The organism is Leclercia sp. EC_58, from assembly GCF_019584355.1.
GTDB lineage: Bacteria > Pseudomonadota > Gammaproteobacteria > Enterobacterales > Enterobacteriaceae > Enterobacter.
In genome coordinates, this window is the sequence record NZ_VDAM01000001.1 from 3,479,426 (window position 1) to 3,580,208 (window position 100,783).

General features: G+C 57.0%; 91 protein-coding genes and 6 pseudogenes. 41 read left to right on the forward strand and 56 right to left on the reverse strand.

Going from position 1 to position 100,783, the window contains the following annotated elements; genetic code table 11:
- The 7 genes and pseudogenes from tssD to FHC51_RS17085 form a co-directional block, all read left to right on the forward strand.
- A partial coding sequence (gene tssD / locus FHC51_RS17060) for a type VI secretion system tube protein TssD (protein ID WP_220436156.1) occupies positions 1 to 467 on the forward strand: 467 nt, incomplete at its 5' end.
- A complete protein-coding gene (locus tag FHC51_RS17065) occupies positions 464 to 943 on the forward strand; it encodes a DUF2778 domain-containing protein (protein ID WP_220436157.1) in 480 nt (159 codons plus the stop codon). The genes tssD and FHC51_RS17065, both read left to right, overlap by 4 nt.
- Positions 944 to 1,579: 636 nt before the next feature.
- Positions 1,580 to 1,675, forward strand: a pseudogene (locus FHC51_RS23010) (IS1 family transposase); the annotation flags it as partial.
- Between the two features lie 12 nt (positions 1,676 to 1,687).
- Positions 1,688 to 2,845 (forward strand): annotated as a pseudogene (locus FHC51_RS17070) (cytochrome ubiquinol oxidase subunit I); the annotation flags it as partial.
- Positions 2,845 to 3,855, forward strand: coding sequence for a cytochrome d ubiquinol oxidase subunit II (gene cydB, locus FHC51_RS17075; protein WP_220436158.1), 1,011 nt, complete (start codon positions 2,845 to 2,847; stop codon positions 3,853 to 3,855). The pseudogene FHC51_RS17070 and the gene cydB, both read left to right, overlap by 1 nt.
- Entirely contained in the window at positions 3,855 to 3,983 is a 129-nt protein-coding gene (locus FHC51_RS17080; RefSeq protein ID WP_220436159.1) for a DUF2474 domain-containing protein, read from the forward strand. Before cydB ends, FHC51_RS17080 begins: the two co-directional genes overlap by 1 nt.
- 487 nt (positions 3,984 to 4,470) lie before the next feature.
- Positions 4,471 to 4,701: a DUF2554 family protein gene (locus FHC51_RS17085; RefSeq protein WP_220436160.1), complete on the forward strand. Its 231-nt coding sequence runs from the start codon at positions 4,471 to 4,473 to the stop codon at positions 4,699 to 4,701.
- On the opposite strand, the gene FHC51_RS17090 is transcribed toward FHC51_RS17085, so the two are convergent.
- Positions 4,702 to 6,666: a U32 family peptidase gene (locus tag FHC51_RS17090; RefSeq protein ID WP_114314865.1), complete on the reverse strand. Its 1,965-nt coding sequence runs from the start codon at positions 6,664 to 6,666 to the stop codon at positions 4,702 to 4,704. It abuts the gene before it with no gap.
- An 80-nt stretch (positions 6,667 to 6,746) separates the two neighbouring features.
- The gene (locus FHC51_RS17095) at positions 6,747 to 7,274 is read right to left on the reverse strand and encodes a helix-turn-helix domain-containing protein (protein ID WP_103179718.1); all 528 of its coding nucleotides are present in this window, start codon (positions 7,272 to 7,274) and stop codon (positions 6,747 to 6,749) included.
- A 68-nt stretch (positions 7,275 to 7,342) separates the two neighbouring features.
- On the opposite strand from FHC51_RS17095, the gene FHC51_RS17100 reads away from it, so the two are divergent.
- A complete protein-coding gene (locus FHC51_RS17100; RefSeq protein WP_309236375.1) occupies positions 7,343 to 8,530 on the forward strand; it encodes a benzoate/H(+) symporter BenE family transporter in 1,188 nt (395 codons plus the stop codon).
- Here FHC51_RS17100 and FHC51_RS17105 read toward each other — a convergent pair.
- On the reverse strand, positions 8,510 to 9,382 hold the full coding sequence (locus tag FHC51_RS17105) for an AraC family transcriptional regulator (protein WP_114314863.1): 873 nt from the start codon (positions 9,380 to 9,382) through the stop codon (positions 8,510 to 8,512). The two genes, FHC51_RS17100 and FHC51_RS17105, sit on opposite strands and share 21 nt — an antisense overlap.
- Positions 9,383 to 9,557: 175 nt before the next feature.
- On the opposite strand from FHC51_RS17105, the gene FHC51_RS17110 reads away from it, so the two are divergent.
- Entirely contained in the window at positions 9,558 to 10,454 is an 897-nt protein-coding gene (locus tag FHC51_RS17110; protein WP_103822068.1) for a DMT family transporter, read from the forward strand.
- 35 nt (positions 10,455 to 10,489) lie between these two features.
- Here FHC51_RS17110 and FHC51_RS17115 read toward each other — a convergent pair whose 3' ends face one another.
- The 3 genes and pseudogenes from FHC51_RS17115 to FHC51_RS17120 form a co-directional block, all read right to left on the reverse strand.
- Positions 10,490 to 11,119: a DUF3313 domain-containing protein gene (locus FHC51_RS17115; protein WP_255584905.1), complete on the reverse strand. Its 630-nt coding sequence runs from the start codon at positions 11,117 to 11,119 to the stop codon at positions 10,490 to 10,492.
- Between the two features lie 31 nt (positions 11,120 to 11,150).
- A pseudogene (locus FHC51_RS23015) lies at positions 11,151 to 11,264 on the reverse strand (IS5/IS1182 family transposase); the annotation flags it as partial.
- Between the two features lie 260 nt (positions 11,265 to 11,524).
- A complete protein-coding gene (locus tag FHC51_RS17120; protein ID WP_220436163.1) occupies positions 11,525 to 13,117 on the reverse strand; it encodes an ABC transporter substrate-binding protein in 1,593 nt (530 codons plus the stop codon).
- 114 nt (positions 13,118 to 13,231) lie between these two features.
- On the opposite strand from FHC51_RS17120, the gene pepT reads away from it, so the two are divergent.
- The gene (gene pepT, locus FHC51_RS17125; protein ID WP_220436164.1) at positions 13,232 to 14,461 is read left to right on the forward strand and encodes a peptidase T; all 1,230 of its coding nucleotides are present in this window, start codon (positions 13,232 to 13,234) and stop codon (positions 14,459 to 14,461) included.
- 99 nt (positions 14,462 to 14,560) lie between these two features.
- Here the strand turns inward: pepT and tehB are convergent, their stop codons facing one another.
- Positions 14,561 to 15,157: a tellurite resistance methyltransferase TehB gene (tehB, locus tag FHC51_RS17130; protein ID WP_220436165.1), complete on the reverse strand. Its 597-nt coding sequence runs from the start codon at positions 15,155 to 15,157 to the stop codon at positions 14,561 to 14,563.
- Positions 15,154 to 16,158 carry a dicarboxylate transporter/tellurite-resistance protein TehA gene (tehA, locus tag FHC51_RS17135; RefSeq protein WP_220436166.1) on the reverse strand — a complete coding sequence of 335 codons (1,005 nt, stop codon included), beginning with the start codon at positions 16,156 to 16,158 and terminating at the stop codon, positions 15,154 to 15,156. The genes tehB and tehA overlap by 4 nt, the downstream gene beginning before the upstream one ends.
- 122 nt (positions 16,159 to 16,280) lie before the next feature.
- On the opposite strand from tehA, the gene ydcK reads away from it, so the two are divergent.
- Positions 16,281 to 17,261 carry a YdcK family protein gene (gene ydcK, locus FHC51_RS17140; RefSeq protein ID WP_220436167.1) on the forward strand — a complete coding sequence of 327 codons (981 nt, stop codon included), beginning with the start codon at positions 16,281 to 16,283 and terminating at the stop codon, positions 17,259 to 17,261.
- On the opposite strand, the gene rimL is transcribed toward ydcK, so the two are convergent.
- The 4 genes from rimL to FHC51_RS17160 form a co-directional block, all read right to left on the reverse strand.
- Positions 17,256 to 17,804, reverse strand: coding sequence for a 50S ribosomal protein L7/L12-serine acetyltransferase (rimL, locus tag FHC51_RS17145; protein ID WP_220436168.1), 549 nt, complete (start codon positions 17,802 to 17,804; stop codon positions 17,256 to 17,258). The genes ydcK and rimL overlap by 6 nt on opposite strands.
- Positions 17,805 to 17,853: 49 nt before the next feature.
- Positions 17,854 to 19,509 (reverse strand): glucan biosynthesis protein D, encoded by a 1,656-nt coding sequence (locus tag FHC51_RS17150; RefSeq protein ID WP_103822077.1) that lies wholly within the window; start codon positions 19,507 to 19,509, stop codon positions 17,854 to 17,856.
- A gap of 248 nt (positions 19,510 to 19,757) precedes the next feature.
- Complete coding sequence (locus FHC51_RS17155) at positions 19,758 to 20,531, reverse strand: ABC transporter substrate-binding protein (protein ID WP_103179733.1); 774 nt, start codon at positions 20,529 to 20,531, stop codon at positions 19,758 to 19,760.
- 11 nt (positions 20,532 to 20,542) lie between these two features.
- On the reverse strand, positions 20,543 to 21,712 hold the full coding sequence (locus FHC51_RS17160) for a pyridoxal phosphate-dependent aminotransferase (RefSeq protein ID WP_220436169.1): 1,170 nt from the start codon (positions 21,710 to 21,712) through the stop codon (positions 20,543 to 20,545).
- Between the two features lie 110 nt (positions 21,713 to 21,822).
- On the opposite strand from FHC51_RS17160, the gene FHC51_RS17165 reads away from it, so the two are divergent.
- Positions 21,823 to 22,665, forward strand: a complete 843-nt coding sequence (locus FHC51_RS17165) for a LysR family transcriptional regulator (protein ID WP_220436170.1) — start codon at positions 21,823 to 21,825, stop codon at positions 22,663 to 22,665.
- Here the strand turns inward: FHC51_RS17165 and FHC51_RS17170 are convergent.
- On the reverse strand, positions 22,652 to 24,160 hold the full coding sequence (locus FHC51_RS17170; RefSeq protein ID WP_220436171.1) for a carboxylesterase/lipase family protein: 1,509 nt from the start codon (positions 24,158 to 24,160) through the stop codon (positions 22,652 to 22,654). The genes FHC51_RS17165 and FHC51_RS17170 overlap by 14 nt on opposite strands.
- A 42-nt stretch (positions 24,161 to 24,202) precedes the next feature.
- Complete coding sequence (locus FHC51_RS17175) at positions 24,203 to 25,546, reverse strand: VOC family protein (protein WP_220436172.1); 1,344 nt, start codon at positions 25,544 to 25,546, stop codon at positions 24,203 to 24,205.
- A gap of 435 nt (positions 25,547 to 25,981) precedes the next feature.
- Here FHC51_RS17175 and FHC51_RS17180 point away from each other — a divergent pair, with 435 nt between their 5' ends.
- From FHC51_RS17180 to FHC51_RS17205, 6 genes are all read left to right on the forward strand, one after another.
- The gene (locus FHC51_RS17180) at positions 25,982 to 28,381 is read left to right on the forward strand and encodes a DMSO/selenate family reductase complex A subunit (RefSeq protein WP_220436173.1); all 2,400 of its coding nucleotides are present in this window, start codon (positions 25,982 to 25,984) and stop codon (positions 28,379 to 28,381) included.
- Positions 28,365 to 28,997 (forward strand): DMSO/selenate family reductase complex B subunit, encoded by a 633-nt coding sequence (locus tag FHC51_RS17185; protein ID WP_220436174.1) that lies wholly within the window; start codon positions 28,365 to 28,367, stop codon positions 28,995 to 28,997. Before FHC51_RS17180 ends, FHC51_RS17185 begins: the two co-directional genes overlap by 17 nt.
- Entirely contained in the window at positions 28,990 to 29,823 is an 834-nt protein-coding gene (locus tag FHC51_RS17190) for a DmsC/YnfH family molybdoenzyme membrane anchor subunit (protein ID WP_220436175.1), read from the forward strand. The genes FHC51_RS17185 and FHC51_RS17190 overlap by 8 nt, the downstream gene beginning before the upstream one ends.
- Positions 29,823 to 30,698, forward strand: a complete 876-nt coding sequence (locus FHC51_RS17195; protein ID WP_220436176.1) for a 4Fe-4S binding protein — start codon at positions 29,823 to 29,825, stop codon at positions 30,696 to 30,698. Before FHC51_RS17190 ends, FHC51_RS17195 begins: the two co-directional genes overlap by 1 nt.
- Before the next feature lie 206 nt (positions 30,699 to 30,904).
- The gene (locus FHC51_RS17200; RefSeq protein ID WP_103822086.1) at positions 30,905 to 31,828 is read left to right on the forward strand and encodes a LysR substrate-binding domain-containing protein; all 924 of its coding nucleotides are present in this window, start codon (positions 30,905 to 30,907) and stop codon (positions 31,826 to 31,828) included.
- Positions 31,829 to 32,109: 281 nt separating this feature from the next.
- Positions 32,110 to 34,488: a glucose/quinate/shikimate family membrane-bound PQQ-dependent dehydrogenase gene (locus tag FHC51_RS17205; RefSeq protein WP_220436177.1), complete on the forward strand. Its 2,379-nt coding sequence runs from the start codon at positions 32,110 to 32,112 to the stop codon at positions 34,486 to 34,488.
- Between the two features lie 49 nt (positions 34,489 to 34,537).
- Here FHC51_RS17205 and FHC51_RS17210 read toward each other — a convergent pair whose 3' ends face one another.
- The 7 genes from FHC51_RS17210 to ycgZ form a co-directional block, all read right to left on the reverse strand.
- Entirely contained in the window at positions 34,538 to 34,990 is a 453-nt protein-coding gene (locus FHC51_RS17210) for an energy transducer TonB (protein WP_220436178.1), read from the reverse strand.
- Positions 34,991 to 35,154: 164 nt separating this feature from the next.
- On the reverse strand, positions 35,155 to 36,846 hold the full coding sequence (locus FHC51_RS17215; RefSeq protein WP_220436179.1) for a methyl-accepting chemotaxis protein: 1,692 nt from the start codon (positions 36,844 to 36,846) through the stop codon (positions 35,155 to 35,157).
- Between the two features lie 175 nt (positions 36,847 to 37,021).
- Positions 37,022 to 38,140 carry an S-(hydroxymethyl)glutathione dehydrogenase/class III alcohol dehydrogenase gene (locus tag FHC51_RS17220; RefSeq protein ID WP_103179746.1) on the reverse strand — a complete coding sequence of 373 codons (1,119 nt, stop codon included), beginning with the start codon at positions 38,138 to 38,140 and terminating at the stop codon, positions 37,022 to 37,024.
- Between the two features lie 29 nt (positions 38,141 to 38,169).
- Complete coding sequence (locus FHC51_RS17225) at positions 38,170 to 38,445, reverse strand: metal/formaldehyde-sensitive transcriptional repressor (protein ID WP_103179747.1); 276 nt, start codon at positions 38,443 to 38,445, stop codon at positions 38,170 to 38,172.
- A gap of 217 nt (positions 38,446 to 38,662) precedes the next feature.
- On the reverse strand, positions 38,663 to 38,941 hold the full coding sequence (locus tag FHC51_RS17230; RefSeq protein WP_156238899.1) for a biofilm development regulator YmgB/AriR family protein: 279 nt from the start codon (positions 38,939 to 38,941) through the stop codon (positions 38,663 to 38,665).
- 15 nt (positions 38,942 to 38,956) lie between these two features.
- Positions 38,957 to 39,256, reverse strand: a complete 300-nt coding sequence (locus tag FHC51_RS17235) for a hypothetical protein (protein ID WP_220436180.1) — start codon at positions 39,254 to 39,256, stop codon at positions 38,957 to 38,959.
- Positions 39,257 to 39,393: 137 nt separating this feature from the next.
- Positions 39,394 to 39,633, reverse strand: a complete 240-nt coding sequence (gene ycgZ / locus FHC51_RS17240) for a regulatory protein YcgZ (RefSeq protein WP_103179748.1) — start codon at positions 39,631 to 39,633, stop codon at positions 39,394 to 39,396.
- Between the two features lie 476 nt (positions 39,634 to 40,109).
- On the opposite strand from ycgZ, the gene FHC51_RS17245 reads away from it, so the two are divergent.
- From FHC51_RS17245 to FHC51_RS17260, 4 genes are all read left to right on the forward strand, one after another.
- A complete protein-coding gene (locus FHC51_RS17245; RefSeq protein ID WP_103179749.1) occupies positions 40,110 to 40,307 on the forward strand; it encodes a hypothetical protein in 198 nt (65 codons plus the stop codon).
- Between the two features lies 1 nt (position 40,308).
- Positions 40,309 to 41,079: a hypothetical protein gene (locus tag FHC51_RS17250; protein ID WP_220436181.1), complete on the forward strand. Its 771-nt coding sequence runs from the start codon at positions 40,309 to 40,311 to the stop codon at positions 41,077 to 41,079.
- 172 nt (positions 41,080 to 41,251) lie between these two features.
- Complete coding sequence (locus FHC51_RS17255; protein ID WP_220436182.1) at positions 41,252 to 42,235, forward strand: DUF1852 domain-containing protein; 984 nt, start codon at positions 41,252 to 41,254, stop codon at positions 42,233 to 42,235.
- Positions 42,236 to 42,263: 28 nt separating this feature from the next.
- A complete protein-coding gene (locus FHC51_RS17260; protein ID WP_220436183.1) occupies positions 42,264 to 43,295 on the forward strand; it encodes a methionine synthase in 1,032 nt (343 codons plus the stop codon).
- Between the two features lie 69 nt (positions 43,296 to 43,364).
- Here FHC51_RS17260 and FHC51_RS17265 read toward each other — a convergent pair whose 3' ends face one another.
- On the reverse strand, positions 43,365 to 43,847 hold the full coding sequence (locus tag FHC51_RS17265) for a glutathione peroxidase (RefSeq protein ID WP_103179752.1): 483 nt from the start codon (positions 43,845 to 43,847) through the stop codon (positions 43,365 to 43,367).
- Between the two features lie 561 nt (positions 43,848 to 44,408).
- Between FHC51_RS17265 and FHC51_RS17270 the strand changes: the two genes are divergently transcribed.
- Positions 44,409 to 45,086 carry an SOS response-associated peptidase gene (locus FHC51_RS17270; RefSeq protein ID WP_180210202.1) on the forward strand — a complete coding sequence of 226 codons (678 nt, stop codon included), beginning with the start codon at positions 44,409 to 44,411 and terminating at the stop codon, positions 45,084 to 45,086.
- Positions 45,087 to 45,502: 416 nt separating this feature from the next.
- Here FHC51_RS17270 and FHC51_RS17275 read toward each other — a convergent pair whose 3' ends face one another.
- From FHC51_RS17275 to FHC51_RS17340, 14 genes are all read right to left on the reverse strand, one after another.
- Positions 45,503 to 46,765: a Y-family DNA polymerase gene (locus FHC51_RS17275; RefSeq protein ID WP_220436184.1), complete on the reverse strand. Its 1,263-nt coding sequence runs from the start codon at positions 46,763 to 46,765 to the stop codon at positions 45,503 to 45,505.
- Positions 46,766 to 46,933: 168 nt separating this feature from the next.
- The gene (dsbG, locus tag FHC51_RS17280) at positions 46,934 to 47,689 is read right to left on the reverse strand and encodes a thiol:disulfide interchange protein DsbG (protein WP_220436185.1); all 756 of its coding nucleotides are present in this window, start codon (positions 47,687 to 47,689) and stop codon (positions 46,934 to 46,936) included.
- Entirely contained in the window at positions 47,689 to 49,713 is a 2,025-nt protein-coding gene (locus tag FHC51_RS17285; protein ID WP_220436186.1) for a protein-disulfide reductase DsbD, read from the reverse strand. Before FHC51_RS17285 ends, dsbG begins: the two co-directional genes overlap by 1 nt.
- A 45-nt stretch (positions 49,714 to 49,758) precedes the next feature.
- Entirely contained in the window at positions 49,759 to 50,148 is a 390-nt protein-coding gene (locus FHC51_RS17290) for a copper-binding protein (protein WP_199182704.1), read from the reverse strand.
- A gap of 262 nt (positions 50,149 to 50,410) precedes the next feature.
- Entirely contained in the window at positions 50,411 to 50,848 is a 438-nt protein-coding gene (gene pgaD, locus FHC51_RS17295) for a poly-beta-1,6-N-acetyl-D-glucosamine biosynthesis protein PgaD (protein ID WP_103822101.1), read from the reverse strand.
- On the reverse strand, positions 50,845 to 52,179 hold the full coding sequence (gene pgaC, locus FHC51_RS17300) for a poly-beta-1,6-N-acetyl-D-glucosamine synthase (protein WP_114314836.1): 1,335 nt from the start codon (positions 52,177 to 52,179) through the stop codon (positions 50,845 to 50,847). Before pgaC ends, pgaD begins: the two co-directional genes overlap by 4 nt.
- Positions 52,176 to 54,191 (reverse strand): poly-beta-1,6-N-acetyl-D-glucosamine N-deacetylase PgaB, encoded by a 2,016-nt coding sequence (gene pgaB, locus FHC51_RS17305; RefSeq protein WP_220436187.1) that lies wholly within the window; start codon positions 54,189 to 54,191, stop codon positions 52,176 to 52,178. The genes pgaC and pgaB overlap by 4 nt, the downstream gene beginning before the upstream one ends.
- Positions 54,192 to 54,200: 9 nt before the next feature.
- Positions 54,201 to 56,603: a poly-beta-1,6 N-acetyl-D-glucosamine export porin PgaA gene (gene pgaA / locus FHC51_RS17310; protein WP_255584908.1), complete on the reverse strand. Its 2,403-nt coding sequence runs from the start codon at positions 56,601 to 56,603 to the stop codon at positions 54,201 to 54,203.
- Positions 56,604 to 56,989: 386 nt separating this feature from the next.
- The gene (locus FHC51_RS17315) at positions 56,990 to 58,405 is read right to left on the reverse strand and encodes a surface lipoprotein assembly modifier (RefSeq protein WP_220436188.1); all 1,416 of its coding nucleotides are present in this window, start codon (positions 58,403 to 58,405) and stop codon (positions 56,990 to 56,992) included.
- 52 nt (positions 58,406 to 58,457) lie between these two features.
- Entirely contained in the window at positions 58,458 to 59,216 is a 759-nt protein-coding gene (locus FHC51_RS17320; protein WP_220436189.1) for a Slam-dependent surface lipoprotein, read from the reverse strand.
- A gap of 455 nt (positions 59,217 to 59,671) precedes the next feature.
- On the reverse strand, positions 59,672 to 60,223 hold the full coding sequence (locus FHC51_RS17325) for a GNAT family N-acetyltransferase (protein WP_220436190.1): 552 nt from the start codon (positions 60,221 to 60,223) through the stop codon (positions 59,672 to 59,674).
- Between the two features lie 469 nt (positions 60,224 to 60,692).
- Positions 60,693 to 61,169 (reverse strand): SRPBCC family protein, encoded by a 477-nt coding sequence (locus FHC51_RS17330; protein ID WP_220436191.1) that lies wholly within the window; start codon positions 61,167 to 61,169, stop codon positions 60,693 to 60,695.
- Positions 61,170 to 61,184: 15 nt separating this feature from the next.
- Positions 61,185 to 61,904, reverse strand: a complete 720-nt coding sequence (locus FHC51_RS17335) for a DUF1571 domain-containing protein (protein ID WP_255584909.1) — start codon at positions 61,902 to 61,904, stop codon at positions 61,185 to 61,187.
- 71 nt (positions 61,905 to 61,975) lie between these two features.
- The gene (locus tag FHC51_RS17340) at positions 61,976 to 62,722 is read right to left on the reverse strand and encodes an SDR family oxidoreductase (protein WP_220436192.1); all 747 of its coding nucleotides are present in this window, start codon (positions 62,720 to 62,722) and stop codon (positions 61,976 to 61,978) included.
- A gap of 98 nt (positions 62,723 to 62,820) precedes the next feature.
- On the opposite strand from FHC51_RS17340, the gene FHC51_RS17345 reads away from it, so the two are divergent.
- On the forward strand, positions 62,821 to 63,750 hold the full coding sequence (locus FHC51_RS17345) for an AraC family transcriptional regulator (RefSeq protein WP_220436193.1): 930 nt from the start codon (positions 62,821 to 62,823) through the stop codon (positions 63,748 to 63,750).
- On the opposite strand, the gene FHC51_RS17350 is transcribed toward FHC51_RS17345, so the two are convergent.
- Positions 63,747 to 64,577 (reverse strand): helix-turn-helix transcriptional regulator, encoded by an 831-nt coding sequence (locus tag FHC51_RS17350; protein ID WP_220436194.1) that lies wholly within the window; start codon positions 64,575 to 64,577, stop codon positions 63,747 to 63,749. The two genes, FHC51_RS17345 and FHC51_RS17350, sit on opposite strands and share 4 nt — an antisense overlap.
- Positions 64,578 to 64,677: 100 nt before the next feature.
- Here FHC51_RS17350 and FHC51_RS17355 point away from each other — a divergent pair, with 100 nt between their 5' ends.
- Positions 64,678 to 65,583, forward strand: coding sequence for an SDR family oxidoreductase (locus tag FHC51_RS17355; RefSeq protein ID WP_220436195.1), 906 nt, complete (start codon positions 64,678 to 64,680; stop codon positions 65,581 to 65,583).
- 84 nt (positions 65,584 to 65,667) lie between these two features.
- On the opposite strand, the gene FHC51_RS17360 is transcribed toward FHC51_RS17355, so the two are convergent.
- Complete coding sequence (locus FHC51_RS17360; RefSeq protein WP_220436196.1) at positions 65,668 to 66,573, reverse strand: LysR family transcriptional regulator; 906 nt, start codon at positions 66,571 to 66,573, stop codon at positions 65,668 to 65,670.
- A gap of 138 nt (positions 66,574 to 66,711) precedes the next feature.
- Between FHC51_RS17360 and FHC51_RS17365 the strand changes: the two genes are divergently transcribed.
- Complete coding sequence (locus tag FHC51_RS17365) at positions 66,712 to 67,641, forward strand: aromatic alcohol reductase (protein WP_220436197.1); 930 nt, start codon at positions 66,712 to 66,714, stop codon at positions 67,639 to 67,641.
- 14 nt (positions 67,642 to 67,655) lie between these two features.
- Here FHC51_RS17365 and FHC51_RS17370 read toward each other — a convergent pair whose 3' ends face one another.
- On the reverse strand, positions 67,656 to 68,534 hold the full coding sequence (locus FHC51_RS17370; protein WP_220436198.1) for an AraC family transcriptional regulator: 879 nt from the start codon (positions 68,532 to 68,534) through the stop codon (positions 67,656 to 67,658).
- Between the two features lie 157 nt (positions 68,535 to 68,691).
- On the opposite strand from FHC51_RS17370, the gene FHC51_RS17375 reads away from it, so the two are divergent.
- Positions 68,692 to 69,447 (forward strand): SDR family NAD(P)-dependent oxidoreductase, encoded by a 756-nt coding sequence (locus FHC51_RS17375; RefSeq protein WP_220436199.1) that lies wholly within the window; start codon positions 68,692 to 68,694, stop codon positions 69,445 to 69,447.
- A 29-nt stretch (positions 69,448 to 69,476) separates the two neighbouring features.
- On the opposite strand, the gene FHC51_RS17380 is transcribed toward FHC51_RS17375, so the two are convergent.
- Complete coding sequence (locus FHC51_RS17380; protein WP_220436719.1) at positions 69,477 to 70,067, reverse strand: TetR/AcrR family transcriptional regulator; 591 nt, start codon at positions 70,065 to 70,067, stop codon at positions 69,477 to 69,479.
- 76 nt (positions 70,068 to 70,143) lie between these two features.
- On the opposite strand from FHC51_RS17380, the gene bdcA reads away from it, so the two are divergent.
- Positions 70,144 to 70,857, forward strand: coding sequence for an SDR family oxidoreductase (gene bdcA, locus FHC51_RS17385; RefSeq protein WP_220436200.1), 714 nt, complete (start codon positions 70,144 to 70,146; stop codon positions 70,855 to 70,857).
- Positions 70,858 to 70,861: 4 nt separating this feature from the next.
- Here the strand turns inward: bdcA and FHC51_RS17390 are convergent.
- The 4 genes and pseudogenes from FHC51_RS17390 to FHC51_RS17405 form a co-directional block, all read right to left on the reverse strand.
- Positions 70,862 to 71,041 (reverse strand): annotated as a pseudogene (locus tag FHC51_RS17390) (GNAT family N-acetyltransferase); the annotation flags it as partial.
- Positions 71,042 to 71,461, reverse strand: coding sequence for a translesion error-prone DNA polymerase V autoproteolytic subunit (locus tag FHC51_RS17395; RefSeq protein ID WP_220436201.1), 420 nt, complete (start codon positions 71,459 to 71,461; stop codon positions 71,042 to 71,044).
- Positions 71,462 to 71,741: 280 nt separating this feature from the next.
- Positions 71,742 to 72,626 carry a dihydrodipicolinate synthase family protein gene (locus tag FHC51_RS17400; RefSeq protein ID WP_220436202.1) on the reverse strand — a complete coding sequence of 295 codons (885 nt, stop codon included), beginning with the start codon at positions 72,624 to 72,626 and terminating at the stop codon, positions 71,742 to 71,744.
- 19 nt (positions 72,627 to 72,645) lie between these two features.
- A complete protein-coding gene (locus FHC51_RS17405; RefSeq protein ID WP_220436203.1) occupies positions 72,646 to 73,524 on the reverse strand; it encodes a DMT family transporter in 879 nt (292 codons plus the stop codon).
- Positions 73,525 to 73,614: 90 nt separating this feature from the next.
- Between FHC51_RS17405 and FHC51_RS17410 the strand changes: the two genes are divergently transcribed.
- From FHC51_RS17410 to FHC51_RS17420, 3 genes are all read left to right on the forward strand, one after another.
- Positions 73,615 to 74,949: a PLP-dependent aminotransferase family protein gene (locus FHC51_RS17410; protein WP_103822129.1), complete on the forward strand. Its 1,335-nt coding sequence runs from the start codon at positions 73,615 to 73,617 to the stop codon at positions 74,947 to 74,949.
- A gap of 286 nt (positions 74,950 to 75,235) precedes the next feature.
- Positions 75,236 to 75,418 carry a general stress protein gene (locus tag FHC51_RS17415; protein ID WP_103179772.1) on the forward strand — a complete coding sequence of 61 codons (183 nt, stop codon included), beginning with the start codon at positions 75,236 to 75,238 and terminating at the stop codon, positions 75,416 to 75,418.
- Positions 75,419 to 75,539: 121 nt separating this feature from the next.
- A complete protein-coding gene (locus FHC51_RS17420) occupies positions 75,540 to 75,758 on the forward strand; it encodes a hypothetical protein (protein WP_103822130.1) in 219 nt (72 codons plus the stop codon).
- Positions 75,759 to 75,794: 36 nt separating this feature from the next.
- Here the strand turns inward: FHC51_RS17420 and FHC51_RS17425 are convergent, their stop codons facing one another.
- Positions 75,795 to 77,111, reverse strand: a complete 1,317-nt coding sequence (locus FHC51_RS17425; RefSeq protein WP_309236351.1) for an MFS transporter — start codon at positions 77,109 to 77,111, stop codon at positions 75,795 to 75,797.
- Between the two features lie 3 nt (positions 77,112 to 77,114).
- Positions 77,115 to 77,642, reverse strand: a complete 528-nt coding sequence (gene cybB / locus FHC51_RS17430) for a cytochrome b561 (RefSeq protein WP_220436204.1) — start codon at positions 77,640 to 77,642, stop codon at positions 77,115 to 77,117.
- Between the two features lie 184 nt (positions 77,643 to 77,826).
- Between cybB and gap the strand changes: the two are divergent.
- Positions 77,827 to 78,828: pseudogene (gap, locus tag FHC51_RS17435) on the forward strand (type I glyceraldehyde-3-phosphate dehydrogenase).
- Positions 78,829 to 78,931: 103 nt separating this feature from the next.
- Positions 78,932 to 79,858 carry an alpha/beta hydrolase gene (locus tag FHC51_RS17440; RefSeq protein ID WP_220436205.1) on the forward strand — a complete coding sequence of 309 codons (927 nt, stop codon included), beginning with the start codon at positions 78,932 to 78,934 and terminating at the stop codon, positions 79,856 to 79,858.
- A 103-nt stretch (positions 79,859 to 79,961) separates the two neighbouring features.
- Here the strand turns inward: FHC51_RS17440 and aldA are convergent, their stop codons facing one another.
- Positions 79,962 to 81,401 (reverse strand): aldehyde dehydrogenase, encoded by a 1,440-nt coding sequence (aldA, locus tag FHC51_RS17445; protein ID WP_220436206.1) that lies wholly within the window; start codon positions 81,399 to 81,401, stop codon positions 79,962 to 79,964.
- Between the two features lie 197 nt (positions 81,402 to 81,598).
- The gene (locus FHC51_RS17450) at positions 81,599 to 82,402 is read right to left on the reverse strand and encodes a YdcF family protein (RefSeq protein WP_220436207.1); all 804 of its coding nucleotides are present in this window, start codon (positions 82,400 to 82,402) and stop codon (positions 81,599 to 81,601) included.
- Between the two features lie 388 nt (positions 82,403 to 82,790).
- On the opposite strand from FHC51_RS17450, the gene FHC51_RS17455 reads away from it, so the two are divergent.
- The 5 genes from FHC51_RS17455 to FHC51_RS17475 all read left to right on the forward strand — a co-directional run bounded on the left by FHC51_RS17455 (position 82,791) and on the right by FHC51_RS17475 (position 89,172).
- The gene (locus tag FHC51_RS17455) at positions 82,791 to 84,113 is read left to right on the forward strand and encodes an MFS transporter (RefSeq protein WP_103179779.1); all 1,323 of its coding nucleotides are present in this window, start codon (positions 82,791 to 82,793) and stop codon (positions 84,111 to 84,113) included.
- Positions 84,114 to 84,264: 151 nt separating this feature from the next.
- Positions 84,265 to 85,917 (forward strand): MFS transporter, encoded by a 1,653-nt coding sequence (locus tag FHC51_RS17460; RefSeq protein ID WP_375373810.1) that lies wholly within the window; start codon positions 84,265 to 84,267, stop codon positions 85,915 to 85,917.
- A 43-nt stretch (positions 85,918 to 85,960) separates the two neighbouring features.
- Positions 85,961 to 87,040 (forward strand): HlyD family secretion protein, encoded by a 1,080-nt coding sequence (locus tag FHC51_RS17465; protein WP_220436208.1) that lies wholly within the window; start codon positions 85,961 to 85,963, stop codon positions 87,038 to 87,040.
- On the forward strand, positions 87,037 to 88,416 hold the full coding sequence (locus tag FHC51_RS17470) for an efflux transporter outer membrane subunit (protein ID WP_220436209.1): 1,380 nt from the start codon (positions 87,037 to 87,039) through the stop codon (positions 88,414 to 88,416). Before FHC51_RS17465 ends, FHC51_RS17470 begins: the two co-directional genes overlap by 4 nt.
- Positions 88,417 to 88,512: 96 nt before the next feature.
- Positions 88,513 to 89,172 (forward strand): O-methyltransferase, encoded by a 660-nt coding sequence (locus FHC51_RS17475; RefSeq protein ID WP_220436210.1) that lies wholly within the window; start codon positions 88,513 to 88,515, stop codon positions 89,170 to 89,172.
- A 401-nt stretch (positions 89,173 to 89,573) separates the two neighbouring features.
- On the opposite strand, the gene hrpA is transcribed toward FHC51_RS17475, so the two are convergent.
- Entirely contained in the window at positions 89,574 to 93,476 is a 3,903-nt protein-coding gene (gene hrpA, locus FHC51_RS17480; RefSeq protein WP_220436211.1) for an ATP-dependent RNA helicase HrpA, read from the reverse strand.
- A gap of 202 nt (positions 93,477 to 93,678) precedes the next feature.
- Between hrpA and azoR the strand changes: the two genes are divergently transcribed.
- Entirely contained in the window at positions 93,679 to 94,284 is a 606-nt protein-coding gene (gene azoR / locus FHC51_RS17485; RefSeq protein ID WP_220436212.1) for an FMN-dependent NADH-azoreductase, read from the forward strand.
- Between the two features lie 56 nt (positions 94,285 to 94,340).
- Here azoR and FHC51_RS17490 read toward each other — a convergent pair whose 3' ends face one another.
- On the reverse strand, positions 94,341 to 95,594 hold the full coding sequence (locus FHC51_RS17490) for an MFS transporter (protein WP_220436213.1): 1,254 nt from the start codon (positions 95,592 to 95,594) through the stop codon (positions 94,341 to 94,343).
- A gap of 240 nt (positions 95,595 to 95,834) precedes the next feature.
- Here FHC51_RS17490 and FHC51_RS17495 point away from each other — a divergent pair, with 240 nt between their 5' ends.
- Both FHC51_RS17495 and FHC51_RS17500 read left to right on the forward strand, forming a co-directional pair.
- A complete protein-coding gene (locus FHC51_RS17495) occupies positions 95,835 to 96,398 on the forward strand; it encodes a helix-turn-helix transcriptional regulator (RefSeq protein WP_114386782.1) in 564 nt (187 codons plus the stop codon).
- On the forward strand, positions 96,395 to 96,949 hold the full coding sequence (locus FHC51_RS17500) for an N-acetyltransferase (RefSeq protein WP_220436214.1): 555 nt from the start codon (positions 96,395 to 96,397) through the stop codon (positions 96,947 to 96,949). Before FHC51_RS17495 ends, FHC51_RS17500 begins: the two co-directional genes overlap by 4 nt.
- 46 nt (positions 96,950 to 96,995) lie before the next feature.
- Here the strand turns inward: FHC51_RS17500 and FHC51_RS17505 are convergent, their stop codons facing one another.
- From FHC51_RS17505 to FHC51_RS17530, 6 genes and pseudogenes are all read right to left on the reverse strand, one after another.
- Positions 96,996 to 97,415: an ATP-binding protein gene (locus FHC51_RS17505; protein WP_220436215.1), complete on the reverse strand. Its 420-nt coding sequence runs from the start codon at positions 97,413 to 97,415 to the stop codon at positions 96,996 to 96,998.
- 1 nt (position 97,416) lies between these two features.
- Entirely contained in the window at positions 97,417 to 97,755 is a 339-nt protein-coding gene (locus FHC51_RS17510) for an STAS domain-containing protein (protein WP_220436216.1), read from the reverse strand.
- Positions 97,752 to 98,897: a PP2C family protein-serine/threonine phosphatase gene (locus tag FHC51_RS17515; protein ID WP_233210560.1), complete on the reverse strand. Its 1,146-nt coding sequence runs from the start codon at positions 98,895 to 98,897 to the stop codon at positions 97,752 to 97,754. The genes FHC51_RS17510 and FHC51_RS17515 overlap by 4 nt, the downstream gene beginning before the upstream one ends.
- A gap of 69 nt (positions 98,898 to 98,966) precedes the next feature.
- Positions 98,967 to 99,866 (reverse strand): hypothetical protein, encoded by a 900-nt coding sequence (locus tag FHC51_RS17520; protein WP_220436217.1) that lies wholly within the window; start codon positions 99,864 to 99,866, stop codon positions 98,967 to 98,969.
- A gap of 10 nt (positions 99,867 to 99,876) precedes the next feature.
- Positions 99,877 to 100,572: pseudogene (opgC, locus tag FHC51_RS17525) on the reverse strand (OpgC domain-containing protein); the annotation flags it as partial.
- Positions 100,573 to 100,588: 16 nt separating this feature from the next.
- Positions 100,589 to 100,783, reverse strand: a 195-nt coding sequence (locus FHC51_RS17530) for an IS1 family transposase (RefSeq protein WP_216085491.1), incomplete at its 5' end; no start/stop codon positions are given.

The following is a 100,783-nucleotide window of genomic DNA, read 5'->3' on the forward strand; positions in this document are numbered from 1 at the left end:
CGCACCACGCCTTCAGTAGCGGAGCAGGAAGGACATCTGATGGAAATGGAAGCCACGCAAGCACCTTAAAATCACCATCATACACTAAATCAGTAAGTTGGCAGCATTACCCGGATAGTAATACTGGAAAGATAACCGGTACACGCGTCCATAGTGCACTTGTATTTGAGAAAGAGTTCGACTCTTCCAGCCCTTATCTTTATAAAGCTGTTGCCAGAGGGCAAACACTAAAATCTGCCGAGTTCAAATGGTACCGGATCAATCATGCCGGGCAGGAAGAAGAGTACTTTAATATGTTTCTTGAAGGGGTAAAAGTCGTGTCTGTTTGCCCTCTCATGCATGATATAAAAAACCCTTCGACGGAAAAACATAATCATCTTGAAGCAATCTCCCTGCGCTATGAAAAAATCACCTGGAAACATTGCGATGGAAATATTATTTTTTCTGATGCGTGGAATGAGAGATGATTCGTTGTACATTTCATTTAAATGGTGGGCAGATGTCTACTCTAAGTTGTCCTGGCGTTGGTTTCTTTCCGGCTTATTCTGGACACGCCGGTGCCAACCGAAATAATCCAGATTCTATTGCTATGAAAAAGAAAGGGCCATTGCCGCCTGGAAAATATTTCATTGTTACGCGTTCCCGGGGAGGGCTTCGATCCCGCTGGCACGATATGCTTAAAGAACTCGAGAGCGGTTCAAACCGGGACTTTTGGTTTGCATTATACCGGGACGACAGGGCTATCGATGATTCAACTTTTATAGACAACGTAGAGCGCGGAGCTTTTCGCCTGCATCCCGCAGGCAGTTCTGGAATTAGCGAAGGATGCATAACATTGCCAAATCATTCCCACTATCAAATCCTTCATCACGCATTGTTAAGCGCAGGTTCTTTACCCATTACGGCCGAGCTTAAAGCATTTGGCACCATACAGGTATATTAATGAAACCCAGTACTACTGTAATCATATGGTTGATGGAGTTAGCTCTTCTGTGTCTGGTTTATTCGTTAATTTGTATCGTTATGCCCGATATCTGGCTATATGATCTTTATACGGATAAATTTGGTTTTCTGACCGAGGCCGAATGGTACGACCGCTACATTTTCGCGTTGTCTCTGTTATCGCTGCTTTTAACCACGCTTTTAATCTGGCTGATCTCCCGTCATATGCAAAAACGTAAGGTCCACTAACCGTAAAGGGGCTCTCGCCCCTTTATCGCCTTGCCCGGCCTACAAAAACTCTGCCCGTAGGCCCGCGCAGGCGAAGCGCCGCCGGGCGTGGTGGCAACTGACTATAACACTCCCGGATAACGCCCTGCTTTTTAAAACTGTTATACAAAAATTCCACTTTTCTGTCTCTGATACTGATTTTCTCGCTGATTTACCATAACAGTCACACCGATTGACCTTGAGGTTGTGCATGTTTGGTTTAGATGCGTTTGTTCTTGCGAGGATCCAGTTTGCCTTGGTAATGCTGCCAACTTACTGATTTAGTGTATGATGGTGATTTTAAGGTGCTTGCGTGGCTTCCATTTCCATCAGATGTCCTTCCTGCTCCGCTACTGAAGGCGTGGTGCGGGCAAGGCTGGGACGGAAGTCACTGTCGTTCTCAAAATCGGTGGAGCTGCATGACAAGGTCATCGGGCATTATCTGAACATAAAACACTATCAGTAAGTTGGAGTCATTACCGGTTTTTCCCAGTTTGCCGGCAGCATTACCGGCCCGCTGCTGACCTATGAAGTGCTCACCGCCTTCTTCCTCGAAGCGGGTTTCCTGGGGGTGATGCTCTTCGGCTGGAACAAAGTGGGTGCGGGGCTGCACTTCTTTGCCACCTGCATGGTGGCGCTGGGCACGATTATCTCCACCTTCTGGATCCTCGCCTCCAACAGCTGGATGCAGACTCCGCAGGGCTATGAGATCGTCAACGGCCAGGTGGTGCCGGTGGACTGGTTGGCGGTGGTATTCAACCCCTCCTTCCCCTATCGCCTGCTGCATATGTCGATTGCCGCGTTTCTCAGCAGCGCGCTGTTTGTCGCGGCCTCGGCGGCCTGGCATCTGCTACGCGGGAACAATACCCCCGCCATTCGCCGCATGTTCTCCATGGCGCTGTGGATGACGCTGATCGTCGCCCCCATTCAGGCGATGGTCGGGGATATGCATGGCCTCAACACCCTGAAGCATCAGCCGGCCAAAATTGCCGCCATTGAGGGCCACTGGGAGAACCCGCCCGGCGAGCCGACGCCGCTGCTGCTCTTTGGCTGGCCGGATATGGCGCAGGAGCGCACCCGCTACGGGCTGGAGATCCCGGCGCTCGGCAGCCTGATCCTCACCCACAGCCTGGATAAGCAGGTTCCGGCGTTGAAAGAATTCCCGAAAGCGGATCGGCCCAACTCAACCATCGTCTTCTGGTCGTTCCGCATTATGGTCGGGCTAGGCCTGCTGATGCTCCTCCTGGGCGCGATCGCCCTGTGGCTGCGCTACAGGCAGCGGCTCTATTACTCCCGGCCATTCCTGTGGTTTGCCCTGCTGATGGGACCGTCGGGGTTAATTGCGATTCTCGCCGGTTGGGTGACCACCGAAGTGGGCCGTCAACCCTGGGTGGTGTATGGACTCCAGCGCACCAGAGATGCTGTATCGGCCCACGGCGACCTGCACATGAGCGTCAGCCTGTTGGCCTTTATCGTGGTCTACACCTCGGTGTTTGGCGTTGGTTATAGCTACATGGTGCGCCTGATTAAAAAAGGGCCGCAGGAAGAAGAGAGCTTCCCGACCGAAAACGATGGCCGCCCGGCACGCCCGCTCTCGGCTGCAAACGCTGAATTCACTCACAAGGAGACACCATAATGGGCATCGACCCCTCCCTTATCTGGTTTGTGATTATTGTCTTTGCCACCCTGATGTGCATCGTGATGGACGGCTTCGATCTCGGTATCGGTATTCTGTTTCCGGCCATCAAGGACGCGGATGACCGGGACGTGATGGTCAACAGCGTCGCCCCGGTATGGGACGGGAACGAAACCTGGCTGGTGCTGGGCGGAGCCGCGCTGTTCGGCGCCTTTCCGCTGGCCTATGCGGTGATTATTGATGCCCTGACCATTCCGCTGACCTTGATGCTGATCGGGCTGATTTTCCGCGGTGTGGCGTTCGAGTTCCGCTTTAAGGCGACGCCCGCGCACCGTCCCTTCTGGGATAAGGCGTTTATTGGCGGTTCACTGCTCGCCACCTTTACCCAGGGGATGGTCGTGGGCGCGGTGATCACTGGCTTCCCGGTCAGCGGCCGCGCTTTTGCCGGGGGGCCGTTCGACTGGTTTACGCCCTTCAGCCTCTTCTGCGGCCTGGGGCTGGTGGTGGCTTACGCCCTGCTGGGTGCCACCTGGCTGGTGATGAAAAGTGAAAACCCGCTCCAGGGTCGGATGCGTCAGATATCGAAGCGCCTGCTGCTGGCGCTGTTGGTTATCATTGCGGCGATCAGCCTCTGGACACCGCTGGCGCACCCGGCCATAGCCGATCGCTGGTTTAGCCTGCCGAACCTGTTCTTCCTGCTGCCGGTTCCGCTACTGGTGGCGCTGCTGGGCCTGTGGCAATGGCGTAGCCTGAATAACCCGCATAGCCACCATCTGCCGTTCGTGCTGACTCTTGGGTTAATCTTTCTTGGCTTTAGCGGGCTTGGGATCAGCATCTGGCCGCATATCATTCCGCCTGCCATCACCCTCTGGCAGGCCGCTGCGCCTGCCCAGAGTCAGGGCTTTATGCTGGTGGGGGCGTTGTTTATTATCCCGATCATCCTTGTCTACACTTTCTGGAGTTACTACGTATTTCGCGGAAAAGTCCAGCCTGGGGAGGGCTATCACTGATGAATCAACCTGTCTGGAAGCGACTGATGTGGATGGTGATTATCTGGGGCGCCAGCGTGCTGGCGCTGGCGCTGGTGGGGTTTTTCTTCCGGGTGCTAATGACGGCGGCGGGGTTTAAGTCACATTGATGCTGTGAAGGGGAACATGCGACTGAAGAGGTCGTTCCGTTCACTATACGTTCTCAGTTTCTCTTAAAACAACGTCACCTGTGAACGTGTTAAGGGGGCTATCGCCGCCCCCTTAACAATCCCGGCTCCCGGCAAGAAAATCGCCGCTTCGCGGTCCCTTCGGCTTATTCCCTCCGGCTATCGGGTCGGGCACCAGCCTGCATCCATGCAGGCTATGCCCTCTCGGCGCGTCCATGCGCCTCGCCCCGGCCTGCGGTCAACGCCTCAGCGATTTTCAGCCGGACATGGGCGTCGCTGTAAGTAATTTATTCCCTTGAACTATTTTATCGCTATAAACTAAAAAACGCTGTTGCTACCTCACCCCAACAATTCATGTCATTACTCCCTACAAATCCCAACAAATCCTTTCCCGCCTTTAAAAAACCGAATAATAACCTCACGAAACTACCGGCATCATACTCCGCAAACGTAATCAACCGGTGGCAAGATGTTTAAAAAAACGTTATCAGCAATAATGCTCACCTGCGCCCTATTCTCCGGCCAACTGATGGCCAGCCATAAAGGACATGAATTCTTTTGGGTGAAGAACGCCGATCAGCAGCTGCGCCACGAGGCGGACAGCGATGAGTTACGGGTGGTGGCAGAAGAGTCGGCAGATGGCTTGCGCGAACATCACCACTGGCAGAAGTCGCGCAAACCGGATACACATTTTCGTTAATTAAACGCTTTTACGCTTCGGCAGCGTTTTGAGCAGATCGTCAGGGCTGACGGAAGCCACCACGCTGCCCGGCTGAGGCATTTTAAGGATATGGTTTTTCATCTTACCGATGACATGCATCTCGCATGGACGGCAGTCAAATTTCAGGGTTAACACCTCATCACCATTGACCAGCTGCATCGGCGTCGCCTTCCAGCTCTTGATATTGCCTTTGGCCTGTTTCGGACAGAGGTTAAAGGCGAAGCGCAGGCAGTGCTTGGTGATCATCACCGGTACGTCGCCCTTCTCTTCGTGGGCTTCATACGCGGCATCAATCAGCTCCACGCCATAGCGCTGATAGAACGCCCGCGCCTTGTGGTTGTAGACGTTCGCCAGGAATGAGAGATGCGTTTCCGGGTAGACCGGCGGCGGTACAGAGACCGCTTTGCGGCTGCCACGTGGGTAGTTTGCCAGGCGCGCGGCGTCCAGCATCTCGGCCGTTTCACGACGGAACTGGTTCAGCAGGCTGTTCGGCACAAAGAGCGCGCCAGGCAGGTTAACCTGAATATCCCGGGCGTAATAGATAGTCTGACCCAGCTTAGCGACGCCATCCTTCAGGTTGTTCAGCGCTTTTTCGGCGTTGTTCGCCACCTCAAACTGCCCGTCCAGGGTGTGGGTGACGCTGGTACCATCTTCGCTGGTCATGGTCAGGATCAGCTGCTCTTCCCAGCCGCCCAGCTCGATGTCTACCGCAACGCGGCGCTCGCTGGAGGTTTTCAGCAGCGCCTGCTGCCAGTTATGGTCCAGGTTGCGGTTCAGGGGCGTATGCGGACGCACTTTATGCAGGTCGGCAGGCATTTCGTTTGGCCAGACGCGGTAGCGATTTTCACCGGTTTTCTCCACCGTGTTGGCGCGAAAACCAACCACTTCACGTTTGATCATCACATTCAGGCCATCGCCATTCGCCAGCGGCTCGGTCACTTCCACATCCAGATGCTCTCTGGAGACCTTCAGCACTTCACCCACCGGCAGGCCGATAAATTTCGGCGAATCGAATGCGCCGATATCCCCTTTGCGCGCATTCACAAAGTAGTCGGTACTGCCGCGATGGAAGGTTTTGTCGGTAGACGGAATAAAGAAGTGCTCGGTACGGCCGGCGGAGCTGCGGGCCAAATCGCCGCGATCTTCAATAATGGCATCGAGCATCTGGCGGTAATGGGCGGTGATGTTCTTCACATAGCTCATGTCCTTGTAACGCCCTTCAATCTTGAAGGAGCGCACGCCCGCATCGATCAGGGCGCCCAGGTTGGCGGTCTGGTCGTTATCTTTCATCGACAGAAGGTGCTTTTCAAACGCCACCACCCGGCCCTGATCGTCTTTCAGGGTATAGGGGAGACGACACGCCTGCGAGCAGTCGCCGCGGTTGGCGCTGCGTCCGGTCTGGGCGTGGGAGATATTGCACTGCCCGGAGTAGGCCACGCACAGCGCGCCGTGGATAAAGAACTCGATGGTAGCGTCGGTCGCCTGGTGGATATCGCGGATCTGATTGAGGTTCAGTTCACGGGCCAGCACGATCTGGGTAAAACCGGCATCCGAGAGGAACTTCGCTTTTTCCACGGTGCGGATATCGCACTGGGTACTGGCGTGCAACTCGATCGGCGGGATATCCATCTCAAGGACACCCATATCCTGGACGATCAGCGCATCAACGCCGGTCTGGTACAGGTCGGTAATCAGACGCTGCGCCGGTTCCAGTTCATCATCATGAAGAATGGTGTTCAGGGTCACGAACACTTTCGCCCCAAAACGGTGGGCGAACGGCACCAGGTCGGCGATATCGCGCAGGCTGTTGCTGGCATTATGGCGGGCGCCAAAACCAGGGCCGCCGATATAGACCGCATCGGCACCATGAAGGATCGCTTCACGGGCAATGGCGGCGTCACGAGCCGGGCTTAAAAGTTCAAGATGATGGGATGGCAGGCGCATACTTCGTCGTTATCCGTTATGGTCAAAATGGCGGCTATTGTAGTCAGAAGTATGGGCCAGTGAAACAGTTTTGCGTGTCTTTATCGGGGATAATGGATGAGTGAGTGAAAGTGCACCGTCTGGCCGCTGCTGTTGCGGTAGGCGTGCGGTTTATCTCCGGCAAAACGCAGGCCGGTATCGGGCAAAAGCGTTTGCCAGACGCCGTCGATCTGCATCTCCAGCTCACCGCTTATCACCACCACATGCTCAATTACACCGGCCTCGTGCGGGGTGGATTCGCTAAGGGCGCCCGGCGCGAGGGTAATCGAGAAATGATCGTATTTCAGCGCCTCATCCCAGGGAAAGAGCGGTTTCACCACCATCGCCTGCTGCTGGGGATCGAATACCGGCGGGTTTTCCGCTTCGGGCGTGATAAAGGTGGAGAACGGCACGTTCAGCCCAGTGGCGATTTTCCACAGCGTCGAAACCGTCGGGCTGGATTCGTTCCGCTCCACCTGGCCGAGCATCGCTTTCGACACTCCGGTCTCTTCAGCCAGCTTCGACAGGCTCCAGCCGCGCGCCTGGCGCAGCGTTTTCAGCGTAATTGCAAGATGTTGCGTAATGTCCATAGCCCCTCCTCTTGCCGCGAGTGTACCACTTGTATGCTATAACGCACAGTGCTACATTCACGGCTGTTATAACGCACAACGGAGCTCCCATGCGCGCATCTTCGCTCACCTTTCCAACCATCTTATCCGGTTTCGTTGCCGTGCTGGTGGGCTACGCCAGCTCTGCCGCCATTATCTGGCAAGCGGCAGCGGCGGCAGGCGCTACGGCCCCGCAGATTGCAGGCTGGATGACCGCCCTGGGTCTGGGGATGGGGATCAGCACGCTGGGGCTGTCGTGGTGGTATAAAGCGCCGGTGCTTACCGCCTGGTCGACACCGGGTGCCGCCCTGCTGGCAACCAGCCTGCAAGGGGTCACGCTTTCAGAAACCATCGGCATCTTTATTTTTGCCAATGCCCTGATCGTTATCTGTGGCGTCAGCGGCCTGTTCGCCCGGCTGATGAAGATCATTCCCCATTCACTGGCGGCGGCGATGCTTGCCGGGGTGCTGCTGCGCTTTGGGTTACAGGCCTTCAGCAATCTGGAGGGGCATCTGCTGCTGTGTGGCAGTATGCTGCTGGCCTGGCTGCTGACCAAAGCCTTTGCTCCGCGCTATGCCATCGTTGCCACCCTTCTGGTGGGCGGATTAGTGGCGGCACTGAAAGGTGACGTTGTCACGGAACGGCTCACTTTCGCGCTGGTAATGCCGGAATTTATCGTCCCCACCTTTAATCTCACCACCCTTATCAGCATCGGCCTGCCCTTCTTTTTAGTCACCATGGCGTCACAGAATGCGCCGGGGTTCGCCACGATGAAAGCCTCCGGCTATCCGGTGGCCGTCTCGCCGCTCATCATTGTCACCGGCGGCCTGGCGCTGCTGCTGTCGCCGTTTGGCGTCTACTCCATCTGTATTGCGGCGATCACCGCCGCCATCTGCCAGAGTCCGGATGCGCACCCGGATGCCGGTAAACGCTGGCTGGCTGCGGCTGCGGCGGGCGTCTTTTACCTGCTGGCCGGCATTTTCGGCGGCTCGATTAGCGGGCTGATGGCGGCTCTGCCGCTAAGCTGGATCCAGACGCTGGCAGGTCTGGCGCTGCTGGGCACCATCAGCGGTAGTCTGCATCAGGCGCTACATAATGAGGCGGAACGCGATGCCGCCATCGTGACCTTTCTGCTGACCGCCAGCGGCGCAACCCTTGCGGGGATAGGCTCGGCGTTCTGGGGGCTGGTGGCGGGCGGCGTCTGCTACGCCCTGCTGCTACGCACTCGCCGCACGTAGCTGGGACGGCGTAAGCCCGGTGGCGGCGCGAAAGCGGTTGCTGAAATGGCTGGCGGAGCTGAATCCGCAGGCCAGGGCAATGTCGGTGAGCGGCTGGCGGGTGGTCCGCACCAGGGTTTTGGCCTTCTCCATCCGTCGCTGCATCACATACTGGTGCGGCGCCATCTGCATCGACTGACGGAACATGCGGGCAAAATGAAACTCGCTTAAGCTGGCCTGCGCCGCCAGATCCGCCAGGGTCAGCGGCTGGGCCAGATTCTCTTCGATAAACGCCAGCACATTACGCAGGACGAACGGCGACAGGCCGCCGGTGATGGTCGGCAGCGACCACTGAACGTTGCTGTAGTGCTGCACCAGGTGGGTCAGAAGCAAGGTCGAGGCGGTACTCAGCGTAAGCTGATTGGCAGACTGCTGCCAGTCGCAGCCGAGGATAAAATGGCGATACAGGGCGGTAATGCTGGCGTCGTCACCAAACAGATTTTCGTCCAGGGTAAAGCTGTAGGGGCTTTTGTCCCACACCTGCTCTCCCACGTTACGCAGGTGGTCATCGGTACAGTAGAGATGCACAAACGACAGATCGTCGCGAATATCCCAGGTGGACTCGCTCTCTTTCGGCATCAGGCAGAAACGGTCCGGCCCGCCGCCGTTTTTCCAGCCGGCGGTGGTTTTGTGATAGCTCTCGTAGCCGTCGGCGATATAGAGACTGAGCGTATGGTGATCACAATACTGGGTGATGGTGTCGCGCTTGTTTGACCAGGCCGCCAGCTGGATCCCTGAATTCAGCGCCACGGCATTGTGTAATACCGCTTTATGTTTGCGCAGATTTTCAAAGGCACCATAGGTCTCAGCCATAACCACTCACACCGTTGTTAATAAGAGTTAACAAGTCTAAAAAGAACTGCCCTTCAGTACCACCCCGGGTCAGGAAAAAAGCGCAAGAATATGCAAGTCCGCCGCAAGTCTGTGAAAGAAGGTCATTCTCCCTGCCGCCATACTGACCCCAGACTTTGCTGATAAGAGAAAAAAGATGAACGCATTTTTGTACGCTCTGGTCGTGATTATCTGGGGAACCACCTGGATTGCTATCTATCTACAACAGGGGCCGGTTCCCGCGCCGGTCTCTATTTTCTGGCGCTTTGCCGTCGCCACCGCCACCATCATGGCGGTGCTGCTGGTTCTGCGCCGCCTGCGTCCGCTGGCCTTGCGCGACCATCTGTTTTGCGGCCTGCAAGGATGCTGCGTCTTTTGCTTTAATTTCTGGTGTTTTTACACCGCAGCGGCGTATATCAATACCGGGCTGGAGTCGGTAATTTTCTCCATGGCGGTGCTCTATAACGCCCTGAACAGTTTTCTCTTTTTTGGTCAGCGTCCGCCCGCGCGTTTTTATCTGGCGGCGGCGCTGGGGCTGCTCGGCATTATTACGCTCTTCTGGAACGACCTGCTGGCCAGCGGCTGGAGTGCCGGTCTGCTGTTCGGCATTGCCCTCTCGGCGCTGGGCACCTACGGTTTTTCGCTGGGCAATATGATCAGTCTGCGCCACCAGCGCAACGGTCTGGAGACCATGACCACCAACGCCTGGGCGATGCTCTACGGTACGCTGGTGATGGGGGCAATTGCGCTGATCCGCGGGGATGATTTTACGCCGGTCTGGTCGGTTAGCTACATGGGTGCCCTGCTCTATCTGGCGCTCTTTGGCTCGGTGATTGCCTTTGGTGCCTACTTTACGCTGGTTGGAAGAATTGGCGCAGGCAAGGCGGCTTATAGCACCCTGCTGTTCCCGCTGGTCGCACTCTCATTTTCGACGGTGTACGAAGGCTATGTCTGGCACAGCAACGCCATTGCCGGGCTGCTGCTGATCTTAACGGGGAATCTGGTGATGTTTGCCCGTCCGGAGAACTGGTTCAGACGGTTGCGAACGGCGTAAAAAAACCGGCCTGCACGCGGCAGGCCGGCCTGATATTATTGGGTTTTATGCACGTCAAACATGGTGGCATCGGTCGCCATGTCATCCACAACCTGCTTAAGGGTTGCGAAGGTCATTGGCGTGTTTTCATTACTCAGCTCTTTACCTTCCCCTTTACGCACGACTTTGATGACCGGCTTGTTGGTCTTAGCGTCAATCAACTCGCCTTCAAAGAAGAGGTGGGTATCCATGGTACGGTGGCCGGTTGCCATCTGTGTACCCGCCACGACCAGCGCAACAGGGACAACTTCATAGAACTGCAGACCTTCTTTCTGCGAGCTCACACCAGTAATGGCGCCGCGGAAGATCAGGCTACGTGAACCTGGCGTCGTCACAATCGGCTTACGCTGGCCGATAGCAGTTTTCATTTTGGTGTTGGTGTAGTTTAACAGTTCATCCAGCGTACGCTGGCCGATCTGGGTCGTTGGCTTTGGTGCCGGATAATAGGTGATATTGTTCCAGATAATGCTGTCGTAGTTCGCTTCGTTATAAGACGGATCAACCCAGCGCAGCGTTGGTTTGCCCGAAGCGGAAGTCGTTTCTTTAAGCCCTGAGTAGTCTTTTAAAAAACCTGAATATTGATCAGGCGCGGCCACTTTTGACGCACAGCCAGCGAGAAGCAACATGCCGGAGAGCGCGGCAACTTTAAATAAAGTGTTAGGCTTTGTACGAAAAGTATTGCCGCATGCAACGTAGGCTGCAGGCCAAGGTGACCATGGCTGCAAAGCTCTTGGCCAGCTTGTCATAGCGAGTGCCGATCCTGCGATTTTCAAATCCTTGATCAGCTCCCATGACGCATCAGAAAGTTCGTAACGCCTTGCCATACGGGCCTCCAACCGGTCATGGCGGCAATTTTAGCCACAACGACTTTTCGTACAAAACCTAGTACGCATAATGGGTGTATCCCTGTGAAGTGCAAATATGCAATTGAAGTTATAGCAAAAGTTGGCAGGAAAGAAAGTGACAAAAAATGAGGAAGAGAGCACAAATTGAAAAAAATGCCCGTAACGATAACGGGCAGTGATAAATGATTATTTTACATCCACTTGCCAGAATAAATGTTTACCGAACGGGTCTATTTCATAGCCCGTGACTTCTTTACGGACGGGTTCGAAAATAGTTGAGTGGGCAATCATTACCGCTGGCATTTGATCGTGCATCATTTGCTGCGCCTGTTTATATAACGCGACCCTTTTATCGTGATCGGTAATGGATTTAGCCTCGGCAATAATTTTATCAAAGGGCGGATAACACCATTTCGCAGAATTAGAACCGCCGTTGGCTGAGGTACAGGTAAAGAGCGGACCAAAGAAGTTATCCGGGTCGCCCGTAGCGGTTGTCCAGCCCATCAGCGCCGCCTGATGCTCGCCGCCCTTCACCCGCTTGAGGTATTCACCCCACTCGTAGGTGACGACTTTGGTCTGCACGCCAACTTTTGCCCAGTCGGCCTGAATCATCTCGGCCATCCGTTTGGCATTCGGGTTGTACGGACGCTGCACCGGCATCGCCCACAGGTCGATGGTCATCCCGTTGGCAAAACCGGCCTCTTTCAGCAGGGCTTTGGCTTTTTCCGGATCGTAATCGTAATCCTTCAACTCGCTGTCTGCGCTCCAGACGCCCGGCGGCAGCAGGTTTTTGGCAGCGGTGCCGGTGCCCTGGAAGACGGCCTCAATAATGGCCGGTTTGTTGATAGCCATCGCCAGCGCCTGACGCACCTTGACATTATCCAGCGGCGGTTTCTGGGTGTTAAACGACAGGAAACCCGTATTCAGCCCGGCCTTGCTCATCAGATTAAGATCTTTATTGGCCTTCATCCGCGGCAGGTCGGCGGGGTTCGGGAATGGCATCACCTGACACTCGTTTTTCTCCAGCTTGGCGAAGCGCACCGAGGCGTCCGGGACGATGGTGAACACCAGACGATCCAGTTTTGCTTTACCCTGCCAGTACTCCGGGAAGGCGGTGAACAGGATGCGCGAGTCCTTCTGGTATTTCGCCAGCTTAAACGGCCCGGTGCCAATCGGCTCCATATCCACCTTCTCTGGCGTGCCGGCTTTCATCATCGCATCCGCATACTCGGCGGAGAGGATCGAGGCGAAGTACCATGCTAAATCCGCGACAAATGGCGCTTCCGGATGCGCCAGGGTGAAACGCACCGTGTGATCGTCCACTTTATCAATGGCGGTAATCAGCTTGCCAAACTCCAGGCTTTCAAAATTCGAATAGTTACCGTTAGAGACGTTGTGATAGGGATGCTTCGGATCTTTCTGCCGCATAAACGAGAAGATCACATCATCGGCGTTAAAGTCTCGCGTTGGGGTGAACAGCTTGTTGCTCTGGAACTTCACCCCCTTGCGCAGATGGAAGGTGTAGACCTTACCGTCTTCGCTCACCTCCCAGCTTTCGGCCAGGCTCGGCACCAGATCGGTAGTGCCAGGAGTAAAATCCACCAGCCGGTTATATACCGGTACCGCGCTGGCATCCACGCTGGTGCCCGAGGTATAGAGTTGCGGGTTAAAGTTCTCAGGCGATCCTTCGGAACAATAGACCAGCGTTTTAGCGGCAACGGTGGAACTGACCGTCAGCGCGGCGACGGTTAGCGCCAGTTTTGTGAGGTTGCTTTTCATCGCGTTTTCCTGTCTTTTAATTTGACGGCTAATGAATTTTTGTCGTGCCAAACCATAAATATCATTAAAGTGATTTAGCAAACACCTGATAACTCAAATAAAGAAGGATCCACCATGGCTTCTGCGCTCGCCAGACAATTAACCCAACGCTTCTTTCGCTACCTGGCCGTCACCAGCCAGAGCGACCCAAAGGTTAAAACCCTGCCCTCCACCCCCGGCCAGCATGATATGGCGAGGATGCTGGCTTCAGAGCTGCAAACGCTGGGTTTGTCGGAGATCGTGATCGACGAATTTGCCACCGTCACCGCGGTAAAAAAGGGCAATGTACCCGGCGCGCCGCGAATCGGTTTTATCACCCATATCGATACCGTTGACGTCGGTTTGTCACCGGATATTCATCCACAGATCCTCACCTTTACCGGAGATGATCTCTGCCTGAATGCCGAAAAAGATATCTGGCTGCGGGTCAGTGAACACCCTGAAATCCTCGCTTATCCCAATGAAGAGATCATTTTCAGCGACGGTACCAGTGTGCTGGGTGCCGACAACAAATCGGCGGTGACGGTGGTGATGACGCTGCTGGAGAACCTCACCGCTGAGCATCAGCATGGCGATATCGTGGTGGCCTTTGTGCCGGACGAAGAGATTGGCCTGTGCGGGGCGAAAGCGCTGGATCTGGCCCGTTTTGATGTCGATTTCGCCTGGACCATCGACTGCTGCGAGCTCGGGGAGATTGTTTACGAAAACTTCAACGCGGCGGCGGCGGAGATTCGCTTTACCGGCGTGACGGCGCACCCGATGTCGGCGAAGGGCGTGCTGGTCAACCCGCTGCTGATGGCGACCGATTACATCAACCACTTCGATCGTCTGCAAACCCCGGAGCACACCGAAGGTCGCGAAGGTTATATCTGGTTTAACGGCATTCAGGCCGGGCAAAACGAGGCGTTGCTGAAGGCGAGCATTCGTGATTTCGATCGCGACAGCTTTGCCGCGCGCAAGGCACAAATTGGCGACGTTGCGGAGAAAATCGCTGCCCAGTATCCCACCGCGAAGGTGAGCTGGCATATCGAAGATACCTACAGCAACATCAGCAATGCGGTGGGTGACGATCGCCGGGCAATCGACCTGATGTTCGAGGCGATGGAAAGTTTAGGCATCACGCCAAAACCGACCCCGATGCGCGGCGGCACCGACGGTGCAGCGCTCTCGGCGAAGGGACTGTTGACGCCAAACTTCTTCACCGGCGCCCATAACTTCCACTCGAAGTTTGAGTTTTTACCGTTGAAATCGTTCGAGGCGTCGTACAACACGGCGCTGCAGCTCTGTCTGCTGGCGGCGCGTTAAGCGGGTTGACAAGCACGGATACGCCGGGTGTCGGCTGCGCCTTACCCGGCCTACGGCCTTGTAGGCCCGTGCAAGCGCAGCGCCGCCGGGCAAGAACGGTTACGCCGGTTTACGCGCCAGCATCGTGGCAAAGCGCAGCTTAATGCGGTTCCCCTGGGCGTCGGTGCGGTGCAGCTCGCCCACATCCTCGTTATATTTCAGCAGTTCCCAGCCTGCATAGTAGTCGCTTAACTCGCCGGTTTTAAACGCGAACGGGAAGCCGACGTTGCACGGATAATCGTCGGTATCCATTGCCGCCACAATCAGGTTATAGCCACCGGGTTTCGTGCAGCGCTGCATGTTGTCGATAAGATTGGGGATGGTTTCCGCCTGCAGGAACATCATCACCACGGTGGAGAGAATAAAATCGTATTCGCCGTCAAAGCGTAGAGTGTTGAGATCCTGCACCGCCGTCTGCAGGTTAGTGATCCCCTCTTTCGCCTTGATGCTCTCGATATTCTCGATGCCCATCGGATTTTTATCCCATGCGGTGACGTCAAAGCCGTTCGCCGCAAGGTAGAGGCTGTTTCGCCCGTTGCCGCAGCCGAGATCCAGCGTCTTGCCCGGCTTAACAATCCCGGCGCTGTACAGCACTTCGGAGTGGGTACGGGTCAGGCCATATTTTTCGGTGAAGTAGTTCTCATCAAACACAGTCATTCTTTTTCCTCAGCTTGCATAAGCGTTGCTTTGTCTGCACGAACCAACAGTTTCCCCTGCATCAAAAGGATAAACGTACGCACCAGTAATAGCGCAATGATGGCATTGGTAAAAATAAAGAGCGGAATGGCGATGGCGTGAAAGAAACCGGACGGGCTGCTCTGCCCCAGATGCAAACCGGTGGTGGCCAGCGCCGAGACGCCGAACGAAAAGCTCCAGAATGAAGCATTAAAGGGCTGCGACAGATACCAGGGCATCAGCCGCAGGGTAAAGAGTAATTGCAGCAGGCCGTAGCCGAACAGCATTTTGGCAAAGGTATCCGCCTCGCCGCCGTTGACGCTGAGCCACGCGCTGCAGGCCACCAGCGCAGGGGCCAGCTGAATACCGAGAGATGAGCGCATCGGCGCAGGCAGTTCTCCCGCGCTGCGCAACCGTTGCAGGATCACCGGCTCCAGGCTCAGCCAGGAGAAGACCCCCGCGCCAAGAAACACCAGCCCGGCATCGTGAAACCCGAGCGCGCCGCAGGCCATGGCGCTGATAAAGTTGTTGGCCACCGTCGGCAGGTAGAGCCCGGGAGTGGTCGCCTCTTCCGGATGTTTACCGCGCCACAGCCCGGCGGACTGCCACGCCGCATAGCTCAGCTGCACCACCACGCCCACGCTAAACAGAGCCAGTGCCAGGGGGCGATACCAGGGCACAAAGCCAATCGCCACCAGCATGGTGGTGGCCGGGAACAGACTCACAAAACTGCTCATTACCGGATGACGCATCTCCGCCAGTACACTGCCGGGAAACCGCACCGCTCGGGTGATAAACGCCACAGTTAACAGTAGCCAGATCGCCATCGCCAGCAACACCAGCATCTCCCCCGGCCAGTGCGGCACCGGCCAGATGGTGCTGGCGTAGCGCCAGGCGAAGCCCATACCGATGGTCCCCAGCACCATACCGTAGTAACCAGCGGGTAAATTCAGAACGCGTTCAGTTGCTTGCGTTTTATACATATTTTTTAATCTATAAATTATATTTGAAATGCTAGTTTAAGGAGTTTCATTTACCGATGCCAGTGTTTCGATCAAGCTAAAGTTTGCTACGTTTAGTAAAGAGGACAACTGCGGGCACAGTGATGAAAAAATATCGACTTAGCGAGGAAAGCCGTCTGCACCACTGGCAGGATGGCGAGACCAAAACAGCGGTAAAGGTGCGCCAGATTATCGCCGCGCGTGATTTCAGCGATGTGAAAAGCGGCACCCAAGGTGGCTGGATCGACGACGAATCGGCGCTCTCGCACGAAGATGACTGCTGGATCTACGACGAGAACAGCGTGGTCTTTGCCGGGGCGCAGGTGAACGGTAACGCGCGCATTACCCGGCCATGCGTAATTAGCCATCGGGCATCTGTCGGCGATAACGCCTGGGTGGACGGGGCCGAGATCAGCCACGGCGCGCGCCTAAGTGACAACGTCACCGTTCAGTCTTCGGTGGTGCGCGGCGAATGCCATCTGTTTGGGAACGCCCGTATCCTGCACAACAGCATGGTGATCGCCGCCAAAGGGTTAACCCCGGACAATGAGCAGATCCTGCGTATTTTTGGCGAGGCCACGGTCAGCCAGTCACGGGTGGTGCATCAGGCACAGATCTACGGCAACGCCATTGTCAGCTACGCCTTTGTTGAGCATCGCGCTGAAATCTTTGACAACGCGCTGATCGAAGGCAACGAAGAGAATAACGTCTGGGTATGCGACTGCGCCAAAGTCTACGGCAACGCGCGCCTGCTTGCGGGGCTGGAGGAAGATGCCATCCCGACCCTACGCTACAGCTCCCAGGTGGCGGAAAATGCCCTGGTTGAGGGCAACTGCGTCATCAAACATCATGTGCTGATTGGCGGCGAAGCCTGGCTACGCGGCGGGCCTATTCTGATAGATGACAAAGTGGTGATTCAGGGCCGGGCGCGCATTCGCGGGGAAGTGCTGATCGAACATCATATTGAGATTACCGATGACGCGGTGATCGAGGCGGCGGAAGGCGAGATGATCCACCTGCGTGGTGCTAAGGTGATTAACGGCGCGCAGCATATCACCCGCACGCCGCTGCTTGGCGCATTATGAGGTGCAGATCCGGGCGTAGATATTCTGGTCGTCATAGCGTCCGTTGAGGAATTCCGCCTCTTTCAGACACCCTTCCAGCACAAAGCCGTTGCGCAGCGCCACCTGATTGCTGGCGGCGTTGTCAACGCGGCACTTGATGACGAAACGGCGGATCTCTCCGCGTCCGGCGTAGTGGCGGATAAAGGCCTCCAGCGCCTGGGACAAAATACCCTGCCCCTGATGGGCTTCATCCAGCCAGTAGCCGATATAGCCGGTTTTATTCAGCGGTTCGATGGCGTTAAACGACAGCACCCCCACCAGCGCGTTATCGTGAAAAATCAGGAACATTTTGGCGTAACCGCGCTGATGCAGCATCTGGTTGCTCTGAATGTTCTGGCGGGTGACCTCTTCGGTGCCGACATATTGCGGCCAGTTAAGGTAGTCCTGCAACCACGCCCGGTTTTTGATCACCAGATTATGCAGCTCGGTGGTGTAACGCTCGTCGGCGGCACGCAGTTCGATATGCGCATTGACGGGAATGATCTCTTCAGTTGGTGTGGTCATCGTGCTTCCTCTGCAACGCCGGGCGGCGCAGCCGCCACCCGGCAAAGGCTTAACGCATTACGCGGTCGTCTACATACTGACGTTTATCCGGCGCGGGCGGGAAATAGTGATACAGCCAGGTTTCGCTGATCGCTTCGCCTTGGCAGCGCAGGAACATCCTTATATCCACCGTATCGGTCGAATCGCTGGTCGGGTACCAGTCAAACTGGATGCGATAGCCATCAAACGGCTCGACGTAGAGGATCTCAATCTGCTTCGCTTCGCCACTGGAGAGGGTGATCACCGGCTCGATCCCTTTAGGCGCGGCCGCTTTCAGATCGCCACCAACAAAATCGACCGCAAAACGGCGCGCCCACACTTTCGGGTAGTGCTCGCCAGGGGCCCAGCCTTCCGGGAAGCCGCCCATGCCGGTGCGGGTAGCCAGCACGTTTGCCAGCGGGGAACGGACCGGCGGCCTGGCGCTCCAGTAGAGACGGTACTGGAAGTTCAGCTGATCCCCTGCCTTCACCGGTTTTTCCGGCTGCCAGAAGCAGACCACGTTATCCAGGGTTTCGCCGGTAGTCGGGATCTCCATCAGCCCGACGGTGCCTTTGCCCCACTGGTTACGCGGCTCAACCCACAGGCTTGGGCGCTTGTTGTACCAGCCCATGATGTCCTGATAGTGGGAGAAGTCGCGGTCAAGCTGGAGCAGACCAAACCCTTTCGGGTTTTTATCGGTATAGGCGTTGTATTGCAGCTTTTGCGGGTTATTCAGCGGACGGCAAACCCACTCACCGTTGCCGCGCCACATCGCCAGACGATCGGAGTCGTGGATCTGCGGATGGATGGTGTCGCAGACGCGGCGCTCGTTGTTGCCGCAGGCGAACATGCTGGTCATCGGGGCAATACCCAGCTGCTGGATCTCTTTACGGGCATAGAGATGGTTTTCGACTTCCATGATCACCTGCGTCTTCTCGCAGTGGATCACAAACTTATAGGCCCCGGTGATGCTCGGGCTGTCGAGCAGGGTGTAGACCGTAAAGGTAGTCGCCCCGGGTTTAACGGTTTCGAACCAGAAGGCGGTGAAATCCGGGAACTCCTCGGTGCTGTCGGCGTAGGTGTTCAGCGCCAGGCCGCGGGCGGAAAGCCCATACTGGTAGGTGTCGTCCACCGCGCGGAAGTAGCTTGCGCCGAGGAAAGAGACGATATCGCGGCGCGCCAGCTCGGGCGATTTAAAGGCGCGGAAACCGGCGAAGCCTAAGTCGCTCTGCCCTTCCAGCTGCTTTGTATCGACCCCTGCGTCGTGGTAGTTGAAGAGTTCCGGGCGGAAGTGGATCTCACGCGCCTGGGCGGTCTGGTTATCCAGGGAGAACATGCGCACCCGACGGCGGAAGCCCATCCCGACATGGAAGAACTGCACATCAAGCTGGCGGTTTTCGATGTTGTTCCACAGCGACTGCTTTGGATCGTACTGGATGCTGTTGTACGCCTGCGGCGTCAATGTGGCGAGCGTATCCGGCAGCGGACGCGGCGCACCACCCCACGGTGTTTGCGCCAGGTCGTGAGCCATGGATTGCAGCACAGAAAAGTCGAAACGGCGGCTGGTGCCGTCCGCAATATCCGATTCAGCTGCACTGGCCGCTTGGGAAAAGAGTGCGGCGAAACCGGAAGTCCCGCTCACTGCGGCTACGGCCAGAGATCCTTTTAAAAAACGTCTGCGATTCATGCCTGGAAAAACGTCCTTATGGTCGTGGGGTGGTGGGTTTCGCTTAAGGCGAAACAACGGCAAGAAAGAACATCATTAAAAGGGCACAGCCTAAACAAAAACAGTTAAGAATCCAATTGTTGGCAGGCGAGAATATGAACAAAGCGCGAAAGAATTTTCTGTCGAGGGGAATTGCCTGAAACGGAGGTAAAGTTATGTTGAAAAAAGCCCCCGACGGACATCATCGTCGGAGGCTAAGGGTAAGATGATTATTTCACGCTGACATCAATGCCCGGGAAGTACTTCTGCGCGAGTTTGTCGATGGTGCCGTCAGCACGGACTTTATCAATGGCGGCATCAAGCTGCTTTTTGGTGGCCTCATCGCCTTTACGCAGGCCATAGCCGATCCCGCTGCCGAGGATGGTGTCATCGGCGACCGGCTTACCGATAAAGCCAAAGCCTTTCCCCTGCGGCTTGCTGAGGAAACCCGCCTGCCCGGCGGCAGACATCACCAGCGAGGCGTCAATACGGCCATTCAGCAGATCGCCCCAGGCCATGTTCTGATCTTTATACGACACCACGGTGACACCCTGTTTTTCCCAGTGCTCCTTGGCGTAGGTTTCCTGAATGGAGCCCTGCAACACGCCCACGGTCTTGCCCTTCAGCCCTTCCGGGGTGGCGTCCACCGCGCTACCGGTCTTGCCCACCAGTTGAGACGGAATACGGTAGATCGGCTGGGTAAAGTCGATGCTCTGGCGACGCTGGTCAGTGATGTTCATCGCCGAGTTGATGGCGTCGAATTTCTTTGCCACCAGCCCCGGGATCAGCGCGTCAAACGAGGTTTCAACCCAACTGCACTTCAGGGCCGCCGCCGCGCAAATCGCATTGCCCAGCTCAATATCAAACCCTTCCAGCTCACCCGAGGCGTTACGGCTCTCAAAAGGCGGATACTCAGCTTCTACGCCGTAACGTAATTCGGTTGCAGCAAGTGAGGAAAACGAACACAGCAACCCCAGGCCGACAACGAAGGCTTTTACTTTCATGACTGAACTCCTTAGCGTGGTTTTACCCGACACAGGGCCTGCGCACCTGCCCGTAATGTCGCCTCATCTTTGGCAAAAGAGAGACGGATTAATTTGTTATCTGTCCCGTCGGTATAGAACGCCGAGAGCGGGATCGTGGCAACACCGTAATCAACAATCAGCCGTTTCACCATCTCGCTGTCGCGTTCATCGCTGAAGTGGCTGTAATCCGCCAGCAGGAAGAAGGAGCCTGCGCTCGGCAGCAGACGGAACGGTGAATCGGTCAGTAGATTGACCAGCAGATCGCGTTTGCGCTGGTAGAACGCCGCCAGCGACAGCCAGGTTTGCGGATCGGCCATATGTTCAGCAAACGCGTACTGCATAGGGGTATCGGCAGAGAACATCAAAAACTGATGGATTTTGCAGATCTCATCCATCAACGGCGCCGGGGCGACACAGTAGCCGACGCGCCAGCCAGTGACGTGGTAGGTTTTGCCAAACGACGAGACGATCACGCTGCGCTCCGCCAGCCCCGGATGGGTGGCCATGCCGTGATGCGGCACGTCGTCAAACACCACGTGCTCGTACACTTCGTCAGAGAGAATAATGATATCGGTGTTGCGGGTGATCGCCGCAAGCTGCGCCAGATCCTCCGCCGAGAAGACCTGCCCGCTCGGGTTATGCGGCGTGTTGATGATAATCATCCGCGTGCGCGAGGTAATGGCGGCGCGCACTTCATCCCAGTTAACGGCAAAATCCGGCACCGTCAGCTTGATGGCTACCGGCGTGGCGCCCTGCAGACGGACAATGGGCGCGTAGCTGTCGAACGACGGCTCAAAGTAGATCACCTCATCACCAGCATGCACCAGCCCGCTGATGGCCGAATAGAGCCCTTCGCTGGCGCTGGCGGTAACTAACACTTCGCTGGCGGGATCGTACTGCGTACCGTAGAGGGAGGCGATCTTTTCGGCGATGCGTTCCTTCAGCGACGCCAGCCCGGTCATGGAGGCGTACTGGTTGTGGCCCGCCTGCATGGCGCGGTGGACACCTGCCACCAGCGCGGGATCGCAGTCGAAATTCGGCGCACCCTGAGAAAGGTTGATCGCATTGTGTTCAGCGGAGAGCTGACCGATAACGGTAAAAATCGTGGTGCCAACGTCCGGCAGTTTGGAACGGGGTTGTATCGGAGTACGCAGCGTCATCGGAATTTCCTCTGGTGAATAATGCATAACTATTCAACCTGAACGCTATTGTGGCGACAATCGAATTGTTGTCATAATAGCCATGATAAAAAATCATACCTGGAGGTTCTGTGTCGCATCGCGCATTCCCGCTCACTGCCGTTGAGGCGTTTATTGTTACCGCCCGACACCTGAATCTGACCCATGCGGCAAAAGAGCTCTGCCTGACCCAGGGGGCGGTGAGCCGTAAGATCGCCGCCCTTGAAAGCTGGTTTGGTTTTCCGCTGTTTGAGCGCCACGCCCGCGGGCTGCGTCTCTCCTCTCAGGGCAGCGCCCTGCTGCCGGATCTGCGCGCGTCGTATGAACACTTTCTCACGGTGGCGGACCAGGCCCGGGCGCAACAAACCGTGGTGCGCCTGAAGGTGCCCACCTGCGCCATGCGCTGGCTGGTGCCGCGGCTGTTGCAGGTGGAGCGCGAGCAGCCTGAATTGCAGATTGCCCTGACCACCACCAACGATCACAGCGTCAATTTCAAAACCGAATCCTATGATGCCGCCATTGTCTTTGGCACCCATCTGAGCGCGGGCGATCTGCTGTTTGAAGAGGCATTAACGCCGGTATTAAGCCCCCTTCGCCAGGGCACAGCGGTGGAGTCGCTTACCTGTCTGCACCCGACGCGGGATAAAACCGACTGGTCGCTGTGGCTGGAGAAACAGGCCGTACAGCCGCCTGCCATGCACAAAAATCAACACTTCGACACCATGGATCTGGCGATCACTGCCGCCATTCAGGGGCTGGGCATCGCCATTGCCGACGAGACGCTGGTGGCGGAGGATATCCGCGCCGGGCGGCTGGTGCGGCCTTATGCCAGCAGCGTAAGAACCGGCGCCAGCTACCGGCTGGTGCTGCGGGAGTCGCGCGGCAAAGCGGCGGGACTGGCCGCCTTTCGTGCGTGTCTGCTTAATCCAAGCTGACGTGGTGCTTCATCACCCGTTTAAACAGCACCATGCGGGCGCGCATAAATCGGTTTTCAAGCTTAAAACCCGCATGTTTATTCACTCCGATACGTAGCAAAACGTCCCGCCTGCGGTGACACGCAGGCCAGCGCGTCGGGCCATTCAGCGTGTCGCACTCCCGGCTGGCATGGCGGGCAAAGTTGACCCAGTAGTCGGCAACCTGGGCGGCAAAGGCCAGGTCGTTGGCATTAACATACTGTCGGGCAGGCTCGGCGAGGGTGAGCGTATCAAACACATACGGCACCTCGTTGCCATGCCAGGCCCCGTTGATGTAGGTGGCATGTTCGGCTTCTGCCACGTAGTCGAACCAGTAGCGCCAGCACGGCTCCCCTACCCGCTGCTGGGCCTGCATCACCACAAACCCCAGGGTGGTGAAGGCCATATCGCGGCATACCTGACGCCCCAGTTCGGTATCATCTTTGACGCCGGGATAGAGCAGCTTGATCAGCCCCAGTCCCAGCCGCCGCTCCCGGCGCAGCTTCTGGATCTGCCCGGCAAGATCGATGCCAAACACCGCCATCACGCTGGCTTCATCGCTGTTGGAGCCGACCATGATCGGCACCGGATGGTGGCGGGCGGCAAAAAAGACCTCCAGCATCGGCTCCGGCAAGACACAATCCCCATGGATCGGCGCGGGAGCTATGTTGAGCGGCGCCGTCAGCGGCCAGAAAGCCTCAGGCGGGATCGCCCGCAGCTGCTCTGCGGTGGCGTTTTCCAGTCCAAAATGGGCCGCCAGCGCCTCGCCTTTTTTAAGCGCCTGTTCCCGGGGCGTGTCCGGCAGGGTGTAGCCGCTCTGGATTATCGCCTTATGAAACAGCCCCTTTGCTAGCGGCGAGGCGAGCAATGACAGCACGCTACGCGCCCCGGCAGATTCACCAAACAGAGTGATGTTCGCCGGATCACCGCCAAAGGCAGCAATGTTGTCGCGCACCCACTCCAGGGCCGCTATCTGATCGAGCAGGGCAAAGTTATGTACCACCCGCTCCTCTTCTCCCGCCAGCGCCGGATGGGCAAAAAAGCCCAGATGGCCGAGCCGGTAGTTAAGCGTCACCACCACGACCCCGCGCTGGGCCAGCGCTTTACCGTCGTAGGGCGGCAGCCCGCCTGCGCCAATGGTAAAGCCGCCGCCGTGCAGCCAGACCATTACCGGCAGCGGCGCGGCACGTTCTATCGGCGACCAGACGTTCAGATAGAGGCAATCCTCCGAGAAACGGCCCGGATCGCCCCCACCCAACTGCTGGCAGTACTCACTGCTTTGCCAGCTCGACGGCGAAAAGGCGGTGGCCTGACGCACGCCCTGCCAGCGTGCCACCGGCTGCGGCGAACGCCAGCGTAATGCGCCCACCGGCGGCGCGGCATAGGGAACGGCGCGCCAGACCTGTACATCGCCATCGGTTATGCCGCAGATATCGCCCTGGCACGTGGTCACTATCGGGGAAGAGACGTTTTCCATATCGACCTTCAGTTGCTATCACATCCCCGCAGAGTACCGTTTTTAAAGCAAACCGCAACGTCGCTTGCTGCGCTCTTCCGCTTCCTGATAGAGGGTGAACTCGTCCAGCACCGGGCAGCCCAGCGCCTCTTCAAAGGCATCACGGCTGGCATTGCCCCGGGTGCGGGCCTGAGTCTCGTTACCAAGGTTGGACTGGAAGATCCCGGCGGCACTCACCGGCAGGAAATCTTCATAGGTGATGGGCTGGGCGACCACCCAGCCGCGCTCGATGAGCGGCTGCGGATCGTCACCGGGGCCAAAGGCGTGGCGGTGCGCCTCTCCTGCCGGGGTCAGGCGATAGCGGAACCACGCCAGCCCCTGGCGGCGCAGGAAGATGTCGCTGTCGGGAAAGGCCTGGAAAACCTCCTGCAGATGCAGCTGGTGGGTCAGATTATCCTTGCCGGTCCCGGCCTCCGCCAGCAGGCGATCGTAGAGCTCGCGCCCTTTCGGGGTTAACGCCACGCCGCGCTGTTCAATTTCGCCAAAACGCGCGGTATGGGTTCCGCGCGCTTCTCCGGCAAACAGTACCGGCTCCTCCAGCGCCTTAAAGCTGGTCTGGCGCAGCAGAAGCGGCATCTCCCGGCGCGGCGGCCCCTCGATGAGCATCTTCGGCTCGATGCCGTATTCCGGCATTAACGCCTGCACCCGGTCGATATCCAGCGTGCGCGGGGTCAGGTGGTTGATATGGCAGCCCGGGAAGCAGACCACGTCAGCAATCAGCCGGTGTTCGTTGTGCAGCGCCAGGTATGTCTCATGATCGACCGTGGCGTGACGATGCCAGCGGAAGGTCTCCAGCGCCTCCTGAACAAACTCCTCGGCCTGCGCCGGGGTGAACGCCCCTTCCGCCTCGTGCAGTTCAATCAGCGCCAGGCAGCGGGGAGTAAAGATGTTGCGACGGGCGAGGATCTTTGCCGCTTTCTCGCGCAGGGCAAGATTGTCGATCAGTTCAAGGCGCAGCAGCGAGGTAAAGATACGAAACGGGTTACGGCACAGCGCGGCATCGTCTACCGGGCGAAAGGCGGTGGAGTGGACCGGCACCCCGGCCTGGGAGAGATCGTAATAGCTGACCGGGAACATCCCCATAATGGCGAACATACGTCGCAGGGTCGCCAGCTCCAGGGCAGTACCAACACGGATCGCCCCGTGGCGTTCGAGGTTGAGGCGGGCGAGTTCATCCGCGTTGGCCAGTTGTTCGTGCAGCTTCGGGTTGTTTTCCAGTACCGCCAGATTCACATCCGCTACCAGCTCCAGCAAGGTGCCATACTGCGGAACTTCCTGCTGGTACATCGCCGACATAGCCTGCGAAAAGTTTTCCCGAATATCATCAGCCGTGATGGTGTTCGCCATGATGTCATGCCTCTAGTGAATATTACCTGGAGTGTAGAGAAGGCCGTTGCTGCTGTTTGGAAGAATTTATGAATTGTGATCTGAGTGGTTGGCTGCCTGTTTTTCATGCTTCGCTGTTCAAGGAGGATAAAACACCCGGTCTTAAGTGAAACGAAAATATCCCCTAACAAAAATTTATATCCTGCATTATTAACAGGGGCAGCACTGTACATATTTTAACTTTTATTATTCTGATTATTTATTGATATTCTCATTGCCGTTAACTCTATGGCCGATTTATTTGTTCAATTTCCGCGCTAAGAATAAATGATAATTATTATCGCAATAGTCTGAATTTTCCGCCGTTAATCCTGGTTAATTACCCTCTTTGATAAATATCAACTACCCCTTTTAAAGCATCAGGGAAAATAAGGCTATTTTTTATGAGGGAATAATATGTCTGTACCTGAAAACAATGAAGATGACTTCCCGTCCGGGGTGTCGCGCAGAAGTTTCCTGAAGGCGGGTTCCGCCGCCATCGCTTTGCCTTTTTTGACCTCCGGGCGTGCAAGCGCCTCCACGCCTGGCGCAAAGGCCCCTGCGGTGGGTACGACGCCTGCCGCACGGGTGGTGCAAACCTGCAGTACCTTTGACTGCGGCGGTAAGTGCGATATTCGTGCGCATATTGCCGATGGCGTGGTTACCCAGATTACAACCCGGCCGGATGCCGCACTCGATCCCGATATGCCGGTGATGCGAGCCTGCGTGCGCGGTCGTAGCTATCGTAAATTTGTTTATCATCCCGATCGTCTGAAATATCCAATGAAACGGGTGGGTAAACGTGGCGAAGGTAAATTCGAACGCATATCCTGGGATGAGGCGACAACCCTTATCGCGGATAATATTACCCGCATTACGAAGAAATACGGACCTGAATCCCGCTTCGTGCACAATAATACCGCAGTGAGCGGCGGCACTTTTTCCGGCGATAAAATGATGCGCCGCTTATTGAACCTGACCGGCGGGCATCTGGAATATTACCACTCCGTCAGTATGGGCAATACCGCCGCCGCCACACCTTATACCTACGGCACGGTCGCTACCGGCAATTCCCTTGATACGTTGCAGGATACCCGCCTGGTGATCCTCTGGGGGCATAACCCGACGGAAACCATTTTCGGCCATACCAACCACTATTTTCAGCAGATGAAGCAGAACGGCACCCGCTTTATTGTCGTCGACCCGCGCTACTCCGATACCGTGTCGTCGCTGGCCGATGAGTGGGTTCCGCTTTTACCGTCAACCGATAACGCGTTGATGGATGCGATGATGTACGTCATCGTCAGCGAAAACCTGCACGATAAAGCCTTTATCGATCGCTATACCCTGGGGTTCGATGAGGAGAACATGCCGGAAGGGGTACCTGCTAACGAGTCGCTGGTGGCCTATCTGATGGGCAAAAAAGATGGCGTGGTGAAAACGCCGGAATGGGCGGAAAAAATCACCCACGTCCCGGCCCAGACCATTCGCCAGCTCGCCCGTGACTACGCCACCACCAAACCTGCGGCGCTAATCCAGGGATGGGGGCCGCAGCGCCATATCTGCGGCGAGCGCACCGCCCGTGGCTCCACGCTGCTGGCGACCATCACCGGTAACGTCGGCGTAAAAGGCGGTTGGGCAGCGGGCTACGGCGGCATCGGCAACCGTAAGTTTGCCACCGGCCCGGAGATGCCGGACAACCCGGTGAAAGAAAAAATCTCGATCATGAACTGGGTGCAGGCCGCCGATGACGCCAGCAAGGTGACGCCGGAAGATGGCCTGACGGGGGCAACGCAGCTGAAGAGCAATATCCGGCTCCTGTTCTCGCTGGCGGGCAACTACCTCGCCAACCAGAACCCGGATATTCATCAGGCGGTGAAAGTCCTGGAAGATGAATCCAAAATTGAGTTTATTGTCGCAAGCGATCTCTATCTGACGCCTAGCGCCCGCTATGCGGATCTCCTGCTGCCAGAAACCAGCTTTATGGAGCGCTGGAACATCGGCGAGACATGGGGAACAGGCAGCTACCTGATTCTGTCCGAAAAGATCGTTGAGCCTGAATTCGAACGCCGCTCTGACTATGACTGGCAGCGCGAGGTGGCGGCGAAGCTGGGTATCGAAGCGCAGTTTAGCGAAGGCCGCAGCGAGAAAGAGTGGATTGAACACATCTGGGAGCAGACGCGCCTCTCCATGCCAGATGAACATCTGCCTACCTTTAGCGAGTTACAGCAACAGCGCCAGCATCTGTTCAAAAGCAAACCGCATATCGCCTTCGAAGCGAACATCCGCGACCCGGAGAATAACCCGTTCCCGACACCATCGGGCAAAATTGAGATCTTCTCAAAGCGGCTCTATGACATGCATAACCCGGACATCCCTGCCCTGTCGCACTACGTTCCAGCCCAGGAAGGCCCTGAAGATGAGCTGACGAAACAGTTCCCGCTGCAGCTCATCACCTGGAAGGGAAAAAACCGCGCTAACTCCACCCAGTACGCCAACCCGTGGCTGCAGGAGGTGCAGGTCCAGAAGCTGTGGATCAACCCGCTGGATGCGGAGAAACGCGGCATTCGCCAGGGGGACACGGTCCGTATTCATAACCAGCGCGGCATCTGCCAGGTGCCGGCAGAAGTGACCGTCCGGATCATGCCTGGCGTCGTCGCCATGCAGGCTGGCGCCTGGTGGCAACCGGACGCCAACGGCGTCGATCTCGGCGGTTGTCCAAACGTTCTTAGCTCGGCGCGTATCACTCCGCTTGCTAAAGGTAATGCTCATCAAACCATGCTTGTGGAGGTCGCAAAGTATGACGCAGCAGTTTAATGATTTTCCTCCCGTCAGCGATAAACAGCTGGGGTTCTTTATTGACTCGTCCCGCTGCTCAGGCTGTAAAGCCTGCCAGGTGGCCTGCAAGGATAAACATAATCTCGAGGTGGGGCGTCGCTTCCGCCGCGTTTACGAGGTGAAAGGCGGCGGGTTTATCCCGACCGGCCAGGGCGGCATGGCGCAGAACGTCTTCGCCTATACCCTGTCGATCTCCTGCAACCACTGCGCAGATCCGATCTGCACCAAAAACTGCCCGACAACGGCCATGCACAAGCGGCCCGGCGACGGCATCGTGCGGGTTGATACCCGCAAGTGTGTGGGCTGCGGCTACTGCGCCTGGTCATGTCCTTATGGCGCGCCGCAGATGAATGAAGAGACGGGACAGATGTCCAAATGCGATTTTTGCGTCGATCTACAGGCCAAAGGAGAGCTGCCTGTCTGTGTCGCCACCTGCCCGCTGGGTGCTATCAAGTTCGGCCCGATTGACGAGCTGCGCGCCCGCTACGGCAGCATCTGCGATGTGCAGGGACTGCCGGATTCATCCATCACGCATCCTAACCTGGTGATCAAGCCGCACCAGGGGGCAGAGAAAGAGGAGCAACCGCATGCATGAGTTGCCATTACTGATATTTACCCTTCTGGTACAGGGTTCCGTTGGCATCACGCTGTTCCTCACATTCGGCGCAGGGGCGGCAAAACCTGTACCGCAGGCAACGCGTCAGCTGCTGCCGGTATTGCTGATAGCCTGCGTAATGGGCGGCCTGGGGTTAATCGCCTCCACCCTGCACCTGGGCTATCCGCTGAATGCCTTTAACGCGCTGCGCCACGTCGCCAGCTCGTGGTTAAGTCGTGAAATCGTCTTTGCCAGCTTCTATCTGGCTGTGCTGGGGCTGTGTACGCTGATCCTGCTGGTGAAAAAGAGACTGGTCAGCTTCCTGTTGCCCATTGCGGCAGTGCTGGGGCTGATTGACGTCTGGTGCATGAGTGCCATCTACGCCAACAGCACCATCATCACCTGGATGCATTTCAACACCTGGCTAATGTTCTATGGCGCAGTGGGCATCCTCGGCGCCGTGGCGATGGCCTGGCTGCCCGTTCTGAACACCGATGCGGTGATGCAGACGCGTCGCACCCTGATGCGCCTGGCGGTGGTGTTCGTGGTGAGTATTGTCGCGATCCGCCTGCTGGCTCAGCCTGCGTACATGGATTATCTTGCCAACGCGCCGCTGAAAAACGTGGTGACGCTGCCTCATCAGCCGCTGGAGGCATTTGCCCGGCTCGAAGGGCTGCGCCTGGTCAGCTGGATAGCCTCCGTCCTCGGGGCGGTACTCTTTGCCGTAAGCGGCTGGCGCAACCGCAGAACCGGGCTCCTGGTCGGTGGCGGGTTGCTGGTGCTGGCGGAGATCGCGTTCCGCTTTGTTTTCTTTAACATTCACTGATGGCTATTTTTCGCCTTAACGCTAAGCCCCCTGCGCCCCCCGGCGTGGGGGCTTCTTGTTTGCGTAACACCTTCCCTCGCCACCCCTGCCGCGCCTGTGCAGACGCGTGCCCGGTGGCGGCCATTACCCTTTCCGCCGCCGGGCAGACGATCGATGACGCGAGCTGTCTGCGCTGCGGTAACTGCCTGTTTCCGTGCCCCACCGACGCGCCAGAAAATCTGTCACCTGCGCTCAGGAACTATCAGGCCGATCGCTTAGTCGCGCCGTTTTCAGCCTGCATAACCGCCGATGAATTGCTGATGTGGCATTTCCAGTACGCCATCCGGGGCGTGGAACTGGAGAGCGCGGCCCATCCGGTGTGGGTCCGGGCCGTCGCCGAATTAAATCTTACCCTGCGGCAACTCCGGGAGCCGGAGTGGCAGATTTTTCCGCCTACGCCCCGCGCCGTTAACCCGCTACGTCGCCACTGGTTACGCATCCCCGAGGAGAATGTCCAGTCAGGCCGGGTCCGCGTCGGTCGCCGCGCCCGCAGAGCGCTCTTACTGACCTTCAGCGAGTACCAGCTCTCCTTGTCGTTATCCCGGTGTGTGGCCTGCGGCGCCTGCGCCAGAGCCTGTCCTGAAAACGCGCTTCAGCTCACTGAGACGGCGCTGGAGTGGGATCCTGCCCGCTGTACGGGGTGTAACAGCTGTACCGCAGTCTGTTTCTCCGATGCGATCCGCATTGCGCATCAGATACAGGCCGCAACGCCACAACGCTATCCGTTTGCGGCAAAAACCTGTCGCAGCTGCCATCACACCTTCTACACCTTCTCCTCTGAGGCGGAGCGTTGTCATATTTGCCAGCGCCACGCCTATGCAATGCGGGAAGCATAGCCCGTCTGATGTTGCCATTTTGTTATGCAAAATGGCTTTCTTCCTCATAATCTCCTCTCTGGCCGCCCCTGATAGCGCATGTAAGCGACAGATTTTATTCAATGCTTTACTAAAACCGATGAAATGTTAACGATATTTTGCTATCAAGTTATCAAAATTAAATAACTTTCCTTGTCACGTTGAAGGCTCTGTTTTTAACATCGCTTATGGAAAAAAATGGTTTGTTTTCTCAGCGCATTCGTCTGCGCCATTTGCACACTTTTGTGGCCGTCGCTCAGCAGGGTACGCTTGGGCGCGCGGCTGAAACCCTTAACCTCAGCCAGCCTGCGCTTTCAAAAACGCTGAACGAGCTGGAGCAACTCACCGGCACCCGGCTGTTCGAACGCGGGCGCCTGGGCGCACAACTGACGCTGGTGGGGGAGCAGTTCCTGACCCACGCAGTCAAAGTCCTGGATGCCCTGAATACCGCAGGCCAGTCGCTGACGCGGCGTAACGATGTGGTGCCCGATGTGGTGCGCATTGGTGCCCTGCCCACCGCGGCGCTGGGCATTTTGCCGGCGGTCATCGGCCAGTTCCACAAGCAGCAGCGCAACATCACCCTGCAGGTCGCCACCATGAATAACACCATGTTGCTGGCGGGCCTGAAGTCGGGCGAACTGGATCTGGGGATCGGCAGAATGTCGGACCCGGAGCTGATGAGCGGCCTGAACTATGAGCTGCTCTTCCTGGAATCCCTGAAGCTGGTGGTACGTCCGCGCCATCCAATCCTCAACGATACCGTGACCCTCAGCCGGGTGATGGAGTGGCCGGTGGTGGTGTCGCCGAAAGGCACCGTGCCGCGCCAGAACGCCGAAACCTTGCTGCAAACCCAGGGATGTAAACTGCCGCCGGGCTGCATTGAAACGCTCTCGGCCTCATTGTCGCGTCAGCTGACGGTCGATTATGACTATGTCTGGTTTGTCCCGTCCGGGGCGGTGAAAGAGGATCTGCGTCAGGGCTCGCTGGTGGCATTGCCAGTGACCACCCCCGGCCCCGGCGAACCCATTGGGGTATTAACCCGCGTGGATGCCCCGCTCTCCGCCGCCACCCAGACGCTGCTGAGCGCGATACGTAAATCGATGCCGGTCTAATCACACTTCTCTCCAGCCCGTCGTGATGACGGGCTTTTTGTTTCCATTACTCAAATAATGCGAAATCATTCATTAACAATTGCACTAAACAATTTAACAGATTTATCATACCCGCCGATTTCACCAAATGGTTCATTCAAATAACGCAGCGGTGAGCTCACTGGCGCTTTAACGGCGTCAGGCTAGACTTTTTCATCATGGATTTTCTCTTCTGTTATCCATTTGGTTCAGGGCTGAGTCTGCCCTGTCCAGTGAAGAGAAGATTATTTCAGGAGACAGAAATGGCTATAGGTAATTCGCTACGTGGGTTCCCCCGGTTCCTGCAGTGGCTACTGGTTGGTCTGATGGCGATCATCGGACTGGCCGTCGGTGGTCTGGGCTTTAAGCTCGCCACCGTAGGGGGAAGCTGGTACTTCCTGATCATGGGCGTGGTGATGCTGATCGCCGCCTTCCTGATCGCGCGCGGGCGCACCAGCGGTATTCTCCTTTACGCGGTGGCGTTTATCGCCTCCCTGATCTGGGCCGTGAGCGACGCAGGCTGGGATTTCTGGCCGCTCTTCTCACGCCTGTTCACCTTTGCGGTGCTGGCGTTCCTCGCCGCCCTCGTCTGGCCGTTCCTGCGCGGCACGGATCGACCGGTTAACAAAGCTCCGGCATTCGGCGTTGCTGCCGTGCTGGCCGTCGCCATGCTGGTGAGCTTCGGCTGGATGTTTAAGCCGCAAACCCTGGTCGCCGCTAACGAACCCGTACCGGTGAAACCGGTGGCCGCGGGGCAGCAGCAGAAAAACTGGGCGCACTGGGGTAACACCACCCATGGCGACCGCTTTGCCGCGCTGGATCAGATTAACAAGCAGAACGTGAGCGATCTGAAAGTAGCCTGGGTTGCCCACACCGGCGACATTCCCCAGAGCAACGGCTCCGGCGCGGAAGATCAGAACACCCCGCTGCAGATTGGCGATACGCTCTACGTCTGTACGCCGTACAGCAAGGTATTGGCGCTGGACGTGGACTCTGGCAAAGAGAAGTGGCGTTATGATTCCAAAGCCACCGCGCCAAACTGGCAGCGCTGCCGTGGCCTGGGCTATTTCGAAGATACCGCTAACGTGACAACGTCACCGACAGAGACCCAGCCTGCCGCCTGTCCGCGTCGTCTGTTCCTGCCGACCACCGATGCCCGTCTCATTGCTATCAATGCTGATACCGGCAAGCTGTGTGAAGACTTCGGCGACCATGGCGTGGTTGACCTGAGCGTGGGCATGGGTGAAGTGAAGCCGGGCTACTATCAGCAGACCTCCACCCCGCTGGTGGCGGGTAACGTCGTCGTGGTGGGCGGTCGTGTCGCGGATAACTTCTCCACCGATGAACCACCGGGTGTGGTACGTGCCTATGACGTGCGCACCGGGAAACTGGCCTGGGCCTGGGATCCGGGCAACCCGAACATCACCGGCCTGCCGCCGGAAGGCCAAACCTATACCCGTGGGACACCGAACGTCTGGTCAGCCATGTCCTATGACGCGAAGCTGAACCTGATTTACCTCCCGACCGGTAACGCTACCCCGGACTTCTGGGCTGGTCAGCGTACCGAAATGGATGACAAATACAGCTCCTCCATTGTGGCGGTGGATGCCACAACCGGTCAGGTGCGCTGGCATTTCCAGACCACCCACCACGATCTCTGGGACTTTGACCTGCCATCGCAGCCACTCCTGTACGATCTGCCGGACGGTAAAGGCGGCTCCACGCCGGTGCTGGTGCAGACCAGCAAGCAGGGCATGATCTTTATGCTCAACCGCGAAACCGGCGAGCCGGTCGCGAAGGTGGAAGAGCGTCCAGTGCCTGCCGGAAACGTTGAAGGCGAGCGTTACTCCCCGACCCAGCCATACTCCGTCGGCATGCCGATGATTGGCAACCAGACCCTGACCGAATCGGACATGTGGGGCGCCACGCCGGTTGACCTGCTGCTGTGCCGCATCCAGTTTAAAGAGATGCGTCATCAGGGCGTCTTTACCCCGCCGGGTCTGGATCGCTCTCTGCAGTTCCCGGGCTCACTGGGCGGGATGAACTGGGGCAGCGTCTCGGTTGACCCGAACAACAACCTGATGTTCGTGAACGACATGCGCCTGGGGCTGGCGAACTACATGGTGCCACGCGCTAATGTAGCCAAAAACGCCAGCGGTATTGAAATGGGGATCGTGCCGATGGACGGTACGCCGTTTGGTGCGATGCGCGAGCGTTTCCTCTCTCCGCTGGGTATTCCATGCCAGAAACCGCCGTTCGGCACCCTGTCTGCCGTGGATCTGAAGTCCGGCAAGCTGGTGTGGCAGGTACCGGTGGGCACCGTGGAAGATACCGGCCCGCTGGGCATCCGCATGCATATGCCAATTCCGATCGGCATGCCGACGCTGGGCGCCTCGCTCTCCACCCAGTCTGGCCTGCTGTTCTTCGCCGGTACGCAGGATTTCTACCTGCGCGCGTTCGATACCGCTAACGGGAAAGAGATCTGGAAAGACCGTCTGCCGGTAGGTAGCCAGTCCGGGCCGATGACCTACGTGTCACCAAAAACCGGTAAGCAGTACATCATCATCAATGCGGGTGGTGCGCGTCAGTCTCCGGACCGTGGGGATTACATCATCGCCTATGCCCTGCCTGATAAACAGTAATCGCGTTTAACCGTCGAGCCGGCCACCCTTGTGGCCGGCTTTTTTATTTCTACGGCTTAGCGGAGAGGGAATTTTCGATCCAGGTCGCCGTTGTGCCGTTCTGGTAACTGACCACCAGGTTCTGATGGACGCCTGCTGGCCAGCAGCTGCGTAAGACGGCGCGTTTTGTCTCCTCGAAGAAGGGTTTATCCCCTGCGGCCTGGTAATCCGTCGCGCGGCCATTGAGCTTGACGTTAAACGAGACCGTCACCCTGCCGGAATATTTCTGCGCCGCGGCCTGCTCAGGATAGCGCGGCTGCACCCGGTATACGTCGCCGTCGCAGTCCGCCTGCCCGTTATCGACGGTCGATGTGCTGCCCCCCACCGGGAAGGATAACCCGACCCCCACTCCGCTGCTCCCCCCGCCGCCGCCGATCCCGATGCCGCCAATCCCCACGCTGCCGCCAGAGGCACACCCGGCCAGTAACCACGCTGTGCAAACCACCTGCGTAAATCGTTTCATCGTCCTGTTCCTCTTGAGCCCTTACATCCATCATAGCGGGGAATAAAAAAAGGGTTCATGTCGAAACATGAACCCTTTTTTGCCCGGCGGCGCTTCGCTTGCACGGGCCTACGGTTTTGTAGGCCGGGTAAGCGCAGCGCCACCCGGCAGGATGCGGCTGGGGATCAGAAGGTTTCCCAGTTATCACCATCGGCAACCGCCGGACGCAGCGGTGCGGCTGGCGCGACAGGCGCCGCTTTACTGCTGCTGCGGGCCTGGCCCATACCCTGCAGGCGGAAAGCGCCTACCGCTTCAGTCAGACGGGCAGCCTGATCTTCCAGCGAGGCCGCGGCGGCAGAGGCTTCTTCCACCAGCGAGGCGTTCTGCTGGGTCACTTTATCCATCTCCGAGATCGCCTGGCTGACCTGCACAATGCCCCGGCTCTGCTCGTCGGAAGCGGCGGCAATCTCCAGCATAATATCGGTGACGCGTTTAACCGCTTCCACGATTTCGCTCATGGTGTTGCCTGCGGCAACCACTTCCCCGGAGCCCTGATCGATGAGCGAAACCGACTCGCTGATCAGCCCTTCAATCTCTTTCGCGGCGTTGGCGCTGCGGCTGGCCAGCGTACGGACTTCGCTGGCGACCACCGCAAACCCGCGCCCCTGCTCACCGGCACGGGCGGCTTCCACCGCGGCGTTCAGCGCCAGGATGTTGGTCTGGAAGGCGATGCTGTTGATCACCGCGGTGATTTCAGAGATTTTCTTCGAGCTGCTGGAGATGTTGCCCATGGTTTTCACCACCCCGGAGACCATCTGGCCGCCGCGGCTGGCTTTACCGGAGGCATCTTCCGCCAGCTTGCTGGCGTGGTGCGCGTTATCGGCGTTCTGCTTCACGGTGGCGGTCAGCTGTTCCATGCTGGCAGCGGTCTGCTCGATAGCGGCGGCCTGCTGTTCGGTACGGGATGAGAGATCGGTGTTACTGGCGGAGATTTCGCTGGTGCCGCGATAGATCTCTTCCGCGCCCTGACGCACGGTGCCCACGGTATTCACCAGCGAACGCTGCATGGTTTGCAGGTCGTGGGTCAGGCGGCCAATTTCACTGCGCCCGGTCAGATCTTCCGCCAGCGTCAGGTCGCCTTTGGCGATATGGGCAATACGGTTCGCCGCGCGCTGCAGCGGGTTAATCACCGTGCGACGCAGAACGATAAAGGTGATCACCGTCAGCACCAGGGCCAGACCAAAGGCGCCGACCATAAACATCAGCCCCAACTGGGTGCGGGTATGCGCCTGTTCGGTCAGCATATTGGCGCGGTCGGTACGGATCTTGATCGCCTTCAGCAGCACCGCGTTATAGGCATCATCCAACGGACGCGCCGTCTCGTTTTCGTGGTTGATAATGGCTTCAAACATGCCATTTTTGGCATATTTCAGCATCGGCTGCATGCCATCAATGTAGGCCTGGTAGCTCGTCTTCAGATCGCCATCCAGCGCTTCGTCCGCCGGGGTACGAACGCCACGGCTCATGTAGGCGGCAAAACCATCCTGTGACTGTTTGAGCCGCTGTTCCGCTTCCGCGATGTTCTTTTTCATCTCATCCATTTCGGCGATACGGCTGGCAGCGCCCGCATGGATCATGTTGATACGCGCTGTGCGCAGATGGTTTGAACTGTTTGATAACCCAGTACGTACCTGAATTTCAGCGGTCACATCTCGCAGATCCTTATCGGCCTGCAATAAAAAATAACCTGCCAGCCCGGCGCTCAGGGCAAACAGCAAAATAATACCACCCAAAATCGAGGAGAATAGCGGAAGCAGCCTGATGTGATGCAGGAAGCCCAGCTTATGTTGCGCCCGAACTGTTGTTGTTGTGTCCATAGCCGTTGACTCTCTCATAGGTAAGATGCGTGGAAACACGCCTGTAAAATAGTCATCGGCACGACAGAGAATTTGATTACGGCTAAAATCGCAACACTGGTCACACTTTCGCAATGATTTTTAAAGAGATGTCGTCCCGCTGCCCATAAAGGCGCAGCGGGAGAGAGAAGGTTTATCAGTTATCGCCGAAATGGATAACGGTGCGGATGGATTTCCCTTCATGCATGAGGTCGAATGCCTCGTTGATCTGATCCAGCGGCAGGCGGTGGGTAATGAACGGATCGAGCTGAATTTTGCCCGCCATCGCGTCCTCTACCATACCCGGCAGCTGGGTACGCCCTTTCACGCCGCCAAACGCGGAGCCACGCCATACGCGGCCAGTCACCAGCTGGAACGGACGGGTTTTGATCTCCTGCCCGGCTCCGGCCACGCCGATGATCACGCTTTCGCCCCAGCCCTTGTGGCAGCACTCCAGCGCCGCGCGCATGACGTTGACGTTACCAATGCACTCAAAGCTGAAGTCGACGCCGCCGTCGGTGAGTTCAACAATGACGTCCTGCACCGGCTTGTCGTAGTCGTTCGGGTTGATGAAGTCGGTCGCGCCCATCTCACCCGCCAGTTTGAATTTTTCCGGGTTGGTGTCCACCGCCAGAATGCGTCCGGCTTTCGCCTGCACCGCGCCCTGGATCACCGCCAGACCGATGCCGCCCAGACCGAATACCGCGACGGTATCGCCCTCTTTCACTTTGGCGGTGTTGTGTACCGCACCGATACCGGTGGTGACGCCACAGCCAAGCAGACAGACCTTATCCAGCGGGGCCTGTGGGTTTACTTTCGCCAGCGAGATTTCGGCGCAGACGGTGTATTCGCTGAAGGTGCTGGTGCCCATGTAGTGATAGATCGGCTCACCATTGTAAGAGAAACGGGTGGTGCCGTCCGGCATCAGTCCTTTACCCTGGGTGGCGCGCACCGCCTGGCAGAGGTTGGTTTTGCCGGATTTACAGAACTTACACTCGCGACACTCTGCGGTGTACAGCGGGATGACGTGATCGCCCGGTTGCAGGCTGGTGACGCCCTCGCCGACTTCCACCACCACGCCGCCGCCCTCATGGCCGAGCACCGCCGGGAAAACGCCTTCCGGATCGTCACCCGACAGGGTAAACGCGTCGGTGTGGCACACGCCGGTGTGGGTGATTTTGACCAGCACTTCACCCTTCTTGGGTGGCGCCACATCAATTTCAACGATTTTCAACGGCTGGCCAGGGCCAAATGCAACAGCAGCACGTGATTTCATCTTGCTTTCCTTTTAGTGATGTCAGGTGTTTATTTTAGATAAGAGCGCAGCAAATGGCCGACTTCCGCCATTCTCACAGCCCGCTGATCGGCGGTGGTATCGCCCGTCACCAGCTCATCTTTGAGGTGAATTTCGACCATCTCGCCCATCAACCCGTTTGCGGCGCCGCGCACCGCGGCGATTTGCTGCAGGATAGCAAGGCAAGGCTCGCCGGATTCGAGCGCCCGCTCCAGGGCATCGACCTGTCCGCGAATGCGGCGTACGCGCGTCAGGACACGTTTTTTGTCTTCAGGTGAATGTGGCATGGGAGAGGCTCCTGGATACTGTAGGGGGGTATACTATTTTATTTTACAGAGCGCTGTAAACGGGAATGTTCAGAGAGGTGTCGCGGTGGGATAGGGAAATCAGGCTGGGACAGGTGTGATGATAGTTCAGGATATGTTCCTGCCCTGGTTAAGGGCAGTTTGCGTCGGCTATTTTACACGATCTTTATTACGCGGGTTTCGCAGGCGTAAGTGATGCTTAAATATCATCCTGCGTGAAACCCACAACAATTTCGAGCGTATTGCGTATGACATCGGCAGCCTCTTCATCCGATGTTTGTTCAAGCGCGTAAATTAACTGAAGAATAATTTGCTTATTGGTGAGGTTATCACCACTGAGAATAATACATCTTATCGCTGAACCTAATATGGCAGACTCAACGGACAAGGCGCCTCCGGCTGAACGGAAGTAGGATGCCAGCGCCTGATCCTGAAGGGCATTGAAATGCGGTGTGTGCTGAGAAATAGTAGGTTCCATATTATCCACTCAAGGTTAATGTTTTTTATCGTATTTATGCTGAGTATCAGTCACCATAAAATGGTGCATTCTGTTGACATAACAATGACTTCTGACTTTTGTCTGTACGCCACTACTGGATTTAACCTTTTGCTCAACCTCTAATGCTGCCGCCGACAGCGCACTTCGTCTTTCAACATCACGCTCTATGCTGGCCATAATTTTCAGTTTAACGGCCAGCGTCTTAAAATTTATAGGACCGTTGTCTTTTAAAATTAACAACACAGCTTCGCCAATAAGATCGTCCCTCAGTTTTTCAGATTTCGTTCTATGCATAACTGTTCTCACGCGACTGAACGTAGCCGGGCTACCTCTCATCGCACTATCAATATACTATTTTGCGTAAGGTGCTTTACCCTCTTGGCGCAAACTCCTATATCGACTGCTTTAAGCCACAGAAGCGCTAACACTCTCTATCGTTCAAAAAACAGTGCGATAAGCTCATTATAGTGGGCAATTTCTGCTTCATCTTCCGTCTCTTCTACCCGTCGTAATAGCCTGGTACAGATAGCCAGACGGCTCAGGTTACGTCCCTCATTCAGAATTTCACCGACAATGAGCCCCAGCGTCTCCTGCTGGCTACGCAGACTGGCTTTATTAAAATAGGCGGTGATAGCCTCAGCTGAACTTTGACGCGAACTGTTACCTCGCATAGGTGCTCCGGATTGACATTTAGGTTAGGGGTTAAAGTGATGTTAAAAATATACTAAACCGCCATAGTTGTACACATTAACTGTACAACTTTTTGAGATTTTAAATAGCAGCCTAAGTTATTTTCAAAAATAACAACGCCTTAAAAGGGACTAAAAATTATCTGGCGTTCAAAATTCACAAAAACCATTTTCTATAAGTGATTAATTAACAAGACTTAACTATCACCCACCAATTATGGAACCCTGCCTGAAAACAGAGCTGCCAGCGCATCATAAACTGCCCTACTGACCTCTCAGTTCAACACCCAGGCTGTACAACTTCCGTCACGTCAATGACTCTTTAATGATTAACATGATTCCGGTGGCGTGGAGGGGCAAAAGGCTAAACGTAACCTGGCGCTTTTCAGCATAACCTTAAGGCAATATTCTCAATTCCCTACCATGCTTAGGCTTTTTGTCTATAAGGAGCCCATGCTATGAGACGCCTGTTTACCTCCATTTTCTCCAGCCCTGAGTCGCTGCTACAGGTGATGAGTCAGCAGGAGATTATTGAGGCCGTGGAGGACGGGGACCGCATCATTATCGATCAGGATGGTAACGCCTCGGTCAACTATAAAAGTAAAGAGGTGCGACAGGACTTCCTGCGCCATGTTAACGCGCTGAAGAGGGCCTGATATGGGAACAGCGATATTTATGGTGCTGATGGTAAGCGGATACTGGTACACCAGTCGTGACCTCTCCACCCGGTTTAAAATTAAGCGCTCCTTTGGCTGGGATGTCTATTTTCTGGTCGCGCTGTACGGCTGTATCTTCGTTTTGCAAGGCGTGATCGCCACCGGCCTGCTTTGGCTGTTGCTGCTCGGGCTCTCTTACACTGCCAATACCTTCTACTTAACCGCCCAGGACAACGCTAACTGGCAAGTGGATTTTATGAACTGGAGCTTTCTGGGCATCCAGGCGCCGGTGGTGGTGATGCTGGCTTTTGCCATCCTGTTTTGTCTCTATCGCTCGAACTGGGCGGGCAGCGCCAGGCTGGACGGCGAAGGCCGCAAGCAGCTTTACAAGCGCCTGTCGCAAGCCAGCGGCATTGAGCAGTTGCTTTATCAATGCATGGAAGAAGGTGAACTGGCGCTGGTGACGCTGAAATCGCGGCGGATTTATATCGGGATGATCCATACCGCAACCCTGGAATATGAAAAGACCGCCAACATCGTGCTGATCCCGATGCTGAGCGGCTACCGCGACGGCGAGACGCTGAGCCTGCGCATTGAGCATAACTACAGCAAATGGTATGCGGACCACGATATTACGCTCGATTCACAGCCCAAAAGCGCCATGGCGTTTCGCAAGGTCATCATGCTGGATCAAATTGAAAGTCTTTCACTTTTCGACCCCGCCAGCGCCAGTGCGCTGGATCTGGAACGGCATACGGAGAGTGCAGAGTGAAATTTTTTCACCATCATGAAGATGACTCATGTTGCAATGAAATTTAGTCGCTTTCACTCCCTCCCCGGCTCTGGCATAACTTAAGCCATATTAACGTATTAGCAACATACAGACTGACTTCTGTAACCGCGAGGGGATTTCAGTCTTTATGTCAGAGCCGGGAAACATCACCATGAATAACGCTTTCACCTTCACGATTACCCACAGTCGTTTCGATGAAAATTACAACCCATCCGAAAACACGCGGATCACCACTAACTTTGCCAACCTCGCCCGCGGGGAAAGCCGTCAGCAGAACCTGCGCAATACGTTAGTGATGATTGACAATCGTTTCAATGCGTTAGCGCACTGGGATAACCCGAACGGCGATCGTTATTCCGTAGAGCTGGACATCATCTCCGTAGAGATGAATATCGCGGGAGAAGACAATCACGCCACCTTCCCGGCGATTGAAATCTTAAAAACCAACATCATTGATAAAAAAACCAACGAACGCATAGAAGGGATCGTCGGGAATAACTTCTCCTCTTATGTCCGGGATTACGATTTCAGCGTTCTTCTGCCGGATCATAATAAACAGCAGACGACCTTCACCATTCCGGCTAATTTTGGCGAACTGCACGGCAATATCTTTAAGCACTTCGTTAATTCCGATGAATATCAGGCCAATTTCAGCAAGCCGCCGGTTATCTGCCTCAGCGTCTCCAATAAAAATGTCTATCACCGCATCGGTAATGCCCATCCTGTTTTAGGCATTGAGTACCAGCAACAGGGCTCTTCGTTAACAGAAGCGTACTTCAAAAAGATGGGCCTGCAGGTGCGCTACTTTATGCCGCCACACAGCGCCGCGCCGCTGGCGTTTTTCTTCACCGGCGATTTGCTGAGCGACTACACCTTCCTGGAGCTTATCGGCACCATCAGTACGATGGAGACATTCCAGAAGATTTATCGCCCTGAGATTTACAACGCGAATTCGGTCGCCGGGCACTGTTACCAGCCCAGCCTGACTAACGAGGATCACTCCCTGACCAAAATTGTTTACGACCGCGAAGAGCGTAGCCAGCTGGCGATTGAGCAGGGGAAATTTACCGAGAAACACTTTATCAAACCGTACAAAACTCTTCTTGAGCAATGGTCTGCTCAGTACGCGCGTTGATTCAATTAAAACAATAAGGTCACCTGTTATGAAAACATTGCTCCCCACCTCCACTGCCGGCAGCCTGCCGAAACCCTCCTGGCTGGCGCAGCCGGAGACCCTCTGGTCGCCGTGGAAATTGCATAACGAAGAATTGCTCGCCGGTAAACAGGATGCGCTGCGTTTGTCCCTCGACGATCAGCTGCGGGCTGGCATCGACATCGTCAGTGACGGTGAGCAAACGCGCCAGCACTTTGTCACCACCTTTATCGAGCACCTCAGCGGCGTCGATTTTGAGAAACGCGAGGTGGTTAAAATCCGTAACCGCTATGATGCGAGCGTGCCGACCGTGGTCGGCGCCGTGGCCCGTCAGAAGCCAGTGTTCGTTGATGATGCGAAATATTTACGCCAGCTCACCACCCAGCCGATCAAATGGGCGCTGCCGGGTCCGATGACCATGATCGACACGCTCTATGACAACCACTACAAAAGCCGGGAAAAACTGGCCTGGGAGTTTGCAAAAATTCTCAACCAGGAGGCCAAAGAGCTGGAAGCGGCCGGGGTCGATATTATCCAGTTCGACGAACCCGCCTTTAACGTCTTTTTTGATGAGGTGAATGACTGGGGGATCGCCGCTCTGGAGCGCGCCATTGAAGGGCTGAAGTGCGAAACCGCTGTCCACATCTGCTACGGCTATGGCATCAAAGCCAACACCGACTGGAAGAAAACGCTGGGTTCAGAGTGGCGCCAGTACGAAGAGGCGTTCCCCAAACTGCAGACCTCGAATATCGATATCATCTCGCTGGAGTGCCACAACTCGCGCGTGCCGATGGATCTGCTGGAGCTAATCCGCGGTAAAAAGGTGATGGTCGGCGCCATTGATGTGGCAACCAACACCATCGAGACGCCAGAGGAAGTGGCCGCTACGCTGCGCAAAGCGCTGCAGTTTGTGGATGCCGACAAGCTCTACCCGTCGACCAACTGCGGAATGGCCCCGCTGTCCCGTCAGGTGGCTAACGGCAAGCTCAATGCGTTAAGCGCAGGAGCAGAGATTATCCGCCGGGAGCTGGCGGCGCGATAAGTCTTCAGGCCGGGCAAGCGCAGCGCGCCCGGCTTTTCCCCTCTCATCTCTCTGGTTCGCCTGCATTAATCAGCTTTCAAGTGCAGCGACGATAGCGGCTTCCATTTTCTCCGGGGTGGTCATCGGTGCAAAACGTTTGAGCGGCTTGCCGTCGCGTCCGATGAGGAACTTGGTGAAATTCCACTTGATTCGTCCCCCCAGTACGCCGGGCAACGCCTCTTTCAGATAACGAAACAGAGGATGCGCTGTTGCGCCATTGACCTCCACTTTCCCGAACATCGGGAAGCTGACGCCGTAATTGACGTGACAGGTCTGGGCAATGTCGTCCGCGCCGCCAGGCTCCTGCTTACCGAACTGATTGCAGGGGAAACCCAGCACCACCAGCCCCTGGTCGGCATACTTCTTGTAGAGTTTTTCAAGACCAGCGTACTGGGGTGTAAAGCCACACTGGCTGGCAGTGTTCACCACCAGCACAACCTTCCCCGCATAGTCGGCCATAGAAATGGGCTGACCGCGCAGGCTGGTGGCCGTAAGTTGATGAAAGGTCGTCATCTGGGATCCTCAGAGCAGAAGGTTTTCAGGCGTGGAGGATTATAGGGCCTCATCCTGGATATGTCCGCTTCTGACCGGCATCGAATCTGCCAGCAATAAGAAAAATACCCGGAAGATAATGACAAATGAAAAATGCGATCTAAGATTTTTACCAAACAAAACTGAGAACATGGAGTCGAGGATGACGATTGTTTTATTCACCGCGCTGGCCTTTGTGCTGATTTTGGCCGGGCTTATTTGCCTTCTGAAGCAGTTAGTCGATGGATTTTGTCATCCGGAGGGGTCTTAAACCCGCCGGAGATGCCCGATGCTTGACGCAGCATCATCCCGGTAGATATTCCCATCAATACGCCTGATTCTGGTGTTATTCCATCTACTCGTATTTCGGTTACCGGCCAGCACGCTGCGCATCGGCTATCACGCCGACGGGCAACCAAAACGCTTCACCTTTACCGATGTGGTGGTGACGCGTTAATCGCTTTTAGCACAACCGTCCGCCGCTGAGGTTACAGTTCCGGGAAATTCACCCTCTATACTTAAGAAAAACCACCGGAGGTAACTATGTGCGGACGTTTCGCCCAGGCCCAGACCCGGGAAGAGTATCTTGCTTTTCTGGCGGATGAAGCAGACTGCGACATCCCCTACGACCCGGAACCCATCGGGCGCTATAACGTTGCGCCCGGCACCAAAGTGCTGCTGCTCAGCGAGCGCGACGATCTGTTGCATCTCGACCCGGTATTCTGGGGTTACGCCCCTGGCTGGTGGGATAAAGCCCCGCTGATCAATGCCCGGCAGGAGACCGCCGCCAGCAGCCGGATGTTTAAACCGCTATGGAACCATGGCCGAGCGATTGTCTTTGCCGACGGCTGGTTCGAGTGGAAAAAAGAGGGAGAGAAAAAACAGCCCTACTTTATCTACCGTGCCGATGGACAGCCCATCTTTATGGCCGCGATCGGCAGTACGCCGTTCGAGCGCGGGGATGAAGCGGAAGGATTCCTGATTGTGACCGCGGCAGCGGATAAAGGGCTGGTGGATATTCACGACCGACGACCGCTGGTGCTGACGCCGCAGGCGGCACGTGAATGGCTTCGCGAGACGGTAAGCAGCAAAGAAGCTGAAGAGATAGCGCAGAGCGGCGCCGTTCCCGCAGATGATTTCCACTGGCATCCTGTCACCCGGGCGGTGGGAAACGTAAAAAATCAGGGGCCAGAATTAATCAATAAAATAAGCGAGCCGTAAAAATAAAGCCCGCTATTTTTTCAGAAATAACGAAACGGCAGTTAATATAAAATGTCGTCAACGTAGCGGCAAAATCATTTATCGGGAGGGCCAGAATTAGCCCCCCTTTAACACTTAAACCACCTGTTTTGGCCAACGTCTTCTTTTTGGCATTGGCACGCATGAGTGTGCGGTGAGTCGGGTTCCACAGACGGAACAGACAGCACCATGAGGTTGGGTTTGCGTAGGGCTAAAAGAGGTAAAACGAAACCGCTTGCTCATGCAAACCGGGCACTCAAATTTTATGTTGGGAATAGCCCCTCCGGGCAGGTGTGTAGAGCCACCACCATAGCGCAATTATTGATCGTCCAGGGATATATCTTTCCTGTTCGACAAATATTTACGTTCAGGCTTTGCACTATTTTGGTGAAAGCGATTTATTTAACGCGCAGTAAATCCGAAAAACGTGTGGTATATCGCGGGGACAACATCTCCCTTTTCATTTGCCACTGCTGCTCTATTCCCTGCCCCGCAAACCAGATTGTTCCGCGCCCTTGCTCATTTAATTTGTCGACGAGAGCCATCAGCTTTTCGCTATTGCGGCGCGGCGGATTTTCATCAAATAAATTAAGCTGCGCGACGCCCGAGCTGAAAAAATCCCCCAGCATGATGCCCGCTTTTTGGTAGCGCAGCCCCTCTCGCCAGATGAGATCCAGACAGCGCGTCGCCGCGTTAATGATGTCCCGGCTGTCTTCGGTTGGCGTCAGCAGTTTGACGGAGGCGCTATTGCCGTAGTAAGGCTCGTTCAGCGCAAACGGCGAGGTCTTCACAAAAGCCGAAATAAACCGGCAGTACTGGTGCTCGGCCCGCAGCTTCTCGGCGGCGCGGGCAGCATAGCTACAGATGGCCTGGCGCATCGCCTCATAGTCTGAGATCCGCTCGCCGAACGAGCGGGAGCAGATAATCTCCTGCTTGTGGGGAACATGCTCCTCAAAACCCAGGCAGGACTCGCCGCGCAGCTCGTGAACGGTGCGTTCCAGCACCACGCTGAAATGCTTGCGGATCAGGGCGGTGGGAGTGTTCGCCAGATCCAGCACGGTATGAATGCCCATCGCATTGAGCTTTTTACTCAACCGTCGCCCGACGCCCCATACCTCTTCGACGGGCAGCGCCGCCATCAGCTTGCGCTGACGCTCAACGCCGGATAAATCGACCACGCCGCCGGTCTGCCGCTGCCATTTTTTTGCCGCAAAGTTCGCCAGCTTGGCGAGGGTTTTGGTGGGCGCAATCCCTACCCCGACGGTGAGGTGTGTATGTTGCAGTACCGTTCGGCGGATTTCGCGGCCAAAGGCGTCCAGATTGTAGCAGTTGCTGACCCCCGTAAGATCGCAAAACGCCTCATCAATCGAGTAGATCTCGACCCGCGGCGTGAGCTCTTCCAGGGTGGTCATCACCCGATGGCTCATGTCAGCATACAGCTCATAGTTACTGCTGAAGGCGACAATCCCGTGGCGGCGGAAGATCTCTTTCTGTTTGAAATAAGGCGCCCCCATCGTCACCAGCCCTTTCGCCTCGGCGCTGCGGGCAATCACGCAGCCATCGTTATTCGACAGCACCACCACCGGGCGCCCTTTCAGATCCGGGCGAAACACCGTCTCGCACGAAGCATAGAAACTGTTCACATCGACAAGCGCAAACATGATTATTTGCGCCCTTTAACGAACGCAGCAATGCGCGGGAAGGTGAATAGCATAGTCTCAAATCCGTTTAACTGTATATAAATACAGTATCAATGATTTTTCGAACAAATCAAGGTGCTTACCGGCACAACGGTTGAGACTATGGTTCAGGTTAATAACCGGAGTGGCTTATTTACAGGCCACCAGATCGGCCATCTGCTTAGCATCCGGCAAGCCGACGAGCTGCTGCAGGGTGCGATCTTTATTCAGGTAATAAATGGCAGGCGTACCGCTGGCCCCCAGCTGCGTCATCAGCTGCTGGTTATGCTCTATCTGCTTAAACACCGCAGGCGGCGTATTACTCGTCAGCGCCGGTTTGGTTTTGCCGTCGCTGCTCTCCATGTCATACCACACTTTAGCCGGATCCTTCGCGGAGAGGATGGCCGCCGCATACTGCGCGCTGTCCGGGCGGATCACGCCCACCAGCAGGGTTGTGGTGCTGATGCTTTTATCCTTGATAAACGGCTGCGCCTGATGCCAGAACTTATTGCAGTAGGGGCAGAAAGGATCGGCGAACACCACCACCTGACATTTCGCATCCGCGCTGCCCTCTTTAATCCCCGGCGCGGCGGTGAGCTGTTTCCACATTTCGCGCCCGGCGGGAATATAGATCTCCTCGTTGATGATCTTCTCGCTCAGGTTATTGCCCTGGGCATCATACATATAGCCTGAAACAACATGTTTTTTATCCGGCGTGAGATAGAGCGTGACGCCCATGTCCTGATATTTGCCCAGCCAGCCTTCTACGCCGCCGGGCGCGCTGAACGGCTTGATGATTTCGATACCCTGCTTCTGGATTTGCTTAACAGGTTCGGGTAAATCAGCGGGCTGCGCCTGCGTGGCGGCGCTGAACGTCAGAATCAACAGGGACAGGATCTTCTTCATTATTTTTCCTCAGTAAAATCAGATGGTGTAGCCGCCCCGGCCTTCGCCAGTGCGGTCAGTAATGCCTCTTTGCTCAGCAGGGAGGGCAGAACATGCCCCTGCGGCAGTGAAGGACCAAAAATGGCGTTAAAGGGAATACCGCTGGCGCCGTAGCGCCTCAGGAACTGCTCGATTTCCGCCGAGGGCTGGCTCCAGTTGCCCTGCAACAGAACCACGTCGTCGCGGTTTAAAGCCGTCACCACCTCAGGGCGATGAAGCACCATAACCTCATTAACCCGGCAGTTCAGGCACCAGTCAGCGGTGATATCCACCAGCACGCGCTTTCTGGCAGCCAGCGCCTCGCTGAGCGCGGCCTCACTCAGCGGCTGCCAGTTGAGGGGAGAATCCTCCTTCCCCTGGGGTTGCGGGGCCAGAAACGCATACAGCCCGGCGCCAAACAGCACGCCAAACGCCAGACTGCGCAGATTCTCTCTGTGATGCGGCATGGTCTTTGCGCAGCGGTAGAGGAACAACGCCACCATCAGGCCGCCGCCAATCAACACATATCGCGCGCCACACTCTTTGACCAGCAGCGACATCAGCCAGATGCAGGAGCCCAGCATCAGAAGCACCAGCACCAGACGCAGTTTGCCCATCCAGGGGCCGGGCTTCGGCAGCCAGCGCGCCACGCCGGGGGCCATGGCGATCGCCAGCCAGGGAAGGCTCATCCCGATACCCAGCACCAAAAAGACCAGCCACAGTTGATGGACAGGCGCCGCTAACGCGAAGGTCACGGCAGTACCGAGGAACGGTGCCGTACAGGGCGTGGCGAGCAGGGTCGCAAACGCGCCTTCCAGGAAACTCCCGCCGATGCCGTTCCCACCGGCGGTAGCCAGCCGGGTGGTGAGCGTGGAAGGCAGGCGGATTTCCAGCAGGCCCGCAAGGCTGAAACAAAAGATCCACGTCACCAGCACCATCGCGCCAATAAACCACGGATTCTGGAACTGAAAGCCCCAGCCAATCCAGGCCCCGGACAGCCGCAGGCCGGTAACGACCGCCGCCAGCACCAGAAACGAGAAGATGATCCCGGCCGCCGTCGCCAGAAAACGCAGCCGTGTCTGGCGTCGCGTGCTCTCTGCCAGGGTCATCAGCGACGCGAGCTTGATTCCGAGTACCGGCAGCACACAGGGCATCAGGTTGAGGATCAGGCCACCCACCAGCGCCACGGCCATGATCTGCCAGAGCGTGGTGGAGGGACCGGGGCTGAGCTCAACCGTAAGCTGCTGGCTCTGCGCGCCGTCGCTGACCAGCAGCGCGATCTGCTGCAAACCATTGGCCGCCAGCGGCTCTCCCTGGCTGTTGCTGACGCTAAACCGTGCGGTCAGGGTGTCACCCTGAACCGCTGTCTGAAGCGGGGCAAGCGTCGCCTCCGTCGGGTTATCGGTGAAGAGTTCGGGCCGGGACCAGCCTTGCGGCGAGGTCAGTTTCACCGTCAGGGTGTCGCGATCCGTGGCGACGGATTTAACCGCTATCGCGCCGTGTGTCGCAGGAACCGCCCGCATCGCCTCATCCCAGGCGCTGGCAAAGTCCGCCGACGGACCGGCGGCAAGATTGATATCCAGCGGGAATGTGTTAACCACGCAGAGGTTACTGCACAGCGAAAGCGTCAGTTTCCCGCGCAAACGCTGCACCTCATCAGTGGTGATTTCCAGCGGAAACACCACCCGACGGTCGTAGCCGACCGAGCTAAAGCCAGCGGAAGTAAAGCGCACGGGACGCGGCCAGTGCCACTGGGTAGTGGCCTGCGACGCCCACTCTATTACCGGCCGAAAGCCGCCGTCGCCGGGGGTTCGCCAGTAGGTTTTCCACCCTTCATCAGGGGTAACATCCAGCAGCAGGCGAACTTTGCCGTCTGCTGGCGCATCGTGCCAGACCTGCACCTGAGCGTGGGCATTGTCAGGCGTCATCGGCCAGCCCGGTACCGCAGCGCAGGCCGCGGACAGGCTGAACAACAGGAACCACAGGCTCCTGAAAAGCGTTTTCATAGTTTTCTCCGTGAAAAATTGACTAAACAGGTACAGCCATGTCAGTCATTCACGGAAAACACAGTTCTTAAGATGTATTCGAAGGAGCGGAGGACGGAACAGGATCACTGGCCTCGGCAGGACGCTGATTTTGATCAGCACCGCTAAAACGAGCACCAGCAGACCGGGTAACAGCAGAAGGTTATCAAAATGAAGGGGTTGGGCGGAGAGCAGCGAGTGGGCGCTCAATTCGCAGGGTGACAACCCTGGGGAGGAAAGTTCCTGCGGGCTATGTTCAGCACTCAACGAGAGCGTGGCGGCTTTGACCTGCATGTGATGCAGGATAGCGGCCCGCTGGGTCAGACAGATCAGCATGACAACGCAGGCAACGAAAAGCAGCGCGATGGCTCTCAGTTGCCTGTTTTTATGTTGAGTCGGACCGGTCAGGATAGTCATGGGCAATGAGGATAGTGAGCGAGTCGCCAGCGGGCAAGCGGCAATTTGTAAAGTAATGCCAGCCCGAGCGTTTCGGCAAGGGTCAGCCTGACCGCAACTTGCAAAAATAAAGTGTATCCCGCCATACACCCTTTTTAATCTTAAGCCACCTGGCATTTCCGGGCTGGCCTTTTTGCGCTAATACAACTTAACGTCGTCAGCGAGCCGCAGACAATCCATAAAAACCTGCCAGTAAACATCCAGAATGACCGGCAGGTTTTCGTTACTCGCTCCGCACGTCAGCGAGGATTTTCGCCATCCACACGCGGTCAATTGCCCCCGTATCATAATGGGCGAGAGTAAAAACCTGGGCCTGATTCATCATGAGCGCCAGTTCGGGGGTGATATTGAAACTTGCCGCCACTTCATGGCGCTCAAGCCCAGGCCGACGCTTACGGCGTTCAACACGAAAGCGCAGCTGGTTGTATTTTGCCCAGCCGATCAGCGCCAGATCGATAAGACAGGCCACCAGCAGGTAGATACTCAACGTGCTGAGCGTGGTGTAGAACGGCCTCGTCCCCAGAAAGGGATCATGTTCAATCGCGCTTATCAGACCTCTGTAAATGAGCCAGCTAAACCCCAGCCAGGCAACGATGGTTAACAGCAGATCCAGCGCGCGTGGAAACAGCCGTTGTTCAGTAAAAATTAAAGGTTGGATCATGGTTTTAATCTCCCAATACCGCGATCGGGACTCACCCAACGAGCTCTGCTGCGTTTGCGGCGCAGCATGACTTTCGGGAAAGCCACAAGCGTAGTGAACAGGCTCAACATCCAGTACACCACCGGAAACCAGATAACCCAGAACAGTGACGCCGCAATACCTTTCTCGTAGCGTCTCTCAATAAACAGACTGACCGCGAACTGCAACAGACAGACCACGCCCAGCATCAGGCCAGTAAAAGCCGGTGGGAAAAGGTGCTGAACATATAAAGACTCGGGCATCGGAATAAGCAGCCCGATGAGAAACAGCAGAATGCTGACGGCATAGGCAAAGGCCCATGCGGTTGACATACAAAACTCAAGAAACAGCGGCCACATGCGCCGGTACTCCCAGCTCCACAAGCGACGCATGTTGACAATAAACACCTCCGCGCCCCCTTGCGCCCAGCGCAGACGCTGCTTCCAGAGCCCTTTCAGCGTCTCGGGCATCAAAATCCAACACAGCGCACGAGGTTCGAAGAAAATTGACCAATGGCGCAGTTGTAACTTCCAGCTGATATCAATATCTTCCGTGATCATATCCGGGCTCCAGTACCCCACCTCTGCCAGGGCGCGACGGCGAAAAGCGGCAATGACACCGGAAACGGTAAAGACCTGACCATAGACGCGCTGGGTACGCTTGATGAGGCCGATGATAGATGAAAATTCCCCCACCTGGACTCGCCCAATCAACGTTGAACGGGTACGGATACGCGGATTACCGGTCACGGCCCCCACGCGAGGGTGATTGAGCAGCGGTGCGACCATATACACCGCCGCATCTCTGTCCAGCAGCGCATCCCCATCAATACACACCAGAAAGTCGCTGCGCGCCGCCGCGGCACCTGCCTGCAGGGCGACCGCTTTGCCCTGATTTTCCGCCAGATGAATCACCCGCAGCCGCGAATATTTACTCGCTAACTGGTCCAGTACGGTTGCAGTGTTGTCTATAGAACCGTCATTGATAGCAATCACTTCTATATTTTCATAACGTTGCGCCAGCGCCGCTTCGATAGTCTCACGTGCATTCAGCCCTTCGTTAAAGCACGGCACAAGAATGGAAATCAGCGGATTGCCTGCGAGTGTAGGTGGCGGTGTGCCCGGCCCCCATGGCCAGTGGCGCTCGCGGTGAAGCCAGAAATAAAGCCCACCGCTTATCCAGAGAGCCGACATAAACAGCGGCCAGAAAAAGACGAAATTAAGGATCACTTCACCGGTAAAAATCACCGCCACGCCGAGCGGAAAACTGAACATCAGGCAAAGGATCAGGAAGGCGATGAGGCGATCGGTCATTTTTGCGGATACCAGTAGGAGGAAAAAGCAGAACGGATCTCTGCCATCCGGGGTTGATCGTTAATGAAATCGTCCGGGTAGTAGCCATAGTTTCCGGCACCGCTCATCTTGAGCTGCCGCATCCACCCGTTAAGCATTTCACCGCTAATAGCGTCCTGCCCTGCCCCCTTACGCCAGTCCCGGGCCTGAAGTTCAAAAACCGTTTTATCCAGTGCGCCAGGGATACGGGCGACCCGCCCGACGAGTCTGTCCAGCCAGGCATTGGCATCGTTGACCGGGACATTTTCCATCAGCGGCATCGCCATCGGCGCTGTCCAGTCGTAGGTGCTGAGAAAATCATTCAGATTCTGCGCAAACCAGGTTTCGCTCTGCGGATCCAGCACCGGCATGGCGTAAATGTTGCGGGCAGTTTTGATCTGCGGGCCGCGCACGGCACGCACGGTTTGCGTGAGCTGTCGGGTAAAATCAATCAGGGCGCGACTTTTAAAGCGCGTCCAGCGCGCCAGCAGTTGCGGGTTGGCGCGGATCTCCGCGAGGTTATCCGGGAAGCCTGCTGCACGATAGGCTTTGAGTGCATCCGGGGAGGCATCCTCAAAGTCAGTCAAAAAAGCGTCATCATGGAACAGGATGCCGCTGAAGTTGGCATGGCGCGCGAGATCCTCGTAGATGTCGTTGATTCTCTGCCGGGCAACCGCATTCCAGGGCGATAAGCGCAGATAATGGCGGTTATCTGGCGCAATGCGCCCGTTGTCTGGCGACCACGCCGCCACGCGAGGCACCGAGGGGTCTAACCCAAACGCCAGTACCGGCATCCAGGCGTAAACCTTCACCCCGGCACGGGTCTGCAACTGCCAGGAAACGAAGTTAAACAGATCCGCCCGCATCGGTAGCCAGCGACTGCGGAAATAGAGCGCATTGACGTTGCCGTCCCCTTTCGGATCGGCATAGGCCTGTAAGAAGACATGGGTGATCTTCATATCGAAAACACGCTGGATGAGCAGATCGATATTTTTACGTTGTTGAGCCTGATTTTTGTCGTACACATAGTCGAGATCGATATGCATAACCCGCATGTTTTCAGGTTCTCTGACCTGAGCTATCTGGCTGGCGAAGCTACGCAGCGAAGGGTTATTGGAAATCAGCACCCGGGGAATATCTTCCAGCCTGGCGGCATTCGCCAGCCCCTGGTTCAGGGTGAAAGCCATCTGGTAGCCCTGCTGATGCGCGAGCTTCAGCGTTGTCCCGCTCGCCGCACCGTAGGGCCAGACCCAGGCTCGCGGTGCTTTCCCGGTGACCTCTTTGATTTTGCCCGAAATGCGCGCCAGGTCGGCATTTATACGCTTTTCAAACTGCGCATCCGTTTCGTACTGCCCGCTGGTTTTATCGTAGAAACGGTTAGCGGCTGCGGGCTCCTGACTGCCTTGCGGATTGGCCTGATGACCGTAATGGGATGCCCAGGTGTGCGCACCCACTTCCACGAGCCCCGACTCGCTGGCCTCGCGTACCATCTTCCAGGTGGCAAATTTTTCCCGCGGCGTCTTTAGTCCGCCAAAATCCACCAGCGAATGTTCCGGTGCATCCACCCAACTGCCGACAGGCGCCCACAAAGCAGGCCATTTGAATAACCGAAGCAGCGGCAGAACGCGCGTCGAGAAGCTACTGTATCCATCATCAAAGGTCAGCATCACCGCCTTTTCCGGCAAGGTGCTTTTTCCTGCATGGGCATCCAGCACCTGCTGCACGCTAATCGGCTGGTAGCCGTTATCATGCAGCCAGGCAAACTGGTCGTTCAGGGCGCTGGTGCGCACAGAGAGATAGCGCTGATCGGCGGCGCCATCCTCCACGTCGTGCCAGGCCAGCACAAGAAAGCTGTTTTTGGGCCAGGGCTGGTCCGCATAGAGCGCCGGCCGTTCGGCGGGAGGAAGATAACGTGGTGCCGCGGCCAGTGCACACATGCTCATCATCATCCACCCGACGATTACCCTCGCGGCGAGAAGCCATCGTTTCATCATGATGCGCCCTTAAAACCTGACATTCAGATCAAATGCGAGGGCAATATTGCGCTCCCGCTTCCCGTCGTAAGGACGCTTATCCCAGGTCAGTTTCACCCCGGCATCCACTACGTTATTCCATTGAATACGTTGCCCGTAACCAAACTGATTGATGGCCCCAGCGCTGTGCCCTTTTTGCCAGTAACCGCCCGCCCCCGCTTCAAACTGCTGCTTCCAGACCGTGTCGTAATGGCGGTACAGCACCTGTTCGGCGCGCAGCCCTGCCACCGCCGAAACATCACGTTTGGGGTTGTAATAAGGCACATCTTCTTTGCTGTTGTGGCTGCCGCCGATGCCAGGGATAAAATCCAGCGTAAAACGTGGCGACGTCCAGAGGCGTTCTTTACCGCTGATGCCGTACTCCAGTCGATCGTTGCCGTCGGTGAAATGGGCACCGGAAAGCGAAAGTTGATATTCGCGTCGTTCGTTCTGATACCAGCGTACCCAGAGATCGCCACCGTTGGCGTTTACCCCATTGCGCAGGGCACGCAGTGGCGTGTTACGGGATAACCGCTCCGCCGAGCCTCCGACCCGCCAGTTGTCGCTGAAATCGTACCAACCGGAGAGGCGTCCGCCGATTTTCTGATCGGTGTTATCGTTGCGCCCGGAGATCTCCATTTCGGCCCAGCTATTCCTTGACGTCCATTCCGCGCCCGCCAGCAGGTCCCGGCTTATTCCCTTCCCCTCCTCAAACTCGCCGCGGGCAAAGTTGTAGCCGGTAAACAGTCGCCAGTTTTGGTTAACAGGTGGGCTATAAAGCGCAGTGTTGAGGGTAAAATCATCTTTGCCACTGACCGGATTGTCGGATGAGATGCCCTGAGACCCGGCTATCCGCAGTTCCGCTTTGTTATGCACCGCCATCAGTCGTTCGAGCTGCAACGTGGCGGCATCATCCGGGCTGCGGGTGACCACATCTTTTGTGAGTTCCTCGGCCTGCTGCCACTCCTGTAGCTCCATGGCCGTCCATGCCTGTTGCCTTTCCAGGGTCAGGTTGCTGGGTTCAATGACTTCGGCAAGCTTAAGTTCGCGCTCTGCGGCACGCGGTAATCCTCTCGCCAGCAGCACTGAGGCATAGGCAATACGCAGTGCCTGGTTACCCGATCCTGTGCGCGCCAACCGCTCCGCATGCTTCTCGGCTGCGGGCAAATCATTCACGGCCACCAGATATTCGGTTTGTAAGGTTCTGGCCAGCAGCCAGTTGTCATTGGGCTGCGGTGTGGGAGAACCATAGATCTTTCTCAGATAAGGGCTCTCTTTGCTGTAGTCATCCAGTTGCTGCTTCGCTTCGTCGAAATGGTTGTTATCGAGACGGGCATAGAGCAGTTCCTGTTGATCGTCCATGGTCAGCGGCGTGGATGCCAGGGTCGAGCCACGCGGAAAATAGATGCTTTCAAGCAGCGACTCGGCTTTGTCCGGCTGCTTCTGCGCAAGATAGGCAGATGCGACCCATCTTCTGGCGTAGTCAGGAACAGGCGTTCCGTCCGCCTCGAGCGATTCAAATTCGGCAATCGCTTTATCCATATGTTTACGAACAACCAGCGCGCCCAGCCGATCAATTCTGGCGCGTCGCACATCAGCTTGCGCCTCGGGATCTTTTTTCCACTCGGCAATCAGCGCGTCATAGCGAGCCAGTGCTTTATCTGCAACCAGAAATCGTTCTTCTTCATTGCGGGTGGGCGTGAACGCAGCGCGGACGGTTTGCGCCGCCGCATCCAGTTCAAGTTGACGTGTAATGGCATCAGGCTGCGGAAAGCGTTCTGAAAGGGTCAGCGCAGGGCCAGCAATGCGGCTGGCCGACATCGCAGCCAACAGCGTGGGCACCACATTTTTGTTGCGGTCTGAATCGGTATCGAGGTGGCTGGCCGCCAGTACTGAATCCCAGTTTTTCCCCTGAGCATGATAAACATAAGCCAGCAGGGCCTCTCTCTCTGGCCCCGGCTCCTCGTCTGCCCAGCGCCGGGCTTCGGTGACGGCCTGCTCGTTGCGATGGGCATCTGCGAGCGTCATTATCCAGCCGGTGCGGGCGTCGCTATTGCCGGGCTCATCTTGCAGAACGCTTTCCCAGACGGCCAGCGAAGCATTCCACTGCTTTTGGTTACGCAGCGCGCGGGCGGCAGCGACCTGCCCTCTGGCAGGGATGGCCATGTGTTGGCGATAACGCTCCCATACCGCCAGCGTCTCAGCATCATTATTGGCCCATGAGGAAACCTGAAGCCAGTCAGCAATCTCCCCTGCCGTTAATTGTGTCTGCTTTTCCCGAACGGCAAGGTATTGCAATAAAGGCTGGCGGTCGCCATCCCGTGCCTGAATTATAAGTTCGTCGTAGGTCGACATCCCGGCGTATACCCATGTCGGGAATAACATGCTCACCATTAATAAATATCGTCCCGAACGCAAGGGATTAATAACGCAAGAGGGGCAGGAAACTCTGAGCATAGCTATCCCTTTATCTCTGTTTTAACGTGAGCTTTGCATTTATTCGTGGCTAAAAGATGACGAAAATGCGATAGCTAAAAAATAAATAAAAAAGTACCGACAAATTTAAAATCTCATACTTTCTTCGTATTTATCATTATGCAATCAAAGGCTAATTGTTTAAAAAAAACACCTGAATGCCGCTCAAAAAAGTTAGCATCCACGGTGAACTTTTACCAACCTATAAAATAAAAAACACGCCGAAGCGTGCTTTTCATGTTAATTTCATCCTTTCGTATCAGACTTACTCTGCATACTCAGTAAAATGGCCTGGCAATCGTCTGTTAAAAATTCTTATCCAGAGAAAGCGTGACATTCCTCTGTCGATAATCATAGAAATCGATATTGCTATCGACCTGCTTATAAGTGAAATTCAGTTTCGGCATCACCCCAAAGAAATAGAGGTCGCGATGCCAGAGCGAGAGATTATAGATCTGTTCGTTATCTTTCCGTCGCGTCGAGAAGATATCACTGTCGGCCTGGTAATTGCGTCTGGCAATGGCCGTGGTGGCGGCAAAAGAGAGCTGCCAGGGCATATCCACCTGCACCCCGCTGCGCAAACCTACCCGATGGTTAGATTCACTGCGAGTAAAGGTCTGCTGATCGAGCAGATCGAAGCCGGCAAATCCTGACACCCGGTTACTGAAGGCATGGGAAAGGGTTGTGGAAGAGTAACGATTTTGCCCGCGCAGGAATCGATAATCTTCATTATCATAATCCAGTTTCTGATATTCCAGCGCCTGACTCACCTGCCAAGTGGGCGTAAGTAAATAACTGTATTCGGCGCGGACGCCAGGCCCAGAAGAATAGGCCTCGGTGCCATACCATCTTTTTTCATAAAAAGGTAACAGCGCGAATTGTTGCCGGAAATTACGCCATTGATAGCCAGCATAAGCACGGGTGGTAATATCATCAAAATCATGGTTATTCCAGTAACTCTTTCCGTTTACCGTACCCAGAAATCGCAAGCCATGCTGATCGTAGAGTTGAACATCTTTTTGTAATGCGCCATTGAACCAGAAACCTTCCCCACGCTGAGGGAAACTATCTTTATTACGAATAAACAGACGATCGCCAACCCGAATGGTTTTACCCGATGACGCATTATTCACATTGCTGTCATTCAGATAGCTTACGCTGAATGAACCCGTTAATGCGCTGCCTTTCTGAATACGCTCAAGATATTGTGCAATGACCTGCTGAACATTCTCAGGCGGATTGCTTTGTAACACACGACGAAACTGATAATCAGCCGCGTCAAACTGCCGGTTTTCAAACATGGCCCGCGCTAAATCCAGACGCACCGCAGCATAATCAGGATGCGGACTCAGAATAGCGCGATAGTGTTCGATCGCCTCTGCATAATGCCCCTGACTGCGCGCCAGACCGGCTTTTGCAAAATGAATCAGGGTTGAATCCGGATTGGGTGACGCCGCATAGACAGGTAAAATGGCACGAACCATCGGCCACTTTTCTTCACGAATGGCCTGATCGAGCAGCGCCATCGCCAGCTCTGGCTGTTCCGCCAGTTGCGCATTGGTAACATGCAGCGTCTTATCGCCAGGCCCGGTGCGCTTTTCCGGCGTGGTCAGTCGTTCAAAGTGGGGAGCAGCAGGAATTGAGTCGGTTTCCGGCGGCGCAGCAAACGCAACGCTGAGCGGGCACAGCAAACTCAGTGCGCCAGTACGCAAAATATTCATAGAAAGGCTTACCATCTGAAGGTCCGGTCAGCCTGGCTGACCGGAAAACGATTTATTGACGTGTCGCGCCAAAGGATGCGTTTTTAGTCGTGTCTGCAAACTGCGCCAGACCGCCTAACTCTTCAGCCGTGGGACCATTGAAATGTCCGGTGAATGTCCCCGCCTGCCCGCCGGATTGCGCATTGCCGGTGAAACCACCGTTGGCAATGTTGCCCTGCATCGCAATTTCGCTACCAAAGGTATCATTTCCAGCAATGGTGCCGTTGATGGTTTTCGCCGCAAAATCAATGTTAAAGCTGGCATCGCTCAGGATATTTTCACGCATACCGTGACCCACATAGGTCGCAGTGCCCTGGGTTGGCACGTTAGCCGCGAGCGTGGCATCCCCGGTGTAGAAGACCTCATGCTGACCTTTTTCATACTGTGTCCAGGTACCGAACGTGGTGTAACTCATACGGCCACAACACCATGAGGTTGAGGAGACCGGGGTGCGGTCGTCACGGGTGAGCCGCTGGGTTTGCACCAGGCCCGCAGAGATCCCGGTGCCGCGCATCACATATTCACGGCCCTCAGGGGTGGTGTAGGTCCAACCAGAAAGGGTACCGCCGGTGGTCAGGCTGACCGGTGCCGAGGCAGGGGTTTCCGGTGTGGTGGCAGGCGTTTCCGGTGTGGTCCCCGTGTTGCCGTTATCCGTTTCCACAGGCGCAGTGGTTACCGGGGGCGTACTGTCACCGCCACCACCACCGCCTCCGCCGCCACATGCAGTCAGTACAAAAGCGGTCAGTAATAAACCAGGTTTTAAGATCCCCATAAGCTAAACGTCCTTGGTTGTGAATAAATTCGCATGATTTGTAACATAATTTTTGCGAATGAATTTACGTCAAAACATTTAGCATCTCTAATGATTAGTTCTTATTGCCGCTCATTCTAAGATTAATCTTAACAACCACTTACATAACGTTGCGCCTGGGGATCTGTTAACCGGCGTTAATTTGACTTAAGGCGATTAATTAGCGCTTTTTTTTACGCGGGCTCTATTAGGTGCCCTTATTCACCCTCTCCTGCTTATTACAAATCATGTTCGGGTTATAGCTGAAAGTAATATTGCGCATAGTAGTTACCCATGGGTTTATTTAGCCCTGGACGGCTAAAGCAGACGATACGTATCTGGACTAAATCTTAACTCAGTAAGGGTCCGCTTTGTGCCAGAAGCGGACGTTGTCCAGATAAGTATGTTAAATCCTCTAATGGACTTGAAAGGGAATTTTAAACGGATGCGTTCACTTCTAAATTTCTTAACCACTCATTCACTGATATCGAATACAGAAGGCTTGGAGGTGCATCTTTAACATCATGAATCTCTTTGACATATCTTAACCCCGACTTCTGAAGCACTTTCTGTGACGCCAGATGATTCTCTCGAACAACAGCTGAAATTTCGGTTAACTTAATATCATCAAATCCAAATTTTATCGCGTATATGGCAAATTCTGTGGCCAGGCCTTTCCCCCATGCCTCTGTAGATAAGCGATATCCAAGATTATTGATAACGATATCATCATAATTACGAATTCCCAGCCCGCCAAAACCGATGATTTTTTCAGGATTAGTAAGAAGCGAAATTGCCCAGTTTCCAAACCCATGAGTTTGCCAATGGTCGAGCCAGCGATTCATAACCATTTTTGCATGATCACTGTCCGGATATGGTCCCGCAGGATTAAAAGTGTTCGTAGCGGGATCACCGTAAATTTTGAATAGATCGTTTACGTCTGATGAGATTACAGGCCGAAGGTACAATCGATTTGTTTGAACTCGCAACTTTATCCCCTAATGTATCATGCCTTCACTATACTTTATTAAGATGGATCCTTTTGATTTAAGCACACTTTACGTGGGAGTAGCTGGCGAATACATTGTCCGCTATGTCCGCTTCTCGCTCATAGCAGACGTCTTGCCCCTGGGCATCTGTCGCTTCGTGTCACAAGATATTTTCTGAGCAATTCAACTCAATGGTGAGGACTATGTGTAACTGCGACAAGCTACTATCATCAGTGGCTGAATCCGGATATCAATATCAGGGATTTCAGTTTAAAAGGGATTTATCGGAGTGAAGATGAAACCGGGGTGCTGCGTCTGCACTTTGTTGATGGCGGCATTAATGCCTTCTGTTCCTGTAGACAAACCATCGTGATCGGCAACAAAAAAGTCTGCGCAAAACACCTCAGCGAGCCGGTACCGTTAAAGATGAGCACTAAGCCAGGCTCCGGGCGTGCAGGGTTGGGCTCTTTTAACCCACAGATACCTCGACACGCCTGCCTAATCGCCGGGCTAAACCCTTTGCGCCGTCGCGCATCACCCTGTCATGGTTCCAGCGAAAAATGGGACCCGCCAGCGGCGCAAGCACGTTCATCCAGCGGGCGTTGGTGCGGATATCCCAGTCATACCGGACGATCGTCTCCCTCCCCCGTTCGGTCAAAGACCACACGCCACGCCCTTCCACCTCGCCGCTGGCTTCCCCTTCCAGCAGGCATAAAGGTTGAATCGTTAATACATGGATATCAAAGGTGAGGCGATACGGGAGCGCGCCCTTCCAGGTATAGCGATGCAGGGCGCCAATTCCCCGGACATCTCCTTTCTTTAACTCGATAATCTGTTCCAGACTTTCCCACCATTCCGGCCACAAATCCAGATGGCATAGGATCTCCCAGACCTCCTGTACAGAAGCCTCAACCCGCCAGACGGTGGAAAACTGATAGTCAGCCATAGCGCACGTCTCCCGTCAGGGTGCAAAGAAATCAGGAGGGAAACGCACGTTGATGGTCATGGCCTCCATCATCACGGTTTCCAGTAATTTACCCCCCAGCCCGTAGCTGACCACTTTGATGGGCAATCCGGAGTGCTTATCAAACCACACCTCATAGCGATGAACCGCAGCGACGGTCTTTCCTTCGGGGCCGACCACCGACAGATGCACCGCCGGTTTCCCGGCAACGGTCTCTTCACCGGAGAGAGTGGTTGTGCCGCCCTGTTGCAGACGGCGAATGTTATTCAGCAACACGCCAATGTCGGATTGATCCACCCGATGACCATTTTCATCCGTTATCAATGAATCCGTGGGCGACAGGTTCAACACCGGAAATGTCCCCGCGCCGAAGGGCCACAGTTTGACGTTGCCCCTGGCTGGGTTATAGATGAGCACCGCCCCGGCATGAGGCGTGGAAAAATCCATCCGCACATAACCCGGTTTACGGTAGCTATAGCGGATGACTTTGGTTTCGTCCTGCGAGGAGACGGAGCGCACCATCACCTGGTAAGAGGCGATTTGGGTAAAACGTTGCAGGGCGCGCGCAAGGGGATCGGAGGGAGCAGAACCCTGCAAAAAGGCTGCGGCCACCACCAGTTTGTCCGCGGCGTGCGCAGGCTCGTGAACGCTAAAGAGCAGTAATGTTGTTAGCATTACCGCCACAGAGAGGAAGCCGCCGATAATGGTCTCCTGCAATAAAATGGCCCGGAACAGGTATCAGTATGTCGGATAACCGCTGAACCTGCTGAGTGGGTTTTGCAGGAAACTTACATCAATTGAGCGGCCATCTGCCGTGCATCCTCTCCGGCTGGCAAACGGACAGGCGTATCTGGATCGTTTGCCATCTGCCAGATGGCTTTTGCCACATCCTCGGGTAAGGTTACGCTTGCATGCGCATCCTGCATGCCCTGAAAGACACGCTCGCTCAACGCGGCATACTCCACGGGAATCGAACCCATGATCCGTTGCGCATTTTCACCAAACCGGGTTGCGGGTGAACGTCCGGGCAGGACCAGACCCACGCGGATATTAAACGGCGCAAGCTCAATTGCCAGAGATTCAGTGAACGCATTAACCGCCGCCTTACTGGCGGTGTAGACCGCAAGCAGCGGTAGCGGTTTAAGGGTGACCGCAGAAGTGACATTCACAATCACGCCTGAACGACGTTGTCTGAACTGTGGGAGTACGGCCCGGGTCATGGCGAGAGTGCCAAGCGTGTTGGTTTCAAAAATTTCCCTCACCGCCTCCGGGGAGACGCCTTCCAGCGCGTTTAACATCCCTACCCCGGCATTGTTTACCAGAACATCAATGTCGCCAGCGTCTGAAACAGCCCGCTCGATGCTCTGCTGAGAGGTGACATCGAGGCTTAAGAGGCGCAAACGATCGCTATGAGGAAGAAGCCTCTCCTGCGGTGTGCGCATTGTCGCAATCACGTTCCAGCCTTGTTCAAGAAAATAACGTGCGGTTTCGAGACCAAAACCGGATGAACAGCCAGTAATCATAACCGTTTTCATATTGACTCCTGCTTGTGTTGTGCCTGAGCAAATAATAGACACCCCCGACCGGACGATATATATTCAAAAGTCCGTCATTCTTTAGCAGGAGTCCGGAAATGAGCGATCCGTTAGCCGAAGCCATCGCTATGTTAAAGCTCAAAGCGGTGCTGACAAAAACGGTGACCGGTGCGGGCGCCTGGCGGGTCCGCCGCTCGGATGAGGGGTTGTCCTTTTACTGCGCTGTGCTTGAAGGGGCGTGCCGCCTTGAGCGCGAAGGCGATGAGCCCCTTACACTGCATGCGGGTGATTTTGTTTTAATACCCGCAGCCTACAACTTTGCGTTGACGAGCCTTGTTCCCCCTGCTTCGCCAGGCGTCAACACTACTCCCATCGAAGTGGCAGAGAGACATTTCAGGCTTGGCGATCCCCATGCTGACCCTGAAATGCTGGCGTTGGTCGGTCACTGCATGTCTGAATCACCCGATGCGGGTTTGCTGGTTTCACTGTTGCCCGGGCTTGTGTTTGTGCGTGATGAAAAGCGTCTTTCGCTGCTGGTCGGATTGTTAAAGGATGAAGCCCAGGCGCAACGCTCCGGAAAAGCGTTCATGCTGGCGCGCATGCTGGAACTGCTCTTTATCGAGGCTATCCGCTCTGGCACATCCCTCGCCACGCCCGGATTAGTGTGTGGTCTGGCCGATCCCCGTATCGCCCAGGCGATACGGCTGATACATCAGGAGCCTGCCAGAAAATGGACGGTGCAGGCGCTGGCCAGTCGCTGCGCGCTTTCCCGCTCGATGCTGTTTGAGCGCTTTACGGAGATGACGGGCGTCACGCCGATGGGATACCTGCTCTCCTGGCGCATGACCCTCGCCATGCAACTGCTGTGCGATACCGGCGTCACGGTCGCCGAAGTGGCCGAGCGCACGGGTTACGGCTCCGCCAGTGCCTTCAGCGTGGCCTTTACCCGCTATGTCGGTGTGCCGCCGGGGAAATATGCGCAGCATCGCGCGACGGTTAAACATGTCGGGCTCGCCGACACCGGTTAATCACAGAGCGGGGATTGTCTGAGCTGGGCATCAATTTTCAGGCGGCTCTCCTCTGTCGCCGGGTTAAACACCAGCATCGCCAGATCCGGCCGCCCCTCCACCGCAAAGGTTGAGAATTCAAGCTCTATCGCGCCGGCCTGGGGATGATAGATACGCTTCACCCCCTCACCGTGACTGGCGACATCGTTGCTCTGCCACCAGGCAGCAAATTCCGGGCTCTGACGGGAAAGTTCGGCAATCAGGCTGGCGGTTTCCGGCGATGTTCCCGCGCGCGCCACGTCAGCACGAAACGCGTAAACCACCAACCGCGCCACCGCCTGCCAGTCATCCTGCGCCCGGCGTACTGCCGGATCGGTGAACAGGCGGCGCAGAACGTTACGCTCTGTTGCGGGCAGCCGCGCATAATCGGTTAAAACGCATGCGGCGGCGCGATTCCAGGCAATGACGTCCCAGGTGACGGTTTTGACGATCGCAGGGATGCTCAATGCATCCAGAACCCGCTGTAATCGTGGCGTGATATCGGCAGAAACAGTGAATTGCCTGTCGGGTGGATGGCCGAAAGCCAGAATAAACAGGTGCTCGCGCTCGGGTGAGGTCAGGCGTAGCCCGCTGGCGATACGGTTAAGTACCTCCCGCGACGGCGCACCGCCGCGTCCCTGCTCAAGCCAGGTGTACCAGACCGGGCTGATACTGGCGAGCTGAGCAACCTCTTCACGGCGCAATCCGGGCGTGCGTCGCCTGCCCGGGCTAAAGCCAAAGGTGGCCGGATCGAGGCGTAAACGTCGCGCCCGCAGAAAATCGCCCAGTGACTGCATAGCAGTGTGCATCGTCGTCATCCTGTTAAGGTTTATACCCTGATAATGTCTCTACTTTTCTCGTCTGACTATAGCGCTACTCTGTTCCGGAACCCTAATCTGGAGGTGTGTTATGCGAGTTTTTCTTACCGGCGCAAGTGGCTTTATTGGCTCCCGTATCCTGACTGAACTGCTGGCGGCCGGACATCAGGTCATCGGTCTCGCCCGCTCGGAGAGCAGCGCCCAGGCGCTAAGAAATGCGGGGGCGGAGGTTCATCGTGGAACCCTGGATGACCCCGATACGTTAGCGGCGGGCGCACAGCATGCGGAGGCGGTGATCCATACGGCCTTTGATCATGATTTTCACCGTTTCGCCGAGAACTGCGAAAAGGACCGGCGGGTGATCCACGCGATGGGCCAGGCGCTGAAAGGCAGCGATCGCCCGTTGATTATCACGTCAGGAACCGGCATGGGCGATGACACCGCCACGGCATTAGCTCAGGAAAAGCACTTTAACGCCGGGAACAGCCATCCCCGGGTGGCAACAGAAATTGAAGGCAATGCGCTGCTTGCTGAAGGTATTAATGTGCAGGTTGTGCGTCTGCCACAGGTGCATGATACCCGGCGCCAGGGCCTCATCACCTGGTATATTCAGCATGCGATTGAGAAAGGCGTTGTGGCCTGCATCGGTGAGGGCGATAACCGCTGGTCGGCAGCGCACGTCAGCGATGCCGCTGCGCTCTACCGACAGGTGCTGGAGCGTGGCGAAAGCGGTCAACGCTACCACGCCGTTGCCGAAGAAGGGGTGCCCCTCCGGCAGATCGCAGAAATCATTGCCCACAAGCTCGATCTGCCGTACATCTCGCTCCCCTCCTCAGAGGCTGAAGCGCATTTTGGCTGGTTCGCCATTTTCGCCGCCATAAACCTGCGCGCATCATCGGCCTGGACGCGTCAGCAGTTGGGCTGGCATCCCACCGGCCCCGGCCTGCTCGAGGATCTGGAGAACATGGATTACGCGCCGCTGTTATCCTCCCGCTAGCCACCCCGCCCGGCGTCACCATTGTGACGCCGGGAAAACGGGAACAGGGAATGTGCCGCCCCGCCGCTCTGCAGAAGAACGCGTTTAAGCCCCCCTCACAGGTTGTTGCAGCACCGCGCGGCTCCAGTCATAAAATGCGCGCACCGAAGGCGGTAAATACCTGTTTTGCGGATAGACCAGCGAAAGCGGCAAATCAAAAGAGAGGTTATCCATGCAGGCGATGAGCGCGCCGTTTTGCAGGTAAGGCGCAACCAGATAGCTGGCGACACGGATCACCCCAAGCCCCTGTATACCGGCCTGAATATAGGCGTCGGTATCATCGACAACCAGCGTCTCCTTCATCCGGATCGCGCAATCGCCCTCATCCAGGGTAAAAAACCAGTCGGTGGTGCGTCCGGTGCGATGGTTGAGATAGCCAACGGCGTAATGCCTTTCCAGATCATCAATATTTTCCGGCTTACCATGGGCGGCAAGGTATGCCGGAGAGGCCAGAACCACCCACTTAAAGTTCGCGAGAGGTCGGGCCACCAGCGTGGTTGAATCGTCGATTCTGCCGGTACGAATCACGCAGTCATACCCTTCCTGAATGATATCCTCGACGTTATCGCTGGAACACAGGATCAACTCCAGCTCAGGATACAGCTGCAGAAACTCCGCAAGCCTCGGGAGAATGCAGTGCCGGGCCAGCGACTGCGGCATCCCCACCTTGAAACGCCCTTTGGGCTGCGCCGCCCGGCCAGGAAAAGAGGATTCTATGGCGGCAATATCAGCCAGCACGCGTTTGCACTCCTCGTAGTACCGTCGGCCATCGGCGGTCACGCTGAGTGTGCGGGTGGTTCGCTGCAGAAGCTGGATCCCCAGCCAGGACTCCAGCTCCTTAATCACCCGGGAGACCGTTGAACGCGGCAATCCCATCGCTTCGGCTGTCCTGGCGAAGCTATGGGTATCCACCACGCCGACATAGACCTGCATTGCTTCCAGCTTATCCATATTGCCCTCCGACCCGACTGATTATGCCATTTTTACGAACAGTCTAACCCGCGAGCAGCCTCTTATCGAATAAACATCCCGGCCATACACTTGCCTTAATCGTAGCAAACAGGCTGCTGGTAACCGTGAGGAATAAAAATGGCAGAGCGCAATGTTAATAAAGGCGAAAAGGTATTGGTGCTGGGAGCGGGACAACTGGGCACCGCCGTACTGGATTTTCTGATCCCGGCAGTCACACGGCGAAACGGCAGCGTCTCGGTTATCGTCTCGCCCGGGTCACTGGATCAACAGAGTAATCTGCTCTCCGATGATCATCAGCGGCTGGCTGATTCAGGCGCAACATTTATGGCCGTTGACGTTGCAGCCAGTACGATTGAATCGTTAAAACCCCACTTTGCTGGCTTTGATACAGTGATCAACTGCATGGGTTTTATCGCCGGTGCAGGGACACAGATAAAAATTACCCGCGCGGTGCTGGAGGCGGGCGTGAGACGCTACTTCCCCTGGCAGTTTGGTGTTAATTACGATGTGGTTGGCAAAGGAAGCGGCCAAACCGTCTGGGACGAACAGTATGATGTCAGGACCCTGCTGCGGGCACAACGCGCGACGGAATGGGTGATTGTTTCAACCGGTATGTTTACCTCTTTTCTCTTCGAACCGGCGTTTGACGTGGTGAATTTAGCTAACAAAACCCTCCATGCCCTCGGGAGCTGGGAAACCCAGGTCACCGTGACCTCACCCGCGGATATTGGCCGGCTGACCACGGCGATCTATTTGCAGCAGCCGCGTATCGTCAACGAGGTGGTCTTTGTCGCGGGGGAAACGACCTCCTATGGCAAACTGGCGGAAACGGTTGAACGCGTGACAAAACAGACCTTCGCGAAAAGCGTATTCACGCTGCCCGCCTTACAGGAAGAACTGCGTTTACAGCCGGATGATCCGATGCTGCGCTATCGCGTCGCCTTTGCCCGGGGAGAGGGAGTGTGGTGGCCGATGAGTGAAACCTGGAATGCGCGGCACAATCTGCCCACGCAGGATATTGCCTCTTGGCTCAAAACGGCCATTTAACGTTTGCCCCGGCCTCAGGCGCTGGCTTTAGCCAGCCGCCTGTCACGCCCCGGCGGCACGCCATACATCCGGGCATATTCCCGGGTGAACTGCGACACGCTGGCATACCCTACCCTGTAGGCCGCCTGGGCGATGGCGGTTCCTTCTGTCAGCATCAGCCGACGGGCGTGGATCAGGCGCAGCTGTTTCTGAAACTGTAAAGGCGACGTGGTGGTGATGGCCCGGAAATGCTGATGGAACACGGAAACGCTCATCCCTGCCACACCCGCCAGCTCTTCAACGCTTATCGTGCGGGTAAAATCCTTACGCAAAACCGCGACCGCGCGGCTGATGCGTGCGGAATAGCTCTCTGCTGCGCCAAGGGCACGGATAGCCGCCCCGTGTACGCTACGGAGCAGCCAGTAATGTAGCTCTCTGCGTAATCCCTCCCCCAGGACCGCCAGCGCGGGCGGGTCGTCAAACAGCCTTGCCAGCCGGTAAGCTGCATCCGCCACCCCGGCATTCATTGGTTCAATGCCGACGTAAGGTCCGTCACCCTGCCCTGCGGGTGCCAGCGCCTGAAGCTCACGCAGGATGGCAGTATCCAGCTCGAGCACCAGGGAATAGTAGGGATGGCGAAGGCTGGCCTGCGTTATCTGGCTGATCGTCGGCACATCCGCAGCAATCACCATCGCCTCGCCCGGGCCATAGTCAAAACGTTCAGTACCGGTCGTGACGCATTTGCGACCCTGCAACAGCATCGCAATCAGCGGTCTGTTGATGGCCGCCTGCAAATCGCCGGGATGCAAAGCCCGGACAATCGTCAACCCCGGAACCGGCGTAACAGCAACCCCGCTACGGTCAGCGTGCGTATCAGCATAGCGGCGGCAAAGCTCGAACAGTGCAGCAGGCATAGGATCCTTTCGGGCAAGTTTTTAAACGATAGTATGTGATAACTGGCGACAGACCCCCCCCTGAAAGAGAAATGGGCAAAACTTCACAAGGATCGGGCAATGGCCACAGAGGGGCTTCTCCTACTGTAGTGATACCACTCAACAGACAGGAGCTGTCATGAATAAAATCGCACTTATCACCGGCGCCAACCGTGGCCTCGGCCGTCGTACCGCCCTCGCCATTGCACAACAGGGGGGTGATGTCATTGTCGCTTACAGAGGAAACACCGAGCAGGCTGAAGCGGTTGTCGCGGAGATCCGCGCGATGGGACGCAAAGCGATTGCCCTCCAGCTTGATATGGCGCAGACGGCAAGTTTCCCGCGCTTTGCCGAAACGTTGCGCACGCAGCTTGCTGAAGTCTGGGCGCGCGACACCTTCGATCATCTGATTAACAACGCCGGTCATGGGGAGTTTGCCACCCTTACTGATACCACCGAAGCACAGTTCGACGGGCTGTTCGACGTTCACGTCAAAGGGGTGTTTTTCTTGGTGCAGGCGCTGTTGCCGCTGCTGGCCGACGGCGGGCGGATCGTTAACTTTTCGTCCGGGTTGACCCGGGTTTCCTACCCAGGGTTTTCGGCCTACGCCGCGGCAAAAGCGGCCGTTGAGATGCTGGGCGTGTATATGGCCCGCGAGTTGGGCGGGCGCGGTATCACCGTCAATACCGTCGCGCCAGGGGCCATTGAGACCGATTTCGGCGGCGGCCTGGTGCGCGACAACGCCGAGGTTAACGCACAGTTTGCCGCCATGACCGCGCTCGGGCGTGTCGGCGTTCCCGATGATATCGGACCGATGGTCGCCAGCCTGCTGCGTGACGACAACCGGTGGGTGACCGCACAGCGTATCGAAGTGTCGGGCGGACAGACCATCTGATCCCCACGCAATAAGAACCGGGTCTGGCCTCAGCGCGGAAGTAACGGCGCCAGGGCCAGCCCCGCCAGGCGTACGGTCTCCTGCAGACGCGCCAGACTATCCCCTGCCCGTGCTTTCGCCGACAGTCCCGCCATCAATGTGCTGATAAAGTCGGTCAGCCGAACGGCTTCGTGCGGATAGTATTGGGCAATATAGGCCCGAATAGTCTCTTCCGCGGCAGTGTGCAATTCGCTTGCCGCCTCGCGCGCAGGCCGATCGTTGCAATGGATCCCTTCCAGTACCAGGCACCCGGCCGCCGCCGGGTCGCTCACATAGCGTTTTGCCGCTTCGTGCAGAACATCCATCAGGCACTGCACCACCGGACGGTCGTGACGCAAGAGTTCAGTAAAGGGGATCGCGCCGGTGTGGCTATACCGCTCCAGCACCCGGGTGTAGAGCCCCAGCTTACTGCCAAAGGCGGCATAGAAGCTGGGAGGATTAATGCCGAACGCTTTTGTCAGATCGGCCACACTCACCGCGTCATAACCCTGCGAGTGAAAGAGGTGTTGGGCAGTTTCAATGGCCTGCTCAGGATCGAACCGGCGAGGTCGTCCTGGGGTACGGCTCTTTTTTGTAGTGATCACTACATTACTCCTTGACGGCACACGTAGCCGACGCATATTGTAATGACCACTACAATATCATAAGGAACGTTTTATGGCTGCACTGCAAAAGAGATCGGTACTGGTTTTAGGCGGAAGTCGTGGCATTGGCGCGGCTATCGTCAGGCGCTTTGCCTCCGAGGGTGCGTCGGTGGTGTTCAGCTATGCGGGATCGCCAGACGCCGCCGCGCAGCTGGCCGCTGAAACCGGAAGCGTGGCGATACAGACCGACAGCGCCGACCGCGATGCGGTGATAAAACTGGTGCGCGACAGCGGGCCGCTGGATGTTCTGATCGTCAACGCGGGCATCGCGCTCTTTGGCGATGCGCTGGAGCTGGATAGCGACGCCGTCGATCGTCTCTTTCAGATCAACATTCACGCGCCTTACCATGCCGCGGTTGAGGCGGCCCGGCAAATGCCGGACGGCGGACGCATTATTGTCATCGGTTCTGTGAATGGCGATCGTATGCCCATTCCGGGGATGGCCTCTTATGCGGTCAGTAAATCGGCACTGCAAGGACTGGCGCGCGGCCTGGCGCGTGACTTTGGTCCACGCGGGATCACGGTTAACGTCGTGCAGCCCGGCCCCATCGATACCGATGCAAATCCGGAGAGTGGCCCCATGAAGGAGCTAATGCACAGCTTTATGGCCATCAAACGACACGGGCGGCCTGAAGAGGTGGCGGGAATGGTCGCCTGGCTGGCGGGCCCGGAGGCGTCATTCGTGACGGGAGCCATGCACACCATCGACGGTGCGTTTGGCGCATAATCTTTCAGAGGGAGGGGTCAGCGAGGCGCTTGACGAAGCGCTTCCTGACCTCTTTATCACCGTTATTTTCATAAAAATTATGCGCCCTGACGCGTCTTTCACTGCCTGAAAGCTCAATCTGCGTACAGCCTTTATCCAGGGCGAGGCGTTCAGCAGCGGCGAGAAGTTTCTGTCCTGTTCCCGCCTAATCCGCCGACTTCACGATATAGGTCACCACGCCAAAGATATCGAGCGACTCTTCGCTGCTCACGAGGATGGGCAAATAAGCGCTGTTCATCGGGTTAAGCTGCACCCGGGGTCGGAGCTGCAGGCGTTTTACCGTAAATTCCCCCTCCACCGCGGCAATAACAATATCCCCGTGCTGCGCCGTTCTGGCGCTGTCGACAATCAGCAGATCGCCGTCGCCGATCCCGGCGTCAATCATCGAATCCCCGGCCGCCTTCACAAAGTAGGTCGAGTTGGGGTGCTGAATAAGTAATTTATTTAAATCGATACGCTGTTCAACATAGTCCTGGGCCGGACTGGGAAAACCGCACTGCACCACATCGCTGAAAAGGGGGAGCGCAATCACCTCGCGCAGCGCTGAAAGTTGGTAAAACTCCATGATTCGTTCCTCTAATACTGTTTTTATATACAGTAGTCGTGGCGCGAAGCGCAATCAAGTCGCAGGCCGACAACGACGGTTTATTACTTAACCGCTTCGCTTACAAGTGATTATTGCAATTAGAAATATTTGTTTTGTAAATGTTTTCTGGCCTGGAGGTCTTCAAACAGGCTGATGAAGGATACAGAGGGTGCGGGCATGCTCCCGCTCCTCTGCCATCAATTCGGTGATATCGCCAGGCCGCCCGCGCATTGCCCGGCGGCGCTTCGCTTGCACGGGCCTACAAAACCCGCTCTGCCACCTCCTGCAACGCATCCCGCTCCGCTCCCGCCAGTGTCTGCAACGGAAAAGGCAAACACGGCGCCGCAACTCTCCCACGCAACTCCGCCACTGTCGCAATCACCCGCAAGCTCCCGTATCGACGGAAGAATTCCCATAACGGCTCCAGCGCGCCGTTAAGCCGCCGGGTCTCCTCCACATCCCCCCGCAGCGCCGCCTGCGTCAACCGCAGGCAATAATCCGGGAAAAGTCCGGCCAGCACCGAGTACCAGACGTCGCACCCTGCCAGCAGACCGGCAGCCGACTGCGCATCACCGCTAATGCCAATCGTGACGCCCTTTGCTACCTGACGTTTCAGCGCCGCCACACGGGCTGCCGCGCCAGCCGGATCGGCTGGCAGATCGCCGAGCTTGATAGACCCCATGTTGGGTAAAAACGACAGCGCCACCAGCAGTTCATCATTAAATTCAAAGCCGCTGGTCGCCGGATTGTCGTAGATACAGAGTGGAACGGAAATTTCATCGCAGACGCGCTCGTACAGGCGGAACACCTCTTCCGCCGTCAGTTTTTGGTAACAGAGCGGGGCCAGCAGCAGGCCGCTCACCCCGGCCTTTTGCGCATCCTCTGCCAGTCTCACGATCTCTTCCGCGTTGACGCTGCCGATACTGGTCATCACCGGCACGCCCGCGGCGGCGCTCACCGCCAGCCTTGTGGCGGCAAAACGCTGCTCCCGGGTTAAGTAGGCGTAACTCCCTGTGGAGCCCAGCGCGCCGATGGAATTTACCTCTGCCGCTGCAAGCGCCTCAATCAACGCGCCAAAGGCTTTCTCATCGGGTTTCCCCTGCACCAGTGGGGTTAGGGGAAATGCACTCAGACCATTAAACATTTTGGATCCCTTTTAAAATTCAGCGGGCATATTTCCGCGAAGCAATAACACACAGAATGACACCCAGGGTGATAAACACCATCAACGGGCTCACCCTCTCATGTAACAGCGTGGCGGACAGCCCCAGCCCCAGAAACGGCTGCAACAGCTGTAGCTGCCCGACCGCCGCGATCCCGCCACGAGCCAGCCCTTTGTACCAGAAGATAAACCCAATCAGCATGCTGAACAGCGACACATAGCCGAGCGCGGCCCAGGCCGGAAAACCGATGCCGCTAAAGGATACAGGCATCATCAGAAGGGAGGCCACCACCATAAAAGGCAGCGCCAGGATCAGCGCCCAGCCGATCACCTGCCAGCCGCCTGTCTCACGGGTGAGCGCGGCCCCTTCGGCATAGCCCAGGCCGCAGACGATCACCGCCGCGAGCATCAGCAGATCGCCGGTCAGGGAGAGCGCCGCGCCCTGCGAAAGAGCAAATCCCACCACCAGCAGGCTGCCCAGCACCGAGAAGATCCAGAAGGCCCTGGCGGGGCGCTCCTTGCCGCGCAGCACGGCGAAAATGGCGGTCATCAGCGGCAACAGCCCGAGAAACACAATCGAGTGGGCGGTCGTGATATGCTGCAACGCCAGCGCGGTAAGCAGCGGAAAGCCGACCACCACGCCCAACGAGACTATCATCAGCGGCACAATTTGCGCGACTGGCGGGCGCTTCTCCCGTAACCCCACGATCAAGATCAGGGCCAGCCCTCCGGCAAGCGAGGCCCGGGCAAAGGTCAGGAAGAAGGGATCAAAGTCCTGCATCGCAATCCGGGTGGCGGGCAAGGAACCGCTGAAAATTACCACCCCCAGCAGGCCGTTGAGCCAGCCTGACAGCGCGTTTTTATCTACCGCAATATCCATTCCCGTTACCTTCCCGATCTTGAGCCTCTGTGGAGCGGATGGTAGTCTCGCCAATCTAATACAATCAAATTATTGTCATGGATACATTTGATGAAAGCCCGTTACAAAGGGATCGTGGATCGCTACGCGCAACTGATCCGCTCCGCCACGCTGACAGCAGGCACCCGCCTGCCCACACACCGGACGCTCGCCGCCCGGGAGCGTATCTCTCTCGCCACCGCCACACGGGTCTATGCCGAGCTGGAGAAAATGGGGCTGGTCAGCGGTGAAACCGGACGCGGCACCTTCGTCAGGGAGATCCTGTTACCGTCAGGTCAGGGAATCGATCAACATGCGATCGCCACCGATGTACTGGATCTGAATTTCAACTATCCCGCCCTGCCGGGCCAGGGAGAGCTGCTGCGGGAGGCGCTCAGACAGATTGCTGCCGCGGGAGAAATCGAATCGCACCTGCGCTATCAACCCCATGCAGGCAGGCAGACGGAGCGGGAGATTGTGGCCGCACACCTTGCCGGGCCGTACTTTCAGCCGTCGGCAGACAACGTGCTCATTGTGAACGGGGCCCAGCATGGCCTGACCATCACTGTTATGGGGCTGCTTCGGCCCGGTGACGTGGTGGCGGTGGATGCCCTCACCTATCCCGGCTTTAAGGTGCTGGCAGCACTGTATCACCTTGAGCTTATCGCTATTCCTGCAACGGAAACCGGGCCCGATCTGGCCGCGTTACGCCAGATCTGTCAGAGACGCCACGTGCGCGCCATTTACACCATGCCTACGCTGCATAACCCGCTGGGCTGGGTGCTGAACCGCGACCAGCGTCAGGCGCTGGCAAAGATTGCCCGGCAGCATGATCTGCTGATTATCGAAGACACCGCCTACGGCTGGCTGATCCGCCGTCCGCCACCGCCTGTTGCCAGCTTCGCGCCGGAGCGAACGGTCTGTGTCACCGGTTTTTCAAAAAACGTGGCGACCGGCCTGCGGGTCGGTGCGGTGGTCTGCCCGCCCGATCTGCGCCCGGCACTGGAGAGGGCTATCCGGGCCACCACCTGGAACACGCCATCGGTGATGAGCACGATGGTCTGCCACTGGATCCAGGACGGCACCGTAGCCCGCTTTGAAACCCTGAAAAGGCGCGACGCCCGGCTGCGGCAGCGAGTGCTGAAAGCGGCCCTGGGGGATCTATCCTGTATTACCCATCCCGACTCTTACTTTGCGTGGCTGCCGCTGGCAGAGGAAGCCCGGGCCGATCGGGTGGTGAAGGCGCTGATGGACCTCAACATCTCCGTCTCCACCGCGGAACCCTTTTCGATCTCCGGTACAGTGCCGCAGGCGATCCGGGTTGCCCTCGGATCGGTGCCGGTTGAGTCGTTACGCCACGCGTTGCTGCAGGTCAGAGCAGCCATTGAGCTTGAACAAAGCCGTTAAGACTTATCTCAAATTCCCTCAGAGTGGGAATTATTTTATGAATCTGTAAACACCTTTTATCACCCGAAAATTACTCGTCAGATATATAAGGGAGGCTAACTTATTTATTAGCGAGGATATATTTCCTGGAGCCGGTAAAAATTAAAATTTGTTAGCCTTGAACAAGCAAAAAACGCATCGGGAGGCTTATTGACGTTTGTTCCGTTCTGTCTACATTTATTTGTGCACGCATTTGAGGAAGTTAGTTTTCCTTAAAGTATTCTCAACGAAAAACTGGAGACAAGTTATGGCTAATCATCGAGGCGGTTCCGGCAATTTCGCAGAAGACCGGGAGCGTGCATCCCAGGCGGGCCGTAAAGGCGGACAGAGTAGCGGCGGTAACTTCAAGAACGACCCGCAGCGGGCATCCGAAGCGGGGAAAAAAGGCGGACAAAATAGTCGTGGTGGCGGACGCAAACCCGCAGCGTAATCCGCTGCGATATATTTTCCGCTAACCGCGATATGTCAGACAATATATTCATGGACGTACCGAGCGGCAATTTTGCCACACTATGCAAACGCAGCCCGATAAATTATACGGAGGTTAGAGTATGCATTTAAGACGCAGAGTTCGTAACGCACGCAATAATCATCGCACCCGTGATGATGTCGGCTGGATAATTCCGGAGGATGCGGAGTGTACCCGCTCACCGGATAGCGGCGGTCCGGCGCTCAATATCATCAGGGGCCGTGACGCTGACAGTGAAGTGAGGCTCAGTCAGCGTCAGTCTTACCTGGTCAACGCTATGGCGCACCGCGATCTGAAGTAATCAGCTGTTAAGTGATGCAACATTTGTTGTGCTTTGTTATTTGCCCGGCCTTCCCCGCCGGGTTTTTTTATGCCGTACGTAGCGACGCAGCGGCAGTCCGGCGGTCTCTTTCGCCCGTAATACTGTCAGGAAGGTGATCAAGGCGGCCGCCATGACAAACAGCGCGGGTGAGAGTGGATTGCCGCTCTTTATAACCAGCCAGGTCGAAAACCACGGCGTGATGCCGCCAAAGAACGCCACCGCCAGGTTATAGGCGATGGCGATACTGCCAAAGCGAATGCGGGTGGGAAACAGCTCCGCGATAGCCGCGCAGCTGGCCCCGTCAAAGGCGGCAATGCAGATCCCCAGCAGCAGCATCGCCAGTAGCGCGTAGACGATATCGCCCTGCGCCATCAATCCCATGGCAGGCCAGCTCAGGAGGATAAACCCCACGCAGCCCGCCAGCATCAGCGGCCTGCGGCCAAACCTGTCCGACAGATATCCCATAAAGGGCACCATCACCGCGACAGCCAACAGCCCGAACGTGGTAATAGTGTACGCCTGCGTCGTCAGAAAGCGCAGCTCCGTCGTCAGGTAGGCGGGAATAAAAGCCTGTAACATCCAGTGTCCCACCGCCTTGATCACCACAAAACCGATGCAGAAGCCCAGCGCGCGTCGCTCGGTGGTGACCGCCGTGTACAGCGGGGCCGCCTCCGTATTATTGCTTCTCTTTAAGGCCAGAAACTCGGGGGAGTCTTCAAGATGGGTGCGCAGGTAGAGGCCAATCCAGCCCAGCGGCCCGGCGAGCAAAAACGGAATGCGCCAGCCCCACTCATTCATCGCCGCCTCTCCCAGCACCGTGGTGAGCAGCAACACCAGGCCAGAGGCGGCAACAAAGGCCAGAAAGCCGAAGTTATCGATCCAGCAGGTAAAGTAGCCCCGGCGGTGGGCGGGGGCATATTCGGCCAGAAAGGTGGTGGCCCCTGCGCTTTCGCCCCCGGCGGCAAATCCCTGAATCAGCCGCACCAGCACCAGCAGCACCGTGGCGAGAAGCCCGACCTGCGAATAGGTGGGCAGCAGTCCGATCAGAAAGGTGGCGCCCGAGGTCAAAATGATCACGGTCGTCAGTACCTTGCGGCGCCCGATGCGATCCCCGAGGGAGCCAAACCACAGCCCGCCCAGCGGACGCATCACAAACCCGGCGCCAAATACCGCGAACGACGACAGTAACGCCAACGCCGGATCTTCAGCCTGGAAAAAATGCAGGCCAATAAACGCGGCCAGCGTGCCGTAAAGCCCGAAATCAAACCATTCGACAAAATGGCCGATGCCGGTAGCAAACAGCACTTTGCGCAGCTTACGGGACACAGGCACCCCTTAGCGTTTTTTCGGCATCATGCGCAGGAGGGTATTGTCTTTCCAGTAGTAGTGGTGAAGCAGCGCGGCAAAGGCGTGGATCCCGATAACGAAATAGCCCAGCTTCGCCAGGGTGACATGCCAGGCTTTCAGCGTGTCTACGAGGTCAAAATTGGACTCGGCGGCGTGCGGCATCCCCAGCCCGAACGCAAACCAGGTATTACCCCGGTTATACATCATCACCAGCCCAATCAGCGGCAGGGCAATAAACAGCAGATAGATGGCGAGGTGCCCCAGATGGGATAAGCCGGTATACATCGGTTTTGGCTTAGGCACGATTGGCGGTGCGGGATACTTAAGACGCACCAGCAGACGCGCGACCATCAGCACCAGAACAGAGATCCCGCAGGAGACGTGGATCATGTTGATTAGCGGGCGGTCGCTGCGCGGGAAAAAGCCGCGAAACTCCATGGCACAGTAGGCCACGATCACCAGCAGAAAAACCAGCCAGTGGATCGTGATTTGCAGGCCGGTGTATTTATTGCGCATAGTCTTTCCTGAACAGAAGGCTAAAAAACGTAAAATAACCCAGCTTCAGCTAAAAATTCATTAATTATTGTCCCCTATTTTTCAAAAACTTCCGTGCAGATGAGCCATCTTCAATTGCCTCGCTGGGCTTCATGGTCTAATCCTGGATGAGTTCATCGTCCCGTACATCACACAGGAGAAGATCATGAGTAAGATTGGCATTAACGGTTTTGGTCGTATTGGCCGACTGGTTCTCCGTCGGTTGCTGGAAACGCAGGACAGTAATAGCGTGGTGGCGATTAATGATTTGACGTCGCCGAAAGTGCTGGCCTACCTGTTAAAACATGACTCTAACTATGGCCCCTTCCCCTGGAGCGTCGACTTCACAGAAGACTCGCTGATCGTCGACGGCAAGTCCATTTCGGTGTATGCCGAAAAAGAGGCAAAACACATTCCGTGGAAAGCCGCCGGGGTGGATCTGGTGGTGGAGTGCACCGGATTCTACACCTCGCAGGAGAAATCCCAGGCCCATCTGGACGCGGGCGCCAAAAAAGTGCTGATCTCCGCCCCGGCCGGCGAGATGAAAACCATCGTCTTTAACGTTAACGACGACACGATCGAGGCCAGCGACACCATTATCTCTGTCGCCTCCTGCACCACCAACTGCCTGGCCCCGCTGGCAAAAGTACTGCAGGATTCCTTTGGCATCAAGGCAGGCACCATGACCACTATCCATGCCTATACCGGCACCCAGGCGCTGGTGGATGGCCCGCGCGGCAAGGATCTGCGCGCCTCTCGTGCCGCAGCAGAAAACATCATCCCGCACACCACCGGCGCGGCCAAGGCGATTGGGCTGGTGATCCCCGCCCTGAGCGGCAAGCTGAAGGGCCATGCCCAGCGCGTGCCGGTCAAAACCGGCTCCGTCACCGAGCTGGTCTCGATTCTGGAGAAAAAAGTGAGCGTGGATGAAATCCATCAGGCGCTGAAAAAGGCCACCGAAGGCAACGAATCCTTTGGCTATACCGACGAGGAGATTGTCTCGTCCGATGTGATTGGCACCCACTTTGGGTCGATATTCGATGCCACCCAGACGGAAGTCACCGAGGCGGGCGATGTCCAGCTGGTGAAAACCGTCGCCTAGTACGACAACGAATACGGGTTTGTTACCCAGCTGGTGCGGACCCTGGATAAGTTCGCTGCGCTGTAATTCCCCTGCGGACAGCCCGGCTGTCCGCAACCTGTGAAACTGTTCAGGTTTTCATTCCGTTAACCCTGCTATAACAAACGCTTTCCAGAGAGGGAGCGTTAACATGGAAGCACTCAGCCGCGAAACACTCGAACAGAATATGGCCCACGCCGTCAGCCGTTCGGTCACCTTTACCATTTGGCCCGATAATGAAGCCCCGGGCGCACAGACCAGCGACGCCATCTTTACCCCGGAACCCCACCATACCGGTACCTCCCACTTTGATCGCGCCGTCACCGGCATCCGCGCCCCGGAGATAACCGTCTATGCCCCGAACAAACCTAACGGGGTGGGCATCCTTGTGACGCCGGGCGGCTCATACCGCCGCGTGGTGCTGGATAAAGAGGGCAGCGCGCTGGCCTCCTTCTTTAATGCCCGCGGCTATACCCTGTTTGTGATGACCTACCGCATGCCGGGGGATGGTCATGAAGAGGGTGCCGACGCGCCGCTGGCCGACGTTCAGCGGGCGATGCGGGTGATTCGCGCCAGTGCCGGGGAGTGGAAGCTGGATCCGGCCCGTATTGGGGTACTGGGCTTCTCGGCGGGCGGGCACGTGGCGGCGAGCCTCGGCACACGCCATGACGAAACGGTATACGCCCCGCTGGACGCCGTCGACGAGTACCCTGCCCGTCCGGCCTTTATGGCGCTGGTGTATCCGGTGATCACCATGCGTGCCGAGCACCATCATTCGGGTTCGCGCCATGAACTGATGGGCGACAACCCTGGCGAGGATCTGATCCATCGCTACTCGCTGGAAGAGCGCGTCACCCGCGACGCCCCGCCGACCTTCCTGCTGCATGCCGCCGACGACCCGGCGGTGAAGGTTGAGAACAGCCTGGCGATGTTCAGCGCCCTGCGCCGTGTTGGGGTGCCGGTTGAGATGCATCTGTTCGAGCGCGGGAAGCATGGATTTGGCATCCGCGATGCCCAGGGGCTGCCGGTGGCCCTCTGGCCGGAGCTGATGATGAACTGGATTGCGACGAAGGTGTAAGCCTGGGGTGCCGGGTGGCGGCTTCGCCTTGCCCGGCCTACGTGTATGATGCTGTTTGCCAGTTTTGTAGGCCGGGTAAGCGCAGCGCCACCCGGCGTGTTTATCACGACTGCAAATAGACCACCTGGGTCTGCAGGTATTCATGCAGGCCGTGTTTACCATCCGCTCCGCCGATCCCCGATTTACGCCAGCCCGCGTGGAAGCCCTGCATCGCTTCAAAGTTCTCGCGGTTGATGTAGGTTTCGCCGAACTTCAGCCCTTTAATGGCCTTCATCGCCACGTTCAGATCCCGGGTATAAATCGAGGATGTCAGACCATAATCGCTGTCGTTGGCCATCTTCAGCGCCTCCTCCAGGGTGTCAAATACCACCACCGGCAGCACCGGTCCGAAGGTCTCTTCGTGCATGATGCTCATCTCCTGACGCACGTCCAGCAGCAGCGTTGGCGGATAGAAGTAGCCCTTACCTTCCACCGCTTTGCCGCCCAGCACCACTTTCGCCCCCTGCTCTACCGCCAGCGCCACCTTCTGCTCAACACGCTCCAGCGCCGCGGCGTTGATCAGCGGCCCCATGGCGATGTCGTTACGCTCGGCCGGGTTGCCAAACTGCACCGCTTTCATCGCCTCGCCCAGACGGTTTGCAAAGCGGTCGTAGATGCCCTTCTGCACATAGACGCGTTCGGCGCAGTTACAGACCTGCCCGGTGTTGATCACTCGGGAGTCGACAATCGCCTTCACCGCCAGCTCAAGATCTGCATCGTCCATCACGATAGCCGGGGCTTTACCGCCCAGTTCCAGGCACACTTTGGTGATGTTCTTCGCGGCGGCGGCCATGATCTTCTCACCTGCGGCCACGCTGCCGGTCATGCTGACCATCGCCACTTTCGGGTTGCCCGCCAGCTCCTGGCCCACGGTTTCCCCGCGACCCAGTACCAGGTTAAAGACCCCTTTCGGCAGGCCGATCTCGTCGACGATTTTGGCGAAGGCGATGGCGTTATTTGGGGTGAACTCGCTCGGCTTAATCACGATGGTGTTGCCGGTCACCAGCGCAGGTGCCAGCTTGCGGGCAATCAGGAAGAACGGGAAGTTCCACGGCAGGATACCAGTGGTGACGCCCAGGGCACGTTTGAACAGCAGAATGTTTTCGCCCGGACGATCGCTCTGGATAATTTCGCCCTCGTAGCGGCGGGCCCACTCCGCCATGTAGTCGAGATAGTCGGCGGTGAAGGAGACCTCAACCTCCGCGAGCTGCTGGATCTTGCCGCCTTCGGCCACAATCAGGGCGCTGATCTCGCTGGCGCGCTCGCGAATGCCTGCCGCGATTTTACGTAGCCAACCTGCGCGCTGGATGGCAGGCAGTGCCTCCCAGGTCTCCTGGGCGCGTTCGGCGGCGTCAATCGCCTTGCGGGCATCTTCGGCGCTGCCGTCGGGAATACGGGAAATGACCTCTTCGGTGCCTGGATTGATGACATCAATCCAGGCATCACCCTGCCAGGCTACAAACTGTCCATCGATATACATAGGATGTTGTACGGGTACTGTCATGACTCGCTCCTGTAATTACACTGTTTTTAACAAGTAAAATTATTGTTAAAAACTACAGTTCCCGATCCGCAATCCCAGCCTATCGCGCTGTTTTTGTGAGATATCTCATAAAAGAAACGGGTCAGCAGGCGTAAATCATTTCATCCCGACAACATCAGGTTGCCCGTTTGCGATGAGTTTCACGCAAACGGGCAAGGTTACAGCAGGGAGCGGCTCGCCAGCGCCTCGGTGAGAACGGCGTCATGACGCAGGATCTGCCAGGCCGCCTCCACCTCGGCCGGAATATCCACATGCACGATAAAATCGCGGCCAAGCGGACCGTAGCCATTGATGTCATCCCGCAGGCGCGGCAACTCACCCAGCACCAGCGACAGATAGCGCTCGACGGGCCACAGCCCCTCGCCGCCGCCGCGGAACACCAGGCCCTCATCACTGTTTTGCAGCTGCGGCACAATGCCGGGATGGCTGGTCCACGCCGGGGCATCTGGCTTATCGCGCCAGACGCGGGCAAAGGTCGCCATGGTCCGCCGCTGCATGGTCGGGTCCTGCACCACTATCCCGCGCGTCACCCTTAGCTGATGATGGAGGATCGTCGCGGCGCTGAAGCGGGCATTTTCACCGCAGTTGGTGGATTGATCTTCAACCAGCAACCGCTCCGGCGGAATATGCCAGAACTCCCGGGCGATCTCCGCCAGAATGGTGGCCTCGGCTTTGCCGGTGGTGCGCACCTTGTTATAACGCGGATGCTGCGCGATGGCGGCATATAAGAAGGTGGTGGAATGGCCTATCCCGCCGCTGATCAGCAGAGGAATGGCAAGCTCTGACGCCAGACGGCAGGCTGCGTCAATGGAGGGGATCACCGCATTACCGGCCAGCACCACCAGATCCGGCTGTAGCGCGGGCGGATTGTAAGGCAGATTGTCTTCAGCGAGCCAGGCCCCGACGGTATTGACCGCGGCCAGCGTTTTATCCGGCAGAGACGGGAAGATTGTGAGACTCATCGTTACCTCCTTCCAGCAAGTAAGTTAAGGGTAACGCGCGGGCCGTCGGTTAACAGAGGATCCCTCTGAAAGCGAAATCGGCAGTTACCTTATAAGAATAGTCATTAAACTGAAATAACCAGAAACGTCCAAAAATCAGGCGGTTGCACCTGCATTATATGCTGCAACTTAGGCCATTAAAAAAATTAAGCGCCAGAAATATCGCCATTAAAAGCAGTGATTGCTGCTTATTTCAGCGTGATCTGACCAGTTTTCCCTCGCCCTGCTTGCCAAAAGTAACAGCCCTCCCTAAGTTGCTTAACAATTCTACAACCTTTTTCCTTTCTGGGTTGCACCCGAAGCGCGCCGGGTGTCACCCGCTTCATCATCCACTGGGCGGGATCACGGTATGACACAACAACACGAAAGCAGTACCGCAGTTTTACGCAAAAATAAAAAGGTGCTGGTCGCCAGCCTCACCGGCAGCGCCATTGAATGGTTTGATTATTTTCTCTACGGCACAGCCGCGGCGCTGGTGTTCAACAAGATCTTCTTTCCGATGGTCGACCCGGTCATCGGCCTGATTTTGTCCTATCTTTCGTTCTCGTTAACTTTCTTTATCCGCCCCATCGGTGGCGTGATATTCGCCCACATCGGGGATCGTATCGGGCGCAAAAAAACGCTGGTGTTAACCCTGTCGTTGATGGGGGGTGCAACCGTGATGATTGGGCTGTTACCTACCTATGAGCAGATTGGCCTCTGGGCCCCGGCCCTGCTGATCCTGATGCGCATTATTCAGGGAATGGGAATTGGCGGCGAATGGGGCGGCGCCCTGCTGCTGGCCTATGAGTACGCGCCGGAGAAGCGCAAAGGCTTCTTCGGCAGTATTCCGCAGGCGGGGGTGACCATCGGCATGTTGATGGCGACCTTTATCGTCTCGCTGATGACGCTGTTCAGCGAAGAGGATTTCCTCTCTTGGGGCTGGCGTATTCCGTTCCTGCTGAGTTCGGTGCTGGTGCTGCTCGGCCTGTGGATCCGTAAGGATATCGACGAAACGCCGGAGTTTAAAAAGGTGAAATCCTCCGGCAAGGTGGCCAAAGCCCCGCTGCGCGATACGCTGAAATACCACTGGCGCGAAGTGCTGATCGCCGCCGGGCTAAAAGTGGTTGAGACCGCGCCCTTCTACATCTTCTCCACCTTTGTGGTCAGCTACGCCACCACCACGCTCAGCTATCAAAAATCGCAGGCGCTGGAGGCCGTGACCCTCGGGGCGCTGGTCGCCACCATCATGATCCCGCTGATGGGGCTGCTGTCGGATAAGGTCGGTCGCCAGCGAATGTATGCCGTCAGCGTCTTTGTCCTCGGCCTGTTTATCGTGCCGTGGTTTATGCTGCTCAACACCGGCACCACCTGGGGCATTGTGCTGGCTACCGTCATCGCTTTCGGTGTGCTGTGGGCACCGGTCACCGCGGTACTCGGCACCCTCTGTTCAGAAATTTTCACCGCCAACGTGCGCTACACCGGCATCACCCTCGGCTATCAGCTGGGCGCAGCCCTGGCGGGCGGCACCGCGCCGCTGATTGCCACCGGCCTGCTGGCGAAATATAACGGCGACTGGGTGCCGGTGGCCTGGTATCTGGCGGTCACAGTAACCATCTCCCTGATTGCGATCTTCTGTGCCAGCCGGGTTAAACGCGCCCCAGTCATTAATGCACAAACCCACGAACTCTGATCCCCGGGCGGCCAGCATTGCTGGCCGCTGTCATACTTACCGCTCACATTTGATTAACCCGCTATTATCATATTCACTTGAAACAGACTTTGCGTCAGACGTAGAATCATTAGCCCACTAACTATCATCAATGCGACAGGTAATAAACGCTATGCGACTGCCCCAACGCGACCCTTATGCTCCTCGCGAGTGGCAGCCTCACGAAAAGCCAATGCTGTTAGGCTCCCCCTCCACCCCGATCCACAGCACGCCCAAACGGGTAGCCTACGGTGTGGTGGGACTGCTGGTATGCCTTACCGGCGCGCTGGGCAATGCCATGGTTTCGGCCAACCTGCAAAATCTGCAGGGCACCTTTGCCGCCTGGTCCACCGAGATCGCCTGGCTGCCCGCAGTGTACGTAATGACCAACGTGTCGATTAACCTGCTGCTGGTGAAGTTTCGCCAGCAGTTTGGCCTGCGCGCCTTCACCGAAGGGTTTCTGGTGCTCTATGTGCTGGTGACCTTCTTTCACCTCTTCGTCAACGATCTCAGCTCGGCCCTGATGGTGCGCGCCGCCCACGGCATGGTGGCCGCGGCGCTCAGCTCGCTCGGGATCTACTATCAGATCCAGGCCTGGCCGGCGAAACACCGCCTGAAGGCCCTGACTATCGGCATCACCGGTTCCTCGCTGGCGATCCCCATTGCGCGGCTCTTCTCCACCGAGCTGCTGCAGCTGGACGAGTGGCGCGGGCTCTACCTCTTTGAGCTGGGTCTGGCGATGATCTCGCTGGGCTGCGTCATCGCCCTCAAGCTGCCCCCGGGGGACCGGCGCAAGGTGTTCGAGAAGAAAGATTTCATCACCTTTATCCTGCTGGCTCCGGGGATGGCGCTGCTCTGCGCGGTGCTCTCCCTTGGGCGGCTGGAGTGGTGGTTTGAAACGCCGTGGATCGGCTGGGCGCTGGCAGGTTCGCTGGTGCTAATTGTCTCGGCTATCGTCTTTGAGCATAACCGCAGCAACCCGCTGCTGAATACCCGCTGGCTCTCCAGCGGCAGCATTCTGCGCCTGGGGCTGATTATGCTGCTGATCCGCATCGTGCTGGCGGAGCAGAACACCGGGGTGATCGGCTGGTTGCAGTATGTCGGGTTGCAAAACGAGCAGATGACCCACCTGGCCTGGGCGATTTTTGCTGGCATCCTCTGCGGCATCGCCGCCAGCTGCCTGACCATCAAACCGACAAAGCTCGCCTGGCCGATTGTCACCTCGCTGGTGCTGATGATTATCGCCTCGCTGCTCGACAGCCAGTCCAGCAGCCTCACCCGCCCGGATCAACTAATGCTGAGCCAGTTCCTGCTCGGGTTCGGCAGCGCCTTCTTCCTTGCCCCGGCGATGCTGGCCGGGATTGGCGGGGTGATTGCCGATCCGCGCAACCTGGTCAGTTTTTCGGTGCTGTTCGGCATGAGCCAGAACATCGGCGGGCTGTTGGGTTCCGCCATTCTCGGCACCTTCCAGACCTGGCGTGAGAAGTACCACTCCAGCCTGCTGGCGGAACAGCTCACCAGCCTTAATCCGCTGGTGAACGAGCGCCTGCAGATCTACAGCCAGATGTACCGGAGCCTGATTGGCGACAGCGCCCTGCTGAGCACCCAGTCGGCGTTGCAACTACAGAACGCCAGCACGCTGCAGGCAAATATTCTCGCTTACAACGATACTTATCTTCTGACGGCTGGCATTGCCACCGCCACGCTGGTCTGGATCTTATGGCGCTTGTTGCGCCTGCGTATCACTGCCCGTCTGGCGCTGAGAAAGGCCACCGGCAGTAAATAATGGTTTATACAATAATGATGATTGTGCGTTCCCAGGAGTGGTTATGAGTCAGCAGGATGCCGCTAAAGAGCAGGCCAGTACCCGTAATAATCTGCGCGTGGTGTCAGTGTTCGCCGCCGCCGCCATCGGCATCGTTGGCGTGTTGGTGATCCTCTACGCCTGGCAGTTACCGCCGTTTACCCGCCATACCCAGTTTACCGATAACGCCTACGTGCGCGGCCAGACCACCTTTATCAGCCCGCAGGTGAACGGCTACATCACCGAGGTCAGGGTGCAGGATTTTGAGCAGGTAAAGAAAGGCGACCTGCTGCTGCAGATTGACGATCGTATCTACCGCCAGCGGGTACACCAGGCTGAAGCCCAGCTGGCGATGAAAATAGCCGCGCTGAACAACAACCTGCAACAGCGCAAAAGCGCCCAGGCGGTGATCCAGCGTAACGAAGCGGCGCTGAAAAACGCCCGGGCCCAGAGCCAGAAAACCCAGGCTGAACTCAAGCGCGTAAAAGATCTTACCGCCGATGGCTCGCTGTCGATCCGTGAGCGGGATGCAGCGCTGGCAAGTGCCGCCCAGGGCAGCGCCGATATCGACCAGGCGAAGGCCACGCTGGAGATGTCGCGCCAGGATCTGCAAACCGCCATCGTTAACCGCGCCGCGCTGGAGGCCGACGTCGAAAACGCGAAGGCGGCCCTCGAGCTGGCGCAGATCGACCTGCAAAATACCCGCATCGTGGCGCCACGCGACGGCCAGCTCGGGCAAATTGCGGTGCGTTTAGGCGCCTATGTGACCGCCGGTACCCACCTCACGACTCTGGTGCCGCCGCAGCACTGGGTGATCGCCAATATCAAAGAGACCCAGTTGGCGGACCTGCGCGTTGGCCAGCCGGTGAAATTCACCGTCGATGCCCTGAACGACAAAGCCTATGAAGGCCGGGTGCAGAGTATCTCCCCCGCCACCGGGGTGGAGTTCAGCGCCATTACGCCGGATAACGCCACCGGGAACTTCGTCAAGATTGCCCAGCGTATTCCGGTGCGTATTGAAGTATTAGGCAAGCCGGAGGAGTCGGCCCTGCTGCGTCCGGGCATGTCGGTGCAGGTGACTATTGATACCCGGGAGGCAGAATGAGCCGCCGCCCGCTTGTTGCCCTGATGGTGGCCGCCACCCTGAGCGCCTGTCAGTCGGTGGATGTTGAGCCAGCGAAGCCGACGCTACAGATCCCCGCCCAGTGGCGCGCCAGCACCGGCCCCGCCAGCCCGGCTGAGCAGATGTGGTGGCGCAATTTTCACGACAGCCAGCTCAACGCTTACGTTGACCAGGCCCTGCGCAACAACAGCGATGTGCTGATTGCCCGGGAGCGTATCAACGAGTACCAGGCCCGGGTCTATGCCAGTGAAGGCAGTCTGTTTCCGACCCTGGATGCCGATCTCAATGCGGGTCGCGCCCGTTCTCAGTCGGCGGCAACCGGTTTGCCTACCTACGGGGCGCTCTACAAAGGCAGCCTGACCGCCAGCTACGATGTGGATATCTGGGGGGCGAACCGCCGCACCACCGATGCCGCCCGGGCGAGCCTCGAAGCGCAAAAAGCCGCCGCCGCCGCGGCCGATCTGACGGTGGCCTCCTCGGTGGCCTCGGGGTACGTCACCCTGCTGGCGCTGGACAAGCAGCTTAAGGTTACGCAGTCGACCCTGAAAGCGCGGGAAGAGGCCTTTAATCTGGCACAGCGCCAGTATCAGACCGGCTACAGCTCGCGCCTGGAGCTGATGCAGTCCGACTCCGAGCTGCGCTCGACGCGGGCGCAGATCCCGCAGGTGCAGAACCAGATTGCCCGTCAGGAGAATGCGCTGACCCTGCTCCTGGGCAGCAACCCGGGGAGTATCGCCCGCAGCGCGGATTTCGATAGCCTGACCCCGCTGCGTATCCCGTCGCAGCTACCTTCGTCGCTGCTCAACCGTCGCCCGGATATTGTGCAGGCGGAACGCCAGCTGATCGCGGCCGATGCCTCGCTTGCGGCCTCGCGCGCCAGCCTGCTGCCGTCGATCAACCTGACCGCGAGCGGATCGATCCAGGATCGCACCCTGCCCGGCCTGCTGGATAATCCGCTGGAGCTGTGGAGCATCGGCGGCAGTATTCTGGCCCCGCTGCTGAACCGTCAGGCGCTGAATGCCCAGGTGGATATCGGCCAGTCGCAGCGCAACCAGGCGCTCTACAGCTATGAAAAAACCGTGCGTAACGCCTTTAAAGAGGTGAACGACAGCCTGGATGCCATCGCCCGCTATGGCGAGCAGCTGACCGAGCTGGTGGCGCAGCAGGAGGTGGCCCAGGAGACGCTGCGCATCGCCCAGAACCGCTACCGCAACGGCTATTCATCCTATCTGGACGTGCTGGACGCCCAGCGTACGCTGTTCTCGGTGCAGACCAGCGTGGTGCAGGCGAAAAATAACCTGCTGCTGGCGCAGATCGATCTGTATAAAGCGCTGGGAGGCGGCTGGTCGGCATCGTAAACGCCGGGCGGCGCATGCGCTTGCCCGGCCTACAGGTTTCGTAGGCCCGTGCACGCGTAGCGCCGCCGGGCAATATACGCACTAAGGGGTCAATCTATGCAACAGCTGTGGTCTGACGTAGATAATTACATGATTTCCGAGCTTATTCCTCAGGATGAGGTGCTGCAAAAGGTCCTTGAAAATAACCAGCGCGCCGGGTTACCAGCCCACGACGTCGCCGCTAATCAGGGGCAGTTACTGGCGCTGTTTGTGCGCATGACCCAGGCGAGGCGGATCCTGGAGATTGGCACCCTGGGAGCCTACAGCAGCATCTGGATGGCGCGCGCCCTGCCCGCGGATGGCAAGCTGATCACGCTGGAGGCCGACCCGGTTCACGCTCAGGTCGCCCGGCAGAACATTCATCTGGCGGGACTGGAGCAGCGTATTGAGCTGATCGAAGGTCCAGCCCTGCTCTCCCTTGAGCGCTTCGATGCGATCCCGCCTTTTGATCTGATCTTTATCGATGCCGATAAACCGAATAACCCGGGCTATCTGGAGTGGGCGCTGCACTACTCCCGGCCGGGGACGGTGATTATCGGCGACAACGTGGTGCGGGACGGAGAAGTGGTTAACGGCCAGAGCGATGACGCCCGGGTGCATGGCGTGCGGCGGTTTATCGAGATGATCGGCGATAACCCGCGCCTTACCGCCACCGCGTTACAGACGGTGGGTGTGAAGGGATGGGATGGGTTTACGCTGGCGATGGTGAACGGGTAAACACCGCTTACCGGCCCTGCGGGAGGGGTGCTGTTACATGCGGCACCGGTGGTGGTTCCGTTCACCTCACGTTCCTTGCTTCTCTGATACATCCGAACCGGTGAACGTGCCAGGGCGGCTCAATCGCCACCGCCCTGGCGACCCGGGCTCCCGGCAAGAAAATCGCCGCTTCGCGGTCCCCTCAGCTTATTCCTTCAGGCTTTCGGGTCGGGCACCAGCCTGCATCCATGCAGGCTATGCCCTCTCGGCGCATCCATGCGCCTCGCCCCGGCCTTCCGGAAACGCTTCGGCGATTTTCAGCCGGACCAGGGAGCCGCTGTTAGCCTTTTATTAACCGAAACGACTCCATTGCTTCCATGCAATATTGTAGGCCGGGCAAGCGCCAGCGCCGCCCGGCGATTTTAAGCCGAGATCTGCTCCATCGCCTGCAAGATACGCTTATCGGAGATGGGGTATGGCGTCCCCAGCTGCTGGGCAAAGAAGCTGACGCGCAGCTCTTCAATCATCCAGCGGATCTCCTGTACATCTTCATCATCGCGGCGGGCCGGTGGCAGCTTGTGCAGCCACTGCTGCCAGCGCTGCTGCACCGCTTCCACCTTCAACATCTGCGCCCGGTCGCGGTGCGGATCGATCGCCATCTTCTCCAGACGTTTTTCAATCGCCTGCAAATAGCGCAGCGTATCGCCTAAACGCTTGTACCCGTTGCCGGTCACAAACCCGCGATAGACCAGCCCCGCCATCTGCGCTTTCACGTCCGAGAGCCCCAGCGCCATGGTCATATCCACCCGCCCTTTCAGGCGCTTGTTGATATTGAACACCGCGGTCAGGATCTGCTCGACCTGCTTCGCAATGTTGACCACCGTCTCGTTGAGTTCAGCGCGCACTTTTTCGTGCAGTTGCGCAAACCCCTCTTCGGTCCACACCGGGCCACCCGCGGCGTTGATCAACTGGTCCACGCCGCAGGAGATGCAGTCATCGATCAGATCCAGCACCTTGCCGTACGGGTTAAAGTAGAGCCCCAGTTTGGCCTTGTTCGGCAGCTTCTCGTGCAGATATTTGATCGGCGACGGGATGTTCAACAGCAACAGGCGGCGCAACCCGCGCCACATCGCCTGCTGCTGCTCCTGCGGATTATCGAACAGCTTGATCGCCACGCTGTCGCGTTCGTCCACCAGCGCGGGCCAGGCTTTGACCTTGTAGTTGCCGCGCTTCTGCTCGTAGCTTTCCGGTAGCTGACCAAAGCTCCAGATATGCAGTCCGCTCTGTTCGATACCGTCGTCGGCCACGGCAGAAAGGGTCTCCTGCACCTTGCCTTTTAAGGCCTCTTTCAGCTCGGTCAGGGAGCGGCCTTCCTGCAGCTTTCTATTTTTATCATCCACTACCCGGAAGCTGATTTTCAGGTGATCGGGCACCTGATCCCAGTGCCAGTCTTCCCGGTCGATGGTGACGCCCGTCATGCGGCGCAGCTCGCGCTCCAGCGAATCCAGCAGCGGCAGCTCCAGCGGCGTGGCGCGGCCTAAAAACGCCTCGGCGTAGTTCGGCGCAGGCACAAAATTGCGGCGCACCGGCTTCGGCAGCGATTTAATCAGGGCGATAACCAGCTCGCGGCGCAGGCCGGGGATCTGCCACTCAAACCCGCTCTCTTCCACCTGGTTGAGCAGCGGCAGCGGGATATGCACGGTCACGCCGTCGGCATCGGTGCCCGGTTCAAACTGGTAGCTCAGGCGTAGCTTGAGGTTGCCCTGATGCCAGAAGTTCGGGTAGTCGAGCTTGCTGACCTGCTCCGCTCCCTCTTTGATCAACATGCTCTTTTCAAAGTTGAGCAAGTCCGGGGTCTCGCGGCTGACCTTTTTCCACCAGCTGTCAAAGTGGCGGGCAGAAATCACGTCGTGGCTGATGCGCTGGTCGTAAAACTCGAACAGCGTCTCGTCATCCACAAGGATGTCGCGGCGACGGGTTTTGTGTTCAAGCTCTTCCACTTCGCTGCGCAGTTTAAGGTTTTCCCGGAAGAAGGCGTGGCGCGTCTGCCAGTCGCCCTCCACCAGCGCGTGGCGGATAAACAGTTCGCGGCTTAGCGCAGGGTCGATCTGGCTGTAGTTGACCTTACGCGCCGCCACCACCGGCAGGCCGTAGACGGTGACCTTCTCAGTCGCCATCACCGCCCCCTGCGCCCGCTCCCAGTGCGGTTCACTGTATGAGCGCTTCAGCAGGTGCTGCGCCACCGGTTCGACCCACTCAGGATCGATACGCGCGGCAATGCGGCCCCACAGACGGCTGGTCTCCACCAGCTCGGCGACCATCGTCCACTTCGGCGGTTTTTTGAACAGGCCAGAGCCGGGGAAGATGGCGAAGCGGGCGTTACGCGCCCCGGTAAACTCCTGCTTATCGGCATCTTTCATACCGATATGCGACAGCAGACCGGTCAGCAGCGCGATGTGAATTTCGCGGTACTCCGCCGGTTCGCTGTTGACCGGAATGCCCAGCTCTTTCACCACCTGGCGCAGCTGGGTGTAGATATCCTGCCACTCGCGCACCCGCAGGTAGTTAAGGAAATCGACCCGGCACTGGCGGCGGAACTGGTTTGAGGAAAGCGCTTTCTGCTGCTCGCCGATGTAGTTCCACAGGTTCACAAAGGCAAGGAAGTCAGACTCTTTATCGTGGAAACGGCGGTGCTTCTCGTCGGAGGCCTGCTGTTTGTCCATCGGGCGCTCGCGCGGATCCTGGATGGAGAGCGCCGAAGTGATAATCATCGCCTCACGCACGCAGCCATGTTTTTGCGCCTCCAGCACCATCCGCGCCAGGCGCGGGTCAACCGGCAGCTGGCTGAGCTGGCGCCCCATGGGGGTCAGCTTGTAGACCGTGGCCTGCTCGTCGGTGGTGATCGCCCCCAGCTCCTCCAGCAGGCGCACGCCGTCCTGGATGTTGCGCTTGTCCGGCGCTTCCACAAACGGGAAGGCGGCGATATCGCCCAGCCCGAGGGCAGTCATTTGCAGAATAACCGACGCCAGGTTGGTACGCAGAATTTCCGGGTCGGTAAACTCCGGGCGCGACAGGAAATCGTCTTCCGAATAGAGGCGGATACAGATCCCTTCCGAGACACGTCCGCAGCGGCCCTTACGCTGGTTGGCGGAGGCCTGAGAAATCGGCTCGATCGGCAGTCGCTGCACCTTGGTGCGGTAGCTGTAGCGGCTGATGCGCGCCGTGCCGGGGTCGATAACATATTTAATGCCCGGCACGGTAAGGGACGTTTCCGCCACGTTGGTCGCCAGCACGATCCGGCGACCACTGTGGGCCTGGAAGACGCGGTTCTGCTCGCTGTTGGAGAGACGTGCATACAGCGGCAGGATCTCGGTATGGCGCAGGTCGCGCTTGCTCAGCGCGTCGGCGGTGTCGCGGATTTCGCGCTCGCCGCTCATAAAGATCAGGATATCGCCCGGGCTTTCATTCCCCAGCTCATCCACCGCATCGAAAATGGCCTGGAGCTGATCGCGCTCGGTGTCGTCGGCGTCTTCCACCATCGGACGATAGCGGACCTCAACCGGATAGGTGCGCCCCGAGACTTCGATAATCGGCGCATTGTTGAAATGACGCGAAAAACGTTCCGGGTCGATGGTCGCCGAGGTGATGATGACTTTCAGATCCGGGCGACGCGGCAGCAGCTCCCGCAGGTAGCCCAGCAGGAAGTCGATGTTCAGGCTGCGCTCGTGCGCTTCATCGATGATGATGGTGTCATACTGCATCAGCAGTCGGTCCTGCTGGATCTCCGCCAGCAGAATGCCGTCGGTCATCAGCTTGACCATGGTGTTGTCGCTGACGTGATCGCTGAAGCGCACCTTATAGCCGATACAGCCGCCCGGCTCGGTTTGCAGCTCTTCGGCAATACGGTTCGCCACCGTTCGCGCCGCCAGACGCCGCGGCTGGGTGTGGCCGATCAGGCCCTTGATCCCGCGCCCCAGCTCCATACAAATTTTTGGCAGCTGGGTGGTTTTGCCTGAGCCGGTCTCACCCGCCACAATCACCACCTGGTGATCGCGCACGGCTTCGAGGATCGCCTGTTTTTTCTGGCTGACGGGCAGGTTTTCCGGATAGGTAATGGCCGGGCGCGCGGCTTCACGCAGCACAACCTTACCCGCCGCCTGTTCAATCTCTTTCGCCATCTCCTGGAAAATGGCCTGTTGTGCATCAGGATTTTTAACCTTCTTTACCCCATGCAGGCGGCGGGCAAAGCGCTGTTTGTCACGCAACATCAGCGGATCCAGCTGTTGCATAAGCATCGGGAAGGTTAATTTCTGTTGTTCTGTCATAGCGTTAACGGGCAGTGCACTGCCGGATAAAATCTCTTTGTAATGATTGCTATAGAGTACCACATCGCGGGTTTTTGCGCCTTATTCAAAAAATTCGAACATAGACTTCGATATATTGCGCTATCCCTGCGACAGGATTGTGAATAGAGTGTCAGCAAGCAACGGGGCAACCCCCTCATCAAATACAACAAAGGAATCACCCATGAGCAAAGTATTAGTTCTTAAATCCAGTATTCTGGCAGGGTACTCTCAGTCTGGTCAGCTGTCTGATTATTTCGTTGAACAGTGGCGTGAACAGCACAGCGGTGATGAAATTACCGTCCGCGATCTGGCCGCTCAGCCTGTTCCGGTACTGGATGGTGAGCTGGTGGGTGCCCTGCGTCCGAGCGATGCGCCGCTGACGCCACGTCAGCAGGAAGCGCTGGCGCTCTCCGATGAGCTGATTGCCGAGCTGAAAGCCCACGACGTGATCGTGATTAACGCGCCGATGTATAACTTCAACATCCCGACCCAGCTGAAGAACTACTTCGACCTGGTAGCGCGTGCGGGCGTCACCTTCCGCTACACCGAGAAAGGACCTGAAGGTCTGGTCACCGGTAAACGTGCGATTGTGCTTTCAAGCCGTGGCGGTATTCACAAAGATACCCCAACTGACCTGGTGGCGCCGTACCTGACCCTGTTCCTGGGCTTCATCGGCATCACCGACGTGAACTTCGTCTTTGCAGAAGGTATCGCTTACGGTCCGGAAGTAGCGACCAAAGCGCAGAACGATGCGAAAGCGGCTATCGACAGCCTGGTCGCGGCGTAAGATCCAACGCTGAAAATCTCGCCGGGGAGTGGTGCACGCATCACTCCCCGGCGCTTTTATGTCTCCTGCAAACGTGCCAGCATCCGTGCTCTGCTAAGATAAATAATCGCGCACAGCAGCAGGCTGAGCAAGGCCGTGCAGATAAATACCCCCGCCCCGGTCATGGCGAGCATCACCCCGCCGATTAACGGCCCGACCGCAACCCCCAGCGTCGATAACGTTGAAGCCCCAAGATAGGCACCCCGGTGCTCCGCCGGCGCCAGCTGATCGAGCAAAATATTCAGGTTTGGCATCAGAATCGCCTCCCCCATACTGAAGACGGCGGTAAAGGTCAGCCAGATCCACACCTCCGTTGAACGGGTGGCAAAAAAGCAGAGCTGCGATAAGGCGAAAATGGCGCCGCCCAGAAGTATCCGTTTCGGCAGGTTAATCTGCGCCATAAACCGCACAATCAGGCTCTGAAACACCAGCACGGTGCAGGCATTGGTAACCAGAATCAGGGTGATGAGCTTCACCGCCCCGTTGCCATCAAGTAGCATCAGATACTGCGGCAGGACGGCTTCATAATGGATAAAAACGATACTGCACAAGATGCTACACAGCAGCGCCGCAACATAGATTCGGTCTTTGGCGATAATCCCCATCATCTGATGCAGCCTGATGGCCGGCGCGCTGCCGGACTGCGGCTCGCCCACCAGCTTCCCTGCCGGGATAAACAGCAGTACATAGACGAAAAATGGCAGATAGGTTAAGCCCGTGATCAGAAATGTCCCCTTCTGGGATGTCAGGCCAAAGACCAGCCCCACCAGCGGGCCAAACACTGCCGCGACGTTGATCAGGTAGTAGCGCATTTGCAGGGCCAGCGCCCGGCGACGGCGGTCACCCAGCAGATCGCTCATCAGCGCGCGCACCGGGGGATCGACCCAGGCAAAACAGACCCCGATGATCATCAGGCCGGTGATAAACAGCCCCATCCCGCTCGCCTGCGCCAGCGTGATATAGCCCACGGCGGAAAACCCGCACCCCAACAGAAGGATCACCCGCCGCCCCATGCGGTCCGAAATCTGCCCGCCGTACATGCCGAGCACCACGGAGATCAGGGCGCTGCTGGTCATCGCCACGCCAATGGCGATGGGAGACATATGGTAATTCTGGGTCATGATCACGGCGATAAAGGGCCATGCCATAAAATAGCTAAACCGTATGACGAAGGTAAAAAAGAGCAGTGCGTGTACTGTTGCAGGAAATGTTTTTAGCGTCTGAAAAAGCCCCGGTGCCGCGCAGATTTCAGCGGCAGGTTTGGTTGTCATAGGTTGTCCTGTTGGTTATTTTTAATTGTTCTGTTGGCCACGAAATATACCTGGCTAACTAGTAATAAATTTAATTACCCGCAGGTGCAATAAAAAATTTAACAAAATTTTAATAGGTTTTTTTATCTTGAAATTGTGAATTTTTCTTTTGCGGGATTTTTTTCAGCGGTGCTTGACTCGCGTTCAGCGTGCAGTATTATCTCTCATTAGAGAATTTTGTCTCACATACGGGAAGCGGGTATGAACAATCAGGACTACAGGGAAAAGCTGGCGGCACGTCTGGCCGCGCTACGCCTGCAGCATAACCGTTCGCTGGAGGATCTCTCCGCGGCGTCGGGAATAAGCAGAGCCTCACTGTCACGCATTGAACGGGGTGAAGTCAGCCCCACCGCGGAAGTGCTCAACCAGCTCTGCAGCGTATACGGCATGACCATGTCCCGGCTGATCAGCGAGGTTGAGCAGGTCGCTGATAACCTGTTCCGGGCCGGGGAGCAGAGCCTGTGGCATGATGAGCACAGCGGGTTTGAGCGGCGTCTGTTAATACCGCCGTCTAACGCTTTCCGCTGCGAAATGATTGACGGGAAATTACGTCCGGGTGCTTTTATTGAATATCTTCAGCCACCAGTTCAGGGGCTGGAGCAATATATCTGGTTACATGCAGGGGAGTTGATTATTACCATGAATGCGGAAACCTGGCATCTGAAAAAAGGTGATAGTTTACGTTTTCATTTATCGGGAACCTCATCATTCAGGGCACATGAAAATCTTGGCGCCCACTATATTCTGGTGGTATGTAAATCATGATTGAATATAAATGTCTTACTGCTGACGAGGCACGTCAACGCTTCTCAGAATTAGGTGATGTTTTGCAGGCGTGCGTAAAAGATGGCGCGAGTGTCGGTTTTATCGATCCCACCGGCCGTCCTGCCATCGATCGTTTCTGGCAGGAAAAAATAGATAGCCTTGCGCGCCGCGATTGCGATCTTTTCATCGCCCTGGATAACGGCACGGCAGCCGGTACCGTCATGGTTAACTATTGCGCCACGCCTAATGGCCGCCACCGGGCAGAAATGACCAAGCTGCTGGTTCACCCACAATCACGTCGCCAGGGAATTGCACGAGCGCTGATGATGCAGGCAGAACAGTTGGCCTGGGAAAAGGGGCTCGTTTTGCTGGTGCTGGATACACGCAGTGGCGACGTGGCCAGCGATCTCTACCGCTCGCTTGGCTGGCAGACCGCGGGGTCGATTCCGTTTTATGCGCAGTCGGTTGAAAACACCCTGGATTCGACCACATACATGTACAAAGTTAACGAAAATGCCAAAGCCGCTATCGCCAGCCGGGTGATCGCGTAAGTTTGCCCCTCTCACCGCCCGGTGGGAGGTTTTTGCTTTTCAGCCCTCACCACCCTTTTTCCAGCACCGCAATATTCTTTCCGTCCCGGCGTTCGAGGTCAAAACTGTCTACCGACAGCAGGATCAGCCTGAGCCCCCGGCCACTTTCTGCGAGCAGCGTGTCGTCACCAAACGCCTCATTACGCGCCTCGGCCAGGCGTTCAGCGGGAAAAGGCGTCCCTGCATCGGTAAAGCGCAGGGTCACGCCAGCGTCGGCGGCGATAAACGTCACGTTAAAAAGCTGGCGTTGATCTTCGTGCAGCGCATAGCGGATGATATTGGTCGCCGTCTCGCAGGCGGCGAGATCCAGCGCAAAGCGCCAGGTTTCGTCCACGGGCAGCGAGGCCATCTGTTGCGTCAGCCACTCCGCCAGCGGCGAGAGCGAACTTAACGCGGCCGGAAGCGCAATCTCGTGAGCCACGACCATATCATTGATTCAGCTGCGCCAGCGCCGCGGCGCGGTCCGGGCAGATGCGGAAAATGCGATCCATCCGGGTCAGGGTAAACATGTTGCGGATGCCGGGGTTCAGCGCGCAGAGCACCATATCGCCTTTACCGTTCATCATTTTCAGCAGGGAGACCAGGGTCCCCAGACCGCTACTGTCGATAAAATCGATTTTGCTGAAGTCGACGATCAGGGCTTTGCGATCTTCACCGATCTCGCGGGTAATCGCCTCCTTAAACGCCGCCGCCACCGAGGCATCCAGCCGGCGCACCGCCGGGGTCATAATGTTCACATTGGGCTGCCGCTGTGTATCAATATTCATTGCTCTTCTCCTTTACGCTCAATCACTAAGAGTGAAACATCATCGGCCATCGATGATTGCTCCTGGTTTTCCCCGCTACGCCAGTGAATAAGGTGCCGGGCAAACTGCGCCAGGAGATCGTTCAGCCCGAGGGTGGCCCCGTGCCGCAGCGCCTCCTGCAGCCGCTGCGGGCCAAACTGTTCCCCGGTGAGGTTTTCACATTCGGTAATGCCGTCGCTGAACAGGCAGAGCCGCTCGCCTGCCGCCAGCGTGAAGTCAACATCCGTCCAGCTGAGATCCGGCATCAATCCTACCGGCGCTCCGCCGCTGCCGACGGCTCTGACCTCTCCGTCCGGGCTGACGATAAAGGGGGTCGGGTGACCGGCCTGGCACAGTTTCCCCTCGCCGGTATCAAGATCAATGACGCCGTAAATCATAGTGAAATAGCTGACTATCTCTACCTCATCGCTGCAAAAACGGCCGTTGAGGATGCGCACCACCTCGGCGGGCGACGCCACCTCGTCGTCGTCGGTAAAGAGAAAGCGCTCTACCGCCCTGCCGTGCAAAAACTGGCGGGCCACCGCGAGGGACATCATTGCCGCCCCCACGCCGTGGCCGGAGACGTCCACGCAGTAAAAGCCCAGATGGTTATCCAGCGGGAAGACGTTAAAGATATCCCCGGAAACCCAGGCCGAGGGCAGAAAGAGCCAGTCGGAAAAGTAGTCCCGGTAGCGCTGCTGGTGCGCGGGCAGCACCGACTGTTGGATACGTGCCGCCACCTCGAGATCTTGTTCAATCTGGCGCAGAGCCTCACTAAGGCGGGCGTTGCGGGCGGCGAGGGTCGCCTCCAGGGAGAGAATACGCGCCCCCGCATGCAGCCGCGCCCGCAGTTCGCTCTGCTCGACAGGCTTGCTGAGAAAGTCATCCGCGCCAGCGTCAAACCCCAGCGTCAGATCGTCTGGATTTTCACGGCCGGTAAGGAGAATGACATAGATATAGTGACCGATCTGGCGGCTGCGGATCTCCCGGCACAGCGTCAGGCCATCCATTTCCGGCATTTCCCAGTCGCTGATGACCAGACTGACCGGCTGGCTTTCGAGGATCTGCAGCGCGGCGAGGCCGTTTTCCGCCTCGCTGACCTTATAGCCCCACTGCGCCAGCATCCGACTCAGCAGCCGACGATAGACCAGCGAATCTTCCACAATCAGTACATGCTGCGCCACTCTCGCCCCCTAAAGCGGTAAGAACCAGATAAGGCTAACCGTTCCTTCACGAAACTTACCGTTGCCGCTCTGGTGGCCGGGATAACGGGTGCCGGAATAGTTGGCATACTGAACGGAGAATGAGCCTGGCGTATAGCCTGCATAGCCGAAGCTGTAGCTGTAATCGCCGTTCCAGGGCTGTTGCTGGCTGCTGTCCGGGAACCAGAACGCCGTGGCGCGCACAAAGAAATGTTGTTTGAAGGTGTAACCGCACCCACCCAGCATCACGTTTTTGTTTTTGCGGATGTCGTTGCTCTCCAGATCGTAGTAGCGCGGTACCCAGCTGTAGCCCACCTGGCAGATAATGGCGTCGCCTTTGTTGATCAACAGCGTATTCTCCACCGGTTTCGGCAGCGAGAATTTGTAGGCCAGGGTTACTGCCCCCTGCTCGAAGTAAGTGTGACGACCACTGCCCGAGGTCCAGAAGCGGTTATCCCCGTAATTGCTGTACACCAGGCTAAGGGTATTGGCGTGCCAGTCGTCGTAGCCGAAGCTGTAGCGAAAGTCAGCGGTATAGCGGCTGGTGTCGGTGACCGGTAGACGCGACGTGACGTTGGCAAACCAGTAGCTGTAAGGGGAATATTGCAGACTCAGGTTCAGCGTCTGGTTATATTTTCGCTTCTGCTCCGCGCTGTCTGAGCTGTTGGGGATAGTCATCCACTGCTCTTTCAGGCCCGAGCTAAAGCTCAGCGCGCCGGAAAAAACATCCTCATTGCCTGAGAAAAGCCGTCCCCAGCGGCTGGTAAATACCCCTGCCTGCACCGGCTCGCCGTTCTTGTCGCGCAGTGTCCCGGCATCCTCCTTCGGCGCCGCCTCTGCGCCGGTGGCAATGCACAAGAGTGCGCAGGCCAGCAAATATCTCTCCCGCATCTCCCCTTCCTTAGTTAGGTATCCAGCGTGCGGCGACGTTATATTTCGCCAGTAGCCACAGCACACCAAGCGCCGCTGCATGTACAAAGGTGTTTACTATCCAGTCCTGACGCCACAGATCGAAGGTCACAAACTGGCTTACCGCGAGCACGACGTAGACGTGCAAAATAAAGGTATAAAGCGAGCGCTGGCCGAGCGGGATAAGAAACAAGCCTGCCAGCCGGTAAAGGGGTTGCCAGCACCAGGTCAGAAGCAGATAGACCGTCACCATCAGGCAGATATCGTTCAGCACCCTCACCGGGCCCAGCCCGTTTTTTGCCGCCCAGGTATGGTAAAACGCGTTGAAGTCCGCCGCAGGGATGGTATGCATCAGGAGCGCGGGCGGCATAAAGGGGTTGGTATGATTCTGGGCGACAAAACCGAGGGCCAGTGCAATCACCACCAGCGCCGCGACCACCACTTTGCCAGCGGGAGTGCGAGCGAAAGAGAGCAGCTCCTCTTTATACCAGCCGCAACTCATTCCCAGCACAAAAATAAACTGCCACGCCAGCAGCGGAAAGGCGAACTCAAACTGCGACGGGGTTACCCGTACCGGCCAGCGCTGCCAGCAGCAGTAAACCAGCAGCGAAAGGCCCAGCAGCCAGTACACTTTATCCCTTTGCAACATGCCTAAAAACAGAGGGCTTAACAGCAGGAGAAAGATATAGGGTAATGACTCCAACTTACTGATAGTGTTTTATGTTCAGATAATGCCCGATGACCTTGTCATGCAGCTCCACCGATTTTGAGAACGACAGTGACATCCGTCCCAGCCTTGCCAGATGTTGTCTCAGATTCAGGTTATGTCGCTCAATGCGCTGAGTGTAACGCTTGCTGATAACGTGCAGCTTTCCCTTCAGGCGTGATTCGTACAGCGG

Coding starts and splice junctions, on each gene's coding strand:
- FHC51_RS17065 (WP_220436157.1), top strand. CDS start 464: ATGATTCGTTGTACATTTCATTTAAATGGTGGGCAGATGTCTACTCTA.
- cydB (WP_220436158.1), top strand. CDS start 2,845: ATGGGCATCGACCCCTCCCTTATCTGGTTTGTGATTATTGTCTTTGCC.
- FHC51_RS17080 (WP_220436159.1), top strand. CDS start 3,855: ATGAATCAACCTGTCTGGAAGCGACTGATGTGGATGGTGATTATCTGG.
- FHC51_RS17085 (WP_220436160.1), top strand. CDS start 4,471: ATGTTTAAAAAAACGTTATCAGCAATAATGCTCACCTGCGCCCTATTC.
- FHC51_RS17090 (WP_114314865.1), bottom strand. CDS start 6,666: ATGCGCCTGCCATCCCATCATCTTGAACTTTTAAGCCCGGCTCGTGAC.
- FHC51_RS17095 (WP_103179718.1), bottom strand. CDS start 7,274: ATGGACATTACGCAACATCTTGCAATTACGCTGAAAACGCTGCGCCAG.
- FHC51_RS17105 (WP_114314863.1), bottom strand. CDS start 9,382: ATGGCTGAGACCTATGGTGCCTTTGAAAATCTGCGCAAACATAAAGCG.
- FHC51_RS17110 (WP_103822068.1), top strand. CDS start 9,558: ATGAACGCATTTTTGTACGCTCTGGTCGTGATTATCTGGGGAACCACC.
- FHC51_RS17115 (WP_255584905.1), bottom strand. CDS start 11,119: ATGTTGCTTCTCGCTGGCTGTGCGTCAAAAGTGGCCGCGCCTGATCAA.
- FHC51_RS17120 (WP_220436163.1), bottom strand. CDS start 13,117: ATGAAAAGCAACCTCACAAAACTGGCGCTAACCGTCGCCGCGCTGACG.
- pepT (WP_220436164.1), top strand. CDS start 13,232: ATGGCTTCTGCGCTCGCCAGACAATTAACCCAACGCTTCTTTCGCTAC.
- tehB (WP_220436165.1), bottom strand. CDS start 15,157: ATGACTGTGTTTGATGAGAACTACTTCACCGAAAAATATGGCCTGACC.
- tehA (WP_220436166.1), bottom strand. CDS start 16,158: ATGTATAAAACGCAAGCAACTGAACGCGTTCTGAATTTACCCGCTGGT.
- ydcK (WP_220436167.1), top strand. CDS start 16,281: ATGAAAAAATATCGACTTAGCGAGGAAAGCCGTCTGCACCACTGGCAG.
- rimL (WP_220436168.1), bottom strand. CDS start 17,804: ATGACCACACCAACTGAAGAGATCATTCCCGTCAATGCGCATATCGAA.
- FHC51_RS17150 (WP_103822077.1), bottom strand. CDS start 19,509: ATGAATCGCAGACGTTTTTTAAAAGGATCTCTGGCCGTAGCCGCAGTG.
- FHC51_RS17155 (WP_103179733.1), bottom strand. CDS start 20,531: ATGAAAGTAAAAGCCTTCGTTGTCGGCCTGGGGTTGCTGTGTTCGTTT.
- FHC51_RS17160 (WP_220436169.1), bottom strand. CDS start 21,712: ATGACGCTGCGTACTCCGATACAACCCCGTTCCAAACTGCCGGACGTT.
- FHC51_RS17170 (WP_220436171.1), bottom strand. CDS start 24,160: ATGGAAAACGTCTCTTCCCCGATAGTGACCACGTGCCAGGGCGATATC.
- FHC51_RS17175 (WP_220436172.1), bottom strand. CDS start 25,546: ATGGCGAACACCATCACGGCTGATGATATTCGGGAAAACTTTTCGCAG.
- FHC51_RS17180 (WP_220436173.1), top strand. CDS start 25,982: ATGTCTGTACCTGAAAACAATGAAGATGACTTCCCGTCCGGGGTGTCG.
- FHC51_RS17185 (WP_220436174.1), top strand. CDS start 28,365: ATGACGCAGCAGTTTAATGATTTTCCTCCCGTCAGCGATAAACAGCTG.
- FHC51_RS17190 (WP_220436175.1), top strand. CDS start 28,990: ATGCATGAGTTGCCATTACTGATATTTACCCTTCTGGTACAGGGTTCC.
- FHC51_RS17195 (WP_220436176.1), top strand. CDS start 29,823: ATGGCTATTTTTCGCCTTAACGCTAAGCCCCCTGCGCCCCCCGGCGTG.
- FHC51_RS17200 (WP_103822086.1), top strand. CDS start 30,905: ATGGAAAAAAATGGTTTGTTTTCTCAGCGCATTCGTCTGCGCCATTTG.
- FHC51_RS17205 (WP_220436177.1), top strand. CDS start 32,110: ATGGCTATAGGTAATTCGCTACGTGGGTTCCCCCGGTTCCTGCAGTGG.
- FHC51_RS17210 (WP_220436178.1), bottom strand. CDS start 34,990: ATGAAACGATTTACGCAGGTGGTTTGCACAGCGTGGTTACTGGCCGGG.
- FHC51_RS17215 (WP_220436179.1), bottom strand. CDS start 36,846: ATGGACACAACAACAACAGTTCGGGCGCAACATAAGCTGGGCTTCCTG.
- FHC51_RS17220 (WP_103179746.1), bottom strand. CDS start 38,140: ATGAAATCACGTGCTGCTGTTGCATTTGGCCCTGGCCAGCCGTTGAAA.
- FHC51_RS17225 (WP_103179747.1), bottom strand. CDS start 38,445: ATGCCACATTCACCTGAAGACAAAAAACGTGTCCTGACGCGCGTACGC.
- FHC51_RS17230 (WP_156238899.1), bottom strand. CDS start 38,941: ATGGAACCTACTATTTCTCAGCACACACCGCATTTCAATGCCCTTCAG.
- FHC51_RS17235 (WP_220436180.1), bottom strand. CDS start 39,256: ATGCATAGAACGAAATCTGAAAAACTGAGGGACGATCTTATTGGCGAA.
- ycgZ (WP_103179748.1), bottom strand. CDS start 39,633: ATGCGAGGTAACAGTTCGCGTCAAAGTTCAGCTGAGGCTATCACCGCC.
- FHC51_RS17245 (WP_103179749.1), top strand. CDS start 40,110: ATGAGACGCCTGTTTACCTCCATTTTCTCCAGCCCTGAGTCGCTGCTA.
- FHC51_RS17250 (WP_220436181.1), top strand. CDS start 40,309: ATGGGAACAGCGATATTTATGGTGCTGATGGTAAGCGGATACTGGTAC.
- FHC51_RS17255 (WP_220436182.1), top strand. CDS start 41,252: ATGAATAACGCTTTCACCTTCACGATTACCCACAGTCGTTTCGATGAA.
- FHC51_RS17260 (WP_220436183.1), top strand. CDS start 42,264: ATGAAAACATTGCTCCCCACCTCCACTGCCGGCAGCCTGCCGAAACCC.
- FHC51_RS17265 (WP_103179752.1), bottom strand. CDS start 43,847: ATGACGACCTTTCATCAACTTACGGCCACCAGCCTGCGCGGTCAGCCC.
- FHC51_RS17270 (WP_180210202.1), top strand. CDS start 44,409: ATGTGCGGACGTTTCGCCCAGGCCCAGACCCGGGAAGAGTATCTTGCT.
- FHC51_RS17275 (WP_220436184.1), bottom strand. CDS start 46,765: ATGTTTGCGCTTGTCGATGTGAACAGTTTCTATGCTTCGTGCGAGACG.
- dsbG (WP_220436185.1), bottom strand. CDS start 47,689: ATGAAGAAGATCCTGTCCCTGTTGATTCTGACGTTCAGCGCCGCCACG.
- FHC51_RS17285 (WP_220436186.1), bottom strand. CDS start 49,713: ATGAAAACGCTTTTCAGGAGCCTGTGGTTCCTGTTGTTCAGCCTGTCC.
- FHC51_RS17290 (WP_199182704.1), bottom strand. CDS start 50,148: ATGACTATCCTGACCGGTCCGACTCAACATAAAAACAGGCAACTGAGA.
- pgaD (WP_103822101.1), bottom strand. CDS start 50,848: ATGATCCAACCTTTAATTTTTACTGAACAACGGCTGTTTCCACGCGCG.
- pgaC (WP_114314836.1), bottom strand. CDS start 52,179: ATGACCGATCGCCTCATCGCCTTCCTGATCCTTTGCCTGATGTTCAGT.
- pgaB (WP_220436187.1), bottom strand. CDS start 54,191: ATGATGAAACGATGGCTTCTCGCCGCGAGGGTAATCGTCGGGTGGATG.
- pgaA (WP_255584908.1), bottom strand. CDS start 56,603: ATGGTGAGCATGTTATTCCCGACATGGGTATACGCCGGGATGTCGACC.
- FHC51_RS17315 (WP_220436188.1), bottom strand. CDS start 58,405: ATGAATATTTTGCGTACTGGCGCACTGAGTTTGCTGTGCCCGCTCAGC.
- FHC51_RS17320 (WP_220436189.1), bottom strand. CDS start 59,216: ATGGGGATCTTAAAACCTGGTTTATTACTGACCGCTTTTGTACTGACT.
- FHC51_RS17330 (WP_220436191.1), bottom strand. CDS start 61,169: ATGGCTGACTATCAGTTTTCCACCGTCTGGCGGGTTGAGGCTTCTGTA.
- FHC51_RS17340 (WP_220436192.1), bottom strand. CDS start 62,722: ATGAAAACGGTTATGATTACTGGCTGTTCATCCGGTTTTGGTCTCGAA.
- FHC51_RS17345 (WP_220436193.1), top strand. CDS start 62,821: ATGAGCGATCCGTTAGCCGAAGCCATCGCTATGTTAAAGCTCAAAGCG.
- FHC51_RS17350 (WP_220436194.1), bottom strand. CDS start 64,577: ATGCACACTGCTATGCAGTCACTGGGCGATTTTCTGCGGGCGCGACGT.
- FHC51_RS17355 (WP_220436195.1), top strand. CDS start 64,678: ATGCGAGTTTTTCTTACCGGCGCAAGTGGCTTTATTGGCTCCCGTATC.
- FHC51_RS17360 (WP_220436196.1), bottom strand. CDS start 66,573: ATGGATAAGCTGGAAGCAATGCAGGTCTATGTCGGCGTGGTGGATACC.
- FHC51_RS17365 (WP_220436197.1), top strand. CDS start 66,712: ATGGCAGAGCGCAATGTTAATAAAGGCGAAAAGGTATTGGTGCTGGGA.
- FHC51_RS17370 (WP_220436198.1), bottom strand. CDS start 68,534: ATGCCTGCTGCACTGTTCGAGCTTTGCCGCCGCTATGCTGATACGCAC.
- FHC51_RS17375 (WP_220436199.1), top strand. CDS start 68,692: ATGAATAAAATCGCACTTATCACCGGCGCCAACCGTGGCCTCGGCCGT.
- bdcA (WP_220436200.1), top strand. CDS start 70,144: ATGGCTGCACTGCAAAAGAGATCGGTACTGGTTTTAGGCGGAAGTCGT.
- FHC51_RS17395 (WP_220436201.1), bottom strand. CDS start 71,461: ATGGAGTTTTACCAACTTTCAGCGCTGCGCGAGGTGATTGCGCTCCCC.
- FHC51_RS17400 (WP_220436202.1), bottom strand. CDS start 72,626: ATGTTTAATGGTCTGAGTGCATTTCCCCTAACCCCACTGGTGCAGGGG.
- FHC51_RS17405 (WP_220436203.1), bottom strand. CDS start 73,524: ATGGATATTGCGGTAGATAAAAACGCGCTGTCAGGCTGGCTCAACGGC.
- FHC51_RS17410 (WP_103822129.1), top strand. CDS start 73,615: ATGAAAGCCCGTTACAAAGGGATCGTGGATCGCTACGCGCAACTGATC.
- FHC51_RS17415 (WP_103179772.1), top strand. CDS start 75,236: ATGGCTAATCATCGAGGCGGTTCCGGCAATTTCGCAGAAGACCGGGAG.
- FHC51_RS17420 (WP_103822130.1), top strand. CDS start 75,540: ATGCATTTAAGACGCAGAGTTCGTAACGCACGCAATAATCATCGCACC.
- cybB (WP_220436204.1), bottom strand. CDS start 77,642: ATGCGCAATAAATACACCGGCCTGCAAATCACGATCCACTGGCTGGTT.
- FHC51_RS17440 (WP_220436205.1), top strand. CDS start 78,932: ATGGAAGCACTCAGCCGCGAAACACTCGAACAGAATATGGCCCACGCC.
- aldA (WP_220436206.1), bottom strand. CDS start 81,401: ATGACAGTACCCGTACAACATCCTATGTATATCGATGGACAGTTTGTA.
- FHC51_RS17450 (WP_220436207.1), bottom strand. CDS start 82,402: ATGAGTCTCACAATCTTCCCGTCTCTGCCGGATAAAACGCTGGCCGCG.
- FHC51_RS17455 (WP_103179779.1), top strand. CDS start 82,791: ATGACACAACAACACGAAAGCAGTACCGCAGTTTTACGCAAAAATAAA.
- FHC51_RS17460 (WP_375373810.1), top strand. CDS start 84,265: ATGCGACTGCCCCAACGCGACCCTTATGCTCCTCGCGAGTGGCAGCCT.
- FHC51_RS17465 (WP_220436208.1), top strand. CDS start 85,961: ATGAGTCAGCAGGATGCCGCTAAAGAGCAGGCCAGTACCCGTAATAAT.
- FHC51_RS17470 (WP_220436209.1), top strand. CDS start 87,037: ATGAGCCGCCGCCCGCTTGTTGCCCTGATGGTGGCCGCCACCCTGAGC.
- FHC51_RS17475 (WP_220436210.1), top strand. CDS start 88,513: ATGCAACAGCTGTGGTCTGACGTAGATAATTACATGATTTCCGAGCTT.
- hrpA (WP_220436211.1), bottom strand. CDS start 93,476: ATGACAGAACAACAGAAATTAACCTTCCCGATGCTTATGCAACAGCTG.
- azoR (WP_220436212.1), top strand. CDS start 93,679: ATGAGCAAAGTATTAGTTCTTAAATCCAGTATTCTGGCAGGGTACTCT.
- FHC51_RS17490 (WP_220436213.1), bottom strand. CDS start 95,594: ATGACAACCAAACCTGCCGCTGAAATCTGCGCGGCACCGGGGCTTTTT.
- FHC51_RS17495 (WP_114386782.1), top strand. CDS start 95,835: ATGAACAATCAGGACTACAGGGAAAAGCTGGCGGCACGTCTGGCCGCG.
- FHC51_RS17500 (WP_220436214.1), top strand. CDS start 96,395: ATGATTGAATATAAATGTCTTACTGCTGACGAGGCACGTCAACGCTTC.
- FHC51_RS17505 (WP_220436215.1), bottom strand. CDS start 97,415: ATGGTCGTGGCTCACGAGATTGCGCTTCCGGCCGCGTTAAGTTCGCTC.
- FHC51_RS17510 (WP_220436216.1), bottom strand. CDS start 97,755: ATGAATATTGATACACAGCGGCAGCCCAATGTGAACATTATGACCCCG.
- FHC51_RS17515 (WP_233210560.1), bottom strand. CDS start 98,897: ATGCTGGCGCAGTGGGGCTATAAGGTCAGCGAGGCGGAAAACGGCCTC.
- FHC51_RS17520 (WP_220436217.1), bottom strand. CDS start 99,866: ATGCGGGAGAGATATTTGCTGGCCTGCGCACTCTTGTGCATTGCCACC.